General features: G+C 41.4%; 113 protein-coding genes, 1 tRNA gene, 1 pseudogene and 1 riboswitch (2 of these 116 cut by a window edge). Of the genes and pseudogenes, 85 read left to right on the plus strand and 30 right to left on the minus strand.

Features of this window, described 5'->3' with window-relative positions; genetic code table 11:
• From LQ188_RS03250 to rbsB, 12 genes are all read left to right on the plus strand, one after another.
• A protein-coding gene (locus tag LQ188_RS03250; RefSeq protein WP_101223952.1) for an aspartate aminotransferase family protein crosses the window boundary here: on the plus strand, positions 1–791 show its 3' portion. It extends 562 nt beyond the left edge of the window; the window shows 791 of its 1,353 coding nt (coding positions 563–1,353); the start codon falls outside the window, past its left edge; the stop codon is at positions 789–791.
• Positions 792–798: 7 nt separating this feature from the next.
• Positions 799–2,307, plus strand: a complete 1,509-nt coding sequence (locus LQ188_RS03255) for an aspartate aminotransferase family protein (protein WP_230176038.1) — start codon at positions 799–801, stop codon at positions 2,305–2,307.
• Between the two features lie 2 nt (positions 2,308–2,309).
• Complete coding sequence (locus LQ188_RS03260) at positions 2,310–4,112, plus strand: IucA/IucC family protein (protein ID WP_101223951.1); 1,803 nt, start codon at positions 2,310–2,312, stop codon at positions 4,110–4,112.
• The gene (locus tag LQ188_RS03265; protein ID WP_230176039.1) at positions 4,102–4,686 is read left to right on the plus strand and encodes a GNAT family N-acetyltransferase; all 585 of its coding nucleotides are present in this window, start codon (positions 4,102–4,104) and stop codon (positions 4,684–4,686) included. The genes LQ188_RS03260 and LQ188_RS03265 overlap by 11 nt, the downstream gene beginning before the upstream one ends.
• Positions 4,661–5,989, plus strand: a complete 1,329-nt coding sequence (locus LQ188_RS03270) for a lysine N(6)-hydroxylase/L-ornithine N(5)-oxygenase family protein (RefSeq protein ID WP_230176040.1) — start codon at positions 4,661–4,663, stop codon at positions 5,987–5,989. Before LQ188_RS03265 ends, LQ188_RS03270 begins: the two co-directional genes overlap by 26 nt.
• 22 nt (positions 5,990–6,011) lie before the next feature.
• Positions 6,012–7,823 (plus strand): IucA/IucC family siderophore biosynthesis protein, encoded by a 1,812-nt coding sequence (locus LQ188_RS03275; protein WP_230176041.1) that lies wholly within the window; start codon positions 6,012–6,014, stop codon positions 7,821–7,823.
• A 310-nt stretch (positions 7,824–8,133) separates the two neighbouring features.
• On the plus strand, positions 8,134–9,120 hold the full coding sequence (locus LQ188_RS03280) for a LacI family DNA-binding transcriptional regulator (RefSeq protein WP_230176042.1): 987 nt from the start codon (positions 8,134–8,136) through the stop codon (positions 9,118–9,120).
• Entirely contained in the window at positions 9,117–10,001 is an 885-nt protein-coding gene (gene rbsK / locus LQ188_RS03285) for a ribokinase (RefSeq protein WP_230176043.1), read from the plus strand. Before LQ188_RS03280 ends, rbsK begins: the two co-directional genes overlap by 4 nt.
• Positions 9,998–10,390 carry a D-ribose pyranase gene (rbsD, locus tag LQ188_RS03290; protein WP_063234273.1) on the plus strand — a complete coding sequence of 131 codons (393 nt, stop codon included), beginning with the start codon at positions 9,998–10,000 and terminating at the stop codon, positions 10,388–10,390. Before rbsK ends, rbsD begins: the two co-directional genes overlap by 4 nt.
• A gap of 18 nt (positions 10,391–10,408) precedes the next feature.
• A complete protein-coding gene (locus LQ188_RS03295) occupies positions 10,409–11,890 on the plus strand; it encodes a sugar ABC transporter ATP-binding protein (protein ID WP_230176044.1) in 1,482 nt (493 codons plus the stop codon).
• Position 11,891: 1 nt separating this feature from the next.
• Complete coding sequence (gene rbsC, locus LQ188_RS03300; RefSeq protein ID WP_101223945.1) at positions 11,892–12,836, plus strand: ribose ABC transporter permease; 945 nt, start codon at positions 11,892–11,894, stop codon at positions 12,834–12,836.
• A gap of 14 nt (positions 12,837–12,850) precedes the next feature.
• Positions 12,851–13,771, plus strand: a complete 921-nt coding sequence (gene rbsB / locus LQ188_RS03305) for a ribose ABC transporter substrate-binding protein RbsB (protein WP_230176045.1) — start codon at positions 12,851–12,853, stop codon at positions 13,769–13,771.
• 183 nt (positions 13,772–13,954) lie between these two features.
• Here the strand turns inward: rbsB and gdhA are convergent, their stop codons facing one another.
• A complete protein-coding gene (gene gdhA / locus LQ188_RS03310; protein ID WP_230176046.1) occupies positions 13,955–15,337 on the minus strand; it encodes an NADP-specific glutamate dehydrogenase in 1,383 nt (460 codons plus the stop codon).
• Between the two features lie 160 nt (positions 15,338–15,497).
• Here gdhA and LQ188_RS03315 point away from each other — a divergent pair, with 160 nt between their 5' ends.
• From LQ188_RS03315 to LQ188_RS03325, 3 genes are all read left to right on the plus strand, one after another.
• Positions 15,498–16,403 carry a LysR family transcriptional regulator gene (locus tag LQ188_RS03315; RefSeq protein WP_101223942.1) on the plus strand — a complete coding sequence of 302 codons (906 nt, stop codon included), beginning with the start codon at positions 15,498–15,500 and terminating at the stop codon, positions 16,401–16,403.
• A 408-nt stretch (positions 16,404–16,811) separates the two neighbouring features.
• Positions 16,812–17,804, plus strand: coding sequence for a PTS sugar transporter subunit IIC (locus LQ188_RS03320; RefSeq protein WP_101224027.1), 993 nt, complete (start codon positions 16,812–16,814; stop codon positions 17,802–17,804).
• A gap of 110 nt (positions 17,805–17,914) precedes the next feature.
• A complete protein-coding gene (locus tag LQ188_RS03325) occupies positions 17,915–19,114 on the plus strand; it encodes a class I SAM-dependent rRNA methyltransferase (RefSeq protein ID WP_230176047.1) in 1,200 nt (399 codons plus the stop codon).
• Positions 19,115–19,198: 84 nt separating this feature from the next.
• On the opposite strand, the gene LQ188_RS03330 is transcribed toward LQ188_RS03325, so the two are convergent.
• A complete protein-coding gene (locus LQ188_RS03330) occupies positions 19,199–19,870 on the minus strand; it encodes a lysoplasmalogenase (RefSeq protein WP_230176048.1) in 672 nt (223 codons plus the stop codon).
• Positions 19,871–19,984: 114 nt separating this feature from the next.
• Positions 19,985–21,247 carry a dicarboxylate/amino acid:cation symporter gene (locus LQ188_RS03335; RefSeq protein ID WP_230176049.1) on the minus strand — a complete coding sequence of 421 codons (1,263 nt, stop codon included), beginning with the start codon at positions 21,245–21,247 and terminating at the stop codon, positions 19,985–19,987.
• 166 nt (positions 21,248–21,413) lie between these two features.
• On the opposite strand from LQ188_RS03335, the gene LQ188_RS03340 reads away from it, so the two are divergent.
• The 3 genes from LQ188_RS03340 (at position 21,414) to LQ188_RS03350 (ending at position 23,719) form a co-directional block, all read left to right on the plus strand.
• Positions 21,414–22,220, plus strand: a complete 807-nt coding sequence (locus tag LQ188_RS03340) for an alpha/beta hydrolase (RefSeq protein WP_230176050.1) — start codon at positions 21,414–21,416, stop codon at positions 22,218–22,220.
• A 277-nt stretch (positions 22,221–22,497) separates the two neighbouring features.
• Entirely contained in the window at positions 22,498–23,253 is a 756-nt protein-coding gene (locus LQ188_RS03345; protein WP_230176051.1) for a threonine/serine exporter family protein, read from the plus strand.
• A gap of 16 nt (positions 23,254–23,269) precedes the next feature.
• Positions 23,270–23,719 carry a threonine/serine exporter family protein gene (locus LQ188_RS03350; RefSeq protein WP_170973997.1) on the plus strand — a complete coding sequence of 150 codons (450 nt, stop codon included), beginning with the start codon at positions 23,270–23,272 and terminating at the stop codon, positions 23,717–23,719.
• Between the two features lie 107 nt (positions 23,720–23,826).
• Here LQ188_RS03350 and LQ188_RS03355 read toward each other — a convergent pair whose 3' ends face one another.
• Both LQ188_RS03355 and LQ188_RS03360 read right to left on the minus strand, forming a co-directional pair.
• Entirely contained in the window at positions 23,827–25,365 is a 1,539-nt protein-coding gene (locus LQ188_RS03355; protein WP_101223936.1) for a cation acetate symporter, read from the minus strand.
• Between the two features lie 13 nt (positions 25,366–25,378).
• Positions 25,379–25,717, minus strand: coding sequence for a DUF485 domain-containing protein (locus LQ188_RS03360; protein ID WP_230176052.1), 339 nt, complete (start codon positions 25,715–25,717; stop codon positions 25,379–25,381).
• A 255-nt stretch (positions 25,718–25,972) separates the two neighbouring features.
• On the opposite strand from LQ188_RS03360, the gene LQ188_RS03365 reads away from it, so the two are divergent.
• From LQ188_RS03365 to LQ188_RS03405, 9 genes are all read left to right on the plus strand, one after another.
• Positions 25,973–26,941: an efflux RND transporter periplasmic adaptor subunit gene (locus LQ188_RS03365; protein WP_101223935.1), complete on the plus strand. Its 969-nt coding sequence runs from the start codon at positions 25,973–25,975 to the stop codon at positions 26,939–26,941.
• Between the two features lies 1 nt (position 26,942).
• Complete coding sequence (locus LQ188_RS03370) at positions 26,943–27,683, plus strand: ABC transporter ATP-binding protein (RefSeq protein ID WP_290370090.1); 741 nt, start codon at positions 26,943–26,945, stop codon at positions 27,681–27,683.
• On the plus strand, positions 27,610–28,800 hold the full coding sequence (locus LQ188_RS03375; RefSeq protein ID WP_363320545.1) for an ABC transporter permease: 1,191 nt from the start codon (positions 27,610–27,612) through the stop codon (positions 28,798–28,800). Before LQ188_RS03370 ends, LQ188_RS03375 begins: the two co-directional genes overlap by 74 nt.
• 110 nt (positions 28,801–28,910) lie before the next feature.
• Positions 28,911–29,582, plus strand: coding sequence for a response regulator transcription factor (locus LQ188_RS03380; RefSeq protein ID WP_101223933.1), 672 nt, complete (start codon positions 28,911–28,913; stop codon positions 29,580–29,582).
• Between the two features lie 10 nt (positions 29,583–29,592).
• Positions 29,593–30,831 (plus strand): HAMP domain-containing sensor histidine kinase, encoded by a 1,239-nt coding sequence (locus LQ188_RS03385; protein WP_230176053.1) that lies wholly within the window; start codon positions 29,593–29,595, stop codon positions 30,829–30,831.
• A gap of 125 nt (positions 30,832–30,956) precedes the next feature.
• Positions 30,957–31,406: a hypothetical protein gene (locus tag LQ188_RS03390; protein ID WP_230176054.1), complete on the plus strand. Its 450-nt coding sequence runs from the start codon at positions 30,957–30,959 to the stop codon at positions 31,404–31,406.
• Positions 31,407–31,670: 264 nt separating this feature from the next.
• Complete coding sequence (locus LQ188_RS03395) at positions 31,671–32,855, plus strand: nucleoside transporter C-terminal domain-containing protein (protein ID WP_101223930.1); 1,185 nt, start codon at positions 31,671–31,673, stop codon at positions 32,853–32,855.
• A 147-nt stretch (positions 32,856–33,002) separates the two neighbouring features.
• Complete coding sequence (msrB, locus tag LQ188_RS03400) at positions 33,003–33,962, plus strand: peptide-methionine (R)-S-oxide reductase MsrB (RefSeq protein WP_230176055.1); 960 nt, start codon at positions 33,003–33,005, stop codon at positions 33,960–33,962.
• A 22-nt stretch (positions 33,963–33,984) separates the two neighbouring features.
• Positions 33,985–34,839, plus strand: coding sequence for an STAS domain-containing protein (locus tag LQ188_RS03405; RefSeq protein WP_230176056.1), 855 nt, complete (start codon positions 33,985–33,987; stop codon positions 34,837–34,839).
• A 64-nt stretch (positions 34,840–34,903) separates the two neighbouring features.
• On the opposite strand, the gene LQ188_RS03410 is transcribed toward LQ188_RS03405, so the two are convergent.
• The 4 genes from LQ188_RS03410 to LQ188_RS03425 form a co-directional block, all read right to left on the minus strand.
• Positions 34,904–36,556, minus strand: coding sequence for a glutamine--tRNA ligase/YqeY domain fusion protein (locus LQ188_RS03410; protein WP_230176057.1), 1,653 nt, complete (start codon positions 36,554–36,556; stop codon positions 34,904–34,906).
• A 299-nt stretch (positions 36,557–36,855) separates the two neighbouring features.
• A complete protein-coding gene (locus LQ188_RS03415; RefSeq protein WP_095390614.1) occupies positions 36,856–37,596 on the minus strand; it encodes an amino acid ABC transporter ATP-binding protein in 741 nt (246 codons plus the stop codon).
• An 11-nt stretch (positions 37,597–37,607) separates the two neighbouring features.
• A complete protein-coding gene (locus tag LQ188_RS03420; RefSeq protein WP_048685680.1) occupies positions 37,608–38,273 on the minus strand; it encodes an amino acid ABC transporter permease in 666 nt (221 codons plus the stop codon).
• Between the two features lie 26 nt (positions 38,274–38,299).
• Positions 38,300–39,079, minus strand: coding sequence for a transporter substrate-binding domain-containing protein (locus tag LQ188_RS03425; protein WP_230176058.1), 780 nt, complete (start codon positions 39,077–39,079; stop codon positions 38,300–38,302).
• Between the two features lie 658 nt (positions 39,080–39,737).
• Between LQ188_RS03425 and LQ188_RS03430 the strand changes: the two genes are divergently transcribed.
• Both LQ188_RS03430 and purU read left to right on the plus strand, forming a co-directional pair.
• A complete protein-coding gene (locus tag LQ188_RS03430) occupies positions 39,738–40,067 on the plus strand; it encodes a hypothetical protein (RefSeq protein WP_230176059.1) in 330 nt (109 codons plus the stop codon).
• 171 nt (positions 40,068–40,238) lie between these two features.
• Positions 40,239–41,138 (plus strand): formyltetrahydrofolate deformylase, encoded by a 900-nt coding sequence (purU, locus tag LQ188_RS03435; protein WP_101224023.1) that lies wholly within the window; start codon positions 40,239–40,241, stop codon positions 41,136–41,138.
• 59 nt (positions 41,139–41,197) lie between these two features.
• Here purU and LQ188_RS03440 read toward each other — a convergent pair whose 3' ends face one another.
• From LQ188_RS03440 to LQ188_RS03450, 3 genes are all read right to left on the minus strand, one after another.
• The gene (locus tag LQ188_RS03440; protein ID WP_157831076.1) at positions 41,198–41,857 is read right to left on the minus strand and encodes an SIMPL domain-containing protein; all 660 of its coding nucleotides are present in this window, start codon (positions 41,855–41,857) and stop codon (positions 41,198–41,200) included.
• A 138-nt stretch (positions 41,858–41,995) separates the two neighbouring features.
• A complete protein-coding gene (locus LQ188_RS03445) occupies positions 41,996–42,190 on the minus strand; it encodes a YwbE family protein (protein ID WP_034316239.1) in 195 nt (64 codons plus the stop codon).
• 111 nt (positions 42,191–42,301) lie between these two features.
• Positions 42,302–43,822 (minus strand): FAD-dependent oxidoreductase, encoded by a 1,521-nt coding sequence (locus LQ188_RS03450; protein WP_101223922.1) that lies wholly within the window; start codon positions 43,820–43,822, stop codon positions 42,302–42,304.
• 364 nt (positions 43,823–44,186) lie between these two features.
• Here LQ188_RS03450 and LQ188_RS03455 point away from each other — a divergent pair.
• Positions 44,187–44,489: pseudogene (locus LQ188_RS03455) on the plus strand (hypothetical protein); the annotation flags it as partial.
• 120 nt (positions 44,490–44,609) lie between these two features.
• Here LQ188_RS03455 and LQ188_RS03460 read toward each other — a convergent pair.
• Entirely contained in the window at positions 44,610–44,795 is a 186-nt protein-coding gene (locus LQ188_RS03460) for an FAD-dependent oxidoreductase (protein WP_363320564.1), read from the minus strand.
• A 440-nt stretch (positions 44,796–45,235) separates the two neighbouring features.
• On the opposite strand from LQ188_RS03460, the gene LQ188_RS03465 reads away from it, so the two are divergent.
• The 12 genes from LQ188_RS03465 (at position 45,236) to LQ188_RS03520 (ending at position 58,317) form a co-directional block, all read left to right on the plus strand.
• On the plus strand, positions 45,236–46,429 hold the full coding sequence (locus LQ188_RS03465) for a ParM/StbA family protein (protein WP_048680510.1): 1,194 nt from the start codon (positions 45,236–45,238) through the stop codon (positions 46,427–46,429).
• A gap of 8 nt (positions 46,430–46,437) precedes the next feature.
• A complete protein-coding gene (locus tag LQ188_RS03470; protein ID WP_048680506.1) occupies positions 46,438–46,980 on the plus strand; it encodes a hypothetical protein in 543 nt (180 codons plus the stop codon).
• Between the two features lie 473 nt (positions 46,981–47,453).
• Entirely contained in the window at positions 47,454–49,172 is a 1,719-nt protein-coding gene (locus tag LQ188_RS03475; RefSeq protein WP_157831075.1) for a right-handed parallel beta-helix repeat-containing protein, read from the plus strand.
• A gap of 379 nt (positions 49,173–49,551) precedes the next feature.
• On the plus strand, positions 49,552–50,517 hold the full coding sequence (locus tag LQ188_RS03480) for a glycosyltransferase family 4 protein (protein ID WP_290370096.1): 966 nt from the start codon (positions 49,552–49,554) through the stop codon (positions 50,515–50,517).
• Between the two features lie 99 nt (positions 50,518–50,616).
• Positions 50,617–51,741, plus strand: a complete 1,125-nt coding sequence (locus LQ188_RS03485) for a DegT/DnrJ/EryC1/StrS family aminotransferase (RefSeq protein WP_230176061.1) — start codon at positions 50,617–50,619, stop codon at positions 51,739–51,741.
• Positions 51,731–52,708: a Gfo/Idh/MocA family oxidoreductase gene (locus LQ188_RS03490; protein ID WP_230176062.1), complete on the plus strand. Its 978-nt coding sequence runs from the start codon at positions 51,731–51,733 to the stop codon at positions 52,706–52,708. Before LQ188_RS03485 ends, LQ188_RS03490 begins: the two co-directional genes overlap by 11 nt.
• Positions 52,708–53,334 carry a PIG-L deacetylase family protein gene (locus LQ188_RS03495; RefSeq protein ID WP_157831073.1) on the plus strand — a complete coding sequence of 209 codons (627 nt, stop codon included), beginning with the start codon at positions 52,708–52,710 and terminating at the stop codon, positions 53,332–53,334. Before LQ188_RS03490 ends, LQ188_RS03495 begins: the two co-directional genes overlap by 1 nt.
• Positions 53,335–54,066 (plus strand): WbqC family protein, encoded by a 732-nt coding sequence (locus LQ188_RS03500; RefSeq protein ID WP_230176063.1) that lies wholly within the window; start codon positions 53,335–53,337, stop codon positions 54,064–54,066. It begins immediately after the preceding gene.
• Positions 54,067–54,100: 34 nt separating this feature from the next.
• Complete coding sequence (locus LQ188_RS03505) at positions 54,101–55,372, plus strand: oligosaccharide flippase family protein (RefSeq protein WP_157831072.1); 1,272 nt, start codon at positions 54,101–54,103, stop codon at positions 55,370–55,372.
• Entirely contained in the window at positions 55,369–56,652 is a 1,284-nt protein-coding gene (locus LQ188_RS03510) for a hypothetical protein (protein ID WP_230176064.1), read from the plus strand. Before LQ188_RS03505 ends, LQ188_RS03510 begins: the two co-directional genes overlap by 4 nt.
• Positions 56,649–57,770, plus strand: a complete 1,122-nt coding sequence (locus LQ188_RS03515; RefSeq protein WP_230176065.1) for a glycosyltransferase — start codon at positions 56,649–56,651, stop codon at positions 57,768–57,770. The genes LQ188_RS03510 and LQ188_RS03515 overlap by 4 nt, the downstream gene beginning before the upstream one ends.
• A gap of 10 nt (positions 57,771–57,780) precedes the next feature.
• Entirely contained in the window at positions 57,781–58,317 is a 537-nt protein-coding gene (locus tag LQ188_RS03520; RefSeq protein WP_230176066.1) for a serine acetyltransferase, read from the plus strand.
• 84 nt (positions 58,318–58,401) lie between these two features.
• Here the strand turns inward: LQ188_RS03520 and LQ188_RS03525 are convergent, their stop codons facing one another.
• Positions 58,402–59,694 (minus strand): NCS2 family permease, encoded by a 1,293-nt coding sequence (locus LQ188_RS03525; RefSeq protein WP_101223911.1) that lies wholly within the window; start codon positions 59,692–59,694, stop codon positions 58,402–58,404.
• Positions 59,695–59,989: 295 nt separating this feature from the next.
• Here LQ188_RS03525 and LQ188_RS03530 point away from each other — a divergent pair, with 295 nt between their 5' ends.
• From LQ188_RS03530 to LQ188_RS03540, 3 genes are read left to right on the plus strand one after another with little or no spacing between them, the layout of a single operon-like run.
• Positions 59,990–61,591 (plus strand): DEAD/DEAH box helicase, encoded by a 1,602-nt coding sequence (locus LQ188_RS03530; RefSeq protein WP_230176067.1) that lies wholly within the window; start codon positions 59,990–59,992, stop codon positions 61,589–61,591.
• Positions 61,592–61,606: 15 nt separating this feature from the next.
• The gene (locus tag LQ188_RS03535; RefSeq protein ID WP_101223909.1) at positions 61,607–62,515 is read left to right on the plus strand and encodes a phosphotransferase; all 909 of its coding nucleotides are present in this window, start codon (positions 61,607–61,609) and stop codon (positions 62,513–62,515) included.
• A 33-nt stretch (positions 62,516–62,548) separates the two neighbouring features.
• The gene (locus LQ188_RS03540; protein WP_230176068.1) at positions 62,549–63,736 is read left to right on the plus strand and encodes a methyltransferase domain-containing protein; all 1,188 of its coding nucleotides are present in this window, start codon (positions 62,549–62,551) and stop codon (positions 63,734–63,736) included.
• 106 nt (positions 63,737–63,842) lie between these two features.
• Here LQ188_RS03540 and LQ188_RS03545 read toward each other — a convergent pair whose 3' ends face one another.
• On the minus strand, positions 63,843–65,393 hold the full coding sequence (locus tag LQ188_RS03545; protein WP_034316019.1) for an ABC-F family ATP-binding cassette domain-containing protein: 1,551 nt from the start codon (positions 65,391–65,393) through the stop codon (positions 63,843–63,845).
• 232 nt (positions 65,394–65,625) lie between these two features.
• Between LQ188_RS03545 and LQ188_RS03550 the strand changes: the two genes are divergently transcribed.
• Complete coding sequence (locus LQ188_RS03550; protein WP_230176069.1) at positions 65,626–67,818, plus strand: DNA topoisomerase III; 2,193 nt, start codon at positions 65,626–65,628, stop codon at positions 67,816–67,818.
• A gap of 214 nt (positions 67,819–68,032) precedes the next feature.
• Here the strand turns inward: LQ188_RS03550 and LQ188_RS03555 are convergent, their stop codons facing one another.
• A complete protein-coding gene (locus LQ188_RS03555; protein ID WP_230176070.1) occupies positions 68,033–68,197 on the minus strand; it encodes a hypothetical protein in 165 nt (54 codons plus the stop codon).
• Between the two features lie 521 nt (positions 68,198–68,718).
• Between LQ188_RS03555 and LQ188_RS03560 the strand changes: the two genes are divergently transcribed.
• Together LQ188_RS03560 and LQ188_RS03565 are read left to right on the plus strand one after the other, a co-directional pair.
• The gene (locus tag LQ188_RS03560) at positions 68,719–70,707 is read left to right on the plus strand and encodes an acyltransferase family protein (RefSeq protein WP_101223907.1); all 1,989 of its coding nucleotides are present in this window, start codon (positions 68,719–68,721) and stop codon (positions 70,705–70,707) included.
• A 610-nt stretch (positions 70,708–71,317) separates the two neighbouring features.
• Positions 71,318–72,994: a hypothetical protein gene (locus LQ188_RS03565; protein ID WP_230176071.1), complete on the plus strand. Its 1,677-nt coding sequence runs from the start codon at positions 71,318–71,320 to the stop codon at positions 72,992–72,994.
• A gap of 262 nt (positions 72,995–73,256) precedes the next feature.
• Here LQ188_RS03565 and LQ188_RS03570 read toward each other — a convergent pair whose 3' ends face one another.
• Positions 73,257–73,598, minus strand: coding sequence for a chromosome segregation protein (locus LQ188_RS03570; protein ID WP_230176072.1), 342 nt, complete (start codon positions 73,596–73,598; stop codon positions 73,257–73,259).
• Positions 73,599–74,335: 737 nt separating this feature from the next.
• Here LQ188_RS03570 and LQ188_RS03575 point away from each other — a divergent pair.
• The gene (locus tag LQ188_RS03575; RefSeq protein ID WP_230176073.1) at positions 74,336–74,941 is read left to right on the plus strand and encodes a recombinase family protein; all 606 of its coding nucleotides are present in this window, start codon (positions 74,336–74,338) and stop codon (positions 74,939–74,941) included.
• 205 nt (positions 74,942–75,146) lie between these two features.
• Here the strand turns inward: LQ188_RS03575 and LQ188_RS03580 are convergent, their stop codons facing one another.
• The gene (locus tag LQ188_RS03580) at positions 75,147–75,560 is read right to left on the minus strand and encodes a hypothetical protein (protein ID WP_230176074.1); all 414 of its coding nucleotides are present in this window, start codon (positions 75,558–75,560) and stop codon (positions 75,147–75,149) included.
• 275 nt (positions 75,561–75,835) lie between these two features.
• Between LQ188_RS03580 and LQ188_RS03585 the strand changes: the two genes are divergently transcribed.
• Positions 75,836–76,486, plus strand: a complete 651-nt coding sequence (locus LQ188_RS03585; protein ID WP_230176075.1) for an SEC-C metal-binding domain-containing protein — start codon at positions 75,836–75,838, stop codon at positions 76,484–76,486.
• Between the two features lie 151 nt (positions 76,487–76,637).
• Here LQ188_RS03585 and LQ188_RS03590 read toward each other — a convergent pair whose 3' ends face one another.
• The 4 genes from LQ188_RS03590 to LQ188_RS03605 all read right to left on the minus strand — a co-directional run bounded on the left by LQ188_RS03590 (position 76,638) and on the right by LQ188_RS03605 (position 81,069).
• A complete protein-coding gene (locus tag LQ188_RS03590; protein WP_230176076.1) occupies positions 76,638–77,315 on the minus strand; it encodes a hypothetical protein in 678 nt (225 codons plus the stop codon).
• A 452-nt stretch (positions 77,316–77,767) separates the two neighbouring features.
• A complete protein-coding gene (locus tag LQ188_RS03595; RefSeq protein ID WP_230176077.1) occupies positions 77,768–79,033 on the minus strand; it encodes a hypothetical protein in 1,266 nt (421 codons plus the stop codon).
• A gap of 739 nt (positions 79,034–79,772) precedes the next feature.
• Positions 79,773–80,819, minus strand: coding sequence for a tyrosine-type recombinase/integrase (locus tag LQ188_RS03600; protein WP_230176078.1), 1,047 nt, complete (start codon positions 80,817–80,819; stop codon positions 79,773–79,775).
• Positions 80,820–80,995: 176 nt separating this feature from the next.
• A tRNA-Arg gene (locus LQ188_RS03605) sits at positions 80,996–81,069 on the minus strand.
• A gap of 203 nt (positions 81,070–81,272) precedes the next feature.
• Between LQ188_RS03605 and LQ188_RS03610 the strand changes: the two genes are divergently transcribed.
• The 23 genes from LQ188_RS03610 to LQ188_RS03710 all read left to right on the plus strand — a co-directional run bounded on the left by LQ188_RS03610 (position 81,273) and on the right by LQ188_RS03710 (position 100,329).
• Positions 81,273–82,145 carry a polysaccharide deacetylase family protein gene (locus LQ188_RS03610; RefSeq protein WP_230176079.1) on the plus strand — a complete coding sequence of 291 codons (873 nt, stop codon included), beginning with the start codon at positions 81,273–81,275 and terminating at the stop codon, positions 82,143–82,145.
• An 86-nt stretch (positions 82,146–82,231) separates the two neighbouring features.
• A riboswitch (cobalamin riboswitch) is annotated at positions 82,232–82,407 on the plus strand.
• Between the two features lie 163 nt (positions 82,408–82,570).
• Positions 82,571–83,536, plus strand: coding sequence for an ABC transporter substrate-binding protein (locus LQ188_RS03615; protein WP_230176080.1), 966 nt, complete (start codon positions 82,571–82,573; stop codon positions 83,534–83,536).
• Positions 83,499–84,554, plus strand: coding sequence for an iron ABC transporter permease (locus LQ188_RS03620; protein WP_230176081.1), 1,056 nt, complete (start codon positions 83,499–83,501; stop codon positions 84,552–84,554). Before LQ188_RS03615 ends, LQ188_RS03620 begins: the two co-directional genes overlap by 38 nt.
• Before the next feature lie 6 nt (positions 84,555–84,560).
• Positions 84,561–86,033, plus strand: coding sequence for a heme ABC transporter ATP-binding protein (locus LQ188_RS03625; RefSeq protein ID WP_230176082.1), 1,473 nt, complete (start codon positions 84,561–84,563; stop codon positions 86,031–86,033).
• The gene (gene cbiB, locus LQ188_RS03630) at positions 86,030–86,995 is read left to right on the plus strand and encodes an adenosylcobinamide-phosphate synthase CbiB (protein ID WP_230176083.1); all 966 of its coding nucleotides are present in this window, start codon (positions 86,030–86,032) and stop codon (positions 86,993–86,995) included. The genes LQ188_RS03625 and cbiB overlap by 4 nt, the downstream gene beginning before the upstream one ends.
• A complete protein-coding gene (cobD, locus tag LQ188_RS03635; protein ID WP_230176084.1) occupies positions 86,970–88,043 on the plus strand; it encodes a threonine-phosphate decarboxylase CobD in 1,074 nt (357 codons plus the stop codon). Before cbiB ends, cobD begins: the two co-directional genes overlap by 26 nt.
• On the plus strand, positions 88,016–88,591 hold the full coding sequence (locus LQ188_RS03640) for a bifunctional adenosylcobinamide kinase/adenosylcobinamide-phosphate guanylyltransferase (protein WP_101223893.1): 576 nt from the start codon (positions 88,016–88,018) through the stop codon (positions 88,589–88,591). Before cobD ends, LQ188_RS03640 begins: the two co-directional genes overlap by 28 nt.
• On the plus strand, positions 88,588–89,379 hold the full coding sequence (cobS, locus tag LQ188_RS03645; RefSeq protein WP_230176085.1) for an adenosylcobinamide-GDP ribazoletransferase: 792 nt from the start codon (positions 88,588–88,590) through the stop codon (positions 89,377–89,379). Before LQ188_RS03640 ends, cobS begins: the two co-directional genes overlap by 4 nt.
• The gene (locus LQ188_RS03650; protein ID WP_101223891.1) at positions 89,337–89,954 is read left to right on the plus strand and encodes a histidine phosphatase family protein; all 618 of its coding nucleotides are present in this window, start codon (positions 89,337–89,339) and stop codon (positions 89,952–89,954) included. Before cobS ends, LQ188_RS03650 begins: the two co-directional genes overlap by 43 nt.
• A gap of 5 nt (positions 89,955–89,959) precedes the next feature.
• Entirely contained in the window at positions 89,960–90,334 is a 375-nt protein-coding gene (locus LQ188_RS03655) for a bifunctional adenosylcobinamide kinase/adenosylcobinamide-phosphate guanylyltransferase (protein WP_230176086.1), read from the plus strand.
• Positions 90,335–90,348: 14 nt separating this feature from the next.
• Entirely contained in the window at positions 90,349–90,933 is a 585-nt protein-coding gene (locus LQ188_RS03660) for a cob(I)yrinic acid a,c-diamide adenosyltransferase (protein ID WP_101223890.1), read from the plus strand.
• A gap of 2 nt (positions 90,934–90,935) precedes the next feature.
• On the plus strand, positions 90,936–91,430 hold the full coding sequence (locus LQ188_RS03665; RefSeq protein ID WP_101223889.1) for an ECF transporter S component: 495 nt from the start codon (positions 90,936–90,938) through the stop codon (positions 91,428–91,430).
• Complete coding sequence (locus LQ188_RS03670) at positions 91,427–92,125, plus strand: ATP-binding protein (protein WP_101223888.1); 699 nt, start codon at positions 91,427–91,429, stop codon at positions 92,123–92,125. Before LQ188_RS03665 ends, LQ188_RS03670 begins: the two co-directional genes overlap by 4 nt.
• A gap of 80 nt (positions 92,126–92,205) precedes the next feature.
• Entirely contained in the window at positions 92,206–92,379 is a 174-nt protein-coding gene (locus LQ188_RS03675) for a hypothetical protein (protein ID WP_101223887.1), read from the plus strand.
• Between the two features lie 27 nt (positions 92,380–92,406).
• Positions 92,407–92,535 (plus strand): hypothetical protein, encoded by a 129-nt coding sequence (locus LQ188_RS26795; protein WP_290370091.1) that lies wholly within the window; start codon positions 92,407–92,409, stop codon positions 92,533–92,535.
• Positions 92,532–92,717: a hypothetical protein gene (locus tag LQ188_RS26930; protein ID WP_101223886.1), complete on the plus strand. Its 186-nt coding sequence runs from the start codon at positions 92,532–92,534 to the stop codon at positions 92,715–92,717. The genes LQ188_RS26795 and LQ188_RS26930 overlap by 4 nt, the downstream gene beginning before the upstream one ends.
• 130 nt (positions 92,718–92,847) lie before the next feature.
• The gene (gene gntK / locus LQ188_RS03680; RefSeq protein ID WP_230176087.1) at positions 92,848–94,392 is read left to right on the plus strand and encodes a gluconokinase; all 1,545 of its coding nucleotides are present in this window, start codon (positions 92,848–92,850) and stop codon (positions 94,390–94,392) included.
• Between the two features lie 97 nt (positions 94,393–94,489).
• Positions 94,490–94,966, plus strand: a complete 477-nt coding sequence (gene ybaK, locus LQ188_RS03685; RefSeq protein WP_101223884.1) for a Cys-tRNA(Pro) deacylase — start codon at positions 94,490–94,492, stop codon at positions 94,964–94,966.
• A gap of 89 nt (positions 94,967–95,055) precedes the next feature.
• On the plus strand, positions 95,056–96,174 hold the full coding sequence (locus LQ188_RS03690; RefSeq protein ID WP_230176088.1) for a PRK06851 family protein: 1,119 nt from the start codon (positions 95,056–95,058) through the stop codon (positions 96,172–96,174).
• 166 nt (positions 96,175–96,340) lie between these two features.
• Positions 96,341–97,207 (plus strand): Cof-type HAD-IIB family hydrolase, encoded by an 867-nt coding sequence (locus LQ188_RS03695; protein WP_230176089.1) that lies wholly within the window; start codon positions 96,341–96,343, stop codon positions 97,205–97,207.
• A 27-nt stretch (positions 97,208–97,234) separates the two neighbouring features.
• A complete protein-coding gene (locus LQ188_RS03700; protein ID WP_230176090.1) occupies positions 97,235–98,323 on the plus strand; it encodes a PQQ-dependent sugar dehydrogenase in 1,089 nt (362 codons plus the stop codon).
• Between the two features lie 362 nt (positions 98,324–98,685).
• Complete coding sequence (locus tag LQ188_RS03705; RefSeq protein ID WP_230176091.1) at positions 98,686–99,105, plus strand: MarR family transcriptional regulator; 420 nt, start codon at positions 98,686–98,688, stop codon at positions 99,103–99,105.
• A gap of 18 nt (positions 99,106–99,123) precedes the next feature.
• Positions 99,124–100,329, plus strand: a complete 1,206-nt coding sequence (locus LQ188_RS03710; RefSeq protein WP_101223881.1) for an MFS transporter — start codon at positions 99,124–99,126, stop codon at positions 100,327–100,329.
• A gap of 148 nt (positions 100,330–100,477) precedes the next feature.
• Here LQ188_RS03710 and bshB2 read toward each other — a convergent pair whose 3' ends face one another.
• The 3 genes from bshB2 to pdxK all read right to left on the minus strand — a co-directional run bounded on the left by bshB2 (position 100,478) and on the right by pdxK (position 102,540).
• Positions 100,478–101,143 (minus strand): bacillithiol biosynthesis deacetylase BshB2, encoded by a 666-nt coding sequence (gene bshB2 / locus LQ188_RS03715; RefSeq protein ID WP_101223880.1) that lies wholly within the window; start codon positions 101,141–101,143, stop codon positions 100,478–100,480.
• Between the two features lie 97 nt (positions 101,144–101,240).
• Positions 101,241–101,588, minus strand: a complete 348-nt coding sequence (locus LQ188_RS03720; protein ID WP_096339115.1) for a YojF family protein — start codon at positions 101,586–101,588, stop codon at positions 101,241–101,243.
• Positions 101,589–101,712: 124 nt separating this feature from the next.
• On the minus strand, positions 101,713–102,540 hold the full coding sequence (gene pdxK, locus LQ188_RS03725) for a pyridoxine/pyridoxal/pyridoxamine kinase (RefSeq protein WP_230176092.1): 828 nt from the start codon (positions 102,538–102,540) through the stop codon (positions 101,713–101,715).
• 371 nt (positions 102,541–102,911) lie between these two features.
• Between pdxK and LQ188_RS03730 the strand changes: the two genes are divergently transcribed.
• Genes LQ188_RS03730 through LQ188_RS03745 form a run of 4 tightly spaced genes read left to right on the plus strand, consistent with a single transcriptional unit; the run spans position 102,912 to position 105,271 of the window.
• Positions 102,912–103,547: a molybdenum cofactor guanylyltransferase gene (locus tag LQ188_RS03730; RefSeq protein ID WP_101223879.1), complete on the plus strand. Its 636-nt coding sequence runs from the start codon at positions 102,912–102,914 to the stop codon at positions 103,545–103,547.
• A complete protein-coding gene (locus tag LQ188_RS03735; RefSeq protein ID WP_230176093.1) occupies positions 103,537–104,001 on the plus strand; it encodes a molybdenum cofactor biosynthesis protein MoaE in 465 nt (154 codons plus the stop codon). The genes LQ188_RS03730 and LQ188_RS03735 overlap by 11 nt, the downstream gene beginning before the upstream one ends.
• Positions 103,994–104,227, plus strand: coding sequence for a molybdopterin converting factor subunit 1 (moaD, locus tag LQ188_RS03740; RefSeq protein ID WP_101223877.1), 234 nt, complete (start codon positions 103,994–103,996; stop codon positions 104,225–104,227). The genes LQ188_RS03735 and moaD overlap by 8 nt, the downstream gene beginning before the upstream one ends.
• A gap of 24 nt (positions 104,228–104,251) precedes the next feature.
• Positions 104,252–105,271 (plus strand): MoeB/ThiF family adenylyltransferase, encoded by a 1,020-nt coding sequence (locus LQ188_RS03745; RefSeq protein ID WP_230176094.1) that lies wholly within the window; start codon positions 104,252–104,254, stop codon positions 105,269–105,271.
• A 62-nt stretch (positions 105,272–105,333) separates the two neighbouring features.
• On the opposite strand, the gene LQ188_RS03750 is transcribed toward LQ188_RS03745, so the two are convergent.
• On the minus strand, positions 105,334–105,681 hold the full coding sequence (locus LQ188_RS03750; RefSeq protein WP_053536921.1) for a general stress protein: 348 nt from the start codon (positions 105,679–105,681) through the stop codon (positions 105,334–105,336).
• A 135-nt stretch (positions 105,682–105,816) separates the two neighbouring features.
• Positions 105,817–107,250, minus strand: a complete 1,434-nt coding sequence (locus LQ188_RS03755) for a phospholipase D family protein (RefSeq protein WP_230176095.1) — start codon at positions 107,248–107,250, stop codon at positions 105,817–105,819.
• Between the two features lie 151 nt (positions 107,251–107,401).
• Here LQ188_RS03755 and LQ188_RS03760 point away from each other — a divergent pair, with 151 nt between their 5' ends.
• The 3 genes from LQ188_RS03760 (at position 107,402) to LQ188_RS03775 (ending at position 109,002) form a co-directional block, all read left to right on the plus strand.
• On the plus strand, positions 107,402–108,082 hold the full coding sequence (locus tag LQ188_RS03760; protein WP_230176096.1) for a uracil-DNA glycosylase: 681 nt from the start codon (positions 107,402–107,404) through the stop codon (positions 108,080–108,082).
• Positions 108,083–108,352: 270 nt separating this feature from the next.
• A complete protein-coding gene (locus LQ188_RS03770) occupies positions 108,353–108,610 on the plus strand; it encodes a YwdI family protein (protein WP_076368544.1) in 258 nt (85 codons plus the stop codon).
• Positions 108,611–108,633: 23 nt separating this feature from the next.
• On the plus strand, positions 108,634–109,002 hold the full coding sequence (locus LQ188_RS03775) for a DUF423 domain-containing protein (RefSeq protein WP_098370223.1): 369 nt from the start codon (positions 108,634–108,636) through the stop codon (positions 109,000–109,002).
• A gap of 108 nt (positions 109,003–109,110) precedes the next feature.
• On the opposite strand, the gene gerQ is transcribed toward LQ188_RS03775, so the two are convergent.
• Positions 109,111–109,641 carry a spore coat protein GerQ gene (gerQ, locus tag LQ188_RS03780; protein ID WP_230176097.1) on the minus strand — a complete coding sequence of 177 codons (531 nt, stop codon included), beginning with the start codon at positions 109,639–109,641 and terminating at the stop codon, positions 109,111–109,113.
• Positions 109,642–110,052: 411 nt separating this feature from the next.
• On the minus strand, positions 110,053–110,802 hold the full coding sequence (hemQ, locus tag LQ188_RS03785; protein ID WP_101223873.1) for a hydrogen peroxide-dependent heme synthase: 750 nt from the start codon (positions 110,800–110,802) through the stop codon (positions 110,053–110,055).
• 255 nt (positions 110,803–111,057) lie between these two features.
• Here hemQ and pta point away from each other — a divergent pair, with 255 nt between their 5' ends.
• The 3 genes from pta to LQ188_RS03800 are packed head-to-tail and all read left to right on the plus strand — an operon-like array spanning position 111,058 to position 113,103.
• Positions 111,058–112,044: a phosphate acetyltransferase gene (gene pta, locus LQ188_RS03790; RefSeq protein WP_230176098.1), complete on the plus strand. Its 987-nt coding sequence runs from the start codon at positions 111,058–111,060 to the stop codon at positions 112,042–112,044.
• A 35-nt stretch (positions 112,045–112,079) separates the two neighbouring features.
• Positions 112,080–112,928, plus strand: coding sequence for a lipoate--protein ligase family protein (locus LQ188_RS03795; RefSeq protein WP_101223871.1), 849 nt, complete (start codon positions 112,080–112,082; stop codon positions 112,926–112,928).
• A 1-nt stretch (position 112,929) separates the two neighbouring features.
• The gene (locus tag LQ188_RS03800) at positions 112,930–113,103 is read left to right on the plus strand and encodes a hypothetical protein (protein WP_157831070.1); all 174 of its coding nucleotides are present in this window, start codon (positions 112,930–112,932) and stop codon (positions 113,101–113,103) included.
• Between the two features lie 62 nt (positions 113,104–113,165).
• Here the strand turns inward: LQ188_RS03800 and LQ188_RS03805 are convergent, their stop codons facing one another.
• Complete coding sequence (locus LQ188_RS03805) at positions 113,166–113,912, minus strand: RsfA family transcriptional regulator (protein ID WP_101223870.1); 747 nt, start codon at positions 113,910–113,912, stop codon at positions 113,166–113,168.
• A gap of 269 nt (positions 113,913–114,181) precedes the next feature.
• Here LQ188_RS03805 and LQ188_RS03810 point away from each other — a divergent pair, with 269 nt between their 5' ends.
• The gene (locus tag LQ188_RS03810; protein WP_048683566.1) at positions 114,182–114,403 is read left to right on the plus strand and encodes a DUF1450 domain-containing protein; all 222 of its coding nucleotides are present in this window, start codon (positions 114,182–114,184) and stop codon (positions 114,401–114,403) included.
• 236 nt (positions 114,404–114,639) lie between these two features.
• A protein-coding gene (locus LQ188_RS03815) for an HD domain-containing protein (protein ID WP_230176099.1) crosses the window boundary here: on the plus strand, positions 114,640–115,343 show its 5' portion. The gene runs 604 nt beyond the window's last position; the window shows 704 of its 1,308 coding nt (coding positions 1–704); its start codon is at positions 114,640–114,642; its stop codon lies off the right edge, out of view.

Genomic DNA, 115,343 nt, shown 5'->3' on the forward strand with positions numbered 1-115,343 from the left:
TTGGAATAGGCGGAGAAGAAAGCCATAAAATCAGCAGCCAGTATATCGAAAATCTATTGAACGATCCCGAATCAGGATTATTGGCGCCTGCAGGAATGATTTTGGAGGCAGTACAAGGCGAGGGAGGTTCCATTCCAGCTCCAATTCCATGGCTTAAGGAAATCAGGAGAATAACGAAAGAGAAGGGCATTCCGCTAATTATCGACGAAGTTCAATCAGGTATCGGCCGTACAGGGAAAATGTTTGCGTTTGAACATGCAGGTATCGTTCCGGATGTTCTTGTACTATCCAAAGCAATAGGCGGAAGTCTTCCATTATCGGTGGTTATTTATAACAAAGAGCTGGACCTATGGTCTCCAGGTGCACATATCGGTACATTCCGCGGAAATCAAATGGCGATGGCAGCGGGAACAGCAACTTTAAAATACATGAAAGAGACGAATCTTGTGGAGCATGCCGCTAAAATGGGAGAAATCTTAAAGGATATTTTAAAAGATTTGCAAAAAGATATTCCGCAGATCGGAGATGTCAGGGGCCGGGGATTAATGATCGGTGTGGAAATGATCAATCATGAAGAACCGCAAAATGCGAATGGGAGCCATCCTGCTGATTCGCAACTTGCCAGTGCCATTCAACAGGAATGTTTTCAAAGAGGGTTGATTCTCGAAGTTGGCGGCAGACATGGAAGTGTAGTGAGGTTCTTGCCTCCATTGATCGTTACGGAATCCCAGCTTCGCGAGGCCACTGCAATTTTTGAACAAGCTGTTCGTGCAGCTGTTGCAAGAGGGTGAATGATCAATGATCGAAATGATAAATAAAACGGATTTTGCCTATTCTCGATTTTTCCTGAATAACGAAGAAGGCTTCAATAACTACAGCCAGTCATTAAACATCATTGAAAAAAAGCTGACCAGCTTTTTAAAAGGGAATAATTCACCATACTCTGGGAAAAAACCGTATGAAATCGAAGCAAGATTAAACGAGCTGACACTCGCTTCTCCAAAAGGGAAGACACTTGAAGCGGTAGCGGATGAGCTGGCAGAGTTTGTTATTAATGACAGCATCAATGTACATAGCCCTGCTTGTATCGGACATTTGCATTGCCCGACATTAATACCTGCGGTGGCTGCCGAAATGATTATCGGTACGTTGAATCAATCCATGGATTCATGGGATCAAAGCTCGGCGGCAACCTTCGTTGAAGAGCGTTTAATAGATTGGCTTTGCAGTCAGGTAGGGTTGCCGGAACAAGCGGATGGGATTTTCACAAGCGGTGGAACCCAATCTAATTATATGGGCCTGCTATTGGCTAGGGACGCTTATTGTAAGAAATTCTGGGGTGTTGACGTTCAACAGCATGGCTTGCCGGTCGAGGCGAAAAAATTGCGGATCTTATGCTCCGAGGCTGCCCACTTTACGGTTCGTAAATCAGCGGCACAGTTGGGGCTGGGTGAACAGGCTGTAATCACGATTAAAACGGATTCAAATCACCGTCTGTCCGTAGCTGAATTAAATCAACAACTGCAGCATTTAGAGGAACAGGGTTTACTTCCCTTTGCCATCGTTGCAACTTGTGGAACAACGGATTTTGGTTCAATCGATCCGTTACACGAATTGTCCGAAGCTGCAAGGAAGAATGGGATATGGCTGCATGTCGATGCCGCATATGGAGGCGCGATGATTTTAAGTAAGGATTACAAAGAGTTAATCAGCGGAATTGAACGGGCGGACTCGATTACGGTCGATTTTCACAAATTATTCTATCAACCCATCAGTTGCGGTGCTTTTCTTGTCTCTGACAGCAACTCATTTCAATATATCCAGCATCACGCCGATTACTTGAATCCACAGGAAGATGAAGCGGAGGGCATGGTTCACTTAGTCAATAAATCGGTTCAAACGACGAGAAGGTTCGACGCACTGAAACTCTGGATGTCATTGAAGGTCGTTGGACTGGATGCCTTTGCCGAAATGATCGACTACACTTGTCAACTTGCACGTGAAGTGGCTGTGAAGATCGATAAAGAGGAAGGGTTCACAGTATTGAATAAAGAACCTGAATTGAATGCGGTTGTATTCCGTTATAATCCCGAAGGAGAAAGTGATCAGTTAGTAAATCTATTAAATAAACAGATTCAGCAAGAATTACTGAAAAGCGGACGTGCATTTTTAGCAAAAACACGTTTTGAAGGCCAGGTATATTTAAAAATGACACTATTGAATCCAATGACGAGGCTTGAACACATAGAGGAAATTTTAGACGAAATTCGAGTATTAGGTGAAATGTTCAAGATGATGGAGGAATGAATATGAATGGTAAGCAAATAGCTGAAAGGGCGACGATGCAAAGCTTTCTGAATTGTTATTTCCGGGAAACCGGAAATTGCAGTTTAGAAGAAACGAAAAACTGGCCGAATTTGGAGGGATCCATTTCGGATTCATTAATGGTCAGTAAGCTCATATCCCAAGATATTGAATTGCTTGTTCCGCTTAAATATTGGTCGGAAACGGGGCGTCATATTTTTAACTTCCCGATTTACTATCAAACTGCATCCAAACAAGTGCATGAATTAGATTACGTGACAATGGTCTCGATTGTTTCTAAAGAATTATTGAATGAGCAGGGCCGGACGGATAGTGAAGATGAGTTGATGCTGCGCGTCATCCTAAGCAGCCAAAATATTCAACGGTATGTTGAAGCCAGGAAAGAAGACGTTGATGCACTTCAAAGTCCTGATTTCACCTACATCGAAGCAGAGCAGTCGCTATTATTCGGGCACCTGTTCCACCCGACACCGAAAAGTAAGCAGGGAATTTCAGAAAAAGATGAATGGATCTATTCACCCGAATTAAAAGGGGAGTTTCAGCTGCACTACTTCCTGGCAGAACCTTCAATTGTCATCCAGGATTCCAGTGAAGTCACATCGGCAAGTGAGATCATTAAACAGGAATTAGCCGGTGACCTAGAGATTTCCAGTGAATTCCGAAGAACTTATTGCCAAAAGGAAAGCCAATATATCATCATCCCGGCACACCCGCTCCAGGCAAAAGTGCTTATCGAAAAAGAAGAGGTCAAGAGGCTACTCGAGCAAGGGACACTAGTTTATGCCGGACCGCTTGGAAAAAAATTCACGGCCACCTCTTCATTTAGAACGGTATATAGTCCCACATCGAAATATATGTACAAATTTTCCGTTCCGGTTAAAATCACGAATTCTTTACGTGCAAATCTGCAAAAAGAATTGGATCGTGGTGTCGAAATTGCAAAATTAATAGATTCTAAAGTGGGCGACGATCTAAAAGAACGGCACCCCTCCTTCCGTATCATCAAGGACCCTGCTTACCTAACGATCAAAACAACCGAGGAAGAATCAGGATTCGATGTTGATATTCGGGAAAACCCTTTTTATGAAAACGATAAACAAGCAATCCTGATTGCCGGCTTATGTCAGGATAATGCCTATGGTGCCCCATCAAGACTTGGAGCGATCATCCGCAAATTATCAGCTGATGAAAACCGCAGTACTGAAGAAGTGAGTAAGGATTGGTTCAATACCTATCTGTCAACGACATTGAAACCGATGCTTTGGCTATTTGAAGAGTATGGAATTGTTTTGGAGGCCCATCAACAAAATTCCATCATTCAGCTTCAAGATGGGTATCCAGCCACTTTTTATTATCGTGATAATCAAGGGTATTACTACTGTGAGTCCAAAGTGGACAGGCTGCTGAAGATCTTGCCTGAACTAAGTGAAAAAAGCTTCACGATTTGTTCTGATGAAGTCGCTGAAGAAAGACTGCAATACTATTTCTTCTTTAATCACTTATTAGGCCTGATCAATAATTTTGGTACGGAAGGATTAGTATCAGAAAAAACACTGTTACAGCTCGTTCAGGAACAACTGGAAACATGCAGTACGGAAAGCGGAGATGAAGGTTTGAATCGAGTTGTTTCAAAATTGCTTCATGCCCGGGAATTATCTTGTAAGGCTAATTTACTGACACGTTTTCATGATATGGATGAGCTTGTCGGTTCACTTGAGACACAATCCGTTTATACAACGATTGATAATCCGTTCGCACAGGGGGTTATGGCCGTCCATGAAAAATAGTTATGAAGAAATGCTTAAGGACTGTAATCAGCAGCTTTCATTTGTCAAAGTTGAATTTGAGAGGGATTTGGATACATTGCATAAATGGATGCATGAAGATCATGTGATACCCTACTGGAATTTGAATTTCACAAAAGAAAAATTCACTGTTCATTTAAAAAAGGCATTGGCTGATACACACCAAACACTCTATTTAGGCTGTCTGGACTCCATTCCCATGAGCTATTGGGAATCGTATTGGGTAAAAGGCGATATCATCGAAGATTATTATGAAACCGAAGAGGGAGATCAAGGCATTCATTTACTCATTGGTGATTCGGATTACCTTGGAAAAGGACTGGCTTTGCCGTTTTTACGTGCAATGGTGAAATTCCAACTACTGACTTCAACAACAAACAAAGTGATGGCAGAACCGGATATCAGGAATGCAAAGATGATTCATTTATTTGAAAAATGCGGGTTTACCCCAATTAAAGAAATTAAGCTCCCAGATAAAACGGCATTGCTAATGTCATGTACACGGGAGAATTTCGAGAGGAAGTGGAACTATGGAGAAGCAACAATCTATCTATGACCTGGTAGGGATAGGGATAGGTCCCTTTAATCTTGGACTTGCGGCCCTTTTGGAGAAAACCCCGGAGGTGAATGCCGTCTTTTTTGAGAAAAAGCGGGAATTTAATTGGCATGAAGGGATGCTGTTGGAAGGGACAACTCTGCAGGTACCGTTCTTTGCCGATCTGGTTAGCATGGCAGATGTGACAAGTCCATATAGTTACCTGAATTATTTACAGCAGCATGATCGGCTTTATCATTTCTACTTCCTTGAAAAATTCTTGATTCCACGAAAAGAATATAACGATTATTGCCGCTGGGCTGCCCATCAACTTGATAGCTGCCGTTTTGGAAAAGCGGTGGAGGCGGTTGAATATATAGGGGATCAAGATGAACCCTGCTATCAAATCAGTGTAAGGGATGCACAATCACAAAAGATCGAAGTCTATTATAGCCGTCATGTAGTCATGGGAATTGGCAGCGCCCCGACTGTTCCATCGGCTTTTCATCCATATATGGGAGAGAGCATCCTGCATTCGGCCGATTATTTACGGAATAAAGAAAATATCTTAAAGAAAAAATCCGTAACGGTTGTCGGATCTGGACAAAGTGCAGCTGAGGTCTTTCTGGATCTGCTTAATGAGCAGGAGGAAAATGGCTACCAGCTAAACTGGTATACAAGATCCAAGGGATTTTTCCCTATGGAATATTCAAAACTCGGATTGGAATATTTCACGCCGGATTACCTTGATTTCTTTTATCGGCTGCCTCAGGAAAAAAAGGATGAAATCCTGCCAAAACAGGATTTATTGTATAAAGGCATCAGCGCCACTACAATCGCAGCAATTTTTGACAAGATGTATGAAAAATCGATTGGAAATGCGGAACTGTCCATTGAACTTCGGGCAATGACCGAAGTTGCAGCGGTTACCCCTGCTGAAAATGGCTGGGAATTGAAATGCCGACAGTGGGTAGAAGATAGCGAATTTGATGTGGATACAGAGGCGATCGTTTTTGGGACGGGCTATAAATCAACCCTTCCGGCATTCCTTGAAACCATGGAGGACCATTTAGTCCGCGATGACTTGGGTCGACTTGCAATAACGAAAGACTATCGGGTAGGAATGGCCATCTCTACACCGAATCATCTTTTTATTCAAAATGGCGAGATACATACACATGGTGTGGGTGCACCGGATTTAGGCTTAGGAGCATTCCGAAATTCTATTATCATCAATCAATTGGCAGGTAAAGAAGTTTATCCATCCGGGCCAAAGGGTGCATTTCAGTCATTCCGTGTAAAAACACCCGTCATGGCTTACTAAGAGAAGGGAAGGGAGAATTTATATGCAGTTCATAAATGAAGTGGAACAGGCAGTTTCAGAAAAAAATTGGTCGATAGTAAACCAAAACCTGCTGGCCAAGATGATTTCTGAGTATATGTATGAAGATATGATCCATCCAGCTGTCCTGAACGAAAATACAGCAGGAAACTTATATGAGTTAAAGATAAATAAGGGGAAATCTTATCGGTTTTTGGCGAGGCCCCGTCTTTTTGACAGCTACGAAGTACAGGCTGAGTCGATCCAGGTATGTGAAACGGAAGGCTTTACACAGGCCAAGGATGCCATTCAATTCATTTTGGACATCCAGCCGTTAATTGGGATGACTGCAGAAACAACAGGACATTTAATCAAAGAATTCCATCATACGCTGCTTGCGGATCTCCAACTGCTTTCCAAACCTGAACAGGATGCGGATGATTTAGTCGAACTGGATTATGCATTACTTGAAGGAGAAATGAGCGGTCACCCTTGGATTGCTTATAACAAGGGAAGAATCGGTTTCGGTTATGATGATTATTTGCAGTTCGCTCCAGAAAACCAGAAGGAAGTTCAGTTATCTTGGATTGCCGTCCATAAAACGAGGGGTGAATTCAATTCAGTCGAAACGTTATCTTATAAGCAATTGATGGAGAATGAACTGGATGGGGAAACCCAAAAATCGTTTGCAAAGATATTGACGGAAAAAGGGCTGAACGCAGAAAACTATTACTACCTCCCTGTTCATGAATGGCAGTGGAAGAATGTAATCATCCAAAACTTTACCGATGACCTGGCTAAAGGGCTGATCGTAGCTTTGGGAAATGGTCCCGATAAGTATTTGCCGCAACAATCCATCCGGACATTTGTTAATGTATCGAACAAGGATAAAAACCATGTCAAGCTGCCAATGAGCATTTTAAATACGCTAGTCTACCGTGGATTGCCAGCTGAACGCACAGTCATTGCCCCAAAAATCACAGCGTATATAAAGAACATTTATGAAAATGACTCATTCTTGAAAGAACAATGCAAAGTAGTGCTTCCAGGTGAAGTGGCCAGTTTAAATGTTGATCACCCGTATTATTCCAAGCTAGAGAATGTACCGTATCAATATTTAGAGATGCTGGGGGGGATTTGGAGAGAAAGTATTTACAGTTATATGGAGGAAGGCGAAAAGCCCATTACGCTTGCATCCCTTTTACATGTGGACAGCAAAGGTAAACCATATGTAGAAAGCCTTATTGAAAAATCGGGATTGACTGCAGAAGCCTGGACAGCTCAATTATTCGACGTCATCCTATCACCATTACTACATTTTATCTATCAATATGGATTGGTCTTCTCACCGCATGGTCAAAATACCATATTAGTTTTGAAGGATTACAAGCCTCACCGTTTGGCCATCAAGGATTTTGTAGATGATGTAAACGTCAGTGATCAGCCGCTTCCTGAATTAAGCAGCCTTCCTGATGATTTAAGGAAAGTACTAAGAAGTGAGACTCCCGAGGGGCTTGTTCAATTCATTTTCACGGGACTATTCATCTGTCATTTCCGATACTTGTCAACACTTCTGATGAAGAGGTCCCTTTTGGATGAGAATGCTTTCTGGGAAGGCGTCGCCCTAACAATCCTGACACATCAGAAAAAATTCCCTATGTTACAGGATCGTTTCGATACATTCAATTTCTTTGCGCCAAAATTAACAAAACTCTGCCTGAATAGAAATCGGATGCTTCAATATGGGTATAGCGATGGTGAAGACCGTCCGCATGCATCTGAGTTTGGGCATGTGAATAATGCCCTTTATGAAAAGTTACCTGCAAAAACGCTATAAAGTTAAACTGGCTCAGACTTTTGAGCCAGTTTTCTTATGGGGTTTATCAATTTGACCGTTGATTTCCGCTCCAGGCACTCGCTTTCCGCGGGCGGTCAGGGAGCCTCCTCGGCTTGCGCCTGTTGGTCTTCCCTAGACTCGCTTTTCCCGCGTACCTTCCACTCCAATCAACTTAGCTTTAACGGTTAGGTAGAACTTCGAGTTTGTGTCAAATTCCCAAAAAAATATCTTTGGAAGAGGGCTTGCCGTGCATTTAAATTGGTGATAAGCTATGTGTAAACGGTTACACAAAATTATTGAGGGTGATATATTGGCAACTATTCGGGAAGTGGCAAAGGAAGCTGGGGTTTCTGTGGCAACGGTTTCCAGAGTTATGAATGGCAGTGGTTATGCACATGAGGACACAAAAAAGGTGGTCATGGCAGCTGTTGAGAAATTAAATTATAAACCGAATGAAGTGGCAAGATCCCTCTACAAACGTAAATCCAAATTGGTTGGTTTGATTTTGCCGGACATTACGAATCCTTTCTTCCCAGAAATGGCTAGAGGTGTGGAGGATTATCTTCAGCAATTTGGTTATCGGTTAATTTTTGGAAATAGTGATGAAAAGAGAGATAAAGAAATAGAATATATCGACACATTCCTGCAAAATAATGTAGTGGGCATGATTGCTTCAACTAGTGAAGAAGCCAATGAAAATTTTGATAATCTGGATATTCCAGTTGTCCTTCTCGACCGTACAGCAGAGAAATTACCAGCTGTTTATTCTGATCAAAAGACAGGCGGTAAGCTGGCAGCACGCGTATTGCTGGATAGAGGCAGTACGAATATCGTCCTCATTAGGGGGCCAGTCGAAATAAAGCCTGTTTATGAACGGTACATGGCAGCATACGAAGAATTGAAACAAGCAAAAGTTAACGTGCAAGTCATGGATTCATCCTTAACTCTTCAAGGCGGCCAAACTTGCGTGAAGCAGCTGTTCGAGCAATATCCGGAAACGGATGGAATCATAGCTTGCAATGATATTGTTGCAGCCGCCGCACTTCAAGAGATTTTAAAGCGGGGAATACGGATACCGGAAGACATACAATTGATCGGCTATGATGATATCGCCTTCACAGCGTTATTGCACCCGCCGTTATCTACAATTAGGCAGCCAGCCTATGAGATGGGGGCACAAGCCGCGGAAATGCTAATTAAAAGGATCAATCAAGAAAAATTGGAAGTAACACATGAAAAGCTCCCTGTTTCTTTTGTGGAGAGACAAACAACGAGAAGGAAGGCGGAGAAGACATGATTAGAATTGCTGTAGTGGGAAGTTCCTCAATGGACTTAGTTGTGACATCAGCCAAGCGGCCAATGGCTGGTGAAACGGTTTTAGGGGAGTCATTTATCACGGTTCCTGGAGGAAAGGGAGCCAACCAGGCTGTTGCAGCGGCACGTCTTGGTGCAGAAGTGTCGATGGTTGGATGTGTAGGAGATGATGTGTATGGAGAGATCATCTTAGATAACCTGAAAAAAAATCATGTAAACACGAAGTATGTGGAACCGGTTACAGGTTCCGCTTCAGGGACAGCACACATTACCCTTTCGGAAGGTGATAACAGCATTATTGTCGTAAAGGGTGCGAATGATTTCATTACTCCTGAATATGTACAAAAGGCGAAAAAGGTAATAGAGGAATCGGATATCGTGTTGGTTCAGCAGGAAATACCTGAGGAAACGGTGGAATATCTGGCTGAGTTGTGCAGCACGCTTCAAAAGAGATTACTTTTGAACCCAGCTCCCGCCCGCAAGCTAAGTGAGGCTGTCATTCAACATGCATCATTCCTTACTCCAAATGAACATGAATTCGAAATACTATTCAATGGGAGAGATAGAACGGAAATCTTGACTGAGCATCCCAATAAATTATTCATTACCGAAGGAAAAAATGGCGTCCGTTATTTTGACGGACATGAAGAAAAGGTTGTTCCAAGCTTTGAAGTGGAAGCGGTGGATACGACAGGCGCAGGGGATACATTCAATGCTGCCTTTGCCGTGGCTGTTGCAGAAGGAAAAAGTTTTGACGAATGTTTGGTATTCGCGAATCGGGCAGCATCCATTTCCGTGACGAAGTTAGGAGCCCAAGGCGGCATGCCGCAAAGGATAGAGGTCGAGAGGGGCTTTGAAGCATGAAACGTCAAGGAATCATCAATAGTTCAATAGCCAAGGTCCTGGTTGACCTTGGTCATACCGATTATATTGTCGTAGGTGATGCCGGGCTGCCGGTGCCACCTGGAGTTTGTAAGATAGACTTAGCATTGACGCCTGGAACACCATCATTTCAAGATGTCGTCCGGGCAATTCACGAAGATATGGTTGTTGAAAAAGTTATCGCTGCCACAGAAGTGAAGGTTAAAAACCCGGAACAGCATCAATATATGGAGCAGCAATTCGGAGCAGCGATTGAATATGTTTCCCATGAGGATTTTAAAAGGCTGACAAGCAACGCGAAAGCAATAATCCGGACCGGGGAGACGACGCCATATTCAAATTGCATATTGCAGTCTGGAGTATTCTTTTAAAGAAATGAGATGATGAGCATGCAAATCGAAATGCACAATATTTATAAAGCATTTGGTCAAAACAAGGTATTGGAAGGTGTTCATTTTTCTTTAGAGGCTGGGGAAGTACATGCGCTAATGGGAGAAAATGGTGCGGGGAAATCAACCTTGATGAACATTTTGACCGGGCTGCATAAACAAGATCAAGGAACGATCGAGATTAACGGTAAAGAAACCTCATTCAAGGATTCAAAGGAAGCGGAAGAGGCGGGAATGGCCTTCATCCGTCAGGAATTGAATATTTGGCCAGAAATGACCGTGCTGGAGAATCTATTTATCGGCAGGGAAATGGTGAATGCCTTCGGTGTCCTGAAGACGAAACAAATGAAAGCGCGTGCAAACGAGATTTTTAAAACACTTAATATTTCCCTTCCTTTTGATAAGGATGCCGGATTTTGTTCTGTCGGGGAACAGCAAATGATTGAAATTGCCAAGGCGCTCATGACGGATGCTGAAGTCATCATCATGGACGAGCCCACAGCAGCTTTAACTGATAGGGAAATAGAAAAGCTCTTTGAAGTGATGAAGGGTCTTACCAAAAAGGGTGTATCGCTTGTTTATATTTCTCATCGGATGGAAGAAATATTCGCCATTTGTGACAGGATCACCGTAATGCGTGACGGAAAAACCGTCGATACGAAAAGAATTGCAGATACAAATTTCGATGAAGTCGTTCAAAAAATGGTAGGGCGGGAGCTGGAGGATCGTTTTCCTCATCGTGAAGCGAACCTTGGCGACATAGTCCTTGATGTAAAAGGTTTAACTAAAAAGGGGCTTTTTGAAGATATCCATTTCGCGGTTCGCCAAGGTGAGATTGTCGGTGTCGCCGGATTGATGGGAGCAGGAAGAACAGAAATAATGCGTGCCCTTTTTGGTGTCGACCAAATAGACAGGGGTGAAATCGCCATTGAAGGCAAGGAGGTTTCCATACGAAAACCAACGGATGCAGTTCGACACGGCCTGGCTTTCATTACGGAAAATCGTAAAGAAGAGGGATTGATCCTGGACTTTTCCGTAAGGGAGAATATCGGCTTGCCGAATCTCAAAAGTTTTGCTCCTAACGGAATCGTAAAAACGGAAGATGAGATGAACTTTGCCGAAATGATGATTAAGCGGCTTCATGTAAAGACATCTTCTGCTGAAACGGTAATCGGCAATCTATCCGGAGGAAATCAACAGAAGGTGGTAATAGCCAAATGGATCGGGACTTCCCCTAAAGTTTTAATTATGGATGAACCGACCAGAGGCATAGATGTTGGCGCAAAACGTGAAATTTACGAGTTGATGAATGAATTGACGGAGCGAGGCATCGCCATCATCATGGTTTCGTCAGAGCTTCCGGAAGTCATTGGAATGAGTGATAGAATCCTTGTCGTTCACGAAGGTGAGATTGCTGGGGAATTGTTAAAGCAGGAAGCGACGCAAGAAAAAATTATGGCATTGGCGACAGGAGGGAACTAGGATGAAACTTGAGGCTACAGGGAAAAGCGGGATTTGGCAGAAATTCGGTCCTTTACTCGCCCTGGTACTTTTATTTATCGTAATAACCGTTTTAAATCCATCATTCATGGAACCGAATAATATATTGAATTTATTGCGTCAAACCTCCATCAATGCACTTATTGCATTTGGAATGACCTTTATCATATTGACAGGTGGCATCGACTTGTCCGTCGGTTCCATTTTAGCTCTATCCAGCGCACTTATGGCTGGTATGATGGTCTCGGGATTAGATCCGATTTTAGCAATATTAGTAGGCATTCTACTAGGTGCAATAATGGGTGTAATCAATGGGATACTCGTTTCAAAGGGAAAAATGGCCCCTTTCATCGTGACACTGGCCACCATGACGATTTTCCGGGGATTAACGCTTGTGTATACGGATGGAAAGCCGATTACCGGAATTGGCGATTCCGTTATGTTCCAGATGCTTGGGAGAGGTTACTTCCTTGGAGTGCCAGTACCGGCCGTTGTGATGGTCATCGCTTTCTTAATCCTGTGGTTCCTGCTTCATAAAACATCCTTTGGCCGTAAAACTTATGCCATTGGAGGAAATGAAAGGGCTTCCCGTATTTCGGGGATTAAAGTTGACCGAGTCAAGGTGGCCATCTATGGTCTGGCCGGTACGATGGCGGCCATTGCCGGTGCCATTTTGACATCCCGTCTGAATTCGGCACAGCCGACGGCAGGCCAATCCTATGAAATGGATGCCATCGCAGCCGTGGTGCTGGGCGGAACGAGCCTTTCAGGCGGTAAAGGGCGGTTGTTCGGAACGCTGGTCGGTGTCCTGATCATCGGTACCTTGAATAACGGCATGAATTTACTTGGTGTATCCTCTTTTTACCAGCAAGTGGTGAAAGGTGCAGTTATATTAATCGCGGTCTTACTTGACCGTAAAAAATCATAAGAAGAGGTGTATCAATGAAAAAATTAGTATCGATCATCATGGTTCTTTCTTTAATGGTCTTGGCTGCCTGTTCAATGGATTCTGGTCTAACAGATGATAAAAAGGAAAAGAAAGACTCCATGAAAGACGTGAAAGTCGGAGTCAGCATCTCTACTTTAAACAATCCATTCTTCGTTTCCTTAAAAGATGGTATTGAAAAAGAAGCAAAAGAAAAGGGCATGAAAGTCACAGTTGTTGACGCCCAAGATGATACGGCAAAACAAATCAGCGGAATTGAAGATCTAATCCTTCAAAAGGTTGATGTCCTTCTTGTGAATCCTACTGACTCTGCGGCAATATCTTCAGCCGTTCAATCAGCTAATGAAGCGGGCATTCCCGTTATCACGATTGACCGCTCTTCAGACGAAGGGGATATTGAAACGTTCATCGCTTCCGACAATGTGGCTGGCGGGGAAATGGCTGCAGAATATCTAGTTAAGGAGCTTGGCGAAAAAGCGAAAGTAGTGGAACTTGAAGGGGTATCCGGTGCATCTGCAACTCGTGAACGCGGGAAAGGTTTCCACAATATTGCGGACAAGCAGTTAGATGTCCAGACAAGCCAAACGGCGGAATTCGACCGGACAAAAGGGCTTAACGTCATGGAAAATATCCTGCAAGGCAATAAAGACATCCAAGCGGTATTCGCCCATAATGATGAAATGGCACTAGGAGCCATTGAAGCAATCAAGGCAGCTGGAAAAGACATCATCGTGGTTGGTTTTGACGGAAATGATGATGCATTGAAAGCAGTTGAAAACGGTGAACTAAAAGCTACAATCGCCCAACAGCCGGCACTTATCGGTGAAGAAGCGGTTAATGCGGCTGAAAAAATCTTAAAAGGCGACAAAGTGGATGACACAATATCCGTTCCATTGAAATTGGTCACCAAAGAATGATTGTCAAACAAACAATGAGGGTGCCGGAACTTTTCCGGCACTCCTTTTTTAATTCCATTGATGTTATCTGATTGTGGATATTCAGCTTGAATTGATATGAATGAGAGAGTATAAGAAAGTGAGATCCTTCTTTTACAAAAGTAAGGCGGCCCATGTCGGACCGCCTCCTAAATCAACTGATTGCTAGAGTATACCTTGAGTCAGCATCGCATCCGCCACTTTAAGGAATCCGGCAATATTGGCCCCAACAACTAAGTTGCCAGGCTCACCATATGCTTCTGCAGCCTCTACACTGTTTTTATAGATGTTTTTCATGATTTCATGCAGCTTGGCATCGACTTCTTCGAAAGTCCAAGGCATCCTGGCGCTGTTTTGGGCCATTTCGAGTGCAGACACGGCTACACCGCCAGCATTGGCCGCTTTTGCTGGTCCAAAAAGGATGCCGTTATTAAGGAATACTTCAATGGCCTCAAGGGTTGAAGGCATATTAGCACCCTCACCGACTGCCTTCACATTATTTTTGACCAGTAGTTTTGCTGCTTCTTCATCGATTTCATTTTGTGTGGCACAAGGCAGTGCGATGTCGCATGGTACAGACCAAATACCGTAGCTCCCTTCATGATATACAGCTTCCGGGTGCGCATCGACATATTCGCTCAAGCGTTTTCGTTTCACTTCTTTTAACCGTTTAACTGTATCCAGGTTAAGACCATTTTCATCATATATGTAGCCATTTGAATCGCTGCATGCAACCACTTTTGCGCCTAGCTGTGTAGCTTTTTCAATGGCATAAATGGATACATTGCCAGATCCGGAAATAACGGCAGTGCTGCCATGGAATTGTAACCCTTTGTCTTTGAGCATCTCCTCGACGAAGTAAACCGTTCCATATCCAGTCGCTTCTGTACGGGCCAAGCTTCCTCCGTAACTTATACCTTTACCAGTTAGAACACCGGCATGGTAGCTGCCTTGCATCTTTTTATATTGACCGAACAGGTATCCAATCTCTCTTGCACCGACTCCGATGTCACCAGCTGGTACGTCTGTATCAGGGCCGATATAGCGAGATAGTTCCGACATGAAGCTTTGGCAAAAACGCATGATTTCTGCGTCCGATTTTCCTTTTGGATCGAAGTCCGACCCGCCTTTTCCCCCGCCGATCGGCTGGCCAGTAAGAGAGTTTTTAAAGATTTGCTCGAAACCAAGAAACTTTATGATGCTGGAATTGACAGTGGGATGGAATCGGAGACCGCCTTTGAATGGTCCGATTGCACTGTTGAATTGCACACGAAAACCACGGTTTACTTGAACATTGCCCAGGTCATCAACCCAAGAAACACGGAAGGTGATCATTCTTTCGGGTTCAACCAGCCTCTCCAATATCCCGCTTTTCATATATTCAGGATGTTTTGCAAAAACAGGGATCAGTGAAAGGAATATCTCCTTTACGGCTTGATGGAACTCATTTTCGTGAGGATTACGCTCCTTTACCTGTGCGTATACTTGACTTACAAACTCTTTGGCAACTTGTAATTCCTCATGCTCGACTTCTTGTGAAGTGGTCATTGTTCTCTCTCCCTTAAGGTAATATAGTAGTTTTAAAATACTAATTGAATAAGATATCGGTTTTTATATGATACTTTCATGATATAATTTAAAAATAAAACAAACAATCTGAATATTAGATAAGTAGCATGCTGTTTTGATATGGAAGAGGGAGCTTAGAGTGGAATTAAGGCAAATCGAATATTTCATTGAAGTGGCAAAGCGTGAACATATGACGGAAGCAGCAGTGAACTTGCATGTTGCCCAGTCAGCTGTCAGTCGTCAAATCTACAATTTAGAAGAAGAATTAGGCGTGCCACTATTTATCAGGGATGGCCGAAAGATTAGATTGACGCCTATCGGACATACCTTTTTAGCGAATATGGAGCAAGCTATGGATATAATCGATCGTGCCAAACGTGAGATGGCTGAAAGCCTGCACCCAGAAAAGGGGACAATCCGGATTGGCTTTCCCAGCAGTTTAGCTTCTTATGTATTGCCAAGGGTCATTTCCGACTTCAGGGAAAGTTATCCGCAGGCAAAATTCACATTGAAACAAGGTTCATATCGATACCTGATAGATTCGGTAATTAAAGGTAACATTAACATGGCCTTGATCGGTCCTCTGCCGATGAATGAAAAGAAAATTAAAGGTGAAACGCTATTCATTGAGAAGTTAGTTGCCCTTTTACCAGAAAGTCATCCTTTGGCCTTGAAGAAATCACTACACTTGAATGAGCTTCAAGGAAACCCGTTCATCCTATCTCCAAAGGGTTATGTATTAAGGGATCTCGTTATGAAAGCTTGCAAACTGCATGGCTTTGAACCGGAAGTGGCATTTGAAGGAAAAGATACTGATGCCATAAAAGGCCTGGTGGCAGCAGGTCTGGGTATAACCTTGATACCTGAGATTTCCTTAGTCGATAGCTTGCCGCGTTTTACGGTTAAATTGCCGCTGGAGGAACCTTCTGTTACCAGGGCTGTAGGTGTCATCGTTCCAACTGATAGGGAACTGATGCCCACGGAGAAATTGTTTTACCAATATTTGAAGGACACTTTTGCTAAATTGGAAGGTTTTCAAAAATAGGATGGGTATCTATTAGAAAAGTCATAAATCCAGCTAATGGGAGAATCCTTAATCGGGTTCTTTTTTTTGTCGCAAATGTACCGAAATATCTCCATATAGACATCTTAAAATGGGGATAAATTATTTTGAGATAATAAATTATTAGTTTTTATTGAATAGTAATGTGTTAAATCTTTATTTTTGAAAGCGCTTTTATTTTTTTAGAATAAAAATACCACTTACATTATCAGAAAATTCATGTTATTATACGAACAGACATTAGCAGACATTTAGGCAGCGGTACGATATACTTGATAGGCTTTTTTAATGAAGACCTTTATTTTTTTTTCGATTTTCCTAAATTGAATATTCAGATAATTAATAAGGAGTGGAGATAAAGTGAGCAGGAAAGAATACATCAGCGATCGAATGTACAAGGCATCAACAGGGATAGCCAACGCAGTCTTGGTTACATTAGGGATCGGGTTATTGTTTGAATCCATAGGGGGCTATTTAGGCTGGGAGGTCTTCATGGCAATAGGCGGGGCTGCCAAGGTCTTGCTAGCGCCAGCTTTAGGAGCAGGTATCGCATATCAGCTCGGAGGAAATTCATTAATTATCTTTAGTGCCATGGCTTCAAGTGCTGTAGGAGGTGCTGCCATTCACAGAACTGCTGAGGGTGCCTTCACGATTGTAACGGGTCAGCCACTAAGTGCTGTCTTGGCGGCAGTGATTGCAACATATATAGGTAAGCGCCTAATCGGCAAAACGAAGTTGGATATCATGGCCATCCCAATGGGCGCTGTTCTGGTCGGTGGAGTTTCTGGATATGGCCTGGCTCTTGTCACCACTCCGCTCCTAACATGGATAAGCAGTCAAACCACCGCTGCGGTCGAGGGTTCTCCCTTAATCGGTTCCATGGTCATAGCCTTGGTATGGAGCATTTTATTGATGACACCGGCGTCTTCCGCTGCACTGGCGATTGCCCTGCAATTAGATCCCGTTTCCAGTGCTGCAGCTCTAATCGGATGTACCGTTCAGTTTGTCGGGTTCACTGTCATGTCTTATAAAGATAATGATATGGGCGGGTTCCTGGCACAGATGGTCGTTACACCAAAAGTCCAATTTCCTAACTTGATCAAAAAGCCATTATATGTAATTCCTCCTTTTGTGGCGGCAATCATCTGTGCGCCTATCGCTACCCTGGCATTCGATTTTCAAGTGCCGTATGAGCTTGGAGGCATGGGGTTAAGTTCAATGATTGCCCCGATTGCCATCATAACTGGTCAGGGGCTGTACACGTTCTTGGTTTATGTGGCAGTTGGTATGGTATTGCCAGCTGTAATCACACTTGCCTTGCATCGGGTATTGAAGATGATGGGTAAAGTTAAGCCAGGCGATCTTCATTTGGAAGTTTCATAATCATAGTTTTCTTGGAAACCAGCCTGGTTAAGGAACCGGGCTGGTTTTTATTTATAAAGGGATTAGGGTAAAATGGGGAGGAAAGCAATTGCATAGATAGGATGATATAGATGGGAAAAGAAATTGATATAAAAGTGAAAGCTAAGTTCGTGAGTAAAATCGCCAAGGGTTTTCCCTTGATTGTTAAAGAGTCGATAGCCAACCTTAATGACCTTCAGGAAGAGGGGTCCTTGGTGCGTTTGGTGGATGAAAACAACCGCTTTCTGGCAAAAGGTTATTATGGTAAACAGAATAAGGGCTATGGCTGGGTATTGACCCGAAGAGAAAATGAAAAGATCGATCAATCCTTCTTCAACTGCAAAATCCAGGCAGCATATGAATTCCGAAAGTCTTTTTTTGAAGATGGGGAGACTACAGCTTTCCGCTTGTTTAATGGGGAAGGTGATGGAATTGGCGGTTTAATCATTGATCATTATGATGGTCACTATGTCATTAGCTGGTATAGCAAAGGGATATATTCCTTTAAGGACTACATCATTAAGGCATTGCAGGAAACGGTCGAGGTCAAATCGATTTATCAGAAGAAACGCTTTGATACAAAGGGGCAGTACGTGGATGAAGACGATTTTGTCATGGGCGAACAGCCGGCATTTCCGCTTCTTGTAAAGGAGAATGGAGTCCATTTTGCTGTTTATCTGAATGATGGGGCAATGGTCGGTGTCTTCCTTGATCAACGCGATGTCAGAAGGAAAATCCGGGATGAATACGCAAAAGGGAAAACCGTGTTGAATATGTTCTCCTATACGGGGGCATTCTCCGTGTTTGCCGCTTTAGGCGGTGCTGTTAAAACAACTAGTGTCGACCTGGCGAATCGCAGTTTACCAAAGACGATCGAGCAGTTCAGTGTGAATGGAATAGATCCCGAAGCTCACAATATCGTGGTGATGGATGTTTTCAAGTATTTTAAATATGCAGTGAAGAAGGCTTTGAAATTTGAAATGGTCATCCTCGATCCGCCCAGCTTTGCCAAATCGAAGAAGTTTACTTTCAGTGCCGGGAAAGACTATGTCAATCTATTGAAGGATACCATTTCCATTACGGAAGACAATGGGATCATTATCGCCTCAACTAATTGCAGTACGTTTGACATGAAAAAATTCAAGAGCTTCATTGATGTTGCTTTTAAGGAAATGAATGGAAAATATGAGATCATGGAAGAATTCTCATTACCGGCTGATTTTAAAACGATAAGGGAATATAAGGAAGGGGATTATTTAAAAGTAGTCTTCATTAAGAAAATTAAAGGTTAAGTAAGGGCGTCACAGTTCAAGCAGGGCTGTGAACGCCTTTTTTGTAATATAAATGTTTCATGTGGAACGATTGGACATTCAGATTCACTGGATAGGCCGTTCACTTTTCGAACCTTTCGATAAATGAAAGGAAGGTTTCATGCGAATGCTGTTAGCGATGCAAAACTGGGCTGCATAGTAGGTAAGCATGATCATTGGGCCAGAATAGGCAACATCATCGATAAATTTGTTCCAAGATAAAATGGAGTCGGAAATCACGAATAGGACCCCGCCGATGATTGCGGCCGTATTTCCGGTCATAAATGCCGCCCAGCCCATGAGGGAGATGACCGTTACATAACAGATCACAGGGATGATGAGGTTATGTTCACCTCTTTCGATTAACGAATGTACAATTTCACGGCTAATCCAAGTGGAGTAAATGCTAATTGGAACAATCGTCGCAAATCGGAGCCATGAAAAGTTCCATAGTCCAAGGAATGCCGTAATATAGAAAAGGTGGCCGATCAAGAAGGCGGAAAGCCCGATGACGAACCAAATCAACAAACCATCTCCAAGCATGCAAAAGAATAAACCAAGAAAGATTAAGGATTGGTAACGATCCCGTCTTCTCACATTTGTCCGGGCGTAGAGCAAAATCAATAACATGGGGAGTATCTTGAACAGTATTTTGATGATCAAAGGCTCTTCCGGTATAAGAAAAATATATGCTAGTCCCGTGATAAGGATTGCGGCAGGTAGGCATTTCATTAACATTCCATTCCCTCCTTCAATCTTTAATTCTATGTAAGGGGAAGGAACCCCTTGTCAAAAGTCGTGAAAATGAAAAAACTGGCTCCTGTTTAACCAGGAGCCAGTCAGTTATAAGAATCATACGGCTTCTTTAACGAAAGCTTGTTTTAACCAGTTTTTCCCCTCAACAAGCCTTGTGACAAGCATGGCACAAACCGTGTTTCCCGTTGAGTTAAGCAGTGTAGCGGGAGCATCGATGATTGTTGATATAACGGCAATGATAGGCAGGACTTCCACAGGGAAGCCGAAAACACTAAGAATCAGCATTTCCCCAATCATGCCGCCTCCAGGAATGGCACCCATAACAGCTCCAACCAAAAAGGCAACAGCAAGTATACTTAAAATGCTTGAAATACTTGTCATATCCTTTCCAAATAAGCTGAATAGGAAAACGATTTTCAATACCCCGCCGAATACCGAACCATCTTTATGAGTGTTGGCTCCGAGTGGGATGACAGTCTCCGCTATATCCTTTGGCACGCCCATTTTCTTGACCGATTCCAGATTGACTGGAATGGAAGCGGCACTAGAACAAGTGGCGATGGCTGTAATGGATGGTGTCAGGGCATTTTTCCAAAACAATTTAACTCCATCTTTCCCGCCTGCGATAAAGGCATACAAAGTGAAGAAGCCAAAATAATAAATCAAGGCCAAGACTAGATAAAGAATGAAAGTGCGAGCATAGCCTTCTAAAATCTGCGGCCCAAGCTGCCCGATAATCGCCGCAAAATAAGCACCAAGTCCAATTGGAGCATAGTACATCACAATTTTGACGACCTTCATCATGACAGCTGTACCCGCTGTCAAAAACTCAGTAATCGGTCTTGCTTTCTCACCGACCAGTGCAGTGGAAAGTCCGATTAGTACTGAGAAAACGATAAGCTGAAGCATATTGCTTCTGGAGAACAGTTCTGGGAAATCGGAAACGGTTACCGTGTTGACCAGTTGACTGAAGAAAGATACTTCTTCTATGGTCTCTTCAGGGGAACTGTTTTCCATCAGTTCTTTAATGGCTGTCGTATCTGTGCCTTCCAACGGATTGACAATGGTTGTCCCAATAAATCCAATGACGGCAGCCAAAGCGGCTGTTGTCAGGAATACGAGAACGATACTTCCCATGATTTTTCCGAGACGCTTCATTCCGCTCATATTGGCAATCGCTGAAGCAATGCTGAAAAATACCAATGGCACGATGATCGTGAACATCAGATTTAAGAATAAGTCCCCTAGAGGCTGTATGATCGAGGTTTTATCCCCGAAAACTACACCCGCTATCCCGCCGATAATAATGGCAGTGAGCAGTATTAAAGAGGATCGATAGTTTTTGATAAAACTCTTCATTAAAATTCCGTCCTTTCAGGATGAAGATATCAATAAAAATATACTTCATTATCAACTCTAAAATCAGGTTTGACAATATATTTTTATAGGAAGGAATGTTAAAAGAAGAAATGCAATAAATAATAATGGGGAATGAATGGTGAAAATATCAAGAAGGAGGGATAGAATGGCATTTATTGAGGTGGAAGAAGGCGTTCGCTTATTTTATGAAGAAAAGGGACAGGGGAAACCGATTATCTTTATCCATGGTGTGTGGATGAGCAGCCGGTTCTTTAAAAGGCAGCTTCCGTACTTTTCAGAAAAATATAGAACGATCTTACTTGATTTAAGAAGCCATGGCCAGTCAAATCATGTACATTACGGAAATACGGTCTCCGTTTATGCAAAAGATCTTCATGCGTTCATAGTTGAACTGGGATTAAGGGATGTCATACTTGTAGGCTGGTCGATGGGGGCATTTGTCGTCTGGGAGTATCTTAAGCAATTCGGTGAGGAAAATATTCATTCAACCGTGATTGTGGATGAATTGGCATCTGATTTCAAGTGGCCCGATTTCAATATCGGCGCATTTGATATGGATACGTTGATTGCCTTCATGACTGAAATACAAACGAATCGTTCCTCGTTTTTGCAAAGCTTCCTTGCTTCCATGTTCAACAATGAATTAACTGCAGAGGATGCAAGCTGGATGCTTAAGGAAGTGACCAAAATGCCGGAATCCATCGCCAGTAGCATTCTATTTGACCAATCGATTGTGGACTATCGTGAATTCTTGCCAGAAATCAATATTCCGACACTTCTCTGTTTTGGAAGGCATGAAAAAGTCATTCCTGTAGCTGCAGGCGAACATTTGCATAAAAACATTCCTAATTCCAAACTAGTAATCTTTGAAGATAGTTGTCATTGTCCATTTATGGAAGAAAGCGATTTGTTTAATGAAACAGTGGATTGCTTCATTCAAAAGGGAGTATAGTCCTACAGGATAGGAAAAGGGGGATGCAGTGCCTGCATTCCTTTTAATTATGAATATAATTGAATTTTCTTTTAACTAAACGGTTTTGGCAGGAAATAAAGGGAATACTGGTATTAAGAAAGATAGTAGTGAAGGTTAATGGAATTGATAAATTAAATAGGTAATATTTTTATATCCTTTTCACAGGAATTGGGCTATTATGAGGTGGATTTAAATTGGTGTGTTCGTTTATCTGTTATTGAGAGAAACTCATGCAGGAAGTGATGGAGTGGATAAAATGGATGATCGTTTACCATACAATGAAATTATAGATGTATGTTTACTTGCTGGAAAAATCATGCTTCAGAACGGAGCGGAAACATCAAGGGTGGAAGATACGATGGTTAGGATAGCTGCAGCGTTTGGGTGCGGTGAATCACACAGTTTTTCGACCCCTACTGGAATTATTTTTTCGCTGGATGGCATGCATCCAGCTTCAAAATTGATCCGGGTTTCCCAACGATCTACAGATTTACATAAGGTAACGCTGGTTAACAGTATATCCCGAAGCATTTCCAGTAAGGAAATGACACCGGAGGAAGCATATTTACGGTTAAAACAAATCGAAAAGGCCGGGATGGGGTATCCCATGTGGGTACAGGTCTTTGCTGCATTTATAGCGAGCGGCTGCTTTTTAATCATGTTCCAAGGACAGTGGAGTGATTTCATCTGGTCCTGTATAGCTGGAGGAATGGGATTCTCTTGCCTGCTTTATTTGCACTGGTTACTGGAAGTTCGTTTCTTTGCTGAATTCATCGCCTCTTTAGTCGTAGGATTAGTAGCTATGTTCTTTGTCCAGATTGGAGTTGGAAGTCATCTGGACACGATAATCATTGGAGCGGTGATGCCGCTTGTGCCAGGGCTGTTAATTACGAATGCAGCCAGGGATTTAATTGCAGGGCATTTGGTTTCGGGTCTATCCAAGGGTGCGGATGCAGGTTTGACTGCTTTAGCCATTGGGGCAGGAATATCGGCTGCGTTTGTTTTCTTATGATTTTAGGGGAGGAAGAATGATGATTGCACAGCTTATTACCAGTTTCATTGCCTCAGCCGCCTTTGGAGTCATCTTCAATGTACCAAAAAATTCATTGTTTCAATGTGGTTTCGTAGGGATGTTGGGGTGGATCTTATACTTTGCTTTGGTTGAAAATGAGATAAACAGCATCATTGCAACTTTAGCGGCTGCATTTATCGTTGCGGTCATCAGCCAGTATTTTGCTAAAAGGTATAAAACGCCGATTACGATTTTCAATGTATCGGGAATCATCCCCCTAGTGCCTGGAGGTTTGTCCTATGATGCGATGAAGCATTTTGTCGGAAATGATTTTTATGTCGCCGTTCAGCTGGCGGCCAAGGTCTTCATGCTGGCTGGTGCCATTGCGATGGGGCTGATCTTTGCAGAAGTCATGAACCAGTTAGTAACTAAGTACAATAGAAGGAAGTTAAGATTGAGAAGCTAGCGGGAATATTCCTGATGAATATGTTCTGAATAAAAAGAAAGGAGAGCAGGTCGAACACCCTGATCTCCTTTCTTTTTTTGATATTTTAAAATAATAATAAATCTAGCTTATATGGGATCTTTCATCCCAGTGTTAGCAGTGACCAAGATTTCGTCGTATTTTTTGGCATCAGCTTTCTTGCTTGACAGAAGTGTTCCGGCGATGGCTGCGATAAAACCAATCGGGATGGAGATGATGCCTGGGTTGGCAAGCGGGAATAATGGCTCCCCAACGAATATTGCCGCTCCCTCTACCGGTGACCAGACATTGGGACTTAGGAATACAAGCAATAAAGAACTGACCAGTCCAACTATCATGCCCGTGACAGCCCCGGCAGTGTTAAAACGTTTCCAGAATACCGTGAAGACAATAATTGGCAGATTGGCACTGGCAGCGACGGCAAAGGCAAGTGAAACAAGGAAGGCGACATTCATGTTTTGGGCAAATAAGGCAAGGATGATGGAAAGGACGGATACTCCGATGGATGCCCAACGAGCTGCAACGACTTGTTCCTTGTCAGTGGCTTGGCCTTTCCGGATGATGTGGCCATAGAAGTCATGGGCAAAAGCAGATGCTGCCGATAGGACGAGACCTGCTACAACCGCTAAAATGGTTGCGAAAGCAACAGCAGAGACGAAGGCGAACAGGAAGTCACCCCCAATAGCTTCGGCAAGCAGCGGAGCAGCCATATTACCGGCTGCATTCGCGGCTATGATTTTGTCGTATCCAACAAAAGCTGCCGCTCCAAAGCCGAGGAAAATGGTCATTATATAAAAGATGCCAATGATCCACGTGGCATATACTACGGACTTACGGGCTGTGATGGCGTCTTTCACCGTAAAGAAACGGATGAGAATGTGAGGCAGTCCAGCTGTACCGAGTACAAGCGCTAAATTAAGGGATAAAGTATCCAAAGGATCCTTGAATTTGTTACCTGGGTTGAGGAAATCCCCGCCCAAAGGAGTGGCTGTTTTCATTTGCTTGAACATCTCGATCACGCTAAAGTCGAATTTCGCCAACACGATGATGGAGATGATGAATGTACCTGCCATCAATAAAACGGCTTTAACGATTTGGACCCAACTGGTGGCCGTCATACCGCCAAATACGACATAGACGGTCATTAAAATACCTACAATGATGACGGAGTAAAGATAATCAATTCCAAGTAAGAGTTTTATAAGTGCACCTGCACCGACTAATTGGGCGATCATATAAAAGGTTGAAATGGAAATGGTGTTAAGGGCAGCAACCCCGCGTACTTTCTTTTCATTGAAACGGGCAGCGATCATGTCCGCCAATGTATACTTGCCAAGGTTACGGAGCGGTTCGGCCACGATATAAAGAACGACCAGATACGCAACGAGAAAACCTATGCTATAGAAAAAACCATCAAATCCGGAGAGTGCGACCATGCCGGCTATCCCCAAAAATGAGGCGGCGGACATATAATCTCCCGCAATGGCCCAGCCATTCTGCCAGCCAGTAAGGCTGCTGTCAGCCGTATAAAAGTCCGCGGTCGTTTTGGTGCGCCGTGAAGCAAAATAGGTAATGACCAATGTTAGTCCGACAATGATTAGAAATAAAATAAAAGCAAGTATATTCATTGTGAATTCACCTTTATCCTTTCGCTTCTTTAACGATTTTTTCTACTAATCGGTCAAATGTCGCAGCTTTTTTGGAATAGAGGATGCATAATGTCCAGGTCATGATAAATTGAGCGAAGGCAAAGATCCAGGCCCAGCTGATTGCCCCGAAAGCATATGAGTTAAGAACTTTAGAATAGGAAGTTAGTATGGGTAGGGTGAAATAAAAGACCATGAAAAAGATGGATAGCGGGACGATGAAATTGCGTTTTTTCCTTAAGAGTTCTTGAAAAGATTGTGATTGGACGATCTTGGTGTAGTCCGTGGAAGCGCTTACCTCGGTTTCCTTAGCGATTGAATCGTTTGATGCCAAGTTGGTTCCCCCTTCATCATCATTGATTTGGTTTTCATTACCAATTTCCGATAACAGTATCAGTATATATTTTTCAGAATATATTGTAAATTTAAATGCTGAAAATAAACCATTTTTCGTTCGACATAGTTTTTTATGGTTACGTACAAGCAAAAGCTGCTTGCTGATTGATATCAAACACATGGCCATTAAGGAAAAGTTAAGCTTCTTTCACGATACTGGTTTCAATGAAGGAAATCTGAAAGGAGAAAAGTGATGAAAAAGTTGATAATGATAGGCACGGTTTTAGTTCTTGCGATTGGTGGATGCGTTTGGTTTTTCATGAAGGACAATGCTGAGCCTGTAATTGCAAAGTCGGTGACGGCTACAGTTGAAAAGGGAGATCTTGAAGTTCAAATAAGCGGTTCCGGATCGGTCGCCGCAATCAATAGTGAGGACATCACTTCCTCGGTAACGGATGAAGTGGATGAAGTCCTTGTAGCGAAGAATGAATTGGTTGAGAAAGGCGATGAACTCATTACCTTCACGGATGGAAGTGACCCGATAACGGCACCGTTCGATGGTACCGTGACAACATTGGATGTAGAAGAAGGAGATCGTGTATCAAGCAGTGAAGTGGTGGCACATGTTACGGATTATAAAAAATTGAAAACCACGATCAGTGTTGATGAATTGGATGTTCCAAGTGTTAAAAAAGGACAAACAGTTGAAATTAAAGCCAGTGCTTTTGAAGATGAAACGTTTACGGGTGAAGTGACCAGTGTAGCAAAGGAAGGTACATATGAGAATGGAGTTTCTACGTTCGATGTCACTATCAAAATTGACAAACCCGGCGATATAAAAATTGGGATGTCGACTGAGGTGAGCATTTTGACGAATAGTGTAAAAGATGCTTTATATGTTCCGATTGAAGCAGTCCAAATTGAAGGTGAAGAGAAATATGTGAATATACAACAATCCGGTACAACTGAAGGAGCTGCCAGTACAAAAAAAGTGGTTGAGACTGGGATCAGCAACGATAAGTATATTGAAATAACTTCGGGTCTTGAAGAGGGACAGTTCGTTTCCTTGCCCATCACCATCAATGAAAGCTCCACTGGCAGTGGCGGCGAAGGAATGAGGGGAGGCCAAGGAGGCGAAATAAGAATGCAGAGCGGCAGCGGAGTTCCGAGCGGCGGGATGCCAAGCGGTGGCGGAATGCCGAGTGGCAAGGGAGGTCAGTAAAATGGCGAAACCCATCATAAAAATTAAGAACATGTCTAAATCTTATGAATTAGGCGGTGAAACGGTCAACGCCCTTCAAGATGTCTGTCTTACAATCGATAAAGGCGATTTCATTTCGATCATCGGTCCTTCCGGATCAGGGAAATCGACGTTCATGAATATGATTGGCTGCCTTGACAAGCCTGACAAAGGTGAATATCTTCTCGATGGAAAAGAAGTGGAAAAGATGAAGGATAATGAGCTGGCTGCCATTCGTAATATTAAAATCGGATTTATCTTTCAAAATTTCAACCTGTTGGCAAAACTGACAGCGTTGGAGAATGTCGAACTTCCCCTGGTTTATAGAGGGGCAAGCGTGAAGGAAAGAAGGGAAGTGGCCAATGCATGCCTTGATATGGTCGGCCTGAGTGACCGGAAGAATCACCTGCCGACCCAACTGTCGGGTGGACAGCAGCAAAGAGTTGCGATTGCAAGGGCACTTGCCGGTAACCCTCCCGTTTTATTGTTGGATGAGCCGACGGGGGCACTTGATAGTAAAACGAGTAAAGAAGTGCTGCAGATGCTGAAAGAATTGAACGGAAAGGGACAAACAATCATTCTTATAACCCATGACTTGGAAGTTGCTAAAGAAGCGACTCGTGTCGTCCGGATACAGGATGGTCAGCTATTTGAAAACGGAGGTGATTGGATTGAACCTGAGCGAATCTATGAAGATGGCTATACGCAGTATCAAAACCAATAAAGTCAGAGCATTTTTAACCATGCTTGGGATCATAATTGGAGTTGCCTCCGTAATCGTCCTTGTTTCGATTGGGCAGGGTTCCTCACAGTCCGTTCAGGATGAGATCAATAGCCTGGGAACGAACCTGATAACGGTAAGTGTCACGGATACCGACTCCGTGGAGCTGACGGATGATACAATTGAACAGTTTAAAGAGCTGAACGGGATATCGGAAGTGGCGCCTGTGGTCACTGGACGCGTTTATGCTAAGAATGGAGAAGCTACGGCACAGGTTTCAATGACCGGTGCAACTTCATCCTACTTATCAGTCAGGGATCTGGAGCTCAGTCAAGGCCGGTTTTTGACGGATATGGAAACGGAATTACGCTCCAAGGTCGTTGTCCTGGGATCAGATACAGCCACCACGCTTTTTGAAAATCAAAAAGCCGTGGACCAGAACGTTCTCATCGGCGGCGTTTCCTATCGCGTGATCGGTGTGCTGAAATCGGTAGGCACCTCAATGGGATCGAGCGGGGATGATGTAATCATTGCCCCGATCACCACTGCCGAAAGGGCTACAGGCAGCACGACAATCGGAACCGTCTATTTAAAAGCGGAGAACGAGAATATCATAGATAGGGCGATGTACCAGGTACAAGGTACGATGACCACATCATTTTCGGAACAGAGTGATAACTATTCGGTGTCCAATCAAGAAGATCTGATGGATACAATGAGCTCCGTGTCGGACACGTTCACACTCATGCTTGGCGGTATTGCGAGTATTTCGTTACTGGTAGGCGGAATCGGGATCATGAATATCATGCTGGTTTCCGTCTCGGAGAGGACGAAGGAAATCGGGATTAGAAAAGCAATTGGGGCAAATCGGAAATCGATCCTTCTTCAGTTTTTAATTGAAGCGATGGTCTTGAGCTGCTTCGGAGGACTGTTGGGAGTTGGAATTGGCTTGGGAATCGCAAAATTGATTTCAGCTTTTTCAAGCTTAACGATTAGTTATTCATGGTCGGTGACATTGTTTGCCTTCTTATTCTCCATTTTAATCGGGATAATATTTGGTGTATTTCCTGCCAATAAGGCATCCAGGTTAAATCCAATTCAAGCACTGCGTCACGAATGAACATACAATTTGAGAGAAAGCAGGCGATTAAAAGCCCGCTTTCTTTTGCATATGAAAAAGGATAAAATCAACATATATATCACAATTGAAGCGGCTGGGAGGTACCCTGAATGAAGGTTTTGGTGGTAGAGGATAATGTTTCATTATTAGAATCGATCCGACAGATTCTGACTGATGAATATGAAGTCGATACAGCAGACAATGGGGAAGATGGGCTATTCATGGCTCAGCAAAGTATATACGATATCATCATTTTGGATGTAATGCTTCCGGGAATCGATGGATTTGAAATCGTACGGAAAATCAGGGACGCAAAAATCGATACAAGTGTCTTGTTTTTGACGGCAAAAGATGCTCTTGAGGATCGTGTCAAAGGATTGGAAATGGGTGGCGATGATTATTTAGTCAAGCCGTTCCAGGCACCGGAACTTAAGGCCAGGATTCGTGCCCTGCTTCGAAGGAGCGGCATTATATCGCTTGCGCAGCATGTAAAATACCGTGGTATTGAACTGCTGGAAAAGGAAAAGGATATTTTAGTTGATGGAAAGGTCATTAAAATGACCTTGAAACAGTTTGAATTACTGGAGTACCTAATTCAAAATAATGGGAAAATATTGACCCGTGAGCAAATTTTCGACCGTATTTGGGGGTTTGATTCAGATACGACGATTGCCATTGTCGAAGTGTTCATCCATCACCTTAGAAAAAAATTGGAACCTTTCAATTATCATAAAGATATTCAAACCGTACGCGGTATTGGTTATATGCTAAAACAACCATAAGGGGATCATTATGTTCCAAAAAACACGGCTTCAACTAACATTATTGAATTCTATCGTCTTTATTGTCTTAATAGCCATATTAAGCAGAACGATTTATTTCTATACGGAAGACCAGATCTATAAGGATGTAAATGATTCACTTATAAAGGATTACAGGGATTTCAATAATGGCGGCATGCCAGGCGGACGTCCGCAAGGTGAGTTTCTCTTAGGTCCGGGGCCAAGTGTCATCGTTTGGGGACCGGATGATACGATCATTGAGCCAAGACTGAGTGTAGACAATTTTTTTAAGGTCAATGAACAACAATTTTTCCCTAAAACATTTGATGACATTGAAGAAATATCAGTGAATGGATACACGTATCGGGCCCTTTCCACCCAGGTCGATACAGGGTATGGAGAGATGGCCGTACAATTCATCAGGAATGTGGATACAGAAAAGGAAATGCTCGATCGCTTGCTGCTCATATTGTTTGTTGGTGGAGGAATTGGAAGTCTAGTGGCGGTTGGCGCAGGCTATCTTCTGGCAGGACGGGCTTTGATCCCGGTCAAGAAATCCTGGGATCAGCAGCAGCAGTTTGTCTCGGATGCTTCGCATGAAATTAGAACGCCTCTTGCTGTCATTCAATCGCGGGCTGATTTGCTGTTTCAATCACCGAACGCGACAATCGAGGAAAAAGCCGTTGATATATCCATCATTTCGAAAGAAGTCCGGCGATTGAATAAGCTTGTAAACGGACTTTTGACCTTGACCAGAACGGATTCAAATCAAATGGAGGTTAAGAAATCAAACTTTTTCCTTGATGACTTACTTATGGATATCGTGGAACAGTATACGGATATAGCATCTTTTCAAGAAAAATCAATCATTAGCCATGCTCCCGAACAGGTGGTGTTTCATGGTGATAAAGAGAGAATTCATCAGCTGTTGGTGATATTGGTGGATAATGCCATGAAATTCACCGAGGAAGGCGGGAAGATTTCCCTATCCTGCATCAAGAATGCTTCATCCATCATTCTTACTGTGGAGGATAATGGAAAAGGCATTCCGCAGGAAGATCTCCCCTTGATTTTTAACCGTTTTTATCAAGTTGAGCAATCCCGTTCAACAAATGAAGGGTCAGGCTTAGGTCTATCCATAGCCAAATGGATTGTAAACACACATCAAGGGAACATCAAGGTTACGAGTGAACTGAATGAACGCACCCGTTTCGAAATCACTTTTCCGAGAAATCAAAGGAAAAATTAATCCGCCTTAAGAAGTCATCCAATAGTAAAAGACCCTTACTTTCTTCCTTGTTGCTTAAGGAAAAGTTAAGGGTCTTTTTAGATAATCATCTTATAAATACAGTTATTTTCGGAGGGGAATCATTAATGAAAAGACTTGGTAAGTTACACTTTTTGGGAGGAATATTGGCTTCGATCCTTATAATGGCCCAAGCAGTCATCGGGATCATGATGTATGTGGATGGCAGCGGCACTGAACCCATGAACCGACAGGCGGTGATGGGTCAGCCTGCCGATCGCAACACAATAGAAACGGATGTTACGGTAGAATCGGCTAATAGCAGTACGGCGACCGATGATTCATCTACGGAAACGGCATCTAATGATACGCAGGGCACTCCACAAGGAGGGCCAAATGGTTCCGGGACTACAGGGGAGATGCCAAGCGGTGGCGGTTTCCAAGGCAGAGACTCTTTTGCAGGGAAATTCATCGACTTTTATCAAGGGGCAGGTGGCTTGTCCGCATCCATCATCATCTTTGTAATTGGAGGCGCTGGATTAGCGACAACGATGATATCCAGAAAAACAGCTGCCTAAATAGTCGAAACTATTTAAGGAAAGAGAAGGTTCCCTTCGATGGGGAGCCTTCTTTTTTAATTCACGAAACGCTTATTGTCACTAATTGTTATTTTAAAAAGGGAAATAATAATTGCACTTAAAAAAATATTAGTTTAATATAGACTTCTGGAGAGGTACGTACATGTATTTTGGATGAAAGAGAAAACGTTTGCATAAATTTTTTGAGGGTATCCTACTATTAATGCACGAACATTAAATTCACCCTTAGTGGAGGCAGAATATATGAAATTTCTGATTGCAATTTTAGGACTGCTTATTGTTTTTGGACTAGCTATCTTAGCCAGCAGTGACCGGAAGAAAGTTAAAATTAAACCGATCATCCTCATGGTGGTCATTCAGCTTATTTTAACTTATTTATTATTAAACACGAAGTTTGGCTTAGTGATCATCAATTCGATTGCCGATGGTTTCGGAAAACTCTTAGAATGGGCAAATGAAGGGATAACCTTTGTATTTGGCGGGATTGTGAACGAAGGAGCGTCGCCTTTCTTTTTAAATGTCCTTCTTCCTATCGTATTCATCTCAGCATTAATCGGGATTTTACAGCACTTCAAGATCCTTCCGTTCATCATGAAGTGGATTGGATTCCTTCTAAGTAAGGTGAATGGAATGGGTAAATTGGAATCTTACAATGCGGTAGCATCAGCAATAGTGGGCCAATCCGAGGTTTTCATAACCTTGAAAAAACAACTCGGTGCCATTCCGCCATCTCGCATGTATACGCTTTGTGCATCAGCGATGTCAACTGTATCGATGTCGATCGTCGGCGCATATATGACGATGATTGAACCAAAGTACGTTGTGACGGCAATTGTTATTAACATGTTTGGTGGATTTATCATCGCATCCATTATCAATCCTTATACCGTAACGGATGAAGAGGATATTCTCCCTGTTGAAGAAGGGGCAGAGAAGCAGTCTTTCTTCGAAATGCTTGGGGAATATATCATGGATGGATTTAAAGTTGCTATCACTGTAGCAGCGATGTTAATTGGTTTCGTTGCATTAATCGCAGGGATCAATAGCTTATTCGACATGATTTTCGGCATCAGCTTCCAAGACATCATGGGGTATATCTTTGCACCGTTTGCCTTTATCATGGGTATACCGATTTCCGAAACCGTGACTGCTGGCGGAATCATGGCGACGAAACTGGTAACCAATGAATTCGTTGCCATGCTGAGCTTAGGGGACGCATCAGCAGCCTTGAGTGAAAGGACGATAGGGATCGTTTCGGTTTTCTTGGTTTCATTCGCCAATTTCTCATCAATTGGAATCATTGCCGGTGCAGTCAAAGGACTTCATGAAAAACAGGGAAATGTTGTAGCCCGTTTCGGCTTGAAGCTGCTTTACGGTGCGACTCTTGTCAGCATCCTATCAGCGATCATTGTAAGTGTGATACTTTAAATAACGAATCTAACATAAAAGGGCACTTGGGTTTACTCCTAAGTGCCTCTTTTATATTTGTGTGCAGCAAAGATACAATATTTTGAAGGTGTTTGGCCTGCTGGTATATAATACATAAAATGACAGGCGTGAAAGGGGAGTTTTAGCATGACGATGGATGGAAAAGAAACGGCTATCTTTGCAGGAGGCTGCTTTTGGTGCATGGTTGCTCCCTTTGATGAAATGGATGGTATTATTTCAGTGACATCGGGTTATACAGGCGGTAAATTTGCCGCACCTAGTTATAAACAAGTGATTACCGGTTCGACCGATCATGTTGAAGCGGTTCAAGTGGTATTCGATCCATCAATCATTTCCTATAAAACCTTATTGGAGATATTCTGGCATCAAATCGATCCTACGGATGACGAGGGGCAGTTCTCGGATAGGGGAAAGCAATACAAAGCAGCCATTTTCTATCTTAATGAACGTCAGAAACAGGAGGCAGAACAATCGAAGGAAGACTTAATTATGAGCGGGCGGTTTAAGAAACCTATTGTTACGGGTATTCTACCATCGGGGAATTTTTACGCCGCTGAGGAATATCATCAAGAGTTCTATCGAAAAAATCAATTTCGCTATGCATTATATCGTAAAGGCTCAGGACGGGATGCTTTCATTAAAGAAAATTGGCCTAAGGATAATGCACACCTTAGAAAAACCTTAACGGAGAGTCAGTTTCATGTCACCCAGGAAAATGGCACGGAGCCGCCTTTCGATAATGCCTATTGGGATCACTTTGAAGAAGGCATCTATGTGGATGTCGTTTCTGGGGAGCCTCTATTCAGTTCGCGGAATAAGTATGATAGCGGCTGTGGGTGGCCTAGCTTCACGAAGCCCATCATGTCGGCAAGTGTCAATGAAAAAATCGATCTCAGCCATCGAATGACCCGGACCGAGGTGCGCAGCAGGGACGCCGATTCCCACCTTGGACATGTTTTTCCTGATGGCCCAAGCCCTAAAGGCACAAGATATTGCATAAACTCTGCGGCCCTTCGATTCATTCCTAGAAATGAAATGGAGAAAGAGGGATATGGTGACTTATTATTACTTTTTAAAATGAAATAACTAGGGAGATAGGGGAACACAAATGGATAAAATAGATGAAAATTTATATCAATATATCCTTGATAACTCGTCGAAGATTACGGAAAACTGGCTGGCTTTAAGGGAAAAACAGTCTGGATCCATCTATTCAATGGATTCTAATGAGGAAATCGAAAAGCTGCTTAGGGAACAGAATACATTGACGATCAAGACAGTGACCAGTGCTTTGCTTGAAGATAAAACTGCTTTTATTGAAACGATGGAGCAGTGGGCCACACTTGTCGCGAAGAGCAGGGTTGAATCTGACACCCCTATTTACGAAGTGTTGGAAGCGCTTAATAAGGTTCGCGAAACATATTGGGCCTTCATCACTGATTATATGCTCATGGATACGAAGATAACGAAGGATACAATCATCCGGTGGAGCCGGCTTATTAATCATGCCTTCGATCAATTGAACCGTGAGTTCACAGAGCAGTATTACCTTTTGACAAAAGAACGACTCCTTGCTCAACAGGAGCTGATTAATGAACTGGGCGCACCTGTCATTCCCATTGTTGATGCCATTGCGGTATTGCCGTTAATCGGTGAAATCGATACCTATCGGGCAAAGGAAATATTGAATGGGACTCCAAGCAAATGCATTAGCAAAAATATCACACACTTATTCATCGATTTATCGGGGGTCTCCCTTTTGGATACGATGGTTGCCCAACAGATCTATCAATTGATAAGTACCCTGAACCTGTTAGGCATTCAATCGACCATTTCCGGGATTCGTCCTGAAGTGGCCCAGACATCGATTCAGTTAGGTCTTGATTTTAGTCAGGTTTCGACACATAGTACTCTTAAACAGGCTCTTTCCAAGCAAGGGATCAAACTTTACGAGAAAAAATGATATAAGGGTGCAGAAAATGAAAAAGAACCAGATCCCGCTAGGAATCTGGTTCTTTTTCGTGATTCTATAACTTGAATGAACTTTTCAACCCGACGATTTGGTTGAAGACCAAGTGATCGGCCGCAGTGAGTTTTGAATCAACATTATAATAGCCATGCCTGAAGAATTGGAATTTATCCTGAGGCTTAACATCTTTCATGTTAGGCTCGACAAATCCTTGTAAAATTTCTATAGAATCAGGGTTTACCCGGTCCAGGAATGATTTTTCTTCCTCTTCATCATTTTCCTTATCCAAGATTAAAGGCTGATAGTTGCGGAATTCCGCTGAAACGGCTTGTGAAGCTTCTACCCAGTGCAATGTACCTTTTACTTTACGGCCAGTGAAACCCGATCCGCTTTTCGTTTCAATATCGTATGTGCAGCGAAGTTCAATGACGTTACCGGCATCGTCTTTTATCACTTCTTCACATTTAATGAAATAAGCATGTTTCAAACGAACTTCATTGCCCGGGAAAAGTCGGAAATACTTTTTCGGCGGGTTTTCCATGAAATCGTCCTGTTCGATATATATTTCACGTGAAAACGGGATTTGGCGTGTGCCCATTTCCGGAACTTCCGGATTGACCTCAGCATCCAGCCATTCTATCTCGCCTTCCGGATAGTTGGTGATGACCACTTTAAGCGGGTTCAGGATGGCCATAGTCCGTGGAGCCTTCAGCTTCAAGTCTTCCCGCACGAAATGATCAAGCATTTGAGAGTCCACGACACCGCTTGTTTTGGCGACGCCTATCTCTTGGCAGAATGCACGAATCGCTTCTGGTGTATACCCGCGTCTCCGCAAGCCTGAAACAGTAGGCATCCTCGGGTCGTCCCAGCCGTCCACGAAGCCCTCATCGACAAGCTGCTTCAGTTTTCGCTTGCTCATTACTGTATTGGTCAGGTTAAGACGGCCAAATTCATATTGTTTTGGCTTGCTTTCCATTTCACAATTCTCAACGATCCAGTCATAAAGAGGGCGTTGATCTTCGAACTCAAGGGTACAAATGGAGTGTGTGACTCCCTCGATGGCATCTTCAATTGGGTGGGCAAAGGCATACATTGGGTAGATGCACCATTTGTTGCCGGTATTATGGTGTTCAGTATGGGAGATACGGTATATGACGGGATCACGCAAATTAATGTTAGGTGAGCTCATATCGATTTTTGCACGCAATACTTTTTTGCCGTTTTCGAATTCGCCGCTGCGCATCTTTTCAAATAGTTCAAGATTTTCCTCGACGGTTCTATTTCGGTAGGGGCTGTCTTTCCCCGGCTCTGTCAGCGTTCCGCGATATTCACGGATTTGGTCGGCATTAAGGTCGTCCACATATGCCAGTCCTTTATTGATGAGCAGCACAGCTCTTTTATACATTTCATCAAAATAGTCGGAAGCGAAGAAAAGGTTATCCCAGTCGTAACCGAGCCATTTTACATCTTCCTTTATGGAGTTAACAAACTCAATATCCTCTTTCAACGGATTCGTATCATCGAAACGAAGGTTAGTTTTCCCATTGAAATCATCAGCCACCCCAAAATTCAAAATGATTGATTTGGCATGTCCGATATGTAAATATCCGTTCGGCTCGGGAGGGAAGCGGGTGATGACATGATCATGTTTTCCGGACTCTAGGTCATCTTTTATAATATTTTTAATAAAATTCGAAGAGTTATTTTCCAACTGAATTCGACCTCTTTCATTTATATACTTCTTTTAATTTTACCTGTATATATACCATAAATACAGATATTTTTCCATGTTCAAGCCGGAATCAGGGTTTATCTGAAACAATTCATCAAGTATTTAGTTTGTACAATCGGAGCCGAAATATCCCTGAAACTTTAATCAGGTAATTTAGGGAACTACTTAACTGGATATTAAGGAAACCAATAAATCCTTTTTCATTCAAAAAAAGCAATACAGGAATTCACGCCTGTATTGCTTATAATCTCGCTAACAGACAGATTTTAGAATTGAAATCAAAAGACTGTCGTTTGCAAAAATTCTTTTGTACGCTCTTCCTTTGGATTGGTGAAGAATTCTTTTGGCGGTCCGCTTTCGACAACCCTACCATTATGCATGAAGACAATCCAATCCCCGACTTCACGTGCAAAGCTCATTTCATGTGTAACGACTACCATTGTCATCCCTTCCAAGGCAAGTTCCTTCATCGTGGCAAGAACTTCACCGACAAGTTCGGGATCCAGAGCCGAGGTGGGCTCATCAAAGAGCAGGATATCAGGTTTCATGGCAAGGGCGCGGGCTATGGCAACACGCTGTTTCTGGCCACCTGAGAGCTTGCTTGGATAGACATCCGCTTTATCTGATAAACCGACTTTTGCAAGCAATGCCTTTGCTTCTTCAATCGCTTGGGCCTTAGGGACCTTTTTGACGTGTGTCGGTGCTTCGATGACATTTTCCAGTACGGTCATATGAGGAAAGAGGTAGAAATGCTGAAATACCATTCCGACTTTTTCGCGGATTTTATTAATATCATGGGTACCCGGATTGATTTCCGTTCCTTCAATGAGGATTTGGCCGCTGTCTTTCTTCTCTAAATAATTCAAACAGCGGAGCAGGGTGCTTTTTCCGGAACCGCTTGGTCCGATCAGACAGACAACATCGCTATCGAGTACCTTCATATCAATATCTTTAAGTACATGCAGATTTCCATACGATTTATTTAAATTCCTTATCCGAATCATTTCTTTTTGTTCCATTTCAATTCCCCCTATCGATCACTAATGGACAGTTTCTTTTCGAATAAATTGACGATAATGGTCAGGAATGCCACTAGAATCAAGTAGTAGACCGCTACAATCAATAAATAAGTCATTTCATCGAAATTATTCGAGCCTAACGTAGTCGCCACATTAAACAGCTCATTCATGGATATGAAGGCTGCAAGTGATGAATCCTTCAGTCCGATGATGAATTGGTTGCCAAGCGGCGGCAATGCGCGGCGGAAGGCTTGAGGCAAGATGATTCTCCTTAAGGTGAGCGAATTGCTCATGCCAAGGGAGCGTCCGGCCTCCATTTGGCCTTTGTCGATGGATTGAATCGTCCCACGTAAAATCTCTGAGATATACGCTCCATTATGGAAGGCCAGGGCAAGTGACGCCGCCCAGAAGTCCGGCAGTAAGAAGAGATTGCTGATACCGAAATAGAGTATGAATATCTGAACGATTAAAGGTGTTCCACGTACCAGGAATACATATGTATCTGAAATCCATGCAAGAATTTTTATATTGGATATTTTTAAAAGTGCAAATAGCAAACCGATGACGATACCTACCAATATGGAGACTACCGTCAGTTCCAATGTGAGGAGCATGGCTCGGATGAATACGTCCGAGGAGCTAAATAATGTATCAAAAAAATGTGAAAAACTTGGCAATGTAATGACTCCCTTTCTATCAATCTTTATTCAGGCTTAGTTGTGATGTCCTCACCAAAGTATTTTTTGCTGATTTTCGCAAGAGTTCCATCTTCCCGAAGGTTTTCAAGTGCTTCGTTGATGCGTGCAAGCAGCTGAGGGTTGTCGTTAGGCAGTACGATGGCCTGCTCGCTTCGTTCGATCAATTGCCTTCCTTCGATGTCGAAACCTTCCTTGGTCGCTTCCTTGCCGGTTACGAAGTCGGTGATGACGGCATCATGACGCCCTCCGCTCAATGCTTTCAGGGCGGTGATATCACTGTCATAGGTTTTTACATTGGTTGTATATTTTTCTGCAGTGGTTGCGTACGTAGAGCCTTTAGAAGCCGCAACTTCCTTACCCTTTAAATCTTCAACCGTTTTAATATCACTATCCGAACGGACAAAAATTTGAGGACCTGAATAGTAATAAGGGGTAGAGAAGGCAACATGTTTACTTCGTTGTTCATTGATTGTATGACTGGCAACCGCGGCATCTGCCCGACCGGTTTTAACACCTTCCACGATACCTTTGAACTTTATCCGTTTAGGCACTGGCTCTAGGTCGAGTTCCTTTGCAATTGCATCGCCAACTTCAATATCGAACCCGGTTACGGTCATGTCATCATTGACATAACTGAATGGCTTGAATTCACCTGAAGCAGCGAAAACAAACTGGTCCTCATTGATCAGCTTACTCCCGTCCTCCAGCTGGTCCTTTTCAGCACAGCCGGACAGAAGACCAAGAACAGCCAGAATGGATACAATGAATGTAACTGATGATTTCATGATAATTTCATTTCCCCCTTTGAAAAAAACTAATAGAATGGTCTATACCCTTATAAGGCAGTGAATAACCTTATTAACTAGGGAAAATAAAAACTGAAATAAAAATGGTTGTCCAGATCATGCCGACATTTCATTCAAGAATCCCCCTTAACTATGCATTTCATAAAGGTTCTCGGCCTTTGCCTTCATTTCCTTTAAATTCACCAGTTATTTATTGGAAGAATGATAGCGCCTATTAATAGAGGGTGGGAACTAATGGTATCTTTTCAATTCCATATAGGTAATTTCTATTTCAATATAAAAAAGCCGACCGTGATCAGGCCGACTTTTCCGCGATTAAAACCTATGAAATATGACTAGAGGATAGCTTTATCAATGATTTTGTAAGTGTTACTAAAGTAGAACTAGTGACTCTTGGAATAAAAGACCTTCATTTCATATCATCACTTTCTCTTTATTTACTCAAAAATGAAACCCATTGTTCCAAAGTAGGAATGTATAACAAGTTCCTTTTATATACGATTAAATTATTACAATTCAATTTTCATTAATAAAAGATATGTGGGCTGAATTAAAAGCTGATGCTTCATTTAATTCCCATGTATCAAGTTCAAAAAAGAAGGAAGAATAAAAGATTTGAAGTAAGAGGTGATTTCATATGTTTAGCAGTTCGAATCAAGCGATATTTGATCCAGGTTATATTTTTTTACTGTTAATTATTTTAGGGATTGTCTATTTAGTTTACTTTGCGTTAATTGTAGTTACTATAAAATTAAACGCTCTAACTATAAGTAATTTAACTATATCTTTCATTACTTATTTGATTGTTGGATCATATATGGCGGGAGCCGGTTATTATATGGATGAACATCCAGATTATAACTTAGTGTTTATTGGCTATGGGTTTCCGGATTTAATTTTATTGGCGTTCCCTTATATCTTTTTATCTCTAGCGGCAAGTCTAGGTGAAAAAAAACGAAATAAATAATAAAATAAAAAAGCATCTCTAAACTGAGACAGCGCGTTTCAATATGATACTGCCCCCCTGTTAAAGTAGGGGGGTCTTTGCATTCAATCCCGAATTGATTGACTGACTTTAATTTTTGCCATGAATTGAAGTATAATATAGCAAAATAGAAGAAGGGCAGTTGGGAAAATGGTGAGCAACTTTGTGCAAGAGCAGTTACAGGAATTTCGCGAAAGAAATCAAGATAGAGGCCGTTTGATTATAAAATGTCCGGACCAGCCGGGAATTGTTTCGACAGTTACGGCTTTTCTTAAAGAATATGATGCAAATATTGTTGAATTGAGTCAGTATTCGATGAATCCTGAGGGCGGTACCTTTTTCACCAGGATCGAGTTCGATTGTCCAGGATTGAAGGATAAGGCAGCGGGTATGCAACTGGCATTCCAGGAAGTTTCGACAGCATTCTCGATGCAATGGACATTTAACCATGTCAGTGATTTGAAGAGAACGGCCATCTTCGTTTCCAAGGAGCCCCATTGCCTTTTGGAATTGCTATGGGAGTGGCAAAGCGGGGATTTATTGGCTGATATTGCGCTAGTCATCAGCAACCATGAAGATACGAGGGAAATTGTCGAATCGATGGGCATCCCGTTTTATTACATTCCTGCCAATAAGGATATACGCAAGGAAGTGGAGACTAAACAGCTTGGACTTCTGGAAGAATTCAAAGTGGACCTTATTGTATTGGCCAGGTATATGCAGATATTGACGCCGGACTTCGTAGCGGCCCATCCGAACAGAATCATCAATATCCATCATTCATTTTTACCTGCCTTCATTGGAGCCCGGCCTTATGAACGAGCTTATGACAGAGGTGTTAAGCTGATTGGAGCGACATCCCATTATGTGACGAATGATTTGGATGAAGGTCCAATCATCGAACAGGATATTGAACGTGTGGACCATCGTGATTCTGCCGCGGATATGAAGAAAATCGGTCGTTCAGCTGAACGCAGGGTGCTGGCACGTGCCGTTAAATGGCATTTGGAGGACCGCGTGATTGTTCATGAAAATAAAACGGTAGTCTTTTAAAATGAAAAACCCCCCATTGGGTTGCCAAGGGGGGTTTTTAGGATGGAATTTAGTGAGTGCTAGTACGTGTATTCCACCCTTACTGAGGCAGTGATGTTCAGTTCACCAGGCTGAATCGGGGTAGTCGCCATTTTTGAAAAGGTACTTGTTTGATAAAGCATTGGGGTTGCCGTTTCGGATAGCTCTTCAACCTTATTAGGGACTGGGTTCAATGAGATTCCCAGTGTTCGAGCCATGGAGAGTGCTTTTTCATATGCATTTTTTAAGGCGAGAGAAAGTGCCTGGTTATAGTATGCATCTGGATTTGATAAAGAGAAGCGGATGCTGGTGATTGAATTGGCGCCGCTTCTGACGGCCGTGTCGATTATGCTGCCTATTTTCTCGATGTCGGACGTTTGGGCTTGTATGATGTGCTGGACTTTATAGTTCTTGAACAATTCCTTTCCGTCAATATAATCATATTGTGGATCGATTCTGTAATCACTCGTTTTCAATTGCTCTTCGGGAATGCCTGCGGATTTAAGTGATGCGATGACATTTGCGATAGCTTGGGAATTGGTTTGCTGGGCCTTTTGCGGGTCCTTATCCTCTGTTATGACTCCAAGGGTGATCGTGGCTTGATCCGGAGCAGCAGATAGCGTCTCTGAGCCGGAAACTTTCAATGTATGATCATCATTGCGGTAATAATCCCTTTCGGGGGCATTGTATTCTTGATTCATTTTGACACCAGCCTTTATAAGAGATAATCTCACCCCTATTGTACGAATTATGAACGGGAAACATGATTGAAATATCCCCATCGTCATTAATTCGTTCGAATGATCATAAAAAAACACTCGGCCAAGACCGAGTGCTCATTACTTATGAATGACTTGAACCCTGCCAACCTGCCCATCAGTCAACCTTACTTTAATTCCATGAGGGTGAGTGCTGGAGTTGGTTAAAATATCCTTTACAGTGCCGCTTGTCAGTTTTCCGGTGCGTTGATCTGCTTTAAGTACAATGTCCACAGAGGCACCTGGGGTAATATCTTTCCGGTTTTTACCGTTCATGTTCAATTCAATCCTTTTCAGAGTTATTTGCAACCATTCAATCATGCAGTAACTTCAGTATAAGGAAAACGGCGGGCCCAGTCGACTTTTAGATAAAATCACAATTGGCACTTAGCGAATTTTTTTCAATGGTTCGACAGCAGGGCCATTCAACACTTCACCAGCGATGGAGTAGCGGGAGCCATGACATGGGCAATCCCAAGTACGGTCGCCGCTATTCCAGGCAACTTCACACCCCATGTGTGTACATGTGGAATCAACGATATGAAGCTGGCCATCATGATCACGGTAACACCCAGCTTTGTCTCCATTCACCTTAACGATTGCTCCTTCATCAATTCCTAAGTCTTCCGGCGTTTTTTGAATGACGGCCAATTTGCCTTTAATCAGATGCTTCGCCACATCAGCATTATCTTGGACTATATTCTTCACGCCTTTTAAACGGGCAGGATCATACAATTCCGCATACCTGTTATCTATTTGCAAAATCCGGTCAGTTAAGATCTTGGCGGCAATCGATCCATTCGTCATTCCCCATTTCGCATAGCCGGTAGCTATCAGGACGTTTTGTTGGTTGGCTGTCACTGGACCGACGAAGGGGATATTATCCGGTGTCACGATATCCTGTGCCGACCAGCGGTAGGGAATGTCCTTCACATCGAAATACTGGGAACTGAAGTCCTTCAGTGCTTCATAATGCTCGATCGTCGAGATTCCCTGGCCTGTTTTATGGCCATCTCCGCCAACAAGTATAAGTTTTTCCCCATTGTCCAATTCCGTATAGCGAAGGGAGCGGCTAGGGCTGTCTGCACTGTAATACATCCCGCCTGGATACTCCTGTTCAGTTCTGATGCCAAGCACATAGGACCTACTTACATGAACACGGGCAAAGTATAAGCCCTTTTCATCATTAAAGGGGAAGTGGGAAGCAACGATTACCTGATTGCTTTTGATTGTATGTCCAGTATCGGTCATAACGGTCGGTGGATCGCCGTCTTCAATCTTCATTGCCGTTGTCCGTTCATAAATGGTGCCTCCGCTTTCGAGAATTGTCGAAATGAGGGCCGTTAAATATTTTAATGGGTGAAACTGTGCTTGATCTTTCATTATCACAGCAGCTTTACATGGAATGGAGAAAGGGATATTCTCCGCATAATCCCCCCGAATGCCAAGTTTTTGATAGGCTCTCAGTTCTTTTTGGATTTTGCTTATATATTCGTCCGTATTTGCGTACACATAGGCATCCTGTGCAGTCAAATTACATTCAATGGATTGTTCTTCTACCAAGTCTTTAATCAGCTTCATTCCATCTATATTGGCTTCATAATAAAGCTTGGCATTCTCTTCACCATGGTCAGTGATCAGCTGGTCGTAAATCAGGCCATGCTGGGCCGTGATTTTTGCTGTAGTGTGTCCTGTCGTTCCAGTAAGGATTTCGCCTGCTTCAATCAGTGTGACTTTAACACCTTGTTTAGCTAGTAGGTAAGCAGATGTGATTCCGGTAATTCCGCCGCCTACTATTAAGACATCAGTGGTTAAATCTGTATCTAATTTAGAAAAAGTAGGGAATGTCAACGCACTGCGCCAATAAGGTTCCGGAAATCGGGGAAGGTCTGTATTTTTTTCAGTCATTTGAATACCTCCATACAGTTCATTAGTGAATCGTCCATTTATTACCATACCCAAATCCGCTATTTATACGCTTATTTTTGTAAGAAGAAAGACTAAAAAAATACATTATTTGGTTTGTTTACAATTATGTATACATGTAAACACAAATAGATGATTTGTACACAAATATGTATATATGTTTACAAATACGTACACATGGCTATATATAAGGTGTATACATGTTTGTTCCTAATGTATACAAAAATGAATACAATTCGACAAATGAAAATAAAGCTACAGCTTATGAAGCATCGACTAATATAGAAATCTCTTCTATGGAGAGTGCTCCACCTAATTTTTTCTATGAAAAAGGGGGTGTTTTTAGATGAGTTCCAGAATCGCAGCAGTAGACGTAGGAAATGATGCAATTAAAACTATTTTTGGAAAGCTAGAGCCTAAAACTATATATACCAAATGTCATTACCAAAAGACATGAAGATCGGCCAGTCATAGGAATCGAAGAACTCGATGTAAAAAAACCTTGGAAGGGTTACATATTAGAGTCCATTCACCAGCCTTGCAAGACAATAATGCCATTTATCGTGTCGGAAATTTAGCGACAAAAAGTGATAACCCAACAGAACTAGATTTGGGGAGCAGTAAATCAGAGGAGGACCAAACATTAGTATTTGCGTATACATAAGCATCTTGTACATTCAATAGAATGGTTCTTCTATCAATCCTTTGATTGCTCCGTTCCTTCAGTGTTGGCCTCATATAGTATAGTCTGGCCTATTCCTCACTGTGATCAGTAATAAATTGGTCGTAAATCAAGCCGTGCCTGGACCGTGATTTTTGCGGTTGTGTGGCCTGTTGTTCCATTAAGGGTCTCATCTGCCTCAATGAATGTGGCTTTCACACCTTGCTTGGCTAATAGATAAGCTGAAGTGATACCCGTAATTCCGCCACCAACAATTAAGACATCAGTTGTTATATCAAAACGAAGGAAGGATAAAGTGCTGCGCCAATATGGCTACGGATATTGAGGAAGTTCTGTATTTTTTCGGTGATTTTAATATCTTCCTACGTTTCATTAGTGGTTTGTCCAATTTATTACCATGACCAAATTCTTCTTTTTACGCTTTCTTTTATATGAAGAAGATTATTAAAAGTTAGTTTTTTTGTTTGTTTGCAATATCGTATACATGTAAACAAAAATAGTTGGTTTGTACACAAAAAAGTAAACACGTTTACAAATGAGTACACATGGCTATATATAACGTGTGTACATATTTGTTCCTAATGTGTACACAAATGAATACAATTCGACAAATAAAGCTACAACTTATGAAGCATTGACTAATATAGAAACCTTTTCTATGCTTAATAGAGTGCTCCACCTAAATTTTTTTATGAAAAAGGGGATGTTTTTAGATGAGTTCTAGAATCGCAGCAATAGACGTAGGAAATGATGCAATTAAAGCTATTTTTGGAAAGCTAGAGTCTGAACTATATATACCAAATGTCATTGCAAAAGACATTGAAGATCGTCCGGTCATAGGAATCGAAGAGCTCGATGAAAAAAACCCATTGGAAGGGTTACATATTAGAGTCCATTCACCAGCATTGCAAGACAATAATGCCATTTATCGTGTCGGAAATTTAGCGACAAAAAGTGATAACCCAACAGAACTAGATTTGGGGAGCAGTAAATCAGAGGAAGACCAAACATTAGTCATGCTTTTTGCGGCTATTGCATTGGATGCTGCCAAGCAAGGGAATAATGATAAGTTCAAAAAAGTAAATAACGTTGTCGAAGCGAATTATACGCTTGGAACAGGTCTACCTCTTCGGGAAGTTAAGGAAGGGAAAGATGTTGGGTACCGTTCGAAGCTACTGGGATCCGTTCACCAAGTAGAATTTTTAATTACACCTAAATACCAAGGTATTAAGGTTAATATCAAATTTGATGAAGTGAAAGTCTATCCAGAGGGCTTCGCCGCATACATTAATTTAGTCATGGACAATGATTTGAATATCATTAACCGTGAATTAATAGATAGAAGAATTCTCATTCAAGATATTGGCGGACTATCGACAGATATCGCGGTCATTAAAAACCGTAAAGTTGACGATGATAAGGCGCAAGGGTTCAATCTAGGAGTAGCTGAGGCTCTTGAATCTATTCGTGAAGAAATCAGAAAAAAACACGGTGTCGAGCTGGATAGCAGGCGAGATGTCGTTGAAATCATCACGAAGAAAAACGATCGTAACCATATTATGGTTCGCGGAAGCCGGACAAGCGTCCATGATATCGTTGACCGGATTTTAGGAGAACTTGCGAAAAAGCAATATCGCCATCTGCGCAACGTATGGCAGAAAAACTCGCAAACGGAAATCTGCTATTTTGTTGGCGGAGGTTCGATTGTCTTGAAAGATTACCTGAAAACGCTCAATCAGAATTTTGATGGCTACAATATCGACTTTTTTGAAGATGAACGGGAAAGCGTTTGGATGATGGCCAACGCCTATTATAAATTGATTTCGGATTTTAATCGCCGGAATTCAAAGGAACAGCAGCAATCCCACCAAAAGAAGAAAGAACAAAGATCAGGTGCTGTTAAATAGGTGAGAGAATGAAAAAAACAGCTTCTTCTGAAATCAAAAGAGGACAAGCCATCACTTTTCGTATCCCTTCAGATGTATCAGATTATACGTTAAGGCAGCTGCAGAAATTGAAGGAAACGGAAAGAAGGAATTTTTCCAGTAAAATTGCCGAGTATGTTCTCGATGGAATCGGACAATCGACCCATCAGGAACGGGAAATGATTGCCCTGCCCATGCCGAACAAGCTTAGCAAATCTCAGCGTGACTGGCTCAAGCATTCCCACTCAGAAGCTATGCTTGGAACGATTATGTACCATCTTTTATCCGATCCTTTACGCGCAACAGCCTTGCTAGCCTCATTAGACAGCAATGTAATTAATGAGGAGATTTATTTGCAGGATGAGCCCGAAGAACAGGATAATGAAGTGGTGCAGGCAGAAATATCCAAGAAAGATTTGGATGACTTTGATTGGAGTTTGGAAAAAACCACACAACAAGTGGAGGAACCAGAACCTGAAGAGGAAAATCTTGATGATCTTCTTGGTGATTTTCTCGATCAAATGAACCAGTGAGTGAACATATAGGAGGATATCTGACTACAAGTTGGATATCCTCCTTTTTCTTTGCGGGGGTTATGAGGAATGACACATAAAAAAGAATATATCAAGCTGCAGCCTTTTCCCGGCAAACATCGGGGAAAGGCTTTTTCTGTCGAATGACGAGTCCCCCAAGTAACACCGGACACATTCCTCCTCTTTTCAATAGTGGCGCAAGGAGGTTTGTTTTCCCATCACAATCCGGTTTACCCCTGAGCTATTGAAGGTTTTTTGTATGGGGAAATTGTCGAATGAACTATACGTTTAAGCGACTGTTCCAAGATTAAAACATCTTATGTTGATTTTGAGAAACTCACATTTCAAATCCCTTGTAACATTAGATAGGCACCACTCTTTTCTAGGTCGACTAGGGTGTCGTGTCTGGTTTCTGCCCTGGAAAATGCAAAACAACTGTAGAAAAAATGAATAAAAGACATGGGAGTATTCAGATGAAACGATTATATGAAATAACAGGAATATTTACTGTGTTTATCGTGGCGCTCTTCTCCCTTCAATCAACTGCAGTCGGGGCAAACGAGATCTGCAGTCCCACAACGGGCACCGCGATTCAGTTATTGGACAATAAAGGGGAGTTAAAACAAACGCTGTCACTAGACGCAAACCATTCCGGCACATCGATCCGGACGATCCTTAATAATGCCATTACAAAGGTTTCCGCCTATCCGCAAGATGTATCGAATGGGAAAAGGGGAACGGTCCGTTTGTCAAAAGGCCAGTTTACGGCGAGTGCCTTTATTGCAATGAAAGAAGGGGTCATTTTAGAAGGGACGGTTGAGAACGATCGCCCCGTCACGACAATGTGTACCCAGCCCTCAAGCAATTCTGTCACGATTAAAATCATGGTGAGCCATACTGGTGTCAAAAACCTGATACTAGAAGGAAAACGAAGGACGGAAGACCCCAAAACTGGGAAACCGAGAAATTATTTTGAAGCAAGGAACAGGGGCATTGAGGTCACTGCAATCGATCAATCCAAATCCACGGCGGATTTGGTGTCTGTCTATTCGGCTGTGAATGATTTGCACAGGCTTCAAAATATCCTGATCGAGGATGTTCAAATTTCCGGGTATGAGGGATATGGCATTTACTTAGAACATGTGAATGGAGTCATGATTAAAGGGTCTGATTCAAGAAAAAGAAACAAAATGGCCATAAAGGATATTGGATATGCAGGCATCGGCGGTTATTCCGCGAGTAACGTGACTGTAAGGCATGCGACGGTGAGAAACCTTGGGCCCGGGGAGACGGTGGGCAATACCAAACAAAGCTATGGCATCGCCTTTAGTCACCGGAAAGACAGTGCCGGAGATGCAATGACTCAATCAAAGTTCCAGCGAAGTGACACAATCGCAGTCGAGGGGAATGTGGTGGCGAATAACCCTCGATGGGAAGGGATTGACACCCATTCAGGCCAAAATGTTTCCTTCACGAATAATGTCATCTTAAACACGCGTTTTCCAATCATTGTCGGAGGAATGGATTACAAGGGAGGAGCTATCTCAGCTTACCCACCCGGCAATATTACGATTGAGGGGAATAGAATCAATTCTTTTAATGATTATGCGTATTACGATATAGGTAAAAATGCAACAGTCAGCGAACGGGGCATTACAGTCAACGGAACGCAATACCATGATCTTACTGAAACAAAGATGGGCTTCCTGCAAAAGGTCATGATTAAAGGCAATTATGTGAATGATGTCCGGGCTAATGTCGAGGAATGGGGAGGCATCAGTATTCATGTGACCAAAAATGCCCTTATTGAAAGCAATATCATTGAAAATAGCCTCAACAATGGGATCGCGATGCTTAGCTCCAACAAGTTCACCAAAATCAAAGGAAACATCATAAACCAAATTCATAAATCCGATGAAAAGTTCATTTCAGCGGGCATTGGCATCAGAGGGTCGCATAATAACGGCAGCCCTACAAATGACTATGCCATCACCTCTTTGAACATGAAAAGCAACGTCATTGAAGGGGATAACAGATTTACCGAAGTTGGGCATGAAATCCATGTACAAGATAAAACGGTTTATAACCGCCTGGATGACTGGATTGCCATCTCGGCATTCCTTGATTGGAACAAACCTAATGTGAAAAACATCATGGAAGATGGTGAAGCACATCCGAATTATCTAGAGTAAGGGAGGGCTGTACAAGATGCTAGTGGGTTTCAAAGTTAAAACGCCCCATTCTAAAAAAGGGACATGCGCCACCTATATTAAGTGTTACATTTGTTTTCTGGGGTGAAGCAATAGGCAAAGCATTACTCTGTAAGTCAAATTTGAATCACAGTGGTAAAAGAGGAAGTGAAAAAGTGAAGATTCTTTATTTGCATCAATATTTCAATACCGATAAAGGCAGTACCCGATCTTATGAAATAGCTAAATTTTTAGTTTCTAAAAATAATAAAGTCACCATCATCACCGGGTTTCCATAGATTCGCGAGAGGGAATAAAGATAATCTCAACCAAAACTAAATATAAACAAGAATATAGTTACCTGAAAAGATTATTATCGTTTATTCATTATATGTATAAAAGTTTTTTCATTGGGGTGAGGGAGAAGGAGGTAGACGTTGTTTATGCTTCCTCGACCCCTTTGACAATTGGATTGATAGGTATGCTTCTTGCTAAGGTGAAGCGCAGCGAATTTGTTTTTGAAGTAAGGGATTTATGGCCAGATATACCTATTGAGCTGGGAATCATCAGACATGAATGGTTAAAGGGAATTTTATTGAAGCTAGAAAGCATGATTTATTCTTCAGCTGATAAAATCATCGTGCTTTCGCCTGGAATGAAAGAAGATTTATTGAGAAAAGGAGTCAAACGGGAAAAAATTGCTACGGTTACTAACTTTGCGGATATAAACTATTTTTCTCGAATTCGTTCCGAAGATAAAGAAGAAGCATTGGATAAATTAGGTTTAAAAGCGAAGTTTATCTGTTTATATGCAGGCACATTAGGATTTATCAATAATATCGATTATATTTTACAGCTTGCCGAAAAGACGGATGACCCCGATATTGTCTATCTAATTGTAGGTGATGGAAAGGAAAAAGAACGCTTAATTCAAGTGAAAGAGAGCAAAAGATTAAACAACGTCATTTTCTTGGATCAGGTATCTAAAAAAGAAGCGTACTTATTAATGGCCGTATCTCATATAGGTCTGTGTTTTGTACGTGATAATGAAATATTGGATAGGAATAGTCAAAATAAACTTTTTGATTTTTGGGCAGCCGGAAAACCAACATTAATAAACTATAAAGGCTGGCAGCATGAGGTCATGACAAAATACGATGCAGGTCACGGTTTTGAATATAGTGAAGAATCACAGATGGTAGAGTATGTAAAAGCAATGAAAAATGACAAACGAATGTATCTGAAAATACAAGAAAATATAAAGCGTTTAACCCTGAATTATGAGAAAACCAAATTGATTTCAAAACTGGAGCGAACACTGTCGGAATTGGTTGTTAATGATCATTGAATATTCATGAACAATGGGTCATACAGAATTTGATATATTTGTCTGCATCTCACTTAAGGTCTATTGAAAGATCTAATTTTGGAAAAAGGATGGAGTTCCATGGAGACTATCGTAAATACAAAGCCAGTGATAACAGGTTGGGTAAAACGGGAATACCTTAAGAACATCGAGCGGATTTTGGATTCTGGCAGGTTAATTTTAGGTGAGTATACTCGGAAATTTGAAGAAAGCGTCAGACAATACAGTGATTCTAAGTATGCTGTCGCACTTTCCAGTGCCACGGCCGCCATTGAAATTATTTTAAAATATCTAGATGTTGAAGGCAAAGAAGTGATCATGCCAAGCAATACGTTCATTTCTCCAGTATATGCGGTGAAAAATGCGAAAGGAAGGGTCGTTCTTTGTGACATTAATTTAGAGGATTTCAATTTGGATTTAAATAGCCTGAAGAACGCCGTGACTCCTAAAACGAAAGTTGTCCTAATTACGTATATTGCCGGAAGGATCCCTGATAACATCTTTGAGATTAAAGAGTTTTGTGATGAGAATGATCTTTATCTAATCGAAGATGCTTCACATGCTTTTGGTGCAACTATAAATGGATATAAAGCAGGCACAATCGGATTTGCTGGGGTTTTTTCAATGTACCCCACTAAAATTGTTACAAGTGCAACAGGCGGTGTCATTACATCGGATGATATAGATTTAATCAAATACTGTGAGTTGTTAAGGCACCATGGGAATGAAAATGGTGCAGTCAATCAAGTATTATCCGGTGACATGCTTCTCAGTGAATTTAATGCATTGCTTGGTTATCTGCAAGTTCAGGAAGCTTATGGGATGATCCAGGTCAGGCAGGAAATCTTCAGTTTCTATCAAGAAAATTTGAACGAGATTTTTCATGAACACGGTCTTTACTTCCAAGCTTCATCTGACCACAATATATCTTCATTTTATAAAATAATCGTCATGTCTAAAAGCAAAGAGCAATGCGAAACATTTAAAAAGCATTTAAACGAGTGTCATATAAGCACCGGGCATTGTTATGGGGTCCCATTACATTTACAGCCCACATTGCTAGAGGAATATCCCCTTGCGTCTCTCCCGAATGCCGATAGATTTCGTGAATCTCATTTCACGTTGCCATGTCACTTGGATTTGTCAGATGAGGATCTGAAATACATTGTAGCGAAATGTAAACAGGCAGTGGAACATGGCGATTAAAAATAGGATTGGAGTGGTGGGGTCAGGTCCAATAAGCTGTGCCATGATTGATGCCATTAATAAAAGTTCAAATGGAGAGGTGATGGGAATTTGGGGGAGAAGATTTCATTATGCCAAGGAGCTTGCAAAAGAAAAAGGAGTTTCTAAAGTTTATGGATCCCTGAATGAAGTGTTTGAAGATGATGAGCTGGATACTGTTTATATAGCCACTCCAAATGCTTCCCATTATGATCAAGCGATGGCAGCCATTGAGCATGGAAAGAACGTTATTGTGGAGAAAACGGCATTCATGACAGCCGATCAGGCCAACCGAGTTTTCGATGCTGCAGAAAAACAAAATGTTTTTGTGTTTGAGGCAGTTAGATCCATTTATGAACCCAACTTTCAAATTTTAAAGAAAGCTATTAAAAAGTTAGGGAAGATCCATGGGGCAACCCTAAAGTACCAAAACTATTCCAAGCAGTATTCGGCCTTATTAAAAGGGGAGAAAGCTCCACTTTTCGATGATAATCATGGTGGCGGGACATTAAGAACGATTGGAATTTATCCTATTTATGCGGCCATCCAATTATTTGGTGTTCCCGTTAAAAGTTATTATTTTAAACAATTGATCGTAAAAAACATTGATTTAGGCGGTACGTGCATCTTTGAATATGAAGATTTTAAAATAACGATGTTGATTTCAAAAATTAACTTAACGAATGATTCAATATCGGAAATTTACGGAGAGAACGGAACCTTGCGTTTTCACTCGTTATACGATATCCGCACAATAAGTTACCGCAGTATCATTAATGACATTGAAGAAACGATAAGTGAACCTATCAGTGATAACAGTTTGCTTTATGAAATCACTGAATTTTCAGAATGTATTTTAAAGAAAAATGTAACGGCCTATATGGAACAAAAGAATATTACGCTTAAAGCGATATCTATCATTGAACAAGCTTTAAATGGAGGAACATGATGAAAAAAATATTGCTAGTAACAGCACACCCGGATGATGCGGAAATTAGTATGGGCGGTACCGTTCGTAAGCTGTTGAACCAAGGACATTACATTATCAACATCATATTTTCCATCCCTTCGAATATCGAGGTCAGGAAACAAGAGGCAATGGAGTCATCAAAGAATTTCGGATATGAGGTACAGTTTTCTAAGTACTGTGAGGGTAATAACGTTGAGGATATCCCTCTCCATAAATTAATAAAAGAGCTCGACGATATCATCGAAAAGATGGAACCAGACGAAATCTACACACATTGGATGAATGATAGTCATCAAGATCACCAAAAGTTATCAAAGGTGGTAAGAAGCTGTTTCAGGAAAAAACAATTTACACTATATGAATTCGAACAAATCAACCAAAATAATAACATCGCTGCCAATCAATTTCACCCGAATATTTATAGTGATATTACAGAGTTCATGGAAGATAAAAAACGTATGATTACCGTGTTCCAATCACAGCTAACCGGGTATATGGGGCATTATTTAGTGAATGCGGAGCATATCGGCAGTTGGAGGGGTTCCCAAGTGAATTGTAAATACGCGGAGACATTCCTATTAATTTTTTCAAAAGAGGTTTTGTAGGTGGAAAAAAAGAAGATAGTCACAATTCACCAGCCGAATTTCCTGCCCTGGATTGGTTTGATTCATAAGGTTTTCCAATCGGACGTTTTTATATATTTGGCCGATGTGAAATACTCTTCAAGTAATTTTCAAAATAAAACATATATTCTAGGTGCTGATGGAAAAGAGTCAAGGCTAACTGTACCGCTTCAAAAAAAGCCTGAAATGTTACATGAAAAATTAATCAGTTATCATTCCCCGAATCAAAAATGGAAAAGGAATCATTTGAAGCAAATATCCGAAGTTTATAAAAAAACTCGGCACTTTCAAGATTTCTTCCCGTTGTTGGATGAAGCATATCAAAAAGAACACGCTTTGTTAGTCGATTTAAATATTCATTTATTTGAATTGATTTTAAAATATTTAAATTATGAAGGAGAAACACACCTTTCCAATGATTTTAACACTTCCTTTGGAAAAACAGAGAGATTAGTCAGCTTAGTTAAGCAAACCAGAGGTACATGCTATTTAAGCGGGAAAAGCGGAAAGGATTATTTGGAAGAAGAATTGTTTCATAATGAAGGTATTGAAGTCGTTTATCAAAAGTTCATACATCCCGTGTATTATGTGAAAAATGAAAAAGAATGTGTAAAAAATTTATCGATTTTAGATTGGATCATGCACTATCCGGCGGATCAAATAAAAGAAACGTTAACGGAAGATAATGTAGGCAAATCAGAACAATGTAAATGAGTATATAAAATAGAGATGTGGCGTGGTTGAAAATATGAAAATAAAAAATGAATTTATGAATAAAATCCTTTTATTATTAACAGGGAATTCACTTGCACAGCTTATTCTATTCGCAAGTTCCCCCATACTGACAAGAATATATACACCAGAAGATTTTGGTGTGTTTTCAACCTATACGTCACTTTTGGCCATTCTCATGTCATTTGCATCTCTTTGTTTAGAAAAGGCGATTCCTTTAGAAAAAAACCATAGTAATACGGTTCACTTGATGTACATTAGCATGTTTACGATTGCCGTCGTTTGTATCCTGAATATAGGTTTAGGCTTCCTTAATCTATCATTATTTCGATTATACGGTATAGAAACTTCGATAATGAATGACTTTTTGCTTTCAATTGGCCTGTTTTTTGCTGGAATCTATCAAGTGATGAGTTACTGGATGTTAAAAGAAGATAAGTTTAAAGGGTTAACTCACTCTAAACTGCTTCAATCGATTAGCAATGTAATAAGTCAGTTCTCACTTATTTCCATTAATCATCAAGGAATAGGTTTAATAGCGGGAGATATGATTGGACGGGGAATAACCCTTGTGTACATTTGGCGATATTTCTTAAAGCGAATGCATTGGCCAAAAGTGAACTATAGGAGAATCGGTTATTTGCTTAAAAAATATGAGAAATTCGCCAAATACTCCACATGGTCAACCCTCTTAAGTTCCTTATCTATGCAAATCATATTTTTGTTATTGATGCGTCTATACGGACCTGACGTGACAGGGCATTTTTCCATGGCTACAAAAACGATCGGTTTACCGATTAGTTTGTTGGGAGCGAGTATTTCGACAGTATTCTATGCCGAAGTGGCAAAAAGCATTTCAAATGAACCGGGAAGAGTTTTACATTTGTATAAGAGCATTATTACTAAAACGGCCATGTTAGGTGTGCCGATAATGGTAATTTTGGCATGGATGGCACCCGGTCTCTTCAGCTTTGTTTTTGGAGGAGAGTGGCGTGTTTCCGGTGAATATGTGACATTGATGTCTTTTATGTTTTTAAGTCAAGTGATTGTCATGCCAGTTTCCCAAATATTGTTTTTAATCAAAAAACAACGGACTCAGCTCTTATGGGATGTTTCAAGGCTGTTACTGTCTTCTATTGGAGTTTTGGTCATATTCATTTCAGGGGGTTCAGCTGAAACAGCCATTTTATACTTTAGCATTTGTATGGGGGCCAGCTACTACTTTTTTGCTCTCCTTGGCTATAGGGCGATACATTCCATAGATCGAGAGGATAATCTAAAAAAATGAAGCTGATTCAACTGGGTCTGGTAGGATTATACGTCTGGTTACTGGATATATCCTACGTTTACTTTATTTCCCCTGAATATGCTTATATGGGGTATATATATCGGCAACATCCAAGTGCAGTCATGATAGTAATTTCCATGTTTTTTATTATATTGCCAGCCATATTCATAAAAAAGGAACTGGATAAGCCGTCGGAACTCGTTTTCTGGATTTTGTATTTTATTGTCTATATACCGGTAGTATGGGTTCCGAACTATTTATTTACGCTGCAGCCTGATTTTATATATACGAATGTTCTTTTGTTTTTTTGTTTACTTATCATTGGATATGTAAATAGATTGCCAGCCATGAAGATTACACCTCCTAATGTTAATCTCGGTCTATTAAAAATCATTTTTGTTATAACATTATTGATTTTTTTTCTTTACATCTTCAAAGTTTCGGGCGGAATTAGTCTAAAACCTCCTATAAATTCCGAGGATATCTATGATAAGCGAATGGCCTTTCGAACGAAACTAACCCCTCTTGCAGGCTATATTATACAGTGGCTTGCAAAAGTATGTAATCCATTAATCGTGACCATTGGCTTATGCAAAAAAAAATATACCTATGTGGTTATCGGACTAGGGCTGCAATACCTTTTGTACACCGTCAATGGCTTGAAGTCCACTCTTTTATCGACTGGATTATTAATCATTGTATTCATTGCTTTTCGGAAGAAGGGAAGGGATTTTTCCATACTTTTTTGTATAAGTCTTTGTTCGCTGTTAGGCATCAGCGTTTTTCTTGATTTTATCCTTGATCAGGCATATTTTTCTAATTTATTTGCCAGAAGGATGATCATCACACCGGGCTTGCTGACAAGCTATTATGTAGACTTCTTTTCAACTCATCCAAAAGCCTTGCTATCGTATAATATTTTAGAAAAATTCATAGATCCTGTTTATGACAAGAGTCCGCCATACATTATCGGTACAGAGTACTTTGGTAGACCAGAAATGGCAGCAAATGCCAATATGTTCGCCGATGCTTTTGCTAATTTCGGTTATATTGGATTCTTGGTTTATACAGTGATCTTGGCAGCGATATTATGGTTTTATGATAGCTTGACGCAAAATGAAAAGTGGCAAGGTGTCGGCATAATCCTGTTTGTTGTACCTGCATGGTGCTTAGCGGATACTGCGCTTACCACAACGTTTGTGACAGGCGGGATGTTTTTTACTTTCGTTATCATGTATTTATTGTTAGGGTCAGATTTACAAAAGGGAGATAACAGATGAAGTTATTTTATAATATTAGTTCGGTGCACCCATGGAATGATACGAGGATTTATTTCCGGCAAGCCTTTTCTTTTGGAGAAACAGGAATGTACAAGGTGAAGCATATAGCGATTGAAAATAACTTGATCCCTGAAAACATCCCTGGCAATATCGAAGTTGAATTGTTGACTAAGAGATCAAGAAAAGGGCGAATGTTGAATTGGATTGCTCTTTACCGCAAGATCAATAAAGATAAACCTGATGTGATTCAGTTTCATGATCCGGAGCTGCTGATTTTAATGAGCTTCATAAGGAGAATTCCCCGTTATCATCCAGTCATTGTTTATGACATGCATGAAAATGTACAAAAGGTCCTTATGAGAAAAAAAATACCCGGAATTGCATTGAGTATATATCGTCATTTGGAGAAACGATTGCTAAGTGCATGCAGCGGGGTCGTGTTTGCAGAAATAACGTATAAAGAGGATTATCAGTTCTTAACTTGTCCAACAACAGATGTTTACAATTACCCGAAAATTCCCGAAATGAAAGAAAACAAAGGAAAAGAAGATGTTTTCACCTTTATCTACCTAGGAAGCATCTCTGATATACGTGGCGGGGAAACCATGCTGATTCTTGCAAAAAGATTAGTAGAATTAAAGAAAGTGTTTCATATGAAGATCATTGGAACGGGCAGTGAAGGCTACATCGAAAAATTGAAAACTTTCATCCTGGACAACGGCTTGGAAGATTATATCAGTCTAGAGGGTGTAATGGCCTTTGATAAAGCATTCGAATCCATCCAGAAAGCACATGCAGGCATGGCATTTTTAGTTCCTGATCCTAATTTCATGGGTGGTAAAACAACAAAGTGTTTTGAATATATGGCCGCTGGCATTCCATTTATGGTTTCTGATTTTCTTATTCAAGATGTAATGGATAAATGGAGCTGTGGAGTGTCGGCCGATGTAGCGAACATGGATGATATGGTTCAAAAAGCGGTTTATTTACTGGAATCCCCTGAGGAAGCAGCAAACATGGGGGAACGAGGAAAAGCTGCATATAGACAAGAATATAATTGGGAGAATGAAAAGGAAAAACTACTATCTCTGTTTGATGAATTAAATTCATGCTCCTAGGAGGTTTGCTATGGGATTATTTAAATGGATAAATAAATTGGCGTTTATTGGTAACTGGGGGAGATTGGGCGGAATCCACGGAATAATCGTCATGTTTGTTTACCGGATAGGCAATATAATTTACTATAAAGTGAACGTTCCAATCTTAAAACAAGTATTATGGATTTTGTACCGCATGGTTGATTTGTTAATTATAAGACTCTTCATGAACTGTGAATTTCCTGCGCAATCTCATATAGGAAAAAAATTGCACCTCCCACATGGAGCTAAAGGCATTATAATCAATCCGTTTACTAAAATAGGGGATCATGTTACAATATTGCATCAAGTAACGTTCGGGCAAAGTAAAGAAATCAGAAAAGCTCCTGAGGTTTGTGATTATGCATATATTGGAGTGGGCGCTAAAATATTGGGCGGCATCCGAATTGGCACGAATTCGAAAGTGGGGGCAAATGCAGTTGTTTTGACATCCGTTCCCGATAATTGCACGGCGGTTGGGGTGCCAAGTGTGATTAAAGGTAAGCAGAAAGAAAACGTTATAAAATAATTGCACGTAAACAAATAAAGGAGTGTTCAATTAGCCTAATTGAACACTCCTTTTTATTATCCCATGGTGCCCTTCATGAGATGATCAAGCCAGGAAAATCAGTTGATAAAGAAATAGGGCAGCAAACATGTACACGAACGGATGCACTTCACGGAATTTGCCTCTTGCCATTTTTAAAATGGGGTAGGCGATGAATCCGAGTGCTATCCCGTTGGCGATGCTTGATGTCAAAGGCATGGCGACAATGACCAAAAAGGCTGGGAATGATTCATCAAAGTGTGTCCAGTCAATTTCATTAATGCTCTTAATCATCATGCTTCCCACGATGATCAAGCTAGGTGCCGTGATTGCCGCTACATTTGAGACAGCTCCTATCAATGGACTAAAGAAGGCTGTTATCAAGAAAAGGATGGCCACTACCAAAGCGGTTAAACCTGTCTTGCCGCCCGCTCCTACACCAGCTGATGATTCAACCGAGGCAGCGGTCGGGCTTGTACCGAACATGGCACCGACAGTAGTGCCGACGGAATCTGCAAAGAAGGCACTGCCGGATTTTTCAAGCTTGTTCTCCTTCAGCAATCCAGCTTGGCGGACAATTCCTAATAAAGCACCGGTCGTATCGAATAGCATTACAAGCAAAATGGAGAAGACGACGCCATATAGCCCGTAGTTAATGACATCGGCGATAGATGTGATGGGATTGGCGACTATAATGCCTTCCGGTAATGAAGGGGTGGAAACCAGGCCGTTAATTTCCAATTGGCCTGTAAAGAAAGCGATTATGGCAGTCACGATCATTCCGATGAATATCGCTCCCTGCACATTGCGAACGATCAGTACGATCGTTATGACCAAACCAACCAATGTAAGCGCCACGCTGGGATCCCTGAAGCTTCCAAGGGTAACCAGGTTGGATTCATGCTGTGTGACGACACCTGACAAACGCAGTCCGATGAAGGTGATGAAAAGCCCGATTCCGGCACTGATAGCATGTTTCAAGTTATTTGGTATGGCCTCGATCAATTTTGAACGGAAAGAGGTTAGGGATAAAAGGATAAAGATGATGCCCGTAACAAAGACTGCAGAGAAAGCAACTGTATATGAGATATCATGGGTTCCCAATACCGAGTATGCAAAATAAGCATTCAATCCCATTGCCGGTGCTATGACAATTGGGTAATTGGCTAAAAGGGCCATGCATAGGGTACCGACTATTATTGCGATTATGGTTGCTGTGAATGCCTGGTCGAATGGAACACCGGCATCAGAAAGGATCATTGGGTTTACAACGATGATATAAGCCAGTGTTAAAAAGGTTGTAAGCCCCGCAAGTACTTCCGTCTTAATATTTGAATTCCGTTCTTTTAATTTAAACATGCGGTCACTCCTTTTTTCTATACAAAAAATCCTTGCAAAAATCTACAAGGAGGAGATGCTTACCCTTTTTCAAGTAAGTAGCTCGATGATAATAAATCTTATAAATTATATTAGAAAAATAACTAAAGTACAATAGCATGAAAAATTTTAAGGTACAGGTTTTCTCGAAAATAGATAATGATATACTAACAAATAGCTTAGACTAAGGATAATGACATGAAGTGAACGAAGCTGTTACCATTAAAGTGGATTTATCAGTCAATTAAATGAAGAAATTCAGAAAGTAGGCCCATACATGACAGAATTCATCGACCTTGGCGTCAGCCCGGCGATTAATAACATATTAAAGCAAATAGGAATATCCGCCCCTACCCCGATTCAGGAGAAATCGATACCAGATATCCTTGCTGGAAGGGATGTCATCGCGAAGGCGCAGACGGGAACGGGGAAGACTTTGGCATTTTTGCTGCCAATCTTGGAAAAGGTCGATCCCGCCGCATCCCACATACAATCATTGATCGTCACGCCAACCAGGGAATTGGCTTTGCAAATCACTGCTGAATTGAAAAAATTCGCTGATGAAATCGAGGGACTTCAAGTGCTTGCAGTTTATGGCGGACAGGATGTCGAGCAGCAAATGAAAAAGCTGACAAGAAACATCTCCGTGGTGGTCGCCACGCCAGGAAGGTTATTAGATCATTTACGAAGAGGCACCATTGATCTCTCACAAACTCAAACACTTGTGCTTGATGAAGCTGATCAAATGCTTCATATTGGGTTTTTACCAGAAGTGGAAGAGATCATGGGACAGCTTCCAGATGAGCGCCAAACGCTGCTCTTTTCAGCAACGATGCCTGAACAGGTGCATCAATTGGCAAAACGCTACATGACTAAACCATTAACTGCCGCTGTGAAGGCAGAGCAAGTAACGGTCGAGAAAATCAGGCAGCTTGTCATCGAGACGACCGATCGTGCCAAACAATCTTCATTAATCAACATGATCAAAGAAGAACAGCCATACCTTGCGATCATATTTTGCCGTACAAAACGGCGTGTTTCGGTTTTGAATGATGCCCTGAAGGCAGCTGGATTCAATTCTGAAGAGCTTCATGGTGACCTTTCACAGGCAAAGCGGGAACGTGTGATGAAAAACTTCAGAGACGCAAAGCTTCAATATTTAGTGGCAACGGACGTTGCTGCACGAGGGCTTGATGTAGAAGGCGTGACCCATGTGTTTAATTATGATGTTCCCGAGGATGCAGAAAGTTACATCCACCGAATTGGCCGGACGGGCAGAGCGGGTGAGAACGGCTTGGCTGTAACCTTCATAGCAACGAAGGATCTTCAGCTTTTAAGCGATATTGAAAAAGGGATATCCATGAAAATCGAAAGAAGGACGATTGAAGGAGTGAAAATGTTCCAACCCGATGAGGTGAGGCAAAAAAGGAAGCGTCATGATGACTCTTCCGATGAGGGTACCCGCCGCCCGCGTTCGGGAGGGGGAAGGAAACATAGGGAACGGATAGATACGAGAGGACCGAATCGGGGCAGTCACCGTTCTGTAAATCAAGCGGATAATCGTGAAGTCGAGAGGGAGAAACCACGTGGAGGCCGGATGGAAAACAGCCGCGGGCCTATACGTGAGGATTCACGGGGAGTTCGTTCGGAAAACGGCCGCGGACCTATACGTGAGGATTCACGGGGAGGCCGTTCGGAAAACAGCCGTGGACCAAGGCGAGAGAATCCGCGGAGTGGCCGCTCGGAAGACAGCCGTGGACAAAAGCGTGACAATCCACGAGGAGGTCAGAGAGACAGCCGTAGATCAACTAGTACAGAAGGGGCGAGTAATCGCAGAGGTGGATCTGGCAGCAGCCCCAATAGAGGGAGAAACCGGTAAAAGGGGGAGACGGGAGTGAACAAGCCTTGGTTGGCAGAATATCCAGTTTCTCTGGATCTGGCAGGGAAATTGATCATGCTGCAGTTTCCGGAAATTGAGTTGAAAGAGATCAAGCAACTTGGGGAGGGTTTCGATAACACGGTCATACAAATCAATGGGCAATTTGTATTCCGTTTTCCCCGCCGCCCTATTGCAGTTACGTTGATTCAAGTGGAAAATCAGCTTTTGCCTTCCATTGCAGGCACTTTTCCGCTTGCTATCCCTGAACCAATCTTTTTTGGGAAACCAAGCACTTTGTATCCTTATCCTTTTACCGGTTATAAAATGGTGAAGGGACACTTGCCTGTAGAAGGAACAAAAGCAAATAAGGTCGAATCGGCAAAAAGATTTGCCCGCTTTTTGAAGGTTCTTCACAGTTTCCCTGTCGAAAGGGCTATGCGTTTGGGTGTGCAGCCTGATGGGATGATGAGGCTTGATGTACCTTATCGAAAGAAATCACTTATGGAAAATGTCTCGAATCTAATAAACCTAGGATACTTTGAACAGGCGCATGCAGTTAAGGATTTTGTTGAAACCTTAGGTGAATTGGACGTTCAGCATCCGATTTCACTCGTTCACGGAGACATTCATATCCGGAATGTTTTACTTGATGACGAAGGCTTTCTCGCAGGTGTTATTGATTGGGGAGATGTTCATATCGGGAATCCAGCCATTGATTTCTCCTTTTTATACAGTTATTTCCCAAAAGAGGTGCGCAGGGCTTTTTTCGAAATCTATGGTGAAATCGAAAAGGAAACAGAGAGCCTAGCCCGGTTCAGAGCCATATATATGCTTGTTACATTACTCGTTTATGGCATAGATCGCCACGATGAAGAGCTGATTGCCATTACGAGTACCGGTTTGGAATTTGCTATAGAAGAATAATTGTCATGCTCTTTTGATGTTTAGGAGGTACATATGAAGGCAAGTTATTATCAAACAATCACATTAATGGCGAACATATTGGATCAAGCTAATATTCCCTACCAATATTCAGGTCGATCTGCTCTTTTCGTACAAGGAGTGGATATCGATGAATATAAGAAAATCGACATGGATGTACAATGGGATGTCTTTAATGAGGCTTTGGATCTTTTTTCCGAATACGCGCCAACAAAGCCTGAAAGAAGTCCTGAGACTGCATTCTTTCTAATGGATGTCGAGGGGATTTCTGTCACTGTTCGCTGCCGGTTTAACACGACCATTAAAACGGACCCTTATCGTTTATCCATAAAGATGGGGGATATGGAGGTTTGGTGCAGGTCGTTATACAGTTATTTATACGAAGAAGAAATGAGAAAGTTCAGTGCCGAGATTCATGCTTACTTATCAGCCGAGCAGAAGGGGTTCACAGCGGAAAATGAACAGGCGTGGAACCAGAATAATTATTTAGCGCTTGTCAATCGTTATGGAGATCCCGTTGAATTGGCATCAAAAATCAAACAGAACCCAAAATGGAGACTGCACCCTTTTTATAAATATATGGGGGAAATATCCGGCAAAAAAATCACTCATTTGATGGGATCGAACGGTGTTAAGGCAGTTGCACTGGCCATATTGGGAGCAGAAGTGAAAGTCGTTGATTTTTCCCAGGAAAACGCAATGTTTGCAAATGAGCTGGCAAGTGGCGCCAAAGTCTCCATCGAGTATATAGTTTCGGATGTCCTTTCGCTATCATCCGAGCATGAATCGGGGAATCAGGATCTGGTTTTAATGGAGCTCGGTGTACTTCATTACTTAATAGATCTGCAGCCGTTATTTGAAAAAATTAAAATGATGCTGAAACCTGGAGGCCGATTCGTACTGCATGAATTTCACCCGATTTCAACAAAGCTCATTACTTCAAATGGTAAAAAACACAAAGTCACAGGCAACTATTTCGCTCCGGCAATCGAAAATAATGAGGTCGCTTTTTCGAAGCATATGCCGGATGAGGAAAAAGGGAGCCTTTCAAGAGTTGTACAGCGTAAATGGACAATCGGGGAACTTATAACGTCAATAGGTCAATCAGGGCTCGTTATTAAAGTGCTCGAGGAAGAACCGAATCATAAAATCCATGATATTGGGCTTCCGAAAACATATACCTTGGTGGCGGAACGAGTTTAAGCTGCATGATGAGGAAATGAAAGCTGACTGAAGGAGCCCTTTCAGTCAGCTTTTTTATTTATTCCTTAATAAAGGGGATGCCGCTTCTGCGACATCCCCGAAAAAATTAATTTTGTGCCGACCACTCTTCTACATCCCATACTTTGGTAACCCAATCTTCATAGAAATCAGGTTCATGGCATACGAGGACAATCGTTCCTTTATACTCTTTCAATGCACGTTTCAGTTCTTCTTTTGCAACGACATCCAAATGGTTCGTCGGTTCATCGAATAACAGCCAATTGCTTTCGGTAAGCATGAGTTTACATAGGCGCACTTTAGCTTGTTCTCCACCGCTTAGATGGCTCATCGGACGTGTAATGTGCTCATTTTTCAAACCGACACGGGCAAGAATCGCACGTACCTGCGGTTGGTCCAGATGCGGAAATGCATTCCATACTTCATCGATCGGCGTCGTATCGCCTGCTTTCACTTCTTGTTCAAAATACGAAGAAAAAAGGAAATCGCCAAGTGATCTTTTACCGCCTAGAGGATCGATTTTACCCAAAATCGTTTTTAATAGAGTGGATTTACCAACTCCGTTACAGCCGACCACGGCAATTTTTTCTCCCCGCTCGATGGTCATGGACAACTTCGGAAGCAATGGGCGGTCATATCCGATTTCCAGATCTTCACCTTCAAAGACATAACGGCTGCTCGCACGTGACTCTTTAAAGTCAAAGGTAGGTTTCATTGCAGTTTCCGGACGATCGATGCGTTCCATGCGATTCAATTGCTTTTGACGGCTCTTTGCCCGTCCGGTCGTTGAATAGCGTGCTTTATTCTTTGCAATGAAATCTTCTTGCTTTTTAATGAATTCGCGCTGTTTTTCATAGGCGTTAATATGTTGGTTTTTATTCAATTCAGCCAGCTCAAGGAATTTTTCATAAGTTGCCGTGTAACGGGTCAATTTAGAAAATTCAAGATGGAAGATGACGTCGACGACGCCGTTCATGAACTCGGTATCATGCGAAATTAATAAGAATGCATTAGGATATTCCTTTAAGTAGCTGCTCAGCCAGCGGATATGCTCCACATCCAAGTAGTTCGTCGGTTCATCAAGGAGCAGTACTTCAGGCTGTTCCAAAAGTAGCTTGGCTAGTAAAACCTTTGTCCGTTGTCCGCCGCTTAGGGCAGAGACATCACGGTCCAAACCGATTGCATCCAACCCTAAACCGCGTGCCGCTTCTTCAATTTTAATATCCAGATTGTAAAAACCGCCGGCTTCCAGCTTGTCCTGGATTTCACCCATTTGTTCCAAGAGTTCTTCAAGTTCCTCCGGAGTGGCAGTACCCATTTTCTCTGTAACTTCATTCAGTGCTTTTTCCTGCTCGAATAAAGGTAAGTATGCATCCCTCAAGACGTCGCGAATCGATTTACCCTTTGAAAGTATCGTATGTTGATCAAGATAGCCATATTCGACACCCGGTGTCCATTCGACCCGGCCATCATCATGGATAAGTTGCCCTGTAATGATATTCATCATCGTTGATTTCCCGACACCATTTGCCCCGACCAGACCAACATGTTCGCCGGCCATCAGGCGGAAGGAAACATCCTTGAATAAGGTACGGTCGCCAAAGCTGTGTGCTAATTTATCTATAGAAAGTAAGCTCATTTATATTGAACCTCCCAATTAATTTGAAAAAATCCCTACGTTTCATCATACTAAAATCTGCACGGGATTGCTATCTAATCTATTAATTTACATATATGTGGGTACGGGGAGCCCCTCGAAGGGTAATCCTTAATGTGAACCAATGGATCCAATGCCATGCCGTGCATTATCGCCCTGTCTTAAATTATATGAGATAATGGAGGAACCAGTTTAAAAGCGAAAGGATGTTATTATGAGTAAAACAGTCGTACTGGCCGAGAAACCTTCGGTCGGCAGAGATATAGCAAAAGTACTGAATTGCGGGAAAAAGGGTAATGGCTTTTTTGAAGGCGATCAGTATATCGTCACTTGGGCACTAGGTCATTTGGTCACCCATGCAGATCCGGAATCTTATGATGAAAAATATAAAACTTGGCGCCTTGAGGACCTGCCCATGCTGCCGCCTGCTTTGAAATTGGTCGTGATCAAGCAATCAGGCAAACAATTTCAATCGGTTAAAACACAATTGAATCGCAATGATGTCAAGGATGTCATCATTGCAACGGATGCAGGCCGTGAAGGGGAACTTGTTGCACGCTGGATTCTCGAAAAAGCGAATGTGAAGAAGCCGGTCAAACGGCTTTGGATTTCCTCTGTAACGGATAAAGCGATCAAAGATGGATTCAAAAATCTGAAGGATGGCAAGGAGTATGAAAACCTATTTGCCTCTGCTGTAGCAAGGGCGGAAGCGGACTGGATCGTTGGGATGAACGCGACACGTGCCCTAACAACGAAGCATAATGCCCAGTTATCCTGCGGGAGGGTCCAAACGCCGACACTTGCGATGATTGCAAAAAAAGAAGAAGAAATAAAACAGTTCCAGCCTAAGAAATTTTATGGCGTTTCGGCAATTGCAGAATCCAATTTGCGACTGATCTGGCAAGATGCCCAATCAAAAGATATCCGCACATTCGATAAAACCAAGGCAGAAAAGGTTCTTGCAGCCGTTAAGGGGAAAAGTGCAGAAGTGGTTGAAGTGAACAAGGCACATAAGAAAAGTTTTGCCCCTTCATTATATGATCTAACAGAACTTCAAAGGGACGCCAATAAGAAATTCGGCTATTCGGCGAAAGAGACTTTATCGATCATGCAGCGCTTATATGAAAGCCATAAGGTCTTGACTTATCCAAGGACGGATTCACGCTTTTTATCAACGGATTTGGTTGATACGCTAAAAGAAAGATTACAGGCTGTAAGCATTAAACCATATGCCCAGTATGCATCTAGGATTCTGCGCAGCCCGATTAAAACAAATAAATCGTTCGTGGACGATAGCAAGGTTTCTGATCACCATGCAATCATCCCCACTGAGCAAACGCCGCTGCCGGGAAAACTGAGCGACAAAGAATCGAAAATCTATGATTTGGTCGTTAAAAGGTTCCTTGCTGTATTGATGCCGCCTTTTGAATATGAACAAACGACCATCACCGCAAAAATGGGGCAGGAAACGTTCATGGCAAAAGGGAAGGTCGTCCTGAAATCAGGATGGAAGGAAGTCTATGATCACCAATTCGATGAGGAAGAAGCTAAGGATGGCCTTGCTGAGCAACTGCTTCCGAATGTTCAAAAAGGTGACAGTTTAACCATTTCGACTGTGAAACAAACAGAGGGTGAAACGAAACCGCCGGAACCATTCAATGAAGGGTCGCTTCTTTCGGCGATGGAGAATCCTGCACGTTTCATGGCAGGGGAAAGCAAAGAGCTCATCAAGACTCTTGGTGAAACTGGCGGGATTGGAACTGTGGCAACGCGGGCTGACGTTATTGAAAAATTGTTCAATAGCTTCCTGATCGAGAAGAGAGGAAAGGGCCTTCATGTTACCTCGAAAGGAAAACAACTTCTTCAATTGGCACCTGAAGACTTGCGATCTCCAGCTTTGACAGCCCAATGGGAGCAAAAGTTAACTGCGATAGCAAAAGGGAAGCTTCCAAAACAGGCCTTCATCGGCGATATGCGCGCTTATGCCAAAAATATCGTTTTTGAAATCAAAAATAGTGACCAAAAATTCAAGCATGATAACGTGTCAGGAACGAAATGCCCTGATTGCGGCAAGCTGATGCTAGAAGTGAATAGTAAAAAGGGTAAAATGCTCGTCTGCCAAGATCGTGAATGCGGTCACAAAAAAAGTGTTTCACGTGTAACAAATGCCAGATGCCCACAATGTCACAAAAAGATGGAAATGCGCGGTCAAGGAGATGCACAGACATTCACCTGTAAATGCGGTTTCCACGAAAAGCTTTCTTCTTACAATAAACGAAGAGGGCAAAATAAAAATCAAAAAGTATCCAAAAATGAAGTATCCAATTATATGAAAAAGCAAAATAAAGAAGAGCCGATCAATACTGCATTGGCGGATGCCTTGGCAAAACTGAAATTCGATAAATAAAGGAAAGAGTCCTTCACTTTTAGTTCCAAGGTGAAGGGCTCTTTTTTATGGAGTTAATTGCATGGAGCAGGTATGGGGAAATTTCCTTGTCGGCAGGCCCGTCTTTCCAGACAACAAGGTTGCAGCTTTATGAACGCAAAATTGGTATAAAAGAAAAAGACGGCAGAAAGGGATGGAGCGCTCGCTCCATCCCTTTCCATATATCCTGCATCTGTTACATTTCATTCAGTACGGTGCCATGTAATTCATATTCAAGTGTTTTGTCAGTGTGTGTGTGTTTATCCGAATCTACTCGTATGAGCGTACTGAATGGCTTCTGATCACCCGGACTGAAAATTGCTTCATCATTCTCTGGATTCCATAGGCTGTAAATACTCATGATCGTATCCTCCTCCTTTGGATGAGAAGACTAGTAATTCCCATATTTGATTATCATCCATCTCTTCAATTGACTCTAACGCTGATCACCGGGACTAAACACCGCTGCGTCATTCTCTTTGTTCCATTGGCTTCTGATTGTACTCATCATGCACTATCATCTCCTTTGGTGAGAATGTCTTACAGTATTCATATACCCGGATGGGACAGGATAAAACATATATTTTTAAAAAAACATGATTATGTTTCTGAATAACAAGTTGTAACATGCCGAGTTTGCGTCTGCTTCCAAATATCCATAATGCCCCATGGTGGACTAACGTTTTTTCATAAAGTAAAGTTCTGCTGTAGGCTTCGTGCCCAGGCAACGACATTTTCTGTAAGGGGCCTTGGTTGAAAAGTTGGAAAAAAATCCGTACTTGTGAAAATTAAAGAACCTTTTCTACTATGTTGACAAATCATTATTGTAAAGTGATATAATTTTAAATTGTATGCATGACAAAAGGTAGGAGATAGAATCAAATGAATCAAAAATTAATTAATACTGAGAGTAAGTTCAGACCCGAAATCGAAGGGTTACGTGTTGTTGCCGCACTGCTGGTGGCGGTTTATCATATATGGCTTAATCGTGTTTCTGGCGGGGTTGATGTCTTCTTTGTAATTTCAGGTTTTCTTATTACTACTTCAATTGTTTCCACAATTAATCGAACAGGGGAATTTCGTTTTCTTCCATATGTCACCAAATTAATGAAAAGATTACTTCCTTCTGTATTTTTTATTCTTGCAATTGTTTTGGTTTTAAGTTGGTTTTTATTACCTAAATCAATTTTAGATAAAACTATACATGAAGTATTTGCCTCCATGTTTTTCTATCAAAACTGGCAACTTGCTTTTTCGAGCACAGATTATTTAGATTCCAGTCAAATGAAAACACCTGTTGAACACTTTTGGGCTTTGTCTATACAGGGACAATTTTATATAATTTGGTTTTTATTATTTACTTTGATTTTATTTTTAATAAAAAAATATAAATTAACTAAAGTTAAAACATTAATTAATACGATTTTAGGAATATTATTTGTTTCTTCTTTTATATATTCCATATATTTAACCTCTGTCAATCAGCCATGGGCTTATTTCATAACGATGACACGTGTGTGGGAATTTGCTTTAGGCAGTTTGCTCTGTATCAATTTATCATCAATTAAGGTAAATAAATATATAGCAACAGTGATAGGGTGGCTTGGGTTAATCGGTTTAATTTTAACGGGAATAGTTTTCAATGTATCTGAAATGTTTCCGGGTTATATTGCCTTATGGCCAATGACCTGCGCATTATTCATTGTTTTGTCTGGTACACGCGATACAAAATATGGTGTCAAACGCTTTTTAGGTTCACCTGTAATGGTGAAGCTAGGTGGAATCGCTTTTGGTATCTACTTGTGGCATTGGGTATTATTGGAGTTCTATCGTTATAATGTCCAAGAAACTCCAGGATTCATCGTCGGAACTCTTATTATCATTTCATCAATTGCCCTTTCTTTTTTAATGACTCGATATATAGAAGAACCAATCCGAAGCTCAAAGGACAACAAATTCTCATTCAAGAGACTCGGGATAATGGGCAGTGTGAATGTACTCTTGATTGCATCGCTTTTAATTGGAGTATATATAGATAAAAATAGGCTGGAAAATAATATAAACGATAAAAATTATCCAGGAGCGTTAGCTGTAAAAAACCCTGATGATATACCTGATCAGGAACCAATTCCATCATATTCTGAAGTCTTTGATGATTTACCACAATCGCATTTGGACGGCAGTAACCAAGGGTTGAAGGAAAGTGACTTGAAAATTGGGGAATATGGCGAAACTGAAAATTACGATGCTACAATTGCCCTGATCGGCAGTTCCCATTCAGAGCATTGGTTAGGTGCCATATTAAAAGCTACAAAAGATGATAATTATCGTGTATTGAATATGACCCGTTCAGGTACACGTTTTTCAACAGGTTATACGGATGATGATTTGAAAGGTATCTGGGTCAATAATGTTCTCGATTATCTAAAGGATGCAGATGTAGATCTTGTCATTTCTCACGCCACAGCTTCTGATACGCCTAATAATAAAATACAACAACAGATGGTTGATCAGCTGCAGTATGTTAAAGATGAATATGGTATTGAAGTGTTAGCGGTTCGTGATGATCCAAGATATAGTTTTAATGTACTGGAATCATTAGAAACACATGGAATAGAAGAAACAACAAAAAAAATGAATTCAGTAGATAATCAGAAAGACGAAAGCTTTTGGAGACAATTTGAAAAAGAGAATAAATCATTGCATAAAATTGACTTAACAGATTACTTTAAAGTGAACGGTGAATTTCAGCCCATTATTGGTAATGTTATAATTTACCGGGACAATAGACATTTAACGAATACTTATTCTGAAAGTTTCGGACCTATTTTTGATGAAAAAATCAACGAGATAGGCTTAGATAGAAAGTAAGTGTAGCTAAAGGGAGTTTTGTTTGGGTCTATTGGTTATCTTTATATAAAAAATCTGAGTTCTGTGTTTTACAGGGCTCGGATTTTTTTTATGAACTTGTCTAACCGCCCCATAAATCACAGAAAAAACCCTGTTACTACGCGGAAGAACCGCATTGTAACAGGGTTTTTAGTTAGCGTCCCAGATAGGAATCGAACCTACGACCTACAGCTTAGGAGGTACTGCTTATTACAGTTTCCTTAACAAGTAGGCTTGGACTGTTTATAAATCGTATTATAACGGCAATTTCCATGCTTTTACCGTATACCATGCGTAAATACTAGATAAAAGTGTCTGACGTTTCCGAAACAATGTTTCCGACTTTTATTATATAATTACTGTTTATCTTTTTTCAAGAGATTATTTACGTTGCCAATAGAAAGTTAAAATTTTAATCTCGATTTTCAAAGAAAGATAATATTCTGTCTTAGTATTAAGAGTTTAATAAAGGTGAAGCTTCTTAGATAATTATATTATGTGGAAATCCTTTTGGTTTTTACTGGAATATAGTGTTAAAATATTGATTGTAAATATGTGTTCTAAATGAGTGTATTACGAGGTGGGGAATTTAATGAAAAAATTAGGTTTAATAATATCGATCTTAGCTTTACTGTCACCGTTTATTATTTTCTACCTTCAAACCGACAAACCAGATGTTGTCTATACGGTGTCAGATAACATACCTGTTAGTAATGAAAGTGCAAATAATAACATTCAACAAGTTGAAATTAAGAATTCAGGGAATTCAACTGCAAAAGGTATACAATTGAAAATTGATGCAGATATTAAGAAATCTAGAGTGATACAGGATTCAGAGTCAGATAAAGTTGAAATATATAAAGGTAGAAGCTTTGAATTAGTTTATTCTCAGTTACCACCAGATGGAAAATTCACAGTAGTAATTGAATCAGATATTAAAGGATTGGATGAAAAAATACTCACCATAAAGAGTGAGGATGGTAATGCAAGAAATGGTTTAGAAAGTAACACTAATATATTTAGTTTGCCCAATATATTTCTAACTCTTTATATATTGGTGTTTTCTATGTTTAATCTAAGAAGTTCTTATACTTACCTAAAGTTAAAGAGGACGCTTAATCCCTCGCGTGAAAATATAGAATTTGTTTTCCGGAAAAAACCTTTTTACTTTAAGGAAAAGGAGTGGGCTGAATTACTAAAAAATTTCTTAGAAGTGAAAATTCAAGGTGATTTATTAGGAAGGTATCTAGAAGTTAACATAGAAGAATGGAATAGCTACAAAATTTTAATAATGAATGATAAGCCAAATTTATCTGAAGAAGATTGGAATAAAATAAAGAAAGAAGCAGTGGACGCATTTAAAATAAAAATAAGATATTACATATTAAGCCCTAATATATTCTATTCTGACGAAAAAGTGGTTTCATTTGGAGTTAGTGTAGCGGAAAAATTGGGGAATTTACCCGACTCTTTAAAGAGAGAAATAAGTGGACTGATTAGTGATGAATATATTAACTATAAATCAAAACAAAAATATTTTGATTTAAAAGGTATAAATAAAACTATAACCGAACCTAAACCTAACTTTGTAAAACAAGAAAATTGGGATAATTACATTGAGTTTTTGAGTGAAATTCAATATATGTTTTTGCTACAAACTATATTTAGAAATTATGAGGAACCAATAAAAGTAATGTCCCAATACGAAACAAAAATAGTTAAAGATAAAGATAAGCTTAATGAACTTGCTTATTCTATAGAATTTTATAGATACCTCTTAGATAAACTAATACATAAACAAGACTATGAATTTAAAGAAAAACCTAATTGGATAAAAGAAGAGGATATACAAAAATTAAATAGAATATCTTCTATTATTGTAAAATGTAATAAAGATATTGAGATAACAGGTAAAAAAAATATGTTTATAAATAAACTAATAACTAAAGGTGAGTTATTAGAAGACGACAAACCAGAATACTTCGATGGCTATGAATGGGAAAAAATAATAAAGCTAAGTGATAAATTAAAAGAAATTGACCAATTTGAGTCCAACCACCAAAGTAGACAAGCAACTTTAGTAACGGAGGAAAAGGAAGTTTCAAAATTAAAAGAAAAGGTTAGATTTCAATTAAATACAATTCATGACCTGCTACAAAATCCTTATACAATAGACCGTATTGAGAGTTATGATAATTATTTTTCAAAAGGGAACTATGAAAATTTAGAAAAGCTAGCAGCATACTTAAAAGAAAATGATGTTTCTTGATAGCCTCTTTTATAGAGGCTATTTTTTTAATCAGTTTCCCTTTTTACCCTTTCTCAAAGTCCTCAGGATATGATGCCCTGTGGCGTTCCCTTTCTAGCACCTCTTTAAGTGCTTGTTATTAAAGTGCTTATGAAGCATTGCGTTTTATAGCTTTATACGTTCCTCATTATCCATTTCTTCCATAGCTTTTAGTATCTGTTCAGCAGTCATTTTAGTTTTATTTTCCACAGCAGCCATTCCTCCTAAAAAGTTTTTTAAGACACTATTTGATATTCCAATATCTATCTACTTTTAACCCAGTCTCATTATAAAATTTTTCCTCAAAAAACATATTAAAAAGTTCAGCTACGATTTCTGTATTTAGAAATAAATAGTTATTGTAATATTTTCCAGTTTCGCGATAAGAAAATTCTACTCCTCTTAATCTATTCTTAAACATATCCTTAACCAAATTTCTAAGTTCCTCAAACTCTTCACTTACATTTTCCAATTGTACCTTTGTCTCTTCTAATTCTTTTAGTTGGTTTTTAATTCTCAAATAGTCTGCCAATTGTCCTTGGATTTCTTCGTATTCTTCTTCACTTAATACCACTTGTCTAATCAATTAAAATACCCCCTACGTTTATACTTAACTATCTCGTAGTTTAATAATAAGGCAACCATTTGAGAAGTAAAAGTTAATTCACATAGAACCTCTTCCTCTGCAACCCGAGTTCCCCAAAAGGTTTTTAAAAATATAGTGTATATTTTGCAGACACCAGATCACCACACAGACACCCCCCCGCCTCCCCATGGTACAGGCTTCCTTATATTGCCATGCCTTGCTGTGCGGTTAGCCTCATTACTTACTACTACCTAGCCTCGCTGATCTTCATTCTTTCATTCTCTTTTTATTGTTGTTTCTTCTTTCTTGTTCTTCTTCATTGTTCTTCATTCATTCTATTGTCCTTGCCTTGCCTCGTGTGGTGGTGGTGAGGCGTGCCTCGTGCCTTGCCTATGCTGTGCGTTATCCCTTTTAGTGCCTCTATATGGTACGGTGTGGGCATGCGGTAGGTAGGTGCGTGCGGCGTGCCTTATATAGCCCTTCCCTTTTGATTGACACTATTGATAGACCCCAACCCCTTATTCCTGTGGTGCTGTATAGCCTCAATCATTAGTGCTGAGTATTGATTGATTCTATAGTCTAGAAAGGTACACAATAATAGACGGTAAAGAAACAACCCAGATAGAGTCTATTAAGTGTTTAAAATAAACCTTTATGAACGTCTATAAAATAATTGTTCTTTATGTACGGTTGGTGTATATTAAGACTTATCAGATTAAGAAACGGTGGTTTTATTCATGGGAATCAATTTTGCGTACATAAGAGTTTCGTCTAAGGAACAGAATCTAGACCGTCAATATGAAGCTGTAAAGGGCTATGTAACGGACGAGAAATACATATACAGTGATAAGGCAAGCGGTAAGGATATGGAACGTGAGGGCTTTCAGAACTTGTTAAAAGCTATGAGGGAAGGCGATACCCTTTATATCAAGTCTATTGACCGTTTAGGGCGTAATAAAGACTTGATTAAGAGTTACTTAGAACACTTCAAAAAAGAAGGGATCAGGGTTAAGATTATCGACCTTCCTACCACCATGCAGGACGTATCAGCAGGAAACGAATGGGTTATCGATATGATTAACAACATCATCATAGAGGTTTATACATCAATGGCTGAACAGGAAAGAGTTAATATTAAACAGCGTCAATCTGAGGGTATTGCGGTTGCTAAAGCTAAAGGAAAGCATTTAGGTAGACCAGTTTTAGAACTACCTAAAGAGTGGGGCAGGTTATACAAGGAATGGAAAGCTGGGAGAATCACAGCTGTAAAGTTCATTGAAGAAGTGGACATGAAGAAAGCGACTTTCTATAAAAAGGTGAAGGAATATGAGGGGACACTTTAAGAGGTGTAGCCTTTTTTTCTGCTTACAGTGATGTTGTGCAAAAAAGGTTTTCAACTTGGCTGTGTAAACCAACCGTGGAAGCGATATTTGCACACATTTACACAAGGTTTAAATCATAATAATCCTAATTTATAAAGGGTTCAACCCCTATTGTCCATTTGTGCAAGCTAAAATAAAAACACCCTGAAATTGGGTGCTGTAAAAATTATAATAAATGGCGATAAGCGTTTTTAAATAGTTGGTCTATATAATGATTATTCAAGTAATGCGAAACATTTTCTTTCCCCGTAAAAGCTATATATGCAAAGTCATTTTCGAACCTAATTTCAGCAATTTTTTCTTTTGTTTCTGGATGAGGTTCTTCATTCCTTACTATAACCTCAATGCTTTCACCATTATTTACCAGACCTAAAGCATAGTAGTGAATATAAAAATAAGTTGTAGCTGTCCCTTCGAGTTTGCGTGTCAAAAATAGTGATTTGTCTCTTCGGGCTAAATCTTGAGTAAGTTCATTGTAGGTTTCTTCAAATTTTGCTACTACACTATCATAATCAATCAGTTTTTTACTCGTTAACATACCTTCAATTTTATTTCTTAATGTTTCTTTCCAATCTTCCATTTTCAACACTCCCTTTTCCCCTACTTAATTCGACAGAAAGGGATTATTTACCTGCTACCCGTATAGTAAAAAGCACCCGTAATGGATGCTATAAATTTCTCTTGCGTTCATAAATTTATACTTAAACCTACTAAATTTGCCCAACATTGTACTATTTCAGACAGTTATATTAGCCCTAAAACTTTACAGTGGTCGTGTGCTAACAAAAAAACCAGGCAGCTATTCCTATAATGTATTATTATGGAATTATCCCCTATAAGAAAAGAGGAATTAAAATGCCCCATATGCCAGCCATTTGTGACACTTGTGGTACTATTTTCAATTCAGGTTTGTATATTGAAAACGCTAAAGGAGTAACACTTTCAGGAAACACAGCAGGCCCTTGTCCATCCTGCAATAATATGGGACATATCCCTGATGGAATCTATAATTTTGTAGAGAATGCCTTAAAAGTTATAACTCCAGAAAAAACCATTCAAGAACTAAAAGCATTCGAAGAGACTATTCGTATAGCACAAAAAAACTACCAAAAACTTGAACAAACAGAAGGATTAGTAAGAGAGAAATTTGAAGAAAAAGCAGAAGAAGAATTAGAAGAAAAATTAGAAGAAAAAAGTCCACAATTAGCTTCTTTCGTTAATTCACTACCAGCAAATAATGAAACCACTAATGTTTGGTTACAATTCTTTTTATCATTACTTTTATTGTTTATTCAAAATGCCATTGATGAAAAGCCTGAACCTGTTCAACCTACTGTAATTGAAATTAACACTGTAATCAATAACATTTCAACAAACACATATGTTCCTAATCAAAATCAACCAATTGTAGTAGAAAAGGTCGGAAGAAACGAACTTTGTCCCTGTGATAGTGGGATAAAATACAAGCGTTGCCATGGACTTAATGAAAATCAAGTTACGTATTAAATTTTAAGTAAGAATGCTTTAGGCTAGTGATAGCAATAATAGATCTTGCGGTAAATCTGCTTAACCTTTAGGGGTTAGGCTTTTTTACTTTTACCACAGTTTCTTTGTTAGGACATGAGTCTCATGAAAAAACACCCTAAGGGGTGCGAAGTTAATCGTTAATTTTTCTATTTCTAAAGAACTTTATAAAATCCTTACCAAAGTCTGTAAAGGCCGTATCTTCTTCTGGTGATTCTAATGCCCCCCATGTTCCCGCATTGATAACATAAACTTTCCTTAAACCAAGTTGCACTAATTTATTATCTATATACTCTAAGCTAGTTCCATCAAATTCAAAATTTCCGATATTGTAAGTGTCTTGATTCTGAATTTCTTTATTATACATTTCTAACAATCGGGCTATTTCTTTCTTTCTAAGACTATTTAAAACATCATAAAATTCAAATAGAGAATCTTCTTCATACATTGAATCATTTATGATAGATTCCAATCCATTAACTAATATTTTGATTTTTTCTTCTTGTTCTTCTTGCATCATGTTTTTAAGTATTAGGGGTAATGCTTTTTCTTGAATGAATTTTTCTTGAAGTTCATTTAAAGTAACACCGATATTTGCAACAACAAAATTCAGTTCCTTAAGACCTTTTTTTAAATTTCTTATCTTCATATTCTGTATTCCATTGCCTATAATGGGGGCAGCACTTTCTAAAAAATCATATCCAAGATTAAAAATGGCACTTACTGATGTATTTTCTTCAATACATAGCAACTTCTTTAAATATCCATCAAGATCCCCATCCAATATTGATTCAAGCTTATCTGGCATCAATTAAAATCATCCCCTTTACATCCTTAATTCAACAAAAAGGAAATAACATCCTGCAATATAAAATTTAACCGTACTTTAAGTATTCATTTTATCGCTACGTTAAGTAGTCAAGAAATCTTGGAATCCAGTCTATAAATTTATTCTATGCAATTCGTTAACCGCCTTAAGTTACTTTGTTAATAAACTCGGCTAAAGCCTCGTGTGAGGGCATAAACCATCCCTCACAGCTATAGATTCAAATACTAGTAATATTATTATAATCACTCTATTACAGCCAAATTATCATGGAAAGGGGGTAGCCGTTCTTTGGCTATCCCTTGGAATGTTAATTGGAAAGTTTTTATTATTTTAGTATCTTTCTTATAAGGAAATACTCGAAAAACCCATTGATACCAACGTTTTCAGCGTTTGTTTGCTAGGTAGTGTCTAGCAAGGTTTTAATGAAGTATTAACTAAATTTCATTGTTTAGATATTGTTCCAACAGTGTTCTCATTCGTATAGAAGGAATATAAACATTTATAGTTTTTTCAGTACGAATACGGCTGCGAAACAACCATTGAAGCAGTTCTGATAATGCGAATAATTCCACATTTATTTCTACCTCATGTTTGCTAAAGAAGTTTTTTATCACAGGATTGGTATACCTGTTAGCTAAATATATACAGGTGCTTTTATGTTGATAATCATTTGTAGCACGTGCATTTACACTGACAAAGTGATCCTTTAATCCGGATGGAGTAACCTTATCTCTAAACTCTTGGAAAGTAGTCCACATGACTTCTTCTGTAGGGACAGTGCATTTATGGCGGTAATAATTGTAGGCACAGTTTCGGATAACCCGTTTTGTTTCAGTGTTCATCGTCTTTTTCTTTAAATCAGAAACACTAAATGAAGAATGTTTACTTCCAATTTTGTTCATGTCCTTCTTATCTCTAGGTGATGAGTAATAAATATTGATACGGTTCTTTAAATGTAAACGATTCTCTTCCTGATAAGGGATGTACGAAGAAAGTTTATATTCCTCATTTGTGCTTATAACAGATTTATAGTTGTAATTGAGACCAAATAAATCAAAATATGCACGTTGAATTTGTCCATTAAACATGTAAGTTAAGATAAAAATTTCCTCAAATGATTTAAAGGTTTCAACTGGAAACGTCCAATAAATCGCTATAGGTTCACTAGCATCATCCTCATACATCATGAGGTTGCCCGAATTAGCTAGATTACGAATCTTTTCGAAATAACCCTGACGATAGTCAACTTGTGCCCATGACACGATCCCTTTTTTGTCCACTTCAATAACCTTATTCTGTATAAGCATTTTTAAATCATCCTTGGAAATCTTAACTTGTTCAATAACATCCATAACTTCATCCAAAATCAAAATGTAATTTTCCATCTCTAAAAGGTCAATAACTTCACTATCTACACGTTTAAATAATGAGTGAGTGGATACAATGTTTTCCCCGTCAGCGATAAGGCGTTTAATATCCTCTAGCTTTGTTTCACCAGCATTATCACCATCCGGCTGCTTAAAATCACGGTTAACAGAAGATAAGACCCGTTCCACTTCAGTTTTAAAAGGTGTAATGTAAATAAACTTTTGGTAAGTTGGTGCTTCATTCATATACTGAATTGCCCAGCTAGTTTTTCCACTGCCCATAATTGAATCAACAATGTTAATGTTTTTTTGCGTTGGTATTTTCAATAGCATATATAATCTTCCTCTTCATGTGTGTTTTGTAAGAGTTAACTTACCTACTTATTAACTGGCACTTTACACATGAATTAGGACATATCTTTAAGTAGTAATCATAAATCCAACATAGGGTATGTTCTATATTTTCTTGATTTTCTTGACTTTTGGTTTTGACTTACTGCTGAATTAACCAGATTGTCTAGGAAACATTGGACAAAAGAATGATTACCTTTATAGCACTAAAAAAATTAAGTACTATAAAAGCAGCCATCCATTAACACTGAATTGAACCGAGTTGTTGAGGGTTCCACCGTATCACCTTGTTTGAACGTTGTACTTTCATACTCAACAGACTTTTTACACGTTATGCTTGTCCAACGTGCCGAATGTTATCGTTTGTCTGATGCTACCTGTGCCTTAACACACCAAGCAACCAACCGAACCGTTTAATGGTCGTTCTCACCTAGTAACCACCAGCAAACAAGGAAAACTGTTAATGTGATTACGGCTGTATTTTCTGCATTGGCTACAACCAGTACCTTTCAAGGTTTTATTTACTTGCTATTAGTAGGCATTCCAGCAAGAGGACAACTAACAGAATGCCTTAAAAAGACAATACTTAATACGCCTTGCATTAACGAAATTTTTTCGATAAAATGAAGGTAATTAACAGACTGATAGCTGTTCAGTTATTCAGTTTTATAAGTTGAGTTTTCTTGGCACAGTGCTGATGACACTGTGTCTTTTTCCGTTTTTAACGATTGCTACGCTTCATATACTTTCTCACTGGTGAAAACTTATTGTGCTGATTTTTGATGTGTACGTCATCCAATTGCACATATTTTCTTGTGGTTGTGATATTAGAGTGGTCAACAATCTTCTGTAAGGTGAATAAGTCACCGCCATTCAAAATGTAATTACGGATAAAAGTATGTCGAAATCTGTGTGGATGTACTTTAGGTATTCCTAATGCAGTCCCAACTTTGTATAACCTTCTTCTGATTGTGTCACCAGTCAATGGTTCACCGTAAGCGTTCATAAATAGTGCTTCATGGTCTCCAAAATACCCGATACATTCATCGTGTAGCTTTCTAAGTTCTCGCATTACTTCACGGCTTACAGGGATGTGACGACCTTTTCTGTTTTTATTTATTTCTGGTGGTATAAAGATTGATGATTCTTTAAAATCCATATTAGAAATCTTGGTTGAAATTGCTTCGTTAATTCGCATCCCAGTATCAAGCAAAAGCAAAACTAAAAGCTTATCTCGCCATTCCCCAAAATTGCGTTCATTGAAATAATTTAAAATCAATGTAACCTCATCGTCTGAAAAACCCTTTACTTCTTCTTCAGCATCCAGTTTAAGATTCTTGATATTCTTCATTGGGTTATCAGGCGTTATTCCTTCTTCAAACCAGAATTTACACATTGTTCGTAACGTACGTAACCTTATATTTATTGTGTTTACTGATAAAGTAGTGGTTTTCTCACGCTGTTCATCGCCTGCATAAGCCTTCTTATTTTTAGAAAAAGTGATATATTCTCTTATTAAAGAAGGTGATAGATCGCTAACGTAATTAAAAGACGGATGATAAGCAGATAAGTATTCCGTTAAATACCTAATGTGTCGTACATATTCGCCTAATGTTCGCTGTCGGACACCTTCAGCAACTTTTGCACTTAGAAAAATATCTAAGGCTTCTTGCAGTGTGTATTCAATCGTGAAACTTTCCGTAGTCTTACTGGTCAATTTCCGTTCCTTTAACGCTGTTCCACGCTGTTTAATAACGTGTTTTTTCATAAAAAAAAGCACCTCCAGACATAGAAAAGTAATAGTGAAATGGAATATCACTGTTTCCTACGTACAGAAATGCTTTTATCCTACATACAATTTACGGCTTTTACGGTCATACCAACAGAAAAAAACCCTGATACAACACGGAAAAACCGTATTATAACAGGGCTTATAAACTTTAGCGTCCCAGATAGGAATCGAACCTACGACCTACAGCTTAGGAGGCTGTCGCTCTATCCTGCTGAGCTACTGGGACATATAAAAAGTCGACGACTTATTTATTATATTTCTTATAGGCAAACTTTTCAAGCTAATAGCACATACTTATTAAAAAAAATCCTCATAAATGCTTAACAGGTCACTAAGCTCTCGTCTTTCCCTTTTTTTCATTTAATGGAATACTTTATTAATCACTAGTTTTCTGGTACTATTTTACTATAAAAAATTAGGAGAATGATAGTGGGGAAATATAGAGTGTTAAGGATGGTTGCATTGCTGGGGATTTTGATTTTACCTGCATGCTCACAAGAGATTTTAGAAGGTATAGGCACAAAGACAGCTGCACCGATTGCGGAAGATGACATCGAAGTGGTCGAAGCGGCGGATAATGGGGCAGGGCAGGAATTGGAGGACCAGATCGATACGGGAGACTGGATAACGGCCGAGCCCGCCGTCCAGCTTCCAATCTTGATGTATCACAGCATTTCTGAAGGTAATCGCCTTCGGGTTCCAAGTGAGGAATTCCGGTCACAGATGGCTTGGCTTCGGGAGAATGGCTACTATACATTATCTCCTGAAGAGGCATTCCTCGTTTTAACCGAGAATCGGATGCCAAGTGAGAAGTGTGTCTGGCTTACTTTTGATGATGGCTATACAGATAACTTCACGGAGGCTTTCCCGATATTAAAAGAAAATGATATGAAAGCAACTGTCTTCATGATCGGGAAGTCCATTGATAAAGGTCATCACCTGACTGAAAATCAAATGATGGAGATGAGCAGGAATGGGATTTCGATCGAAAGCCATACTATCAACCATTTGGAGCTGAACCGCATGACGGCAGAGCAGCAAGAAGCTGAAATGGTCCAGTCTAAGAAGCTATTCGACCGTATTCTCGACCAGGACACGACAGTGCTTTCCTATCCGGTTGGCCGGTATAACGAAGAGACTCTCAGGCTGTCAGATGAAGCCGGATACAAGATGGCAGTCACTACCGAACCTGGGGGAGCTTCAAGGGAACAAGGGATGCATGCCCTGCATCGAGTTCGGATTTCACCCGGTTTATCAGTCGATGGGTTTGCGACATTGATTGAAAATGCTTCAAATCATTGAGTGTGGAAGGGTCATTTCGAACCTGTTCAGAAAAATCATATAATAATCGATTCTTACATGGTGTATAATGAAGGCAATGAAAATTATATACATATGAACGATTTGGTGTCGTAATGACTTAAAAGGGAAGCTGGTGAAATGCCAGCGCGGTCCCGCCACTGTATATGGGAGCTGACGGCTGTGTACCACTGTATGAAATATGGGAAGGTGCCGTCGACGATGACCATGAGCCAGGAGACCTGCCAAAACTCGTACACCTGTAACCTACGCGGATGGGAAGGTGTGTGGCAGACCCTAAGAAGTCCGTAGTGATATTGTTGCCATACAAGCACCTTCCGTTTAACGGGAGGTGCTTTTTGTTTTGGGGGCATCTTCCGAGATTATTGGGTGAAAGAAATTAAATAAAAAGATTGTGGGGAATGAAAATGAAGAAAATTTTTGGTCTGATATTGTTGATGTTGCTTACTGCAGGCATGATGGTCGGCTGCGGTGGAGCTACTGATGAAGGAAAAGAAAAGCAGCAAACGAAACATGCTCAACACGAAGCTTTCCCGATTACGATTAAAGATGCAACTGGGGAAAAAGTAACGATAGAACAAAAACCGAAGAAAATCGTTTCGTTAATACCAAGTAATACGGAAGTGGTCTTTGCACTTGGTTTGGGTAAAAAGGTCATTGGTGTTTCCGATAATGATAATTATCCGGAAGAAACGAAAGAAATTGAAAAAGTTGGCGGAATGGAAATGAACACGGAGCTGATTGTCTCCATGAAGCCTGACCTTGTTCTTGCCCATGCATCAAGTGCCCATAATTCGAATGAGGGTTTACAGCAGCTTAAGGATGCTGGAATAGATGTCCTCGTAGTCAATGATGCACAAAGCTTTGACCAAGTCTATGAGTCTATTGAAATGATTGGACAGGCAACGGGTGAACATGACAAGGCAAACGAAATCGTTGCGGATATGAAAACGAAGCTCAAGGATATCGAGGAAAAAGCCAAATCCGTAAAGGAAGAGGATAGGAAGACCGTTTTAGTGGAAGTTTCGCCTTCACCGGAAATATACACACCGGGAAAAAATACTTTCATGAATGAGATGCTTACTATTATTTCAGCGGATAATGCTGCTGCTGACTTGGACGGTTGGGCAAAGATTGATGAAGAGTCGATGATTGCTGCAAATCCTGATGTCATCATTACAACTTATGGTTATTATACGAAAGATTCAGCAAATGAAGTAAAGGGCCGAAAAGGATGGCAAGACGTAAATGCTGTTAAGAATGGCCAAGTCTTTGATGTCCATTCTGACTTGGTGACCCGTTCCGGTCCACGCTTGATAGAGGGAGTAGAGGAACTTGCCAAATCAGTCTATCCGAACCAATTTAACAACTAAATGGACGTTTGCCTATTTGATTGCTTTTTTAATTTTGTTATTCGCAATGACGGTAGGCATTTCCTTTGGTTCGGTGTCAGTACCGATTCCCGTACTTTTAAAAATAATCGGCAAGGAGATCTTTCATTTGCCGATTTCCGCTGATCCGGATGTGATGCTGACGAATATCGTGATGAACATCCGCTTGCCGCGTGTGTTGCTTGCGGGGTTGGTCGGGGCATCGCTGGCGATTGCGGGTGCGGCATTTCAGGGGCTGCTCCGGAACCCGCTCGCTGATCCTTACACATTAGGTATTTCATCAGGAGCATCGGTCGGCGCCGTATTGACAATATTCTTGAATATATCACTGCCGTTCATCGGTTTATACACTCTTCCGGCATTGAGCATTTTATGCTCAGTGCTCACGATGCTCTGCGTATTGACTTTTGCAAAAAAAATGGATCGATCGATGAAAGTGGAAACGATCATTTTAACGGGAATCATTTTCAGCTCGTTTTTAAGTGCCTTCATTTCATTGATGATTGCGCTGACGGGTGATGAATTAAAACAAATCATCGGCTGGTTGATGGGAAGCGTTTCAATGCGCGGATGGAATTATATTGCAATCATTTTGCCGTTTTTTATCATTGGTTCGTTGATCTTGATCATGAATACAAGCGAATTGAATGCGATGACTTTCGGGGAAGACCGGGCAAAACACTTAGGTGTGAATGTTAAGCGGCGGAAAATGTGGATCTTGATAGCCGGTTCGACATTGACAGGGGCAGCGGTAGCCGTTTCAGGGGCGATTGGCTTTGTAGGATTGGTCATTCCTCATTTTGTCCGAAAGATATGGGGACCTGATCATAAACATTTGCTTCCGCTGTCATTGCTGATAGGAAGCGGATTTTTAATTTTGGCAGACTTTGTAGCACGGACGGTCATTGCCCCATCGGAACTGCCGATCGGGGTGATCACCTCACTTATCGGGGCACCAGCATTTGCGCTGATTTTATTAAAGAGACGGAGAGAAGGGTAAAAACGAATGCTTGAAGTTAAAGGGTTAACAGGTGGATATGACAACAAAGCTGTTTTGGACTCTGTCTCTTTTGATGTACATAAAGGAGAATTATTCGGGATTCTTGGTCCTAATGGCAGCGGAAAAACGACGCTCTTAGGTATGCTTAGCGGGGTGCTCGATTATAAGGGCGGAAGCGTACGGATAAGAGGTAGGGATTTGAAGGATTATTCGTCAAAACAACTTGCACAGGTCATTGCTGTGCTCCCTCAACATTCCTCATTAGCTTTCTCCTATACAGTAAAAGAGACGGTCTCGCTTGGGCGATATGCCCATCAATCAGGTTGGTTCCATAGTTGGTCCGCAGATGATGAAGCGATTGTCCAACGGGTTATGGAACAAACGGGCGTAGCCGATTTTCAAGATCTGCATTTTGAACGATTATCAGGAGGGGAAAGGCAGCGGGTCCTGCTGGCACAGGCACTTGCCCAAGAGCCTGAAATCCTTTTTTTGGATGAACCTACGAATCACTTGGATCTTTCCTATCAGAAAGACCTTCTAGATTTAATGAGGAAAATGGCAAAAGAGCAGAACTTGACCGTTATTTCAATTTTCCATGACCTGAATTTGGCTGGGTTATATTGTGATCGGCTGATGTTGCTTGAGAAAGGGAAAATTCAGGTTGTTGATGTGCCGAATGAAGTGCTTCAACAGGAACGGATTCAGGGTGTATATCATACGACGATCGAAAAACATCCACATCCCGCCCTTCCGAAACCGCAGATGTTCATCGTTCCGGAAAAGCATGGCCATGATACTATTCCATTGGAAATTGATGAATCCTATCTGACAGTCGGACCTGAGATGATTCAATTGGATTCGCCGATCCCGCTTAGAACGATGTCTTCCGGAGTGACTGGTTCGGGGACGGGCTGGCATAAATATTTTGTGAATAGGCACGTACATCATGGCTATGACTGCGAGGATCATCATGTTGAAATGGCCGAGTATTTAAAGGCTCATGGTTTTGAACCTCAGGAGACGGTAGGGATGATGACAGCTGTCTTTCTCGATACGGTTGCTTTCAAGCTTTTAAGAGCTGAAGATTTCTCTGTTTTCATTATCGTGACGGCTGGTGTAGGAAATGCCATCGACGCTTCTTTAGCTGACCGGCACTCTTGGAGTTCCGCTCCGGGAACGATAAATACATGGATATTCGTAAATGGTCATTTGGCAGAAGAGGCTTTCATCCACAGCATAGTTACTGCTACCGAGGCAAAAGTAAAAGCCCTTCATGATTTGCATGTACTGGATAAGCTGACAAATACATGTGCAACAGGAACGTCGACTGACAGCATTTTAATTGCGGCTGCGCAAAGAGGGGCAAAGCTTCAATATGCAGGCACCATTACTCCGTTAGGGAAGCTGATCAGTCGCGGTGTATATGATTGTACAGTGGAAGCATTAAAGAATAATCGGAAACGGATTGAGGATATATGATCTATCATCATCTTTTTGCGGTTACGCTGGCATTTTTCCTTGATCTATTAATCGGTGATCCGCCAAATTGGCCGCATCCAGTCAAATGGATAGGAACGATGATAAGCAAGCTGGATCTGGCATTCAATAAAGGGGCATATAAGAAACGGAATGGAATCTTCATGTTGATCATCGTCTTATCGGCGGTGTTATTGATTACGGGTCTTACCGTCTATTTGGCTTATCTAATCCATCCGCTTGCAGGTATCCTTTGGGAAGCTGCTGTCATTTCTACTACGATAGCTCAGAAGGGCTTGAAGCAAGCTGGGATGGATGTTTGCCTTCCGCTTAATGAACGCGATTTTCCTGAAGCGAGACTAAAGCTTTCCTATATCGTGGGCCGTGATACGGCTGATCTTGATGAATCCGAAGTCGTCAGGGGCACCGTGGAAACTGTAGCGGAAAATACCAGCGATGGGATTACAGCCCCCATGTTTTGGGCAGCTATTGGCGGTGCGCCGCTCGCTATGGTGTATAGGGCGATTAATACATGCGATTCCATGGTAGGGTACAAAAATGATAAATATGGGCAATTCGGCTGGGCTTCAGCCAAGCTCGATGATATCGTGAATTGGATTCCCAGCCGCCTCACCGGTTTCCTGATGTTACTGAGCTCAAAGTCCCGCTATCATGGATTTGGTGCTAGATGGAAGATATTATTCAATGACGCAAAAAAACATCCAAGCCCGAATAGCGGGTGGTGTGAAGCAGGCGTTGCTGCGATTTTGGGAATACAGCTTGGAGGCCGTAATATGTACAAAGGAATTGTTTCCGACCGTGCGAGGATGGGAGTTCCGCTTGTTCGATTGGAAGCAAAACATATACCAAAAACGATTACCATCATGCATCGGTCATCTTTTCTATTTCTGCTGATGCTATGGCTAGGGGGGCTTATTCTTGACATTACCTTCTCATGGCTCTAATCCTCATTATCTTTATGAAGCGCTGAAAATCGAGATGCCTGAAGGGGTTCTCGACTTCAGTGCTAACATCAACCCATTGGGTCCGCCTTTACGCATAAAGAAACAGTGGGCTGGATTTTTCGAAGGAATCCTTCAATACCCAGATCCGCATGCCATTGAACTGACAAAATCCATTGCAAAAAAAGAAGCTCTTCCTGAGCAATCCGTTTTGGTGGGGAACGGTGGTGCTGAAATAATCATGCTGGTAGCCAACGGATTAGCCAATCAAAGGGTGCTGATCATTCAGCCGGCATTTGCGGAATATGCTGAAGCTTGTTTGGCAGCAGGATGTAAGGTCGATTTTCACCAGCTTGATGCTCCTGAGTGGCAATTGGACTTGGAGCGATTGATTCCCCGATTACCCGAATATGATGCAATTTTCTTATGTACGCCTAATAATCCGACGGGTGTTTCATTTAATCGGGATGCAGTCAGGGAATTGATCATGGAATGCCAAAAAGCGGATTGCCTGGTTGTATTGGATGAGGCTTTTTATGATTTTACGGAAGATGCCTTTAGTTATGCTTCTTTAATCAATGCATTTCCACATTTACTCATTCTAAGATCAATGACTAAAATCTTTGCAATCCCGGGTTTAAGACTAGGCTACTTGCTTGCGGCGCCTGACATCATAAAACGCGTAAGAAACTATAAGCCGCATTGGAGCGTCAACCACGTGGCGCTTGAAGTGGGGAAAATCTGTCTTGCGGAAGAAGCCTATATGAGAAAAACAAGAGACTATATTGCATGGCAAAAGCAAAAACTATTCCGGTTTTATGAGGAGCAAGGGTTGAATGTCTCTGCTAGCACAGTCAATTTTTATTTGGTGAAGGATGAATCTCTATCCCTTTTCCCCTTTTTGCTGAAAAAAGGAATCGTACCGCGCCATACCAATAATTTTCCGGGTTTGGACGGAGTGTGGCTTCGGTTTGCAGTGAAGAGTGAACATGATAACGAAGCACTGATGGAGGGGGTAAGACAGTGGAGAAAGCAAGGCTCTGTTTTATAACCGGGGGTGTCCGTTCAGGAAAAAGCAGCTTCGCAGAAAGAAAAGCCTTGGAGTATGCACTCCAGATGGATGGGAACTTGCATTACCTCGCCTGTGGCCGAGTCAGTGACGCTGAGATGGGTGAACGCATCCTTAGGCACCGGAAAGATAGGGAAAGCAGCCCGATTGCGTGGAAGACCTCCGAATACGCAACGGATATTACAAGAATAGGGGCGGATATTGATCAGGATTCCATAATTCTGCTCGATTGTCTGACAACCCTGCTTGATAACGAGCTATTCGGCCCTGGCATTCCGCTTGAAGAAGAATTCTTAAATAGCGTTTTTTCAAAAATAATAACCGGAATCAATGAGATTAGAAAACAATCCAATTGTTTAATAGTCGTGAGCAATGAATTGGTGCAGGAGCCGATTTTCCGGGATGATTTCCTCCATTTATACGGAAAAACACTGGGCCTGCTTCATCAAACGATCGTCGGGCAGGCCGATGAAGCCTATCTTGTCGAAGCGGGAATTCCATTGCGGAAGAAAGGGGGCATGCAGGAATGAGCGGAGTGGTCGGATTTTTAATTAACCTGCAGTTCTTTACGGTCTTTCCAATAAAGAAGCAGCTTCCGATGGAGAAGAAATATATTCACCGTGCCATTCAAACCTTTCCATTAGTAGGTCTTTTGCTAGGCTTGATATTGGGCGGTGTTTTGTATGCACTAGTGGAATGGACCCCATTGTCATCGCTTGCGATTGCCTTTTTCCTCTGGTTTTTGACGATGGCATTAACGGGTGGTTTGCATCTTGATGGCTGGATCGATGCAAGTGATGCTTTTTTTTCCTATCAGGATAAAGAGCGGCGTTTGGAAATCATGAAGGATTCCAGGACAGGTGCCTTCGGTGTCATCTCCGTCATAGTCCTATTGGCCGCCCGGTTTCTATTTATCTATGAAATTGTCGAAAGGATAAATGAATGGACATACTTCTTGATCATAGCCCTTCCGCTCTTAAGTAAATGTGTGATGGGTTATTTACTCATCCGGATGCCGCTGGCTAAAAAAGAGGGGCTCGGCGCTTTTTTTCAAAGTGCAGTAACGAAAAGCAGTTTGCCCATTTATTGGCTATATCTCCTTGTAAGTCTGGCGATTGCCTGGACAATCGATTTTAAGCTTGTCACCTTATTTTTCATCATGTGCCTGGCTGCAATGATTTTCCTGGTTTATATAAAAAGTAAAGTCATCAGTTGGTTCGGTGGGATAACGGGGGATGTGCTGGGGGCGTCCGTGGAAGGGGTTGAGCTTTGGTTATGGTTGATATTGTGGCTATTACACTACTTCGCCATGGGCTGACAGTAGCAAATGAGCGAAGGGCCTATTTAGGCTGGACGGATTCTCCATTAAGTACCGAAGGAGAAAAGGAAATATTGGACTTAAGGGGTTCTTACCCACAGTATGAAAAAATTCACAGCAGCGATTTGCCCCGCTGTGTGGAAACTGCACGACTTCTGTTTCCAGATGCAGTTCCGATCAAAAACCCTTCGTTCCGTGAGATGAACTTCGGCTATTGGGAAGGACGGACGTATCATGAGTTGAAGGCAGATGGAGATTATCTTAATTGGCTGGAACGTCCCATGGAGGCACTGGTGCCTGGGGGTGAAAGTTATCCGGCATTTTCCGAGCGTGTTAATAAGGGCTGGAACGAATTGATTGCCTGTAAGGAGAGCCGGTTTGCCATATTGACGCATGGAGGGGTAATCCGTGATTTATTGGTTCGCTATGCCCCGCAGGAGAAGTCTTTTTTTGATTGGAGGATTTCCCATGGCAGGGGATATGAGCTGATATGGGAAGACCGGAACAGCTTAAGGAGGGGAGAACGCTGCACTTTGTTACAGGAGGCGCCTATAATGGCAAAACTAAATGGGTAAAGCAATTGTATGGTTTGGAAAATGATGTCCTTTGGCTATCCGGTTATCGAAAAGAAGAGCCGGAAATGATTGATTTTCAAGGCAAGACTGTTGTATTGCAAGGGTTGGATGCATGGATTCAACAAGATGCAGAAAAGATGGATTCTAATTCGATTCGAAAAAAGTGGAAGGAAATCATGGCTGATTGGCGAATATGGGAGAAAGAAAGAGATGACCGTAACTGCATTGTGATCGGTTCAGATATCACCAAAGGCATAGTGCCGATGGAAGCAAGAGATCGCAGATGGCGCGATGCCTGCGGATGGGTCTTTCAAGATGTAGCATCCATATCAAGGCGCGTTGATATCATCTGGTATGGAATTGACCAGCGAATAAAGTAGAGGAGGTAATTGGGATGAAAATTTATACACGTACAGGGGATAAGGGCCAAACAAGCGTAATCGGAGGTCGGCTTGACAAGGATGACATCCGTGTCGAGTCTTATGGTACGGTTGATGAAGTTAATAGCTATATCGGTCTAGCGGTGACAGAATTGGATCCAGCGATATTTAAGGATATACTGGCCGACCTAGAGAAAATCCAGCATGAGTTGTTTGACTGCGGCGGTGATTTGGCAACCGTTTCCGAGAAGGCCCCACAAAAGCTGACGGATGAGGCCATTACCTATTTGGAAGAACGGATAGATGCCTTCATACTTGAAGCGCCGGAATTGGAAAAGTTTATCCTGCCTGGTGGCTCAAAAGCGGCTGCAACCATTCATATTGCCCGAACCGTTACAAGAAGGGCAGAACGATTGGTCGTTTCATTGATCAAGTCGGGTGCGGCTGTTTCACCATTATCACTTCAATATTTAAATCGTTTGTCGGATTACTTCTTTGCTGTTGCACGTGTGATCAATTTCCGTGTTGGTGTGAAAGATGTGGAATATATCCGCAGCGCAAATGTGTTCCGTGGAGGGAAAAGAAAGGAAAAAGAGTAAACATGGACGTAAGAAAAATTAGTGCAACCGCTATATTCATTGCCTTATCGGCAGTAGGGGCAATGATTAAAATCCCTTCACCGATAGGGAGCATCGCTTTGGATAGTTTTCCGGCCCTTTTGGCTGCTGTCATACTTGGCCCGGTATCGGGTGCTATAGTAGCTGGGCTTGGTCATATCATTTCAGCGTTCATCGGCGGCATGCCGCTTGGGCCATTCCACTTTTTGATCATGGTCGAAATGGCAGTCCTGGTATGGATGTTTGGCATTTTATATATACACGGAAAAAAAGTAGGCGCATTTTTCCTCTTCTTTATCGGTAATGCCTTCGTTTTAGCCCTGCCTTTCGCATTTCTGATCAGCCCTGGTTTTTACACGTTATTGGTTCCGGGATTAACGGCAGCGACTGCGGTAAATGTAGTATTGGCTGCCCTTTTACTGCCACGCTTGGAGCCTGTTTTGAAAAAGATGCTTTTTAAAGATGGATTCGTAGAATGAGTGATTCGTTGATTTTGCCATTTTCAGAATCAGATTCATTGATTGTTTCTAGTGATAATAGCGGCGGTATCGGGCTGAAGGAAAAGGACCTTGTCCATGTCCCTTATGAGGTCGTTGGCTATTATTCCTTTCGGGTTGCCGTCATGGAGTGTTTGGGAGTTGGCGGAAGACCCGTATCCGTCGTTCTAAATAATTTCTGCGGTGATGAAGCCTGGGGGGACTTGACCAGGGGTGTCAAAAAGGGGCTGGGTGAATTGGGAATGGAGGACCTTCCGATTACTGGCAGCACAGAAAGTAATATGCCGCTTCTTCAATCAGCACTTGGTCTTATGGTGATTGGTAAGCGAGTGAACGAACGTGTTAAAAAGCAGCATCCTTCACGGAAAATCGCTTTGATCGGCAGGCCGCTCGTTGGAGAAGAAGTAATGGAACAGCAAGATTGGGTCGCGCCATTATCTTTATATAAAAGCCTATGTGAAATGGAAGACGTTCAGGCACTTCCGGTCGGCTCAAAAGGGATAGCATATGAATGGAAGCACCTGGATCAAAGTGGTGAAGGTGTTTCTGTGCATATAAGTGATAAAGTCGATATCGAAAAATCATCAGGACCATCCACCTGCTTCCTCATTGCCTATCCTGAACATCTGGAGAAAGAAATCAAGCACATATCCGGTCCTCTTTTCAATGGAGAATGATGTTCTCATGACTGAATCAGGCATCGAGTTTAGTTCTCAATGAACGGGTTCGATGCTTTTTTCATTAAGATCTACTTTTATTGATTGTTAGCCATAACAATGGTTTGCTCTTGATCGTTATCATAGCCAAGGCGAAATGGTCCCCATTTATTGCGTTACTTCTCGCTTCCATCATTTTAGGGATTATCGCAGGTATGGATATTCCGGATGTTGCAGATGCTGTTCAGATAGGGATAGGTAATCCTCTTCGTTAGTTGGCACTCATTTTCGGTTTAGGTAACATGCTTGGAAAGATGATGGCAATGCCGGTCTTTTTAATGTTGATCGAGGCTTTTGGTGCTTTGTTTGCAGAAGATTCATATGAATTGATTGGAATGCCTTCATTGGAAAGGCAATCATCGCCCCCATGATTTCTGTGGCATTAGGATGCGCTAGAGGGTTTAATAAAGAAGAACTAATCCAATTCATGACCGCCTGCCTCGTCCCAACTGCGTCCATCCTCTTGGTTATCGGGGCGTGCAGTGCATTTAAAATTGTATTGATCACGAGCGGGGTGGATGAAGGCGTTGCAGCTTATGATCCATGTCGCTAAAGATTTAATTTGACAGGCGCACAAAGGTTAAAGTCTTGTACGGTTATGGAAACGATTATATCAGTCGTTTCACTTATCCTAATCTTACTATTGAATTCAATTGTTTAAGAGAAAGGAGCATGTTGTAAATATGGGGCATTCAGGTTATATGATGGGGATAGATATTGGTACGACGAGTACGAAGGTTGTTCTTTTTTCAAAAGGGGGGGAGGTTGTCCAATCTTGTTCGAGGGGATATCCTCTACACAGTCCAACCCCTTCCGTGGCGGAACAAGATCCCGAAGAAATTTATAAAGCGGTCATCATTGCTATAGGCGAGGTTATGATTGCAAGCGGGATAGAAAAGCAAGAACTGGGCTTGATATCGTTCAGTTCGGCGATGCATAGCTTGATCGCCATGGGTAAAGACGGCAGACCGCTGACAAATAGCATTACATGGGCTGATAATCGAAGTGTTGCCTATGCGAAGAAACTGAAGGCTTCGGAACAGGGGATGCAATTGTATCACAGGACCGGAACACCCATTCACCCGATGTCCCCAATCACGAAAATAATGTGGTTAAAAAATGAGCATCCCGGGATTTTTAACGAAACGGACAAATTTATAGGAATTAAAGAATACATCATCTATAAATTCTTCAATGAGTATGTGATGGATTATTCACTCGCTTCTGCAACGGGCATGTTCAACATGAATGACCTGAAGTGGGATGAAGAGGCACTCACCATTGCTGGAATTGGGGCTGAAAAGCTGCCGATGCTTGTCCCTACAACGCATATCCTCTCAGGCATAAGTGAGGAATTAGCTGCAAAAATGAATATTCAGGCTGGTACCCCGTTTGTGATTGGCGCGAGTGATGGTGTGCTTGCCAACTTAGGGCAAAACGCAATCAAGCCAGGCGTTCTGGCAGTGACAATCGGAACGAGCGGTGCGGTAAGGACCGTCAGTGACCGACCGCTTACCGATCCGAAAGGCAGGACATTCTGCTATGCCCTTACTGAGAATCATTGGGTAATCGGCGGACCGGTCAACAATGGGGGAATCACCTTCCGATGGGCACGCGATCAATTGGGCCGTGTGGAAATCGAAAAAGCGAAGGCTTCAGGACAGGACTCCTATGAGATTCTGACGGATATGGCTTCCAATATTGCACCTGGTTCTGATGGGTTGATATTCCATCCGTATATGGCAGGGGAACGGGCACCATTATGGAGTGCCGATGCAAGGGGCTCCTTCTTCGGACTGGCGCTTCATCACACTCGTGACCATATGGTCCGGGCAGTGCTGGAGGGTGTGATGTATAACTTGTACAGTGTCCTTCTTGCTGTTAAGGAATTGACGGGTGCCCCCGAGAAGATCCATGCAAGCGGCGGATTTGTCCGCTCAAAGCTCTGGCGCCAAATCATGGCTGACATATTCAATCAAAACGTGACAATTCCTGAAAGCTTCGAGAGTTCAAGCTTAGGTGCAGCCGTTCTTGGATTATATGCTTTAGGCGAAATCCAAAGCCTTGATGAGGTTGAAGGTATGGTTGGTGAAACAAATGAACTTATCCCGATCGAAGAGAACGTTAAAGTATATGAAGAATTAATGTCTATTTATTTATCCGTGAGCAGGCAATTGGAAGGCGACTACAAGAGAATCGCTGATTTCCAAAGACGTCATTTAGAATGATCTTTAGTGAAAGCACAGATGCATCAGGCACTGTGCTTTTCTTTTTGCCTGGTAATTAAAATGGTAAGATGGAAGAAAACGATAAGGGGAATTTCCAATGGGAGCCAGTAAAACGAATGCAATGCGAATTCTTGATAACAAACGTATAGAGTATGGCATGATGAGTTATGATGCCCGCGACGGAAAAATCGATGGGATCACTGTTGCGGACAAAATTGGAAAAGCGCCAGAAACCGTTTTTAAAACGCTTGTTACCCATAACGGACCGCAGCAGCTTTACGTATTTGTCATTCCTGTAGCCACCGAACTGGACTTGAAAAAAGCAGCGAAGGCCGCAGGTGCAAAAAAAATTGAAATGCTTGCGGTTAAAGATCTGCAAAAATACACAGGGTACATTCGGGGAGGCTGTTCCCCGATCGGAATGAAAAAGCAATACCCGACCTTTATTGACGAAAGTGCAGCAAACCTGCCTGAAATCATCGTAAGCGGAGGAAAGATCGGTACACAGATCGTGTTAAAACCGTCAGAATTCCTGGAGGTCACACAAGCGGAATCTGCTGCCCTAATAAAATAGACTGTTAACCTGTAGGCATTCACCTATTAGTTCATTTCTGCATACGCTGTCTTGAAGATCACATCTGTATTGTGAGGGAGAGTGTGAAAGTGACAGGAAAAGAGATGCATTATTTCGCAGGAGGCAATACGGCTAAAGGTTTTTATAGTTTATATGATTCCAATTTGGCAGGTCTGGAAAGATTGTTCATTTTAAAAGGCGGACCTGGTTCCGGTAAATCGACCATTATGAAAAAAATCGGCCAAGAATGGCTGGATAAAGACTATGACATCGAGTATTTACATTGTTCGTCCGATAATGATTCCATTGATGGAGTGATCATTCCTGCTTTGAAAATCGGACTCGTGGATGGGACCGCGCCGCATGTGATTGAGCCGAAGGCACCTGGGGCCATTGAGGAATATGTCAATCTAGGGGCTGCGTGGAATTTTCAGCAGCTGGCTTCTGAAAGAGCGGCCATCATAAGATTGACGAATGCGAGAAGCAAGAGTTTCGAGAAGGCATATGCCCTATTTGCTGAAGCATTGAAGATACATGATGAATGGGAAGACATTTATAAAGCAAATATTGATTTCGCTAAATTGAATGGGTTGACCAATAAATTGATAGAAGGCTTTTATAGAGATATAACCCTTAATAAGAAGTCGGATGTTCGTCACCGATTCTTAGGGGCAGCTACACCAAAGGGTGCAGTTGATTTCATCCCCAATATTACTGAGGGAATACAAAAACGGTACTTTTTAAAGGGACGTCCAGGTTCCGGTAAATCAACGATGCTGAAGAAGATTGCAAAGGCTGCGGAGCAAAGGGGCTTTGATGTGGAAGTATATCATTGCGGATTCGATCCTCATAGCTTGGACATGGTAATCGTCCGGGAGGTAGGGATCGCCATTTTTGACAGCACATCACCGCATGAATATTTCCCGAGTTGTGAAGGTGATGAAATCATAGATATATATAAAACAGCTATCCTGCCTGGAACAGATGAAATTTATGCCGATCAGATAAAGGATGTTTCCACCAGGTACCGGACAAAAATGAATGAAGCGACAGCAAATCTGGCTAAGGCGAAAGAGCTGCATGACGAACTTGAAAAGATTTATGTAAAAGCAATGGACTTTACAGCCATCGATGACATTCAAAGAGACATCCAAGAACAGATCATTGAACGGGCACAAGATGTCGATAGCCAAACGATTCTGCATTAAGAAAACAAACTGCACCTATTTTAATTAGGTGCAGTTTATTTATATACATAAGACGATTTTTTAACGACGGAAGTCACACAAGAATAGATACGGGTTTGTTAAACGTGTTTATCCACGTCCTTTCGGTTAAAATAGGGATTATATTGAAAAAAAGGAGCCGGTTGAATTGATAAAGACGATTGCGATTGATATGGACGGAACATTGTTAAACAAAATGCAAAAGGTCAGTGAGGAAAATAAACACGCTATCCAGAGGGCGCAAAGTGAGGGAGTGGAAGTGATCATTGCTACTGGAAGATCTTATGTGGAAGCAAGGTTCGCTTTAGATGAAGCAGGCATCGTATGCCCTGTCATTTGTGTAAATGGTGCTGCGCTCTTCAAGGAGGATGGAAATATTGCCGCTTCCAATCCAATGTCAGCTGCCACTGCTAAAATGGTCGCTGGATTCCTCGAAGAACAAGGGATTTATTTCGAAATATATACGAGTCAGGGAATTTATTCTAAAGACTATGAAAACGCAATATCTGTTTTGGTTGATGTATTCGTTACAGCCAATCCGGACATTGACCCTGAGAATATGCGGAAATATGCGGAGGAGCGTTTACAGCTTGGACAGGTAACTTCCATTTCCGATTATTCCGAGTTATTCAGCCGTTCGAATGAGGAATATTATAAAATTCTCAGCTTCTCAAAGGATTTAAATTTATTAAATGAAATTGCTTCGAAATTGGAAGGACAGGGAGTTACAGTCACTTCATCGGGACGTGAAAATGTGGAAATCATGAGTGAAACAGCTCAAAAAGGTACGGCACTTGAAACATATGTGAATGGAAAATCCGGATCGATGCAGGAAACGATGGCTATTGGGGATAATTATAATGATGTATCCATGTTTGAACGGGTAGGTTTGTCTGTCGCAATGGGAAATGCCCCGCTCGAAATAAAAAAACTGTGTGATGAAGTAACAGGCAAGAATGATGAATCCGGTGTAGCGGAGGCCATTTTAAAGGTACTTAAACAGTCAGCCTATTAAACTCATGAATCGAAGGGAGAAAGACTTTTGAAAAAATTGCTCTTATTTTTCCTTATGGCTTCATTGATTTTAACTGGTTGTAACATGAATGATGATGACACTGAAACCGAGCCGAATCCTGACAAGGAAGTGACGGGCACTTTAGGCGAAGATCCGGATGTGCTGGTAACGAACTTGCATGCCCCATGGTCGATTCAGAAGAATGGGGACACAATGTATGTTTCGGAGCGGACAGGAACTATCGTTGAATGGAACAAGGGTAAGATGACACGGCAAAAGGTCAACCTAAAAAAGACATTGTCGTCAAAAGCGGAAGCTGGGTTGCTTGGATTTTTATTAGCTCCCGATTTCTCTAAGAGAGGTAAAGCTTTCGCTTATTATACGTATGAAGAAGGCGGGAATCCCATCAATCGAATCGTCATTTTAGAAAAAAATGAGGATGAGTGGCAGGAGATGGAGACCTTAATCGACGGAATACCAAGCGGGGACTTCCACCATGGCGGCAGGATCAAGATTGGTCCGGATGATAAGCTATATGCAACGACAGGTGATGCAAGAAGGGCTGAGATCGCACAGGACACAGATTCTTTAGGCGGGAAAATTCTGCGCATGAACCTGGATGGCACCATTCCGAACGATAATCCTTTCGCGAATTCATACGTCTATTCATACGGTCACCGCAATCCACAAGGCCTTGCTTGGGATGAAGCAGGACAGTTGTATGAAAGTGAGCATGGAGATTCGGCTCACGATGAATTAAATAAAATTGATCCGGGTAAGAACTATGGCTGGCCTGAGATACAGGGCGATGAGCAAAAAGCTGATATGGTAAAACCATTGATTCATTCCGGTGAAAATACATGGGCTCCTTCTGGCATGGCCTATTTTGACGGAAAGCTCTATTTTGCAGCCTTAAGGGGCGAAGCGCTTAAAAGTTATGATGTAAAAAGCGGAAAACTGACTAATATCATTACGGGCTCAGGAAGGATACGCGATGTATTCGTTGATGAAAAATTTCTTTATTTCATAAGCAACAATACGGACGGCCGAGGAAATCCTGATGAAAAGGATGATAAGCTTTATCGTTTGCCGCTATCTCAGTTAAATATGCCTTGATGTAATCAATCAGGAGAAAAGAAGCATATAAAAGAAAACCTCGCTAATAGCGGGGTTTCCTTTTTGGTTTATGTCCTATAAAATCACGAGTAAAAGCCCGAAACTCATGAGTAAAAGCCCCAAACTCACGAGTATTTGCGTGGAATTCACGAGTAAAAGCCCCAAATTCACGAGTATTTCCTCCAAACTCTCAAATAATAGCCCCAACCTCCTGAAAAGAGGTTTTTTCTTGTTGTGTAGGAAGTGATGGAGAAGCTTAGGAAACAGTGTGTCTACGATTATTTTCGTTCATCCGAAGGCTAGACATTTTTACTGAATAGGTGTATAGTTACCTAGGTAACTACTTTACAGGAGGAATACCTTTGTCCTTTCAAAATGGTTTTTTTCATCATAACTTACAATTTTCAAGGTCATTTACGAAAAAGTTAAATGAACAATTGGCCAAGGTTGATCTTTATCATTCCCAATGGTCGATTGTATATTATCTGAGTCAGTTCGGCTGTTCTACGCTTGTTGAAATAAGCACTTATTTAGATGTGGAGAAACCGACGGTAACCAGGACGGTAAACCGATTGGAAGAACTTGAGTTGATTGAACAAGTTCCAGGAAAAGATAAACGGGAACGGAGAATACAGTTAACGGAGTCAGGTTTAAGGACTTATCAAGAGGCCAAAAAGGTAGTTGAGGAATTTGAACTTCAATTAATTAGCGGTTTGGCTGAAGAAGACCGGGAGGCAACGTTACGAACGTTGATTTTCCTGAAGGAAAAATTAAAACAATAGTAAGGAAGAAGGATTGAAATGAATCAAAAACCGAAATTGTGGACGAAAGACTTTCTGATTGTTTCGTCTGCGAACTTTTTTCTATTTTTAACTTTTTATGTCTTGATGGTGACATTGACCATTTATACGATGGATAATTTTCATGCTTCGCAAGCACAAGCAGGGCTTGCTTCAAGTATCTTTGTTCTCGGTGCTGTGCTTGTCAGACCGATTGCAGGGAAAAAAATTGACAAGATCGGCCGCAGAAAGATGTTGCTTGGCTCGTTGGTGCTATTCCTGATTGCATCCATTGGCTATTTCCTGGTGAATGGTTTATCCCTCTTATTGATCGATCGGCTTATTCACGGTTTTGCTTTTGGCCTTGCCACTACGGCAACTGGAACGATTGCTGCAGATATCATTCCGAATGAAAGACGCGGGGAAGGCACAGGTTACTTTGCCATGAGTACAAACTTGGCAATGGCTTTCGGTCCGTTTATTGGATTGCTGATAACACAGCATTTCAGTTATTCCATCATTTTCTATGCAGCCTCTTTATTTGCCGCGTTTTCTTTAGTTGCATCGTTATTCATGAATGTGCCTGAAGGGGAAAAGGTCGGAGCTTCACCACAAAAAGGATTTAAAATCAGTGATTACTTTGAAAAAAGGGCACTTCCCATTGCCGTTTTTATCGGATTTGCCGGATTTACCTATTCGAGCATCTTGTCCTATTTAACGTCTTTTGCAAAGGAAATGGATTTAATGGATGCGGCGAGCTTTTTCTTTGTCGTATTTGCTGTATTCCTTTTGGCGTCCCGTCCGTTTACAGGCCGGATGTTTGATGTGAAGGGGGAAAATGCAGTTATTTACCCATCGCTCTTGCTATTTGCCATCGGTATGGTCATCCTGAGCCAATCCCATCATGGTATCACGCTTCTGATTGCCGGCGCCTTTATCGGAGTGGGTTATGGTACGTTCCAATCTAGCAGTCAAGCGATTTCCATCAAGGAAGCCCCCTCAAATCGGATGGGATTAGCCACATCCACATTTTTTACAATGTATGACTTCGGTATTGGTGTGGGCCCGTTCCTATTGGGATTCCTTATTCCATATACAGGGTTCAAAGGGTTATTCATAGGAATGTCCATCTTTGCATTCATACTTATTGGCATTTATTACTTGGCGCATGGAAAAAAAGCCTCGGCAAGAGTGAAAATGCAGCATGAGGAACGCTTGTCTGCTTAATTTTTTGAATATGATTGTATAAAATGAAGAATTTTGGGGATGCTTATATTATGATTGATTTTCCAAAAGTATCCCCCTTTTCTCCGCCTGTATCCCACAGGCGTTTTTTTTATGCCATAAACAAAGAAAACCGCCATTGGCGGTTTCTTTAAAACTTATAGGTCCATAATCTTTCTTTGCGGATCCAGTCTAGAAAATCGGCATCCTGATTTTCGAATTTTTCTTTCCAATCGATCACCATTGCCTGAGTTTGCGAACGGTGGGCAGTGAATGTGGCTACCTTTTTTTCTTCGACGGCAGAGATATCATGAATGATGTCAGGTTGCCCTAATTCGTCAATGCAGTTATTCGAGAAGGCGACACAATGAAGTTTAGGCCTCTCTTTCGCTTCCATTCTTTCAACGGCCCGCACCACAGCCCGTGCTGTCGCTTCATGGTCAGGATGGACACTGTATCCTGGGTAAAACGTAATGATCAATGAAGGATTCAATTCATTGATGGCATCGGTAAATAATGAAGTCAGCTTTTCATCATCTTCGAATTCAATTGTCTTATCACGCAATCCAAGCATGCGTAAATCTTGGATGCCAATCGCATTTGCTGCATCGATTAATTCCTTTTTACGAATTTTAGGGAGCGATTCCCTTGTTGCAAATGGAGGGTTTCCTAAATTACGTCCCATTTCTCCTAAAGTTAAGCATAAATAGGTGACAGGAGTGCCCGCTTCTCTATGAAGGGCAAGCGTTCCGGAGACCGAGAAGGCTTCATCATCGGGATGTGGGAATATAACTAATACATGGCGTTCTTTTTCCAAGGTATATTTCTCCTTCCGTTCTACTTACAGTGAGTATGGTTATCGGTAAATGGGAGTTTTCATCGGAATTATATGATATATTTCAAGCAAGTTGCCATCATTCAAAAGGAGTGGGACTGAGCTGCATGGAGACAGCAAGCTTTCCGGAAAAATCAAGGCCTGCCAATAGCAATCTTCCTTGTTCATCCATTTCGAAGTGGTTAACGCCTTCTGCATATACCCAGCCAATATTGAGCTTCAAGCCGATGCGGTAGGGTCCATCCCCAACTATCTTCCCATGTTCATACTGTATAAGAGCATTACGAATATAAGCGCCTGCCGAAAAGAAAGCTTCATCTACATGAGTGGCATAGGCACCATTTGTCGTTTCAAGGTGAAGATATACATCTTGTCCTGCGAAAGAATCAATGGCATTTTGCACCTCTGTACGGTCTATAGGTTTCATACTATAATTTCCTCCTTAACTGGGCGGCTAGATAAGCTTTTCCTTCTTTCTATTTTACTAAATAAAAACGAAAAAAGCGAAAAAGGCCGCTCGATGAATTTGAGCGGCCATTAAACTTGATGTTTTATTTTTGTGTTTTTTCAGCGATTCCATATTTATGGTATGCACCATGATTGACAGGTCCAACATAGTCATTCATCTTCCAAGAATGGCGAACGGCCTCGGTGATGAAGTCTTTAGCAATGAGGATAGCCTCACGCGGGCTTTTACCTTCAGCCAATTGAGCTGCAATGGCTGCTGAAGATGAACAGCCGGCACCATGTGTATTGGTCGTTTCGATTTTTTCTGATTCAAGGATTTCAAATTCAGTTCCGTCATATAAAAGGTCAATGGCTTTATCATGATCCAGCTTATTACCGCCTTTGATCAAGACATATTTTGCACCAAGTTCATGAATCTTTTTGGCTGCAGCCCTCATATCGTCAATCGTCTTGATAGGCGCAGTTCCCGCTAACTGAGCGGCCTCGAACAGGTTTGGCGTGACTACAGTTGCACGTGGAACAAGCAGTTCGCGCAGAGCTACAGCCGTTTCAGGGTGCAATACTTCATCTTCACCTTTACATACCATAACTGGATCGATTACGACCTTGTCCAGCTTCAACTCGTCTATTTTACGGGCAACAAGTTCAATGATTTCCACTGATCCAAGCATTCCCGTTTTCATGGCATCGATGCCGATTGATAGAATCGTTTCGATTTGGGCTTCTAAAACCTCGACCGGTGTAGGGAATACATTATGGGACCAGCCATTCTTTGGATCCATCGTCACGATTGTCGTTAAAGCGGACATACCGTAAACGCCGAATTCTTGGAATGTCTTTAAATCTGCTTGAAGACCCGCACCGCCGCTCGAATCCGATCCGGCAACTGTCATAGCTCTTTTCATAGTCATTATGTGACCTCCTCAGGAGAATTAGATTTCGATATTATCAGCATACCAGTTAATATCCTATTTTTAGAATATACCAAAATTTCTTTTATGTAAAACTTAGTTTTCACCTTAATATGAGTACCTTAAGAAAGGTAATGGAATGGCCACGCATGAGTCATTTTTTCGGACATGGAATTCAGAAAATAAAATGGGTGGGTGGCCTGCTTTTTAGCTTTTGATCCTACTTTCCATCTTTTGATATGCAAAGCAAAGTTTGTGAAGGTGTCATTATTTTCAAAGTTGATTTAAAATATTTAAATATAGTGGGATACATTTAGTATAGCTTTACCGTTCGATGCTGTATTAAACCCAAAAAAGGGAGGGTGATTTCTATGGAATGGACAATGTTGCTTTTAGCTGGTGGGAAATCAAGCCGTATGGGCGTGAATAAGGCCCTGTTGTCCATAGGTGGCATTGTGAACATTTCAAGAGTGGCATCCGAATTGAAAAAGGTGTCAGAAAACATTATGGTCATTACGAATACAGTTGAAGAATATCGTTTTCTGCAGCTGCCGCTAATTCCGGATTTACATAAAGATCAAGGACCTCTTGGCGGATTGCATGCAGGGTTGACCTCATCGGAAACGGAGCTTCAGTTCCTTGCAGCCTGTGATATGCCGTTTGTGAGTGCAGATGCCATAAAGGATATCATATCCAATTATGAACCTGAATTCGACGCAGTCATTCCAGAAATAAATGGCAGGCTCCAGCCGCTTTTTGCTGTTTACCATAAAAGATGTCTTCCTGTACTGACGGACTGTTTATTAAAACATGAATTGAAAATGAGACTATTTTTGGAAAAGATTTCGGTGAAAATCATGAAAGAAACCGAATTTAAGTTATATCGCGAGAATCCTGAACATTTTCACTACCTTTTTTTCAATATGAATACGATGGAAGATTATCAAGAGGCAGGTTATATTGATCGAACTGAATTATATATAAAGGATGGTAGACATGAATTATAATATTTCAAAAGAGCCGATTGTCATCCAGGAAGTGATTGATAAAGTAGTCAGTCGAAATGCGGGTGCCGTCACGACCTTTATTGGTACGGTGAGGGAAATGACGAAAGGAAAAAAGACTCTCTTCCTAATATACGAAGCGTATGAACCGATGGCCGTCAAGAAATTGGAGCAAATCGGATCAGAGATCAAGGAGCGTTGGCCTGATGCAGAAGCGGCTATCACCCATCGTGTAGGTAAACTTGAAATCACGGATATCGCAGTGGTTATTGCCGTTAGTACGCCACATCGGAATGATGCATATGAGGCAAACAGGTATGCGATTGAAAGAATTAAAGAAATCGTCCCGATTTGGAAAAAGGAACACTGGGAAGATGGGGAGACATGGGTCGGAAACCAGTTGGAAACCGTTCCATATCCAACGGGGAAACCTGAAGAGGGGGATATTGATGATTAATGTACTTTTATTTGCCCAATTGAAAGATGAGCTAGGTAAAGAGACTGTTACTATAGAAGGAAATGGAATGAGTGTAGCCCAGCTAAAAGGAAAAATGAAGGTGGATTTTCAATTGGAAGGTCTTGAAACCGTGATGACAGCGGTCAATGAAGAATTTGCCGATGATGACACAATTCTATCTGATGGAGATACTGTAGCTTTCATTCCGCCAGTAAGTGGAGGCTAAAGCATTTGGAAGGGAGGGTTCACGGTGAAAGAGCGATTTTCAAGGCAGACTTTATTCGCCCCCATTGGTGAAGGGGGCCAATTGAAAATTATGAAGAAGCATGTATTGCTTCTTGGTGCAGGGGCTTTGGGATCTGCTAATGCCGAGGCCCTTACTCGTGCAGGAGTAGGGAAGCTTACCATTGTCGACAGGGATTATGTCGAGACCAGTAATTTACAGCGCCAACAAATGTATACGGAACGGGATGTCGAGGAGAAACTGCCAAAGGCAGAAGCGGCAAAGCGTCATTTATTTGATATCAATCATGAAGTTGAAGTGAATGCCATCATCATGGACGCAACAGCCCAGAACCTCGAGCAGCTGCTTGGTGATGTTGATTTGATCATGGATGCAACCGATAATTTTGAGACACGGATGATAATTAATGATTTATCACAAAAGCTTCATATACCATGGATTTATGGGGCATGTGTGGGGAGTGTGGGGATGACTTTGACGATCCTTCCCGGACAGACACCATGTTTGCACTGTTTGCTGAAAGCGATCCCCATTCAAGGTATGACCTGTGACACAGGAGGAATCATATCACCAGCAGTAACGATGGTAGTGGCACACCAAACTGCCGAAGCTTTGAAAATCCTTGTAGAAGATTGGGAATCTGTACGGCCTGCACTTGTTTCTTTTGATCTGTGGAGAAATCAATACCAAACCGTTAAATTGACAAAAGCGAAAAAGAAAGATTGTCTCTCATGCGGGGAGCAGAGGACATATCCCTTTTTAACAATGGAGAATGCAACGAAAACGGCTGTTCTTTGCGGGAGGGATACTGTACAGGTAAGACCGCCAAAACCTTTGAAACTGCAACTCGAGAAATTAGCCAAGGATCTGGACGGCAGCGGCTATTTGGTGAAATTCAATCCATTTCTTCTCTCTTGTGAAAAAGCTGGGGAGCGTATCGTCATTTTCAAGGATGGACGGGCGTTGATACACGGTACGAAGGACATGGTCCATGCAAAGGCCACGTACCAAAGCATCCTGGGATAATGATTATAAAAAACGAGGCCCCCGGTTAAGGAGCCTCGTTTTTTATGAATTCATATAGGGTTTTAGTGTGTAACCCCGTCTTTATTGTCTTGTTTGGAAGCGACGATGACTACTTTTCCTTCGTCAAGAACTTCCTCGTAACGTTCTGCCTCCATATCACTAAGGCCAAGGTTGCTCATTCGATTACGAAGTTCATCTCCGCGTGATTTAAAGAGATTTCCGACGGTATCAAGGAAACCTTGTTCCTTCATGCCTACACCTTCTGTATTTGTATTCTCGGTAAGGTGTTTTGAACGGGTTTTATCATGGGCAAACAAATATACATCGTCTTTCGTATAACCTGATGTAACTAATTCATCGATTTTTTCCTTTGCTTGTAAACCGTTTTCTACTACATGTACTTGATACATATAAACTCCTCCTTGAATTTTAGTAGGATTCTCTTGAAAATAGGTAAATGGAATCTTGCTTATTACAGTTGCTGATTGGCTATAGTAGTATATAACCTTGTTTGGGCACGGATAAACATTTTTATCGAAGAATATTTAGTAAGTGGTGAAGCGGAATACCTTTTGAATGCGGTAGGTCAAGTATTTGAAGACAGGCAGTTTCTTTTGGTATTCACTGTAATCCACCGTGTAAGTTCCGTTTTGATTTGTCCAAAGTCTTTGAAAGTAGCTATCGACATCCTTGGAAACGCCGGCATCATTTGGAGCATGGATTTCAACATTCGCTTCAAGATTATAGTCATCTAGATTGCGGGAGGTATAATTAGCCGATCCTCCAAGGATAACCGTTTCATTAGCCTTTTTGATCATCATCAATTTTGTATGGAACTGTTCTTTATCTGTTTTGTACCAGCGGATCGAGATGTTTTCATCCCCCAGTTTTTCGAATTCGGCGGCAACCGGAAGGTTGGGAAGCCCGATTTTCTCACTTCCGAAAGCGTTTTGATTCGGATCCAATATCATTTGAATCTTCACACCCCGTTCAGCTGCATCCGTTAATGCCTCGACAACCTCGCGATCGGCAATGTAGAACATGGCAAGATGGATCTTGTCCCCCTTTTTTGCATCCTTAATTGCCTTAAGGACATGTTTATTGATTTTTCCTTCCGTTAGCAGTTGTACCGATATCGGTCCTTTATCTGCCGATGTCCCTTTGAACTCAGGAAATGACTTTGGTCCTCCCGAGAATTTCGAAGCGGCTTCTTCGGCTTTAACAAAATCGCCGATGATATTCCCGTCCATCTGGAACGCGATATTGGAATGGAATCCACTTGCGTCATGAGGATTGGCAGATGAGATGATGGCCGTTTTTTCAGTAGCGACCACTTTTCTGTGATTAGCTTTGATATTCATCAGTCTAAGATAAGAACGCAAGGTGACCTTTGGTGCGCTTTTGGCCATTGGATTCACAATCCAGCCTTTTCCGCTTTCACCGAACCATTGGAAAAAGGTCCGATACACACCTGAATAGAGAGGATTCGGATCCCGGAGGCGGTCTAAGTTGGTAACAATGACATCAATTCCATTTTTCTTCATCGTTTCCAATGCCTCTAATTGGTAGGCATTATAGGAAGTATTCACTTCATCTGTAATGAAAATAACCTGGAGATCAGGTTTCCTTTTCTTCTGTTTCACCAGATTATCCTTCAGAGTCTCGGTTAACTTCGGGAAGTTTATCTTTTCATCATAAAAAGCATTAAACAAAAACATATCGATTACGATATAAGAATCAGCCTCTTCTATCGCTTGATTTATGGTTTGGAAAATTCGCTGCTCATGTTGCAGATTCCCTTGTTCATCGTGATAGGAAAGGTCATAGATGAAATCGATATCCTCGACATGATGAACTTTTCCTTCATAAGAAATACCATCGGGGAGAGGCTTGTAGCTGTTATAGACGATTACGATTGCAATGACGATCAAAATGCTGACAAGCAGATAAAATCGTTTTCTTTTGTACCATTTTTTCATAGGGAATCCTCCAACATGGTTAAATTGCTTGCTAACTTTCTATTTTCCCACTTTTGGGGTATATAGAAACATAAATCGTAATCTATGGAAAAGGCAAGGCGATTAAGTTTGATATAATATAGTTTCAAAAAGTGGAAAGGGGCTGTGGCAGATGGAAAAGCAGTTATTGACAAATGATTGGTGGCCTCTATTGAAAGAGGAATTCAAAAAAGAATATTACCAGGAGCTAAGGGAATTTATAAAGCAAGAGTACAGCCAGCAAGTCATTCATCCTGATCAGGACGATATTTTCAATGCGCTTCATTATACTCCTTATGAAGACGTAAAGGTTGTCATCCTTGGACAGGACCCTTACCATGGCCCTGGTCAAGCGCATGGCCTTAGTTTTTCAGTTAAGCCGGAAGTTCGCATCCCACCCTCTTTAAGAAATATCTTTAAAGAGTTAAACACCGATCTAGGCTATGAGGTTCCGGATAATGGTTACCTTGTTGAATGGGCAAAACGGGGAGTGCTTCTATTGAATACCGTCTTGACTGTGCGTGAGGGAGAGGCGCACTCACACCGCGGAAAAGGATGGGAAATCTTTACGAATCAAGTTATTCGCCTATTGAATGACCGTCCGAAACCGGTTGTATTCATCCTGTGGGGAAAACCTGCTCAAACCAAAATCCCTTTGATTGATGAAACCCGCCATAAAATCATTAAGTCCGTACATCCAAGTCCGCTGTCGGCTTCCCGTGGTTTCTTTGGCACAAAACCTTTTTCCAAAACAAATCAATTGCTGTTGGAAATGGGGGAATCCCCAATTGATTGGAAAATCACGAACCGATGATATGGGCAGGAAAACGAAACGGGTGAATTGTATGGCGTGCAGTCATTTCTATATAACTTGGGATCCCAGTTTTCCAAAGGGCTGCCGTGCTTTTCAATTCAAAACATCAAACCAGCCTTCTCTTGATGTCTTTCATTCTTCAGGACAGCCATGCTTGAAATTTCAAGCCAAGCCAATGAAAAGGTAGGAAATATGCAAGGTGTTTTCTTCTCTGATTTTTGCTATGCTAGTTATGATAGTTTTGACCTGTATATAGACGAGGTGGTAAAGTTGGATATTTCATCAAGACAAATGTTAGATAAAATCGAAGAGCTTGTTTTAAAAGCGAAACAGGCAAATTCAGAGGATAAGGTGCAGGGGTATGTAATCGCCATTAAGTCCCTTTGTGAAGTAATGGTGGATGAAAAAGCAGCGAACATCAGCATGCCGAAGCCAATCACATTGACCCAGCCCGTTATGTCGGCTACACCGAATGTAGAACCGGTTAAAATGGATGAGGCCAATGGGGAGTCCTTGTTCGATTTTTAAATTAGGGAAGGGGAGCGAAATAATTGAAACTGTTCATCATTTTAGGTGCATTGAATGGGTTTATTGCTGTGGCACTAGGTGCATTCGGTGCACACGGGCTGGAAGGGAAAATTCCTGATAAATATTTAGAAACCTGGCAAACCGCTGTTCAATATCAAATGTTCCATGCGGTTGGTTTATTGGTAATCGGAATATTGGCGGGGAAGATTTCAAGTCCGCTGATCAACTGGTCCGGCTGGCTTATGCTAATAGGAATTATCCTGTTTTCCGGAAGCCTATTCGTTCTAAGCGTTACGCAAATCAAAGTCCTAGGGGCCATCACACCGCTTGGCGGGGTTTCATTCTTGGTTGCTTGGGTCTTAATGATCATTGCTGCATATAAATACTTGTAATGAAGGTAGCTGACCTTCTGGGTCAGCTCTTTTTGGGAAAAAGTCATTCCAATATAAGAAGAGCCTCAGAATCAAATAGATTCTGAGGCTCTTCTATATAGGATTTTTTTACCTTGGCGAATAGGTGGTAAGCCCAGTGCCTCCAAATGGATATTCATATTCGATTTCTTCATCAAACGTTATATAATCTAAGTATACCATCGGGATTAAGTATCGTTTTCCCGTTTGAGGATCGCTTATGATTAAATGATCGCGTCCTGCAGCCTCGATGATTCCTTTGAAGATCTTGGCATTCCATTCCTTGTTGTTTTCAAACGTTGTATAAACAGTGGCCAATTTCCCTTTATTCAAACGCAAGATGTTCTCGATGTACGACTGTTCGACCGGAAGCATGCCAGGTATCTGTGGTCCGGAAGGGGGTTGACCCATCGTCATCGGCACTTGTTGTGGCGTGCCTGCCATAGTGGGCTGTTGTGGCTGGTATGATGGCTGTTGGTATCCTTGCTGTTGGTAACCTTGTTGCGGGTAACCTTGTTGCTGGTTAGGATTCTGCTGCCTTAGTTCAGGCTCATTATTCTCATAGGGGTAATAAGGGCTTCCTCCGTACGGATAATTACCATAAGGATTATTTTGTGACATTGCATTCCCTCCTAAATTCAAGGTTTAGTTGATGCTGTGGAATTTGGACAATCCGAGAGAGTGGACTGGAAGAAACAGTGCGATTTATAGCGACCGGTAGTATTGTATATGTTTATTGGACAATCCCCGGGTGGCTTAAAAAACCACAATGAATGTTAAGCGATACATAACGGCTGCCGTTCATGATATAAGCCATATCCTCTTGTCGGCTAATGAATAGAAGTAACGTTCCTTCACCTCGCTGGAGTCAGGAATTGCCTTGATCAATTTTCCTGAAGCTGAATGGGACTGTGAAAAAATGAATTCATCACTATTGAAAATGTATGGGATATGGATTGAATTTATTCCAAGGCCGGGAAAAAATAAGGAGGGGACGCAAAAAAAGCCTCCGGAAACCGGAAGCTCATCGTCTTATACGTATAGGAATGAAGGTACGTTTTCTTCCGGCAGGATATTGCCTACAAAGAAAGAACCAAATGCAGCGTAACGTGCACTCACTTCATCAAAACGCATTTCATAGATTAATTTTTTAAATTGAAGGACATCATCTGCGAATAGTGTTACGCCCCATTCATAATCGTCAAAACCGACAGAACCCGAAATGATTTGTTTCACTTTACCTGCATAACTGCGGCCAATCAAGCCGTGGGAACGCATTAAGCCTTTGCGCTCTTCCATGGAAAGCATATACCAGTTATCATCGCCATCACGACGCTTGTCCATTGGATAGAAGCATACATGTTTCGCTTTTGGAAGTATCGGATAAAGTCTGGAACGGACATGAGGGTTCTGGTATGGATCCTCATCATCTCCGCCAGCTAAGTAATTGCTTAATTCCACGACGGAAACGTATGAATAAGCGGGAATTGTATATTCGGCAAGCTTCGTTTTGTTGAATTCGTTTTCAATTGCATTCAATTCTTCCATGGTTGGGCGGGCAAACATAAGCATGAAGTCCGCTTTCTGACCAACGATGGAATATAGGGCATGGCTGCCTTCATTGTCGCTTTGTGTCATATTCCATTTATCCAGTAAACCTTGGAACTCTGAGATGGCCAATTGGCGTTCGTCACTTGATAACGTTTTCCAAGAAGACCAGTCGATTAGACGGAAATCATGTAAACAATACCAGCCGTCCAGTGTTTGTGCTGCTTCACTCATTACGATCACTCCTAAGTCTTATTATAACTTTAATATAACATAGTTTCAGTATAAGGAAATTTATATCAACCCGCAAACACCATCACTGTTTTCCGGCGTTCTGCAAATTTCAGATTTGCGGATTGGGAGGGACCGAAGTGGCTGGAATTTACCTGGCTCCTAGAGTATTCTTAAAAGAAGACGGCAATGGATTTTCATCGAATGGTTAAATATAAAAAAAATGGGGGAAACGTATCTAAAAAGGAGGAATAGCCAATGGGTGATTTATTTGAAATATTGGAATCGAAAATTATGGGGCATAATTTAAAGATCGTTTTTCCAGAAGGGTTGGATGAACGGATTTTGGGAGCGGCAGGCAGGCTTTCCAAAGCTAAACTGGTGACACCTGTATTGATTGGGGATATCGGGTTGATTCAAGAGAAGGCAAAAGATTTAAAGATCTCCCTTGATGCAATCGAAATATATGATCCGAAGAATTATATCATGATGGATGAAATGGTAGAAGCATTCGTTAAGGTCCGTGATGGTAAAGCGACCGATGTACAAGCACGTGAAATCTTAATGGATGAGAACTATTTCGGAACCATGCTCGTCCAAATGAAACTGGCACATGGAATGGTCAGCGGCGCAACTCATTCGACTGCCGATACGGTTCGGCCCGCCTTAAGGATCATTAAAACAAAGCCAGGCGTCCAAAAAACATCGGGAGTATTCATCATGGTCCGGGATGAAGAAAAATATGTGTTCGCGGATTGTGCCATCAATATAAACCCCGATTCCCAGGACCTGGCTGAAATTGCTATAGAAAGTGCGAAGACTGCACTAATGTTCGATATCGAACCGCGTGTGGCGATGCTGAGCTTTTCGACGAAGGGATCCGCAACATCCCCCGAGACCTTAAAAGTGGTTGATGCTGTCGATTTGGCAAAAGAAATGGACCCTGAAATCATCCTTGATGGGGAATTTCAATTTGACGCGGCCTTCGTTCCTTCGGTAGCAAGAAAAAAAGCACCGGATTCCCTTATTCAGGGGGATGCGAATGTTTTTATTTTCCCAAGTCTCGAAGCGGGGAACATCAGCTATAAGATGGTACAGCGCTTGGGCGGCTTCGAAGCGGTCGGTCCGATCCTTCAGGGCCTGAATCGTCCGGTGAATGACCTTTCGAGGGGATGCAGTGAAGAGGATGTATATAAACTGGCTGTCATTACAGCGGCACAGGGGTTTGTGGCGCAGTATCAATAGGCAGCTTGAGGATTAAATGTTAGAGGGAGATTCGTATGGGTGAAATAGATTCATTATTAATGCAGCAAGAGTGGAGGATTATTGATCAATCTTCCGTCGGACCTCAGTTTCCTGCTCTGGAGTCCTTTGCGATGGATGATACATTTTGTGCTTCCGTAGGGTCAGGTGAATCAGCGGCCGTAGCCAGAGCGTGGGTACACCACCGAACCATCGTCATGGGTATACAGGATACGAAGTTGCCTTTTCTTAAAAAGGGTTTGGATCATTTAGAAGAACATGGCTTTCAGGCCATCGTGAGGAATTCCGGAGGGCTGGCAGTCGTGCTGGATGAGGGTGTCCTTAATTTGTCGCTCATTTTTCCTGAAAACGAGCGGAAAATTGAAATCAATCGTGGATATGATGCGATGTGGGAGCTTGTCCAATTGATGTTTTCCGATTTCCCAGTCACGATGGAAGCAAGGGAAATCGTCGGTTCCTATTGTCCTGGAAGTTATGATTTAAGTATAAATGGGCAAAAATTTGCCGGTATTTCCCAACGTAGGATCCGCAATGGCGTAGCGGTGCAAATCTATTTGTGTGTCAATGGAAGCGGGGCTGAACGTGCCAGTCTCGTGAAGGGTTTTTATGATGCAGCTAAAGGAAATGCAGAAACCAAATTCGTTTATCCTGATATCGTCCCTTCGGTGATGGCGTCCCTAACTGAATTGTTGGGTGTGCAATTGAGTGTTCAGGACGTGATGCTCAGATTCCTGCATGTATTGAAGGAACATAGCGAAAGGATATTCTCTGACACTCTTTCCGTTCAGGAATGGCCGATGTATGAGGCATACTTGACAAGAGTGGTGGAACGCAATGATAAAGTATTTGATGCATTAAAGGATTGAAATGAACGAAGCCGTTCCATTAAGTCAGGAACGGCTTCGTTCATTTAATACGACTTTAGCATTCACTGAAACTGTAAAAGGACTGGATGATAGGCAGCGGCGTCCAGGGAGATATTATTCCATCTTTCTTGAAACAATGAAAAAAAGAGCCTTATTGGCTCCCTTCTTCGGATAAACATGGGTGAAACGGCCTTTATCATGTGGTTGATCTATGTAACTTATCCCCACATTATCTTATTACTCGGCCATTTTTTCCAAATTGCCATTCCGGTCCATCTTGAATTTAGTTGCCGGACGTTCCTCTTCCTCTAACAATACCAGCTTTCTTGCTCGATTCATGATATTCATCAAAGTTTCATAATCTTCCTGCATCAAGCCGCTGTTTTGCTCTAGGTGGCTGATTTTATTCTCCAATTCTTCATTTCGCTTTTTCAGCCCTTTAATTTCAAGCTTCAATCTTTCATTTTCGGTTTTTAATACTTCGGCTTGGAGCATGCGGCCGTTCATAGATTCCAAATAGGCGATGACGGTATCAAGGCTCATGGCCGTTTCCAAGGTTACTGGTGTGTGCTGTGTCTTAGGAGCGAGGGCTTCTGCCACAACGAATTCCTCTGCTGTTTCATAATTGGTAATATCGACTTCGGATTTCAACTCTAGTTCCTCTTCTTGTACATGGGGAACCATTATGTCGGAAATCGTTGGGGACGGCGGTGTATAAAGAAGTCGTTTTTTTCCTCCTTGATCTTTTCCAAGGATCCTTTGCCGCTGCTTACGCTGTTTCTTGGCAAGGGAAAGCGCTTTATCATAATTATGGCGGACAACTGCATTCCAGCGGAATCCGCATGCTGCAGAGGTGCGATTCAACTTATCTCCTACCTCTTCAAAAGCATTGAGCTGAGTGCTCCCTTCCCGCACATGGCGCAATACCGTTTCTGCCAAAAGCAAATCATCTTCTTCTGTCCAGGCGTCTTGACGAACCTTCATTTCTACATACTCCCTTTCTGGTAATTTTTTAAATAAATAACTATATAAAATATCGTGTGGCAGTGATTTATGGAGTGTTCTACTAGCATTTTGGACAAAATATGGATTTTTTATACAAAAAGGTTAAAAGGATACTAGTTTTTTGATTATTTACATGCTTTTCACATCATCCAGCCCTCTTGATATTCATAAGTAGAAACGGTAAAATACCCTTTAGTCGTATAAATGGATGAAAAATAGTTTGTCATGGAAAGGATGGTGACCGGAGGATGTCCAATGAATTCAGAGTGTGCGATGACTGCTTGGCGGTAAACATTAAAACGTTGATCCCGCGTCTTGAAAAGCTTGATCCCGACGCGAAAATTGAAGTGGGCTGTCAATCCTATTGCGGTCCTGGCAGAAAGAAGTCTTTTGCCTTTGTCAATAACCGTCCAGTTGCTGCACCGACAGAAGACGAGTTACTAGATAAAATCAATAAAAAACTAAAGTAGGATCCATGATATATAGTTAGAGTGGATTGTTTGCTTATGATAAATGAAACAAGTAATCATCACCCAGATTCGACACACTGCGGTGATTTTTTATTTCTTTAATTTCAAGACAAAATCGGACTGAAACTTCCGTTTTCTTACAAAATGACCCCTCTTACTAGCAAGGTGGAAGTTAGGGTTTTTTGTCAAAACACGCTATAATGAGTGCATCGAGATTACGAAAAAGAGGGTAGTTCATGGAATATTCCGGTGAAAAATTACAAGAAGAAAAAGTATTCAAGGACCCGGTGCACCGATATATACATGTTCGCGACCGGGTTATATGGGATTTAATAGGGACGAAGGAATTTCAGCGTCTTCGAAGGATCAAACAGCTGGGAACGACTTATTTAACCTTTCATGGTGCGGAACATAGTCGGCTTAGCCATTCGCTTGGAGTATACGAGATTGTTCGGAGAATCGTGGATGATGTTTTCGAGGGCAGACCCGAATGGAAACCTGAGGAACGGTTACTATCCTTGTGCGCAGCACTTCTGCATGATTTGGGTCATGGTCCTTTCTCTCATTCTTTTGAAAAAGTGTTTGACCTTGATCATGAGCAATTCACGAGGCAGATAATCCTCGGCGATACGGAAGTTAATAGGATCCTCCTTAGGGTTGGACGTGATTTTCCTAAGAAAGTGGCAGAAGTCATAGCGAAAACCTATAAAGGCAAATTAGTAGTCAGCCTGATTTCAAGTCAGATCGATGCTGATAGAATGGACTATTTACAGCGTGATGCTTACTTCACTGGCGTGAGTTATGGACATTTCGATATGGAAAGGCTTTTGCGTGTAATGAGGCCAAGGGAAGAACATGCCGTCATAAAACAAAGCGGGATGCATGCGGTTGAAGATTATATCATGAGTCGATACCAAATGTATTGGCAGATTTATTTCCA

Origin of the sequence: Peribacillus sp. Bi134 (assembly GCF_918698065.1) — a bacterium.
Lineage (GTDB): Bacteria > Bacillota > Bacilli > Bacillales > DSM-1321 > Peribacillus.

Excerpts from the sequence above, each read along its gene's own strand:
- LQ188_RS03255 (WP_230176038.1), top strand. The coding sequence starts at position 799 with ATGATCGAAATGATAAATAAAACGGATTTTGCCTATTCTCGATTTTTC.
- LQ188_RS03260 (WP_101223951.1), top strand. The coding sequence starts at position 2,310 with ATGAATGGTAAGCAAATAGCTGAAAGGGCGACGATGCAAAGCTTTCTG.
- LQ188_RS03265 (WP_230176039.1), top strand. The coding sequence starts at position 4,102 with ATGAAAAATAGTTATGAAGAAATGCTTAAGGACTGTAATCAGCAGCTT.
- LQ188_RS03270 (WP_230176040.1), top strand. The coding sequence starts at position 4,661 with ATGGAGAAGCAACAATCTATCTATGACCTGGTAGGGATAGGGATAGGT.
- LQ188_RS03275 (WP_230176041.1), top strand. The coding sequence starts at position 6,012 with ATGCAGTTCATAAATGAAGTGGAACAGGCAGTTTCAGAAAAAAATTGG.
- rbsK (WP_230176043.1), top strand. The coding sequence starts at position 9,117 with ATGATTAGAATTGCTGTAGTGGGAAGTTCCTCAATGGACTTAGTTGTG.
- rbsD (WP_063234273.1), top strand. The coding sequence starts at position 9,998 with ATGAAACGTCAAGGAATCATCAATAGTTCAATAGCCAAGGTCCTGGTT.
- LQ188_RS03295 (WP_230176044.1), top strand. The coding sequence starts at position 10,409 with ATGCAAATCGAAATGCACAATATTTATAAAGCATTTGGTCAAAACAAG.
- rbsC (WP_101223945.1), top strand. The coding sequence starts at position 11,892 with ATGAAACTTGAGGCTACAGGGAAAAGCGGGATTTGGCAGAAATTCGGT.
- rbsB (WP_230176045.1), top strand. The coding sequence starts at position 12,851 with ATGAAAAAATTAGTATCGATCATCATGGTTCTTTCTTTAATGGTCTTG.
- gdhA (WP_230176046.1), bottom strand. The coding sequence starts at position 15,337 with ATGACCACTTCACAAGAAGTCGAGCATGAGGAATTACAAGTTGCCAAA.
- LQ188_RS03320 (WP_101224027.1), top strand. The coding sequence starts at position 16,812 with ATGTACAAGGCATCAACAGGGATAGCCAACGCAGTCTTGGTTACATTA.
- LQ188_RS03325 (WP_230176047.1), top strand. The coding sequence starts at position 17,915 with ATGGGAAAAGAAATTGATATAAAAGTGAAAGCTAAGTTCGTGAGTAAA.
- LQ188_RS03330 (WP_230176048.1), bottom strand. The coding sequence starts at position 19,870 with ATGTTAATGAAATGCCTACCTGCCGCAATCCTTATCACGGGACTAGCA.
- LQ188_RS03335 (WP_230176049.1), bottom strand. The coding sequence starts at position 21,247 with ATGAAGAGTTTTATCAAAAACTATCGATCCTCTTTAATACTGCTCACT.
- LQ188_RS03340 (WP_230176050.1), top strand. The coding sequence starts at position 21,414 with ATGGCATTTATTGAGGTGGAAGAAGGCGTTCGCTTATTTTATGAAGAA.
- LQ188_RS03345 (WP_230176051.1), top strand. The coding sequence starts at position 22,498 with ATGGATGATCGTTTACCATACAATGAAATTATAGATGTATGTTTACTT.
- LQ188_RS03350 (WP_170973997.1), top strand. The coding sequence starts at position 23,270 with ATGATGATTGCACAGCTTATTACCAGTTTCATTGCCTCAGCCGCCTTT.
- LQ188_RS03355 (WP_101223936.1), bottom strand. The coding sequence starts at position 25,365 with ATGAATATACTTGCTTTTATTTTATTTCTAATCATTGTCGGACTAACA.
- LQ188_RS03365 (WP_101223935.1), top strand. The coding sequence starts at position 25,973 with ATGAAAAAGTTGATAATGATAGGCACGGTTTTAGTTCTTGCGATTGGT.
- LQ188_RS03370 (WP_290370090.1), top strand. The coding sequence starts at position 26,943 with ATGGCGAAACCCATCATAAAAATTAAGAACATGTCTAAATCTTATGAA.
- LQ188_RS03380 (WP_101223933.1), top strand. The coding sequence starts at position 28,911 with ATGAAGGTTTTGGTGGTAGAGGATAATGTTTCATTATTAGAATCGATC.
- LQ188_RS03385 (WP_230176053.1), top strand. The coding sequence starts at position 29,593 with ATGTTCCAAAAAACACGGCTTCAACTAACATTATTGAATTCTATCGTC.
- LQ188_RS03390 (WP_230176054.1), top strand. The coding sequence starts at position 30,957 with ATGAAAAGACTTGGTAAGTTACACTTTTTGGGAGGAATATTGGCTTCG.
- LQ188_RS03395 (WP_101223930.1), top strand. The coding sequence starts at position 31,671 with ATGAAATTTCTGATTGCAATTTTAGGACTGCTTATTGTTTTTGGACTA.
- msrB (WP_230176055.1), top strand. The coding sequence starts at position 33,003 with ATGACGATGGATGGAAAAGAAACGGCTATCTTTGCAGGAGGCTGCTTT.
- LQ188_RS03405 (WP_230176056.1), top strand. The coding sequence starts at position 33,985 with ATGGATAAAATAGATGAAAATTTATATCAATATATCCTTGATAACTCG.
- LQ188_RS03415 (WP_095390614.1), bottom strand. The coding sequence starts at position 37,596 with ATGGAACAAAAAGAAATGATTCGGATAAGGAATTTAAATAAATCGTAT.
- LQ188_RS03425 (WP_230176058.1), bottom strand. The coding sequence starts at position 39,079 with ATGAAATCATCAGTTACATTCATTGTATCCATTCTGGCTGTTCTTGGT.
- LQ188_RS03430 (WP_230176059.1), top strand. The coding sequence starts at position 39,738 with ATGTTTAGCAGTTCGAATCAAGCGATATTTGATCCAGGTTATATTTTT.
- LQ188_RS03440 (WP_157831076.1), bottom strand. The coding sequence starts at position 41,857 with ATGAATCAAGAATACAATGCCCCCGAAAGGGATTATTACCGCAATGAT.
- LQ188_RS03445 (WP_034316239.1), bottom strand. The coding sequence starts at position 42,190 with ATGAACGGTAAAAACCGGAAAGATATTACCCCAGGTGCCTCTGTGGAC.
- LQ188_RS03450 (WP_101223922.1), bottom strand. The coding sequence starts at position 43,822 with ATGACTGAAAAAAATACAGACCTTCCCCGATTTCCGGAACCTTATTGG.
- LQ188_RS03465 (WP_048680510.1), top strand. The coding sequence starts at position 45,236 with ATGAGTTCTAGAATCGCAGCAATAGACGTAGGAAATGATGCAATTAAA.
- LQ188_RS03470 (WP_048680506.1), top strand. The coding sequence starts at position 46,438 with ATGAAAAAAACAGCTTCTTCTGAAATCAAAAGAGGACAAGCCATCACT.
- LQ188_RS03475 (WP_157831075.1), top strand. The coding sequence starts at position 47,454 with ATGAAACGATTATATGAAATAACAGGAATATTTACTGTGTTTATCGTG.
- LQ188_RS03485 (WP_230176061.1), top strand. The coding sequence starts at position 50,617 with ATGGAGACTATCGTAAATACAAAGCCAGTGATAACAGGTTGGGTAAAA.
- LQ188_RS03490 (WP_230176062.1), top strand. The coding sequence starts at position 51,731 with ATGGCGATTAAAAATAGGATTGGAGTGGTGGGGTCAGGTCCAATAAGC.
- LQ188_RS03495 (WP_157831073.1), top strand. The coding sequence starts at position 52,708 with ATGAAAAAAATATTGCTAGTAACAGCACACCCGGATGATGCGGAAATT.
- LQ188_RS03505 (WP_157831072.1), top strand. The coding sequence starts at position 54,101 with ATGAAAATAAAAAATGAATTTATGAATAAAATCCTTTTATTATTAACA.
- LQ188_RS03510 (WP_230176064.1), top strand. The coding sequence starts at position 55,369 with ATGAAGCTGATTCAACTGGGTCTGGTAGGATTATACGTCTGGTTACTG.
- LQ188_RS03515 (WP_230176065.1), top strand. The coding sequence starts at position 56,649 with ATGAAGTTATTTTATAATATTAGTTCGGTGCACCCATGGAATGATACG.
- LQ188_RS03520 (WP_230176066.1), top strand. The coding sequence starts at position 57,781 with ATGGGATTATTTAAATGGATAAATAAATTGGCGTTTATTGGTAACTGG.
- LQ188_RS03525 (WP_101223911.1), bottom strand. The coding sequence starts at position 59,694 with ATGTTTAAATTAAAAGAACGGAATTCAAATATTAAGACGGAAGTACTT.
- LQ188_RS03530 (WP_230176067.1), top strand. The coding sequence starts at position 59,990 with ATGACAGAATTCATCGACCTTGGCGTCAGCCCGGCGATTAATAACATA.
- LQ188_RS03540 (WP_230176068.1), top strand. The coding sequence starts at position 62,549 with ATGAAGGCAAGTTATTATCAAACAATCACATTAATGGCGAACATATTG.
- LQ188_RS03545 (WP_034316019.1), bottom strand. The coding sequence starts at position 65,393 with ATGAGCTTACTTTCTATAGATAAATTAGCACACAGCTTTGGCGACCGT.
- LQ188_RS03550 (WP_230176069.1), top strand. The coding sequence starts at position 65,626 with ATGAGTAAAACAGTCGTACTGGCCGAGAAACCTTCGGTCGGCAGAGAT.
- LQ188_RS03555 (WP_230176070.1), bottom strand. The coding sequence starts at position 68,197 with ATGAGTATTTACAGCCTATGGAATCCAGAGAATGATGAAGCAATTTTC.
- LQ188_RS03560 (WP_101223907.1), top strand. The coding sequence starts at position 68,719 with ATGAATCAAAAATTAATTAATACTGAGAGTAAGTTCAGACCCGAAATC.
- LQ188_RS03565 (WP_230176071.1), top strand. The coding sequence starts at position 71,318 with ATGAAAAAATTAGGTTTAATAATATCGATCTTAGCTTTACTGTCACCG.
- LQ188_RS03575 (WP_230176073.1), top strand. The coding sequence starts at position 74,336 with ATGGGAATCAATTTTGCGTACATAAGAGTTTCGTCTAAGGAACAGAAT.
- LQ188_RS03580 (WP_230176074.1), bottom strand. The coding sequence starts at position 75,560 with ATGGAAGATTGGAAAGAAACATTAAGAAATAAAATTGAAGGTATGTTA.
- LQ188_RS03585 (WP_230176075.1), top strand. The coding sequence starts at position 75,836 with ATGCCCCATATGCCAGCCATTTGTGACACTTGTGGTACTATTTTCAAT.
- LQ188_RS03595 (WP_230176077.1), bottom strand. The coding sequence starts at position 79,033 with ATGCTATTGAAAATACCAACGCAAAAAAACATTAACATTGTTGATTCA.
- LQ188_RS03600 (WP_230176078.1), bottom strand. The coding sequence starts at position 80,819 with ATGAAAAAACACGTTATTAAACAGCGTGGAACAGCGTTAAAGGAACGG.
- LQ188_RS03615 (WP_230176080.1), top strand. The coding sequence starts at position 82,571 with ATGAAGAAAATTTTTGGTCTGATATTGTTGATGTTGCTTACTGCAGGC.
- LQ188_RS03625 (WP_230176082.1), top strand. The coding sequence starts at position 84,561 with ATGCTTGAAGTTAAAGGGTTAACAGGTGGATATGACAACAAAGCTGTT.
- cbiB (WP_230176083.1), top strand. The coding sequence starts at position 86,030 with ATGATCTATCATCATCTTTTTGCGGTTACGCTGGCATTTTTCCTTGAT.
- cobS (WP_230176085.1), top strand. The coding sequence starts at position 88,588 with ATGAGCGGAGTGGTCGGATTTTTAATTAACCTGCAGTTCTTTACGGTC.
- LQ188_RS03650 (WP_101223891.1), top strand. The coding sequence starts at position 89,337 with ATGGTTGATATTGTGGCTATTACACTACTTCGCCATGGGCTGACAGTA.
- LQ188_RS03660 (WP_101223890.1), top strand. The coding sequence starts at position 90,349 with ATGAAAATTTATACACGTACAGGGGATAAGGGCCAAACAAGCGTAATC.
- LQ188_RS03665 (WP_101223889.1), top strand. The coding sequence starts at position 90,936 with ATGGACGTAAGAAAAATTAGTGCAACCGCTATATTCATTGCCTTATCG.
- LQ188_RS03670 (WP_101223888.1), top strand. The coding sequence starts at position 91,427 with ATGAGTGATTCGTTGATTTTGCCATTTTCAGAATCAGATTCATTGATT.
- LQ188_RS26795 (WP_290370091.1), top strand. The coding sequence starts at position 92,407 with ATGCTTGGAAAGATGATGGCAATGCCGGTCTTTTTAATGTTGATCGAG.
- LQ188_RS26930 (WP_101223886.1), top strand. The coding sequence starts at position 92,532 with ATGATTTCTGTGGCATTAGGATGCGCTAGAGGGTTTAATAAAGAAGAA.
- gntK (WP_230176087.1), top strand. The coding sequence starts at position 92,848 with ATGGGGCATTCAGGTTATATGATGGGGATAGATATTGGTACGACGAGT.
- ybaK (WP_101223884.1), top strand. The coding sequence starts at position 94,490 with ATGGGAGCCAGTAAAACGAATGCAATGCGAATTCTTGATAACAAACGT.
- LQ188_RS03710 (WP_101223881.1), top strand. The coding sequence starts at position 99,124 with ATGAATCAAAAACCGAAATTGTGGACGAAAGACTTTCTGATTGTTTCG.
- LQ188_RS03720 (WP_096339115.1), bottom strand. The coding sequence starts at position 101,588 with ATGAAACCTATAGACCGTACAGAGGTGCAAAATGCCATTGATTCTTTC.
- pdxK (WP_230176092.1), bottom strand. The coding sequence starts at position 102,540 with ATGACTATGAAAAGAGCTATGACAGTTGCCGGATCGGATTCGAGCGGC.
- LQ188_RS03730 (WP_101223879.1), top strand. The coding sequence starts at position 102,912 with ATGGAATGGACAATGTTGCTTTTAGCTGGTGGGAAATCAAGCCGTATG.
- LQ188_RS03735 (WP_230176093.1), top strand. The coding sequence starts at position 103,537 with ATGAATTATAATATTTCAAAAGAGCCGATTGTCATCCAGGAAGTGATT.
- moaD (WP_101223877.1), top strand. The coding sequence starts at position 103,994 with ATGATTAATGTACTTTTATTTGCCCAATTGAAAGATGAGCTAGGTAAA.
- LQ188_RS03750 (WP_053536921.1), bottom strand. The coding sequence starts at position 105,681 with ATGTATCAAGTACATGTAGTAGAAAACGGTTTACAAGCAAAGGAAAAA.
- LQ188_RS03755 (WP_230176095.1), bottom strand. The coding sequence starts at position 107,250 with ATGAAAAAATGGTACAAAAGAAAACGATTTTATCTGCTTGTCAGCATT.
- LQ188_RS03760 (WP_230176096.1), top strand. The coding sequence starts at position 107,402 with ATGGAAAAGCAGTTATTGACAAATGATTGGTGGCCTCTATTGAAAGAG.
- gerQ (WP_230176097.1), bottom strand. The coding sequence starts at position 109,641 with ATGTCACAAAATAATCCTTATGGTAATTATCCGTACGGAGGAAGCCCT.
- hemQ (WP_101223873.1), bottom strand. The coding sequence starts at position 110,802 with ATGAGTGAAGCAGCACAAACACTGGACGGCTGGTATTGTTTACATGAT.
- pta (WP_230176098.1), top strand. The coding sequence starts at position 111,058 with ATGGGTGATTTATTTGAAATATTGGAATCGAAAATTATGGGGCATAAT.
- LQ188_RS03795 (WP_101223871.1), top strand. The coding sequence starts at position 112,080 with ATGGGTGAAATAGATTCATTATTAATGCAGCAAGAGTGGAGGATTATT.
- LQ188_RS03800 (WP_157831070.1), top strand. The coding sequence starts at position 112,930 with ATGAACGAAGCCGTTCCATTAAGTCAGGAACGGCTTCGTTCATTTAAT.
- LQ188_RS03805 (WP_101223870.1), bottom strand. The coding sequence starts at position 113,912 with ATGAAGGTTCGTCAAGACGCCTGGACAGAAGAAGATGATTTGCTTTTG.
- LQ188_RS03810 (WP_048683566.1), top strand. The coding sequence starts at position 114,182 with ATGTCCAATGAATTCAGAGTGTGCGATGACTGCTTGGCGGTAAACATT.